Here is a 115,343-nt window from a genome sequence, read left to right as displayed (position 1 = left end):
TGGTGGGGATTTCCATCAGGTTGATGGCCCCTTTGCCCCATTTGCCAATCGGCTCAACCCACAGGCTTGGGCGTTTGTCGTACCAGCCAATCACATCCTGATAATCCTTAAAGTCGTGATTGAGCTGCAACAGACCAAAACCGCGCGGGTTCTCATCCTGATAAGCGTTGAACTGCAAACGCTGCGGGTTGTTCAGCGGGCGGGCAATCCATTCACCGTTGCCGGTCCACATTGCCAGACGGTCAGAGTCGTGGATTTGCGGGTGGTAGGTGTTGCACATGCGGCGTTCGTTGGTGCCACAGCTAAACATACTGGTCATCGGCGCGATACCCAACTGACGGATATCATTGCGGGCAAACAGGTGGTTTTCCACCTCCATCACCACGCGTTTGGCTTCGCAGTGGATGGTGAATTTATACGCACCGGTCACGCTGGCACCGTCCAGCAGGGCATACACCACAAAGGTGGTGTCTTCGGCTTTCGGGGTTTCAAACCAGAAGGCGGTGAAATCCGGGAATTCTTCATGACCGTTGCTGAAGGTGTTCACCGCTACGCCACGGGCGGACAGACCGTACTGGTAGGTTTCATCCACGGCGCGGAAGTAGCTGGCACCGAGGAAAGAGACGATGTCGCGGCGCGCCAGTTCCGGTTTCTTAAAGGCGCGGAAACCGGCAAAGCCGAGATCGGTTTTGCCAACCAGTTGTTTGGTATCAACGTTGGCATCGTTGTAGTTAAACAACTCCGGGCGGAAGTGGATTTCACGCGCTTCACGGCTGGCGGCATCCACGGAGAACATCTGGATACGGCGTTTAAAACCCATACCAACATGGAAGAATTGTACATCCAGTTCGCGGTTGGGGATGTTGTTCCACAGCGAATGGTTGGCGTCATACTGAATGGCGTTATAGGCCTGTGGCGTCAGATTGGCCAGGGTGTCCGGTAGCGGGCCTGGCGCGCCGCCCCAGGGTTGCTTCGCCAGTGCGGCAGCTTTCTTTTTCAGTACATCGAAATCGAAGCGAACCGCAGTACCGTCGGCAATGCCATCTGCGGCCCAGGCGGACTGTGCAAACAGCGTGGACAGACCCGTCATACCACTCAGGGCAGAGAGGGCCATGGACGCTTTCATAAACTTTCTACGATTCATGCCAGAAATCTAATCCTTAGCTGCTCGGGTTTAAGGTGACTGCCGTGCATCATGCACGCATTTCAGACCTGATAGCGTCAGGCTACAGGGGGTTACGACAGTCGCCGAATGAAAAAATTCAGTCCGAAGAAATTTATCAGATAAATCATAGAAGCGAAGCAGATTTCATATCTTTACCCTTTGCCGACGAAACTCGGGCGATTCCTGGCCGTTGCTTGCCCCGAACGGGCGTTTAGTGACTATAGTTAACCGACAGGTAAGTTAAATACATGGAGGAACTACGTAATGTCATCCACCGATCAATTTGAAACCCGTCTTGATGATGATTTGGCTTTGCTGACCGAAACGCTGGAAGAGGTGTTGCGTTCGTCCGGCGATCCGGCCGATCAAAAATATATCGAACTGAAAAGCAAAGCGGAGCAGGCGCTGGAAGAGGTGAAGTCTCGCGTCAGCCAGGCGTCCGACAGTTACTACTATCGGGCAAAAAAAGCTGCTTACCGTGCCGATGAGTATGTGCACGACAAACCCTGGCAGGGCATTGGTATTGGTGCCGCCGCCGGTCTGTTCTTAGGATTGCTGCTGGCCCGCCGCTAATCATTATCGGGCGCGTACCCATCGCGCCCGTCCTCCCCCTGAAATACCCCAAACCGCATCGACAGCGATTGTGTTTCTCTCGCCCGCTTTCTACATTAAACCGACAGGGATAAAGGAGAATAAACGTGATACGAGTTGAAATGCTCTCGACGGGCGATGAAGTGTTACACGGGCAGATTGTCGATACCAACGCCGCCTGGCTGGCTGATGTGTTATTCCAACATGGCTTACCCATGACCAGCCGCAGCACAGTAGGCGATGCACTGCCATCGCTGGTGGAGGCGCTACAGAGCCGTAGCAAGGTTGCTGATGTGCTGATTGTGAATGGTGGCCTCGGCCCGACCAGTGATGATCTCAGCGCGCTGGCGGCAGCAACCGCCAGCAACAGTCATTTGGTGCTGCATCAGGAGTGGCTGGAAAAGATGGAGGCCTGGTTTGCCGGTCGTGGGCGAGTCATGGCTCCGAGCAACCGTAAACAGGCGGAGATCCCCGCCAATGCGGAATTGATCGATAACCCGGTGGGTACCGCTTGTGGTTTCGCGCTGCAACTCAATCGCTGCTGGATATTCTTCACCCCGGGTGTACCTTCCGAGTTTAAGGTGATGGTGGAGCAGGAGATCCTGCCGCGTCTGAAAGCGCGTTTCGACCTACCCGAACCGCCTCTGTGCCTGCGTCTCACCACTTTCGGGCGCGGAGAAAGTGATATAGCGGCGGAACTGGAGCCGCTAGCCCTGCCGGAAGGCGTAGTGATGGGGTATCGCTCCTCAATGCCAATTATTGAAATTAAACTGACCGGCCCGGCCAGCCAGCGGGTGGCGATGGAACAGGTGTGGCAGCAGGTTAAACTGCTGCTGGCGGAATGCACCATTTTTGAAGGCACAGAAGGATTACCGGCGTGGCTGGCGCAACAACTGGCGGCGCGTGAATTGACGTTGGCCGTGAGTGAATCCTATACCGCCGGATTGCTGCAATGGCAACTGGCATCAGCCGAGGTGCCGTTACGTGCCGGTAATGTGTTGCCGGAACAGACGGAAAGCCTGGAGCAGCAGGTGCAGCGCCTGCGTGAGTTCGCGGCTCAGCAGCAGGCTGAGGTTGGGCTGGCGGTCGGCACGCTACGCGAAGGAGAGGTGGCGATTTCATTGCACACCCCGGAGGCGAGCTGGGGCCAACTGGTGAAGTTCAACCACGGACGCCATAACCGCGAGATCCGCCAGAAAGTGGTGGCGATGATGGCTATGAATATGCTGCGCCGCTGGTTGCATGGCAGCGAAGTCAGCACCGGACACGGCTGGATTGATGTGCTGGAAACGGTGAGGCTCTAGCCAAAACAGGCTCGGTTATAGCGGCGGATTTATCGCGCGGCTTTTTCCGTCAGGCGCACGGATTGCGCGTTAAATCGCGCCGCTACAGCTCGATCTCAATCTCGCCGTTGGCTTTACAGCAGCAGGGCAGAAACTCGCCCTGCTGAATAAACGCCAGCGGTGTCTCGGCGTACTGCACTTCACCTTTCAGCAAACGCATACGGCAAGAACCGCAATAGCCTTCACGACACTGATACTCGACGCAGACATTATGCGCTTCGAGGGTTGCCAGCAGATTGGGATGATCTTCTGCGCACTCCAGTCGGGTGCCGGAGCTACGCAGAATAACAACGGAACGGCTCATACTTAGAGTTGGAAGTCGTTAAAGTCGTCTTCGCCCACTTCCGAGTCAATCTGGCCGACCAGATAGGAACTGACTTCAACTTCCTGCGGTGCCACCTGCACGTTGTCAGACACCAGCCAGCTGTTGATCCACGGAATCGGGTTCGAACGGGTCTGGAATGGCAGGTCAAGACCGACCGCCTGCATACGGATGTTGGTGATGTACTCGATGTACTGGCACAGAATGTCTTTGTTCAGGCCAATCATTGAACCGCCGCTGAACAGATATTCTGCCCACTCTTTTTCCTGTTCGGCTGCTTTCTTGAACAGGTCATAGCATTCGTCACGGCACTCGGCTGCAATCTCTTTCATCTCCGGATCATCTTCGCCAGTACGCATCAGGTTCAGCATATGCTGGGTGCCGGTCAGGTGCAGCGCTTCGTCACGGGCGATCAGACGGATGATTTTGGCGTTACCTTCCATCAGCTCACGCTCGGCAAAGGCAAACGAGCAGGCGAAGCTGACGTAGAAGCGAATCGCTTCCAGCGCGTTGACGCTCATCAGGCAGATGTAGAGTTGTTTCTTCAGTGAACGCAGGTCCACGGTCACGGTTTTACCCGCGACCTGATGGGTGCCTTCACCCAGCAGATGCCAGTAGTTGGTCATCTCAATCAGATCGTCGTAATACTTGGAGATATCCTGCGCACGGGCAAGGATCTGCTCGTTAGTGACGATATCGTCAAACACCAGCGCCGGATCGTTAACGATATTGCGGATGATGTGGGTATAGGAACGTGAGTGGATGGTTTCAGAGAACGCCCAGGTTTCCACCCAGGTTTCCAGCTCCGGGATGGAGATCAGCGGCAGCAGCGCCACGTTCGGGCTACGACCCTGGATCGAGTCCAGCAGCGTCTGATATTTCAGGTTGCTGATAAAAATGTGTTTTTCGTGATCCGGCAGCGCCTGATAGTCGATGCGATCGCGCGACACGTCCACTTCTTCCGGACGCCAGAAGAAGGAGAGCTGCTTCTCAATCAGCTTTTCAAAGATGTCATATTTCTGCTGATCGAAACGGGCAACGTTAACCGACTGACCGAAAAACATCGGCTCTTTCAGTTGGTCATTCTTGGTTTGTGAGAATGTGGTGTAAGCCATAGGGATGTCCAAATGTGGGCGGAGCCGCAGCTCCGCCTCTGATTAAATCTTACAAGCGCCGCTTTCGCAGCCGTCGTCCTGAATGGAGGGGGCCAGATCGTCCTGTGCATCCTCAGCACCGTCACGGGTGTTTTGGTAGTACAGGGTTTTCACGCCAAACTTGTAAGCGGTCAGCAGATCTTTCAGCAGCTGCTTCATCGGTACTTTGCCGTTAGCAAAGCGGCTCGGATCGTAGTTGGTGTTCGACGAAATCGCCTGGTCGATAAACTTCTGCATCACACCAACCAGTTGCAGGTAACCATCGTTAGACGGCATTTCCCACAACAGTTCGTACTGATCCTTCAGACGCTCATACTCCGGCACTACCTGGCGCAGGATACCGTCTTTCGACGCTTTGATACTGATGTGGCCGCGCGGCGGCTCGATGCCATTGGTGGCGTTCGAAATCTGCGATGACGTCTCTGACGGCATCAGCGCCGACAACGTTGAGTTACGCAGACCGTGCGTTTTGATCGACTCACGCAGCGTTTCCCAGTCGAGGTGCAGCGGTTCGTTGCAGATGCTGTCGAGATCCTTTTTATAGGTATCGGTCGGCAGAATGCCCTGCGCATAAGTGGTTTCGTTGAACCACGGGCAGGCACCTTGCTCTTTCGCCAGCTCGTTCGATGCCTTCAGCAGATAGTACTGAATCGCTTCGAAGGTTTTATGCGTCAGGTTGTTGGCGCTGCCATCAGAGTAACGCACGCCGTTTTTCGCCAGGTAGTAGGCGAAGTTAATCACGCCGATACCCAGGGTACGGCGGCCCATCGCACCGCGTTTCGCGGCCGGAATTGGGTAATCCTGATAGTCGAGCAGGGCATCCAGCGCACGTACCGCCAGAATCGCCAGCTCTTCCAGATCGTCGAGGCTATCAATCGCGCCGAGGTTGAACGCTGACAGCGTACACAGGGCGATTTCACCGTTTTCGTCGTTAACGTCGTCCAACGGCTTGGTCGGCAGGGCGATCTCCAGGCACAGGTTGGACTGACGTACCGGCGCGATGGACGGATCAAACGGGCTGTGGGTGTTGCAGTGGTCAACGTTCTGGATGTAGATACGGCCAGTGGAGGCACGTTCCTGCATCATCAGTGAGAACAGATCAACCGCTTTGACACGCTGTTTACGAATGCTGTCGTCTTTTTCGTAAGTGGTGTACAGACGCTCGAACTGGTCCTGATCGGCGAAGAACGCGTCGTACAGGCCCGGTACGTCAGACGGGCTGAACAGGGTGATGTCTTCACCTTTCAGCAGGCGTTGATACATCAACTTGTTGATCTGCACGCCGTAGTCCATATGACGCACGCGGTTGCCTTCAACACCACGGTTGTTTTTCAGCACCAGCAGGCTTTCCACTTCCAGATGCCACATCGGGTAGAACAGGGTAGCGGCACCACCGCGCACACCGCCCTGCGAGCAGGACTTCACGGCGGTCTGGAAGTGTTTGTAGAACGGGATACAGCCGGTATGGAACGCTTCGCCACCACGGATCGGGCTACCCAGCGCACGAATGCGACCGGCGTTGATACCGATACCGGCGCGCTGCGAAACGTATTTCACAATCGCGCTGGAGGTAGCGTTAATGGAATCAAGGCTGTCGCCGCACTCGATCAGCACGCAAGAGCTGAACTGACGGGTCGGGGTACGCACGCCAGACATAATTGGCGTCGGCAGCGAGATTTTGAAGGTCGAGACTGCGTCATAGAAACGTTTGACGTAATCCATACGTGTATCACGCGGATAACCTGAGAACAGGCATGCTGCGACCAGAATGTACAGGAACTGCGCGCTTTCGTAGATTTCACCGCTAACGCGGTTCTGCGCCAGGTATTTACCTTCCAGCTGCTTGACGGCGGCATAGGAGAAGTTCATATCGCGCCAGTGGTCGATAAAACTGTCCATCTGCTCGAACTCTGCTTTGCTGTAGTCTTCCAGCAGATGGCGATCGTATTTGCCCATCTCGACCATTTTAACTACCTGATCGTAAAGCGCTGGTGGCTCAAACTGGCCATAGGCTTTCTTGCGCAGGTGGAAAATCGCCAGGCGTGCGGCAAGGTACTGATAATCCGGGGCATCGCGAGAAATAAGGTCTGCAGCGGCCTTGATGATGGTCTCATGAATATCTGAAGTTCGAATCCCATCATAGAACTGAATGTGGGAACGCAGCTCAACCTGTGACACTGAGACGTTGTTCAGACCTTCGGCTGCCCAGTCCAGTACCCGGTGAATTTTGTCGAGATCAATGCGCTCCTGGCGGCCATCGCGTTTAGTAACGAGCAGACTTTGGTTCATGTCGCGTTTTTACCTTTGCGTGAGTATCCAAAAATTAAAAGAAACCCCGGTTTATACACAGCATATTCATTGTGAATAATGTTGTGGATAAACACTACATCTAGGGGCTGAAGGGGGAAGTCATAACTACATGGAGGCATATTTTAGTATTTTAACGCGGGTTAACAAGAGGAAAAAATGATGTATCGAGGGGTTGTAATTTTTGCGAAATTTCTTAGGCCTTGTCTTATAAGGCCCGACCCCGTGTCAACCAAATTGGAGATTTTTTTCAGAACTTGATCGAGCGCGTATTTCTTATGCAATCCTCTCCGGCAAGCCAAATTTCTGGTGAAAAAATGGCAGCATAAGCTACGCACAGTCGGACTTTTCTGGTTTTTCTTATGAAGTTTTTATGAAATCAAGATGCAGTTTTGTGCGATGAATCGCACCGCTCCGACGTGTGCACCCATTCGTAGCGGCGCGATTTATCGCGCACTTCTTTACAACCCCGGCGCTTTCCACATCGAAGTCGTTAGCCCGTTATCCACTAACGCCAGCTGATCCGCATACACTTTCTGCCACACGGTCTTTTGCTGTTGATACAAAGCATGGTTAGTCGCATTGGGGGTAAACTCCCGCTCCCAGCGCACCAAATCACGCCCCGTCTCCGCCAGATTGGGGTACAGCCCGGCTCCCACCCCCGCCGCAATCGCACAGCCCAGCGCGGTGGCTTCTTTGACCTGGGGCACTTTTACCGTCAGGCCGGTGACATCGCTCAGGATTTGACTCCACAGCTTGCCTTTGGCACCCCCACCAGCAAACACCAAATGCGGCGCACGTACGCCGGAAAAGGCAGCCACCTGGTCGAGGTTACAGGCTGAGACAATGGCGGCATTCTCTTCTAACGCGCGGAACAGGGTTTGTTTATTACAACGTTCAGGGTCAATAGAAAGGTTAATAAAGGAGGGGGCGGCGTGATACCACTTGTTGAAGTGCATGGCGTCGGAGAACACCGGCATCACTCCCCAGGCACCTGCTGGAACGCGTGCCGCCATCTCTTCCAGCAGGCTATAACAATCGACACCCAACCGCTCTGCCAGCAATTTTTCTTCGCTACAAAAAGCATCGCGAAACCAGCGCATGGTCAGTCCGGTAAAAAAGCTAATGGCTTCAGCCTGCGCCATCCCCGGAATGACGTGGGGGTTGATGCGAATATTCATCGCCGGATCGACCTGTGGCTGCGGCAGGTTCACCACCTGTTGCCAGAATGTGCCGCCCAGCACCGCTGTTTCTCCGGTGTTGACGACACCCAGTCCCAGGGTGCCGAGCTGGACATCACCGCCACCCACGGCGACGACCGTCCCTTGCCGCAGCCCACACGCCTCGGCTGCTTCAGCGGTGACCGCTCCGATCGGCGTGCCGGTCTCCGCTACCGGTGACAGGAGATCGCCGCGCAGGCCCGCCATCTCAAGCAAATCGGGACGCCAGTTGCGGGTGTATAAATCAAGCAAACCGGTGGTGCCGGCATTGGAAGGATCGACGGCCAGTTCGCCGCTCAGGCATTTCGCCAGCCAGTCGCTGATCATCGTCAGCGTGGAAGCCTGACGATAAATATCCGGTCGATGGTGCGCCAGCCACAGCAAACGAGGCATCGCGCCAAGCGCCAACGTCTGCCCGGAACATTGGTAGATCTCCCGCTCAAACTCGCCGTGATGGATCTCTTTCAGTTCGCTGACTTCGCGGCTGGCACGGGCATCGACGTTGGCACAGGCCCAGATGGCGTCACCAGCCTTGTTATACAGCACGATACCTTCACGCATTGAGCAACAGGCCACGCCACGAATCGCGCTGGCAGGCAGTTGCGCCTGGTGCAGCGCCTGGCGGATGCACTGGCAGGCGAGCTGCCAGTTCTTTGCCAGATCAAACTCCATCGATCCGGGCACATCGGGCAAGGCAAGGTGCTGCCATTCCGCTTGTGCGACGGCAACCTGCTCGCCTTGCAGGTTAAAAATCACGGCTCGAATGCTGCCGGTACCGGCATCGAGCGCCATCAAATGCGGGGCGTGGGATATCGTCATCTCAGTAACTCCTGCAAAAATCTGACCGGATCGACCCCGCCGCAGGGCTACGACAATAACGCCAACATCGCGCGGGCAGTTCCCTCTTCAGTCACCAGAGCGTTAATGCGTTTGCCTTTCAACGCGGCAATAATCGCTTCGGCTTTCTCTGCACCACCGGCCACTCCGACCACGGTGGGGATCGTCGCCAGCTCGTCAGGGCTAACGGCAATCAATTCATCATGGATGGGCATCGCTTCAGCCAGTTGCCCGTCATGACACATAAAGTAGCCGAGGATGTCGCCCACCGCGCCTTTACGGCCATACATCAATTGCTCACCTTCGCTGATATACCCCGAGCGCAAAATTGTCGCCTGCTGACGTTGACCGATCGCCCCGATACCGACGATCGCCACATCAGCGGCACAGGCGGTCAGCATTACGTCCTGCACGCTGCGCTCGTGGCGCAGAATTTGTGCAACGCTGGCACTGGAAGCGCGCAGCGGCGCGGGGATAATGCTGATGCCGCACGCCGGATCTAACTGACCAATCCCGGTCATATACGGCCCCACGCCGCCGGACAGCGTCACCATGCGGATCTGCTGCGAGGCGATAAAGCCGCTCAGATGTTGCAGCGTGTTCATGCTGGTTTCGCCAAATCCCACCGCCAGCAGTTGCTGCGGCTGGAGTAGCGACATCAGCATTTGTGCCGCCCCCACGCCCAGACGTTGACTGAGGTTGGGGCTATCGAGCTGCGGCAGCACCCGGACCTGCTTAAGGTTAAATCGCTCAAGCAGCGCATGTTCCAGCGCCAGACAGCCCTCAAAACGGGAGTTGATCTGGACGCGGATCACGCCCGACTGACGGCCTTTTTCCAGCAGGCGCGACACTTTCAGGCGCGTCAAACCGAGCCGCTCACCAATTTCGTTCTGTGTCAGTCCGTCGTGGTAATAGAACCAGGCGGTACGCGCCAGTAGCTCTTCTTCACTCATACTGTGTTCCACAGTCAGACCCGTTGCCGGGTTAAGATCGCTTTTCATGATGAACACTTTATAAAAAGTAAATCAATTGTTCGTTCGGGATCGTAAAGAAAATGTGACCTTGCTGGCAGTTCGCTCAACAAGTCAGCCGCAATCATACGCGCCATCATGGCGAAATAACAATCTGTGACCGCTGCGAGAGTTTTATCGAAAAAGCTTATCCAGGATTGTGAACATAATGTGTTTAAAAAATCATTTGTTCGTAACGGGAGTCGTGATGGGGCAGAGCAGCCTGCTGTTGCAAATCACCGGGGTGAGTAAGGCCTTCTCCGGCGTGCCGGTATTGCGGGGCATCGATTTTCAACTGCACGCAGGGCAAATTCATGCGCTGCTGGGGGGGAATGGTGCCGGCAAATCAACGCTGATGAAGATCATCGCCGGAATTGAACAGCCGGATAGCGGCACAATCCTGCTCGCCGGGCAGACTCTTCCCCTGATGACCCCCGCCAAAGCGCATCAACGCGGCATTTATCTGGTGCCGCAGGAGCCGTTGTTGTTTCCCAGTCTGACGGTGCGGGAAAACATCCTGTTTCGCCTGCCGCGTGCGCAGGCCGATCAGCAGAAACTGCAACGTTTACTCGGTCAGATGGGCAGCACGCTGCCGCTGGATGCGCAGGCTGGCTCCCTGGCCGTGGCTGACCAGCAGCAGGTCGAGATTTTGCGTGGTCTGATGCGTGACGCCCGGGTGGTGATCTTCGATGAACCCACCGCCTCACTCACGCCGGTAGAAACCGATCGGTTGTTTCGTTTGATCCGCCAGCTCGCCACGCAAGGCGTTGGCGTGGTGTTTATTTCCCACAAGCTGCCGGAAATCCGCGCGCTGGCACATCAGGTTAGCGTAATGCGCGATGGTTGCGTGGTGCTGCACGACAACATTGACGTCCTTAATGATGACGCGCTGGTGGCCGCGATGATGCCACCAGAACGACAGCCGCCGCTCAGCGCGGAACAGCAACTGTGGTTGCAGGCAGGTAATTCGCCATCGGGCCGCAAAGGTGAGGTGTTGTTGCAGGTGGAGGCTTTGAGCGGTGAAGGCTTCCGCGAGATCTCTCTCCAGGTGAAGGCGGGAGAGATTCTCGGGCTGGCAGGCATTGTCGGTGCCGGACGCACCGAGCTGGCGGAAACCCTGTATGGCTTGCGTCCGGCCAGCAGCGGCTCGGCGCATTTGCAGCAACAATCGCTGCTGGCAATGTCACCGGCGCAACGGCTGCGCGCCGGACTGGTTTACCTGCCCGAAGATCGGCAAACCTCCGGCCTCTACCCGGATGCTCCGCTGGCGTGGAACGTTACCGCGTTAACCCTGCCGCGCCGTAACTGGTGGCTGCGACCTGCGCAGGAGAGGGCGGTACTGACGCGTTACCAGCGAGCGCTGGGCATCAAATTTAGCCGCTGTGACCAACTGGCGCGCACCCTGTCCGGCGGCAATCAGCAAAAGCTGCTGCTGGCAAATTGCCTGGAAGCGATGCCAAAAGTCCTGATCGTCGATGAACCGACGCGCGGGGTGGATGTGGCGGCCCGCGCTGACATTTATCAGCTGCTGCGCTCCGTAGTGGCGCAGCAGATTGGTTTGATCATCATCTCCTCGGATCTGGATGAAGTAGCGCAACTGGCGGATCGCGTGGTGGTGATGCATCACGGCGAGTCGGTCGGCGAATTAACGCAGTCGGCGGTCAGCGCTGAAAATATTATCCAGATGGCCTGGGGACGTCACGCTCAGGCGGCAGGAGAACATTGATGCTGAAATATCTGCAAACCCACCGTGAACTGAGCACGTTGCTGGCGATCCTGCTGTTGTTTCTGCTGCCGTGGCTGCTGGATCGGCAAGCTGCCAGTCTGCAACTGGTGGGGATGATTTTTGGCAGTGCGCAGATCGCCATCCTGTTGGCGATGGGGGCGACACTGGTCCTGCTGACGCGCAACATCGACGTCTCCAGTGGTTCCACTATGGGGTTGTGCGCGGCGGTGCTGGGCATCCTGCTGAATCAGGGGATGGCGTTGCCGCTGGCCTGTTTACTGACGCTGGCCAGCGGTATGCTGGCCGGGCTGTTTAACGGCGTGCTGGTGGTTGGGTTGCGCATACCGGCAATTGTCGCCACGCTCGGTACCCTCGGGTTATACCGTGGCCTGATGTTGCTCCTGACCGGCGGCAAATGGATTGAAGGGCTGCCCGAGCAATTGAAAACCCTGGCCGTACCGCTGTTTGGCGGCCTGTCCCCGTTGGGGATCATGGTGCTGCTGATTGCCGTGGTGATGATGGTATTCCTCGCCCGCAGCGCGTCAGGTCGTAACTTTTACGCTACTGGCGATAACCTGCAAGGGGCGCGTCAGTTAGGCGTACCGGTGCATCAGGTTCGCCTGCTGGCGTTTACCGTCAACGGGGCGATGGCGGCGCTGGCCGGGATGGTGTTTGCCGCACAAATTGGCTTTGTACCCAATCAAACCGGCACCGGCATGGAGATGAAAGCGATTGCCGCCTGCGTGCTCGGTGGCGTAAGCCTGCTGGGAGGTTCTGGCACCTTGTTGGGAGCGGTACTTGGCGCGTGGTTCCTGACGCAAATCGACAGCGTGCTGGTGTTGCTCAGGCTGCCCGCCTGGTGGAACGATTTTATCTCTGGCCTGGTGTTGTTGCTGGTGCTGGTGATTGATGGGCGTTTACGTCAGGCGCTGGCGCGCCGTTTACATCGTCAGCGCTATGCGCGTTTTTTAACGCCCCCGGTGCGAAAAAAAAGCGCAGCTAAAGCCACATCGACATCGGCGACGCGCCGGGGAGCGACGGAATGAAACGCTATCTGAACTGGGAAGGGGCACTGGCGCTGCTGTTGGTTCTGGAGCTTTTGCTGTTCGGCTGGGCCAACCCCCGGATGTTGAATATCGACACCTTACTGTTCAGCACCAGCGATTTTATCACCGTCGGCATTGTGGCGTTGCCGCTGACGTTGGTGATTGTCAGTGGGGGTATCGATATCTCCTTTGCGGCGGTTACCGGCTTGTGTGCCATCGCCCTCGGCATCATGTTGCAGAGTCACTGGCCGTTGCCTCTCGCCTTGTTGTGCACGCTGCTGCTCGGCAGCCTGTGTGGATGGCTCAACGGTGCCCTGATTCTGTGGACCGGCGTCAACCCGCTGGTGATTACCCTGGGCACCCTTTATCTCTACGGCGGCGGCGCGTTGCTGCTCTCTGGTCTGGTCGGGGCGACCGGTTTTGAAGGCATCGGAGACTTTCCGGCGACCTTTACCGATTTAGCCAATCTCACCCCGCTCGGTATCCCCATGCCCTTGCTGATATTTACGCTGTTGTGTCTGGTGTTTTGGTTGCTGATGCATCGCACCCGTATCGGGCGTTATGTGTTTTTGCTGGGGCAGAACCTGCGTGCGGCACGGTACGGCGCGCTGCCAGTGAATCGCACCTTGTTGCTGCTTTACAGCCTGGTTGGCCTGGCGTCCGCCATCGCGGCGGCGGTGATGAGTGCCTATTTTGGCTCGGCGCGTGCCGATCTTGGCGCCCCCTTGTTGATGCCTGCTATCACCGCGGTGGTGCTGGGCGGGGCAAATATTTACGGCGGAGCAGGTTCGGTGCTGGGCACCGCATTGGCGACGCTGGTGATTGGTTTTTTGCAGCAGGGATTGCAAATGGTGGGAGTGTCGAGTCAGGTCAGCAGTGCGCTTGCGGGTGCTTTGTTGATTCTTGCGGTGATCGGACGCTCCTGGAGCCTGAATCCAGGCATTGTGCGCCAGCTTAGCCGGCGCTTGCGTGCACGCTTCACGCGGGAACGCACATCTTACCAGGAGTAAAAATCATGAAAATGCAGCGTTTATCACTGGCGCTTTGCTGTGTGCTCGGCGTGAGCTTTAGCGTGCAGGCAGCCGAGCGAATCGCCTTTATCCCGAAACTGGTGGGCGTGGGCTATTTCACCAGCGGTGGCAAAGGGGCCACGGACGCGGGTAAGGCCCTCGGGGTAGATGTGACTTACGACGGCCCGACCGAACCCAGCGTCTCCGGCCAGGTTCAGATGATCAACAACTTCGTCAATCAGGGTTACAACGCCATTGTGGTGGCGGCCGTTTCACCGGACGGGCTGTGTCCGGCATTGAAACGCGCCATGCAACGTGGCGTGAAGGTGCTGACCTGGGATTCCGATACCAAACCGGAATGCCGCTCGATTTACATTAATCAGGGCACGCCGACACAATTGGGCGGCATGCTGGTGGATATGGCGGCCAGCCAGGTGAAGAAGGACAAAGCGAAGGTGGCGTTTTTCTACTCCAGCCCAACGGTGACGGACCAAAACCAGTGGGTTAAAGAAGCCAGGGCGAAGATTGCCAAAGATCATCCTGGTTGGGAGATCGTCACCACGCAGTATGGTTATAACGATGCCACCAAATCGTTGCAAACCGCCGAAGGTATTCTGAAATCCTGGAACGATCTGGATGCGATTATCGCCCCGGATGCCAATGCGTTACCGGCAGCGGCGCAGGCGGCGGAAAACCTCGGGCGCAAGAATGTCACCATTGTCGGCTTCAGTACGCCGAACGTGATGCGGCCTTATGTCAAACGCGGTACGGTGCAACAGTTTGGCCTGTGGGACGTGGTGAAGCAGGGCAAAATCTCTATCGCGGTTGCCAACCAACTGCTGAAGGGCAACCTTAATCCGGGCGATACCCTGGAGGTGCCTGGCGTGGGGAAAGTGACAGTCTCAGACAACAGCGTGCAGGGCTACAATTATGAGGCCAAAGACAACGGCATCGTGCTGTTGCCGGAGCGGGTGGTATTTACCAAAGACAACATCGATAACTACGATTTTTAAGGAGCAGGCGAATGGAAGTCACTTTGGTTGAGATTAATGTCAAACCTGACTGTATCGACGAATTTCTACGGGTTTTTCGCGAAAATCATTTAGGTGCGGTGCAGGAGCCGGGCAACATGCGTTTTGATGTGTTGCAGGATAGCAACGTGCCGACGCGTTTTTTTATTTACGAAGCTTACGCCAATGAAGCGGCGGTGCTGGCGCATAAAAAAACACCGCACTATCTCGCCTGTGTCGAAGCGCTGGAGGCGCTGATGTCCGAGCCGAGAAAGAAAACGGTGTTTAACGGGATATTCCCGGAATAGTTTGTCTTGCGCGATAAATCGCGCCGCTACGGGCTGAGAACAAATTGTAGCGGCGCGATTCATCGCGCAAGGTGCCATTACATCTGACGATGCGTATGCACCATATAATTCACATCCACCCCGCGTCCCAGGCGGAACTGGTTGGTCAGCGGGTTGTAATGCAGACCAATCATCCCCTGTTCACGCAGCGGAGTTTCATCCACCCAGTTCAGCAACTCGGCCGGACGGATAAATTTCTTCACGTCATGGGTGCCGCGCGGCACCATGCGCATCACATATTCGGCACCGAACACCGCCAGCAGCCAGGCTTTGGGGTTGCGGTTAATGGTGGAGAAGAATACTTCGCCGCCTGGTTTCACCAGTTGCGCGCAGGCCAGTACCACCGAACGCGGGTCGGGCACATGCTCCAGCATCTCCATACAGGTGACGACATCATATGCACCGGCGTGACTGGCAGCGTGATCTTCCACCGTTTGCTGGACGTAATTGACGCTGACGCCGCTTTCCAGCGCATGCAGACGCGCCACTTCCAGCGGTTCAGCCCCCATATCTAACCCGGTGACATCGGCACCTTCACGCGCCATGCTTTCTGCCAGAATGCCGCCACCGCAGCCGACATCCAGCACCTTTTTGCCAAACAGGCCGTTGCTGTGCTGGGCAATCCAGCCAAGACGCAGGGGATTAATCCGGTGTAACGGCTTGAATTCACCCTCTAAATCCCACCAGCGCGATGCGACTGCCTCAAACTTGGCAATTTCGTTGTGATCGACGTTCTGGCGGCTTTCCTGCGGTTGTTCATTCATTGAATCATGACTCCAGACAAAATGTGGCTTCAGTATAAACGCTTAAGCGCGGCCTGCGCACCTCTCAGAACGAAGGAAAAGCCGCATTAAACCGCGCTTAACATTCACCCCATGTAAGCAATGTGATATACTTTCGCACCTTTGAATTCCGGGATTATGTAGAGGGATAGCGGCTCCATGAGCGACCTTGCGAGAGAAATTACACCGGTCAATATCGAAGAAGAGTTGAAAAACTCGTATCTCGATTACGCCATGTCGGTCATCGTTGGCCGAGCCTTACCCGATGTCCGTGACGGCCTGAAGCCGGTGCACCGCCGTGTGCTTTTTGCCATGAGCGAACTGGGTAACGACTGGAACAAAGCCTATAAAAAATCCGCCCGTGTGGTTGGTGACGTTATCGGTAAATATCACCCCCACGGTGATTCCGCCGTCTACGACACCATTGTCCGTATGGCGCAGCCGTTCTCCATGCGTTACATGCTGGTTGACGGTCAGGGTAACTTCGGTTCCATCGACGGCGACTCCGCCGCGGCTATGCGTTACACCGAAGTGCGTATGGCGAAGATTTCCCATGAGCTGCTGGCTGACCTGGAGAAAGAAACGGTCGACTTTGTGCCAAACTACGACGGCACCGAGCAGATCCCTGAAGTCCTGCCGACCAAAATTCCTAACCTGCTGGTGAACGGTTCGTCCGGTATCGCCGTAGGTATGGCGACCAACATTCCGCCGCACAACCTGACGGAAGTGATTAACGGCTGCCTCGCCTTTATCGACGATGAAAACATCAGCGTTGAAGGGCTGATGGAGTACATTCCGGGACCCGATTTCCCGACCGCTGCCATTATCAATGGTCGCCGTGGTATCGAAGAGGCTTACCGTACCGGTCGCGGCAAAATCTACATCCGCGCCCGTGGCGAAGTGGAAACCGATGCCAAAACCGGCCGCGAAACCATCATCATTCACGAAATTCCCTATCAGGTGAACAAAGCGCGCCTGATCGAGAAGATTGCCGAGCTGGTGAAAGAGAAGCGTGTTGAAGGCATCAGCGCGCTGCGTGATGAGTCTGACAAAGACGGCATGCGTATCGTCATCGAAATCAAACGCGATGCTGTGGGTGAAGTGGTTCTGAATAACCTCTACTCGCTGACGCAGTTGCAGGTTTCGTTCGGCATCAACATGGTGGCGCTGCATCAGGGCCAGCCGAAGATCATGACGCTGAAAGGGATTCTGGAATCCTTTGTCCGCCATCGTCGTGAAGTGGTGACGCGTCGTACCATTTTCGAACTGCGTAAAGCGCGTGACCGTGCCCATATCCTTGAAGGTCTGGCGATTGCGCTGGCCAACATCGATCCAATTATCGAGCTGATCCGTCGCGCGCCGACCCCGGCAGAAGCGAAAGCCGGATTGATCGCTCAGGCGTGGGATCTCGGCAACGTGGCTGCCATGCTGGAGCGTGCTGGTGATGACGCGGCGCGTCCGGAGTGGCTGGAAGCAGAATTCGGTATCCGTGACGGTCAGTATTACCTGACGGAACAACAGGCTCAGGCGATTCTGGATCTGCGTTTGCAGAAACTGACCGGCCTGGAGCACGAGAAGCTGCTTGATGAATATAAAGAGCTGCTCGACCAAATCGCGGAATTGATCCACATCCTGCAAAGCGCTGAGCGCCTGATGGAAGTGATCCGCGAAGAACTGGTGGCGATGCGCGATCAGTTCGGTGACGAACGTCGTACCGAAATCACCGCCAACAGCGCCGATATCAACATCGAAGACCTGATCAATCAGGAAGATGTGGTAGTGACGCTGTCGCATCAGGGTTATGTCAAATACCAGCCGCTGTCGGACTATGAAGCCCAGCGTCGTGGCGGTAAAGGCAAATCCGCAGCCCGTATTAAAGAAGAAGACTTTATCGACCGTCTGCTGGTGGCTAACACCCACGACACCATTCTGTGTTTCTCCAGCCGTGGCCGTCTCTACTGGATGAAGGTCTATCAGTTGCCGGAAGCCAGCCGTGGCGCGCGTGGACGTCCAATCGTCAACCTGCTGCCGCTGGAAGCCAACGAGCGTATCACCGCCATTCTGCCGGTGCGTGAATACACCGAAGGCTTCAACATCTTTATGGCGACCGCTGACGGTACCGTGAAGAAAACGGCGTTGCAGGAGTTCAGCCGCCCACGTAGTGCCGGCATCATCGCCATCAACCTGCGTGAAGACGATGAGTTGATCGGTGTGGCGCTGACTAACGGTAGCGACGAAACCATGCTGTTCTCAGCCGCCGGTAAAGTGGTGCGCTTCGCCGAGTCGGCAGTGCGCGCAATGGGACGTTCTGCTTCGGGCGTTCGTGGTATCAAGCTGGCCGAAGGCGACAAAGTGGTGTCGCTGATTGTGCCGCGTGAAGAGGGTGCCATCCTTACGGTGACGCAGAACGGTTACGGTAAACGTACCGCCAACAGCGAATACCCGACCAAATCCCGTGCCACGCAGGGTGTGATCTCCATTAAGGTCACCGAACGCAACGGACCGGTGGTCGGTGCGGTGCAGGTGGAAGACAGCGATCAGATCATGATGATCACCGATGCCGGTACCCTGGTGCGTACCCGCGTATCGGAAGTCAGCGTGGTGGGTCGTAACACCCAGGGTGTGATTCTGATTCGTACCGCAGAAGATGAAAACGTGGTGGGTCTGCAACGCGTTGCTGAACCGGTGGAAGAAGAAGAACTGGATTCCATCGACGGCAGTGTGGCGGAAGGCGATGACGATATCACGCCGGAAGTCGATAATGACGATGACGCGCCAGATGCGGATGAAGAAGAGTAATTCGTAATCTTGAAAATCAACGGCAGGTCAGGGCAACCGACCTGCCGTTTCTTTTTCAGAGTTTTCGCCACCAAGAGCGCTTTGACTGGCTTTTAAGGGATGATAAAGCTAGTGTTTCGCCATGATTATTGCCGTGAGTTGAGCCTGTTTTGAAATATCTCGTCTCGTTTCGCACCACGCTGCGCATTTCGCGCTACCTGTTTCGCGCGCTGGCGCTGTTGCTCTGGTCGCTGGGTGCGCTGCTGACCACTTTTTACATCATCAATGTGCTGCACGAGAAAGAGAACGCGGTTCGTCAGGAATTCGATATCAACTATGGCCAGGCGGAGTGGTATGTGCGCCATTCGGCGGATGTGATGCGTGAACTGAAATACATCACGGAAAATCGCCTGACCAGCAGCGCCAGCGGCCTTGATGTACTCAACGGCATCCCGACCAGTAAAGGTACGTTGCCGCAATTTACCCCGTTATTTTCCGACGGTGATTGCACCTCGATGAGCAGCACCTGGCGCAATTCTCTCGACTCACTCAGTTACTACATCAACTACTGGAAAAGTAACTTTGCTTCGGCCTATGAGCTGAACCGGGTGTTCTTTATCGGCGGAGAAAATCAGTGTCTGGCGGATTTCACCATCGGTAGCAATACGATGGATCGCGAACGCAGCCTGAAGATACTGCGCGAGCGTGTGCTGCACTATCGCAGCAGTAACGAAGACGAACGCCGTAATCCGATGTACTGGATCACCGAAAGCTCGCAGCCTGGCGTTGGCAGCTTCTACATGGTGATGCCGGTCTATGTCGCCAACAAGCTTCAGGCGTTACTCGGGGTGGAACAAAATATCCGGCTCGATGAGTTTATTCAGCCAGGCGGCCTGCCGCTGGTGGCGACCATCACCGATGATAACTACCGCCCGCTGTTGAGCTCGCGTCGCGGGGGGCCTGGCTACTCGCTCGACGATCTTCCGGATGACAAAACCTGGTTCGGCTATCTCGACGGCTACCGCCAACTGGTGCTGAAGAAACCGCTGCCGCCTTCTGACCTCAATGTGGTGTGGTCACTCTCCACCGATGTCCTGGTCGATCAGCTAAAACTGATGCTGATTAATGCACTGTTGCTGAATATTTTCAGCGCACTGCTGCTGTTTACCCTCGCCTGGGTGTTTGAACGCCGGATGTTTTTACCGGCGGAAGACAATGCGCATCGGCTGGAGGAGCATGAGCAGTTCAACCGTAAAATTGTCGCCTCGGCGCCGGTTGGCATCTGTATTTTGCGCACCAGCGATGGCACCAATATCCTGAGTAATGAACTGGCGCATAACTATCTGACATTGCTGACTCAGGAAGATCGACAGCGTCTGAACGAGATCATCGGCGGGCAGCAGGTGAACTTTGTTGACGTGCTGACCGGCAGTAACACCAACCTGCAAATCAGCTTTGTCCATTCACGCTACCGCAACGAAAACGTCGCCATTTGCGTGCTGGTGGATGTCTCAGCGCGTGTGCGCATGGAGCAGTCGTTGCAGGAAATGGCGCAGGCGGCGGAACAGGCCAGTGCATCGAAATCGATGTTCCTTGCCACCGTCAGCCATGAATTACGTACGCCGCTGTACGGCATCATCGGCAACCTTGATTTGTTGCAAACCAAAGCACTGCCGAAGGGGGTTGATTCACTGGTCACGGCGATGAACAACTCCTCCAGTCTGCTGCTGAAAATTATCAGCGACATTCTCGACTTCTCGAAAATTGAGTCGGAACAGCTGAAAATCGAACCGCGTCCGTTCTCGCCGCGTGAAGTGATCAACCATATCGTCGGCAACTACCTCTCGCTGGTGGTTCGCAAGCGGTTGGCGTTGTATGTGTTTATCGAAAACGATGTACCGCTGGCGTTGGAGGGGGATCCGCTACGCCTGCAACAGGTGATCTCCAACCTGTTAAATAACGCCATCAAGTTCACGCATACCGGTTGCATCATCCTGCATGCTTACCAGCACGAAGGGTATCTGGCATTCCGCGTGCGTGATACCGGTGTCGGAATTCCGGCCAAAGAGGTAACACGTTTGTTCGATCCGTTCTTCCAGGTCGGCAGTGGCGTGCAGCGTAACTTCCAGGGGACTGGCCTCGGACTGGCTATCTGCGAAAAATTGATCAACATGATGGACGGCGATATCGAGGTGGATTCCGAGCCAGGCATGGGCAGTCAGTTTGTGGTGCGTATCCCAATCTACGCCGGGCATCAGCCACCGCCACCGTTGCTGGAGGGGCTGGAGGAAAAAGCGATCTGGCTCGATTTGCGTAATGATTACCTCGCCAGCTTTCTGCTGCGACTGCTGCAACAACAGGGGATGCAGGTGGCGCGCTATCAGGGCCGGGCAGGGAGCGATGATGTGATGATCAGCGATCATGATGATGCGCCAGGCCACAGCCTGCGAGCCCGCATTCGCATCAGCGGGGAACATATTGATATGCCGCAGGAAAGCGAGCCGGGATTATGGCTGCACAGTAGCGCCACGCTGCATGAATTGCCGGTGCTGCTGGGACGTATTTATCGCATTGCTATCGACAGCGAAACCTCCGCACCGCTGGCGTTGCCGGGGGCTGTGGCGGAAAAGGCCAGCTATGAAGACATCATGGTGCTGATTGTCGATGACCATCCTATCAACCGTATGTTGTTGTCAGAACAACTGGGTACGCTGGGCTATCAGGTGAAAACCGCGCAGGATGGCGTTGATGCATTGAATGTACTGAGCCGCAACCATATCGATATCGTGTTAAGTGATGTGAATATGCCGAATATGGATGGTTACCGTCTGACGCAACGTCTACGTCAGTTGGGACATGCGTTCCCGGTGATTGGCGTCACGGCGAATGCATTGGCTGAAGAGAAACAGCGTTGTATGGAGGCGGGGATGGATAATTGTCTGTCCAAACCGGTGACGCTGGATGTGTTGAAAACCACGCTGGCGATCTACGCAGAGCGGGTGCGGAAGACGCGGGAAGGCTGACCTTCATTCCAGATGCGTAACGGCGCGATAAATCGCGCCGTTACGGGATAGTCTTATCAAGAACACGCGGTGCGTTAGCACCGCCTGCCAGGGATTACTCTTTATCGACCTGCGTGGCGCTGACCGAAGAGAGATAATTCAGCAGCGCGATATCGTTATCCACGCCCAGTTTCATCATCGCCGACTTCTTCTGGCTACTGATGGTTTTGATGCTGCGGTTCAGTTTCTTGGCAATCTCGGTGACCAGGAAGCCTTCAGCAAACAGACGCAAAACTTCGCTCTCTTTAGGTGACAGGCGCTTGTCGCCGTAACCACCCGCGCTGATTTTTTCCAGCAGCTTGGCGACGCTTTCCGGCGTGTACTTCTTGCCTTTTTGCAACGCGGCCAGTGCTTTGGGCAGGTCAGTTGGTGCACCCTGTTTCAGCACAATCCCTTCGATATCGAGATCCAGCACGGCACTCAGGATCGCCGGGTTATTGTTCATGGTCAGAACGATAATCGAGAGATCCGGATAGTGACGTTTGATGTATTTAATCAGGGTGATACCGTCGCCGTACTTCTCGCCAGGCATGGAGAGGTCAGTGATCAGGACATTGGCATCCAGTTTGGACAGGCTGTTAATCAGTGCTGTTGAGTCTTCAAACTCACCTACAACGTTGACCCATTCAATCTGTTCCAGAGATTTACGGATACCAAACAGAACAATTGGATGGTCATCGGCAATAATTACATTCAAGTTATTCATCTTATGGGTTACCTTGCTGCAGCAGTTGATTGACGTAAGTGTCAATGTCACTGGTGGTATTTTTAATGGTTGAATCGTCACATACTTTAATGTGCTGTTCTAACTCTTCACAAAGCTGTTTACCTGGAACCAGATTTAGCATGGCAAACACGCCTTTCAGGCGATGCGCTGTCTGAGCAAGCGAGGGGTAATCCTTCTCCGCCGCCTCAGTATACAGTCTCTTGACATCAGGCGGTACTGTCTCGGTAAACAGCTGAAAATAGCCTCCGCTTAGTAGCGGTGTGGCAGTCTCATCTTCGTTATTCTCCTCCATCAAATCATGGGCCAGTTGCTTCTCGATCAACGCCAGTAGTGCATCCAACAGCGCATTGCTGAGATTAAAATTGACACGGAACTGCTGATCATTGAGTGCGTGGTGACCCATTTCGTCACCGGCCAGTAACAACGCCCAACCACTCAGTCGGGCCGGATCGTCAGTGACCAGCACATCATGTTCCTGCCCTGACAAGCGTTCGTCAGAGGTCAGGCATTTCGCCCCCCAGTTCTCCAGGTGGCGGCAAACAATTTTGTGCACATCTTCCATCGCGATATCCACCAGCACGCTGACGCCTTCCAGCAGTTTCTCTTCCTGCTCGGTTTGCTGCTCCAGCGCCAGCGGCAGTTGAATATTGTAACGCGTACCAATATCCGGTTTCGCCACAATCTCCAGGGTGCCACCCATCTGCTTGCACAGCTGTTTACACAGAAAGAAAGCCATCCCCGATGCCTGACCAAAGCGGTCCTGGGTGGTATCGCCAAGGAACGGGAAATCGACATTGGACAACTCATCGACGGTCAGTCCCGAGCCGGTGTCCACCAGTTGCAGCAGAATACGGTCTGCTTTGCCTTCGCTGGCTTTGATCTCCAGCGAGATCTTGCCCCATTGCGTGGTGGTCAATGAGTAATGCATCAGGGTGGTCAGCACTTTTCGCAGTGCCCGACGATCGCCGAAGCGCATTTCATCATTGGCGAGGTGATTATTCACGACTAACGCCAGTCCTTTACGGCGCAGCAGCGGCAGACTCTCCAGCGCGATCTCATCTAACAATTCTTGCAGGTTAAAACGGCTGGCATCCGGTGACCAGTCATGTGCTTCCAGACGATTAAGCAGCACGATGTCATCCACCAGGCGTGCCAGACCCTGACTTTCGTCGAGCAGGTCAAGCACGCTTTCATCATCGTCACGCTGGCTGAGTTGCACCAGTTGCATCACCATACTTTCCAGTGGGCGATGTAGCGCATGGCCGAGGTTATGCATCAACTGCTGGCGCATCTGGTGGTTACGATCCAGTACCTGCTGGGCTTTTTGCAGCTTTTTGTTCACCAGCAGTTCGCGATCCTGATCGCGCATCATAAACAGTTGGGTATGTGGCGACAGTACGCTACGGGCATGGCGGATCTCGTACACTTCGTTATTGATCGTGGCCTGTAACACACCCTGATGCTGATCTGACATATTGATGATTTTTTGCAGATTCAGATGCGGCAGCAGATGTTCGGCGATTTTGTTGCTGAGGAGAGTGCGGTTAGTCGCGAAGTCATACACCAGCAGTCCGACCGGCAGACTGGCGACAATCTCCTCATTCAACATGCGCAGCGAGTCCAGCTCAGCGCTTTGGTTCTCATTCGGGCGCAGTGACTGCTGGCGCAGCAGGGTGATCCCCGCAATCGACAGCAGGAACAGCACCAAATTGATCAGCAGCGGCCACAGCAGATTACGCAGGGTATCCAGCGCCAGACTGGTGAGCGGCACACGATAAACCAGCTGCAATGAGGTGCTGGGCAGCGAGGCGGCAATCTCCAGATTCGGGTTTACCAACGAAACATGCGTACTTTCGCTGGATTCGTCATCGGTGCTGCTGGTCTGAGTCGCGTCCTGACGCAACTGGAAATTTTCCAGCGGCATGCTGCGTGGAATAAGATCATTCACCGGTAAATCAAAAGCCACGACCGTCGCTAAATGGCCCGGCTGATTAAAGGTGGTGCGCAGAGTGAAGTAGTGATCGTTCTGCCAGGCGAAATGACGCAGGGGCGAAAAGCTTTCGCGCTCATCCAGCGCATTGGCCTGTTGCAGCATCTCAGCACGGCGACTGTCCACCAGGGAATTGATGGCGCTTTCTTTATACCGTGTCGCCATGTCTTTCAGCGGCAGGGTAGAGATCATGATCAGACTATTATCCTGACCATTGAGGAAATACATCGACCAGGTTGGATTCTCTGCGCCCCACAGGGTGTCGAGGTAGTTGGACATGCGCATGGTCATGTCCAGCGTGCTGCTATCGTGAGAACCAAAAATCAGCGCTTCGGTTTTACGGCGCGTTTTTTCCAGATAATAGACATCCGGGCGCAGACGGGTTTCCTGCAAACTGCTGTTCGGCGCAGAGCCAGCCGCACTGGTCGCAAGGTTTTCATAGATCTGCCAGGTGGCGAAGCGATAGGCATCGATGCGTTTCTGCATGGCGCGGGCCAGATCGGTCATGGCGTAGCGTTTTTCTGTCACCCAGGCGTTGACGCTGTTGTGGACCATTGCGCCCAGCGCCAGAAAAAGCACCAGGTTGAACACCACAAAAAAGCGGGTCACATTGCCGGATGTCAGAGGGAATTTGTAAGGCAGCATAGCGTCTCAGGCACCTGAAATTATCGCGCAACCAGTCGGGCACTGGCAGCCACGGCCAGCAGCAGCAGGGCGATAAGCAGAAATGCGCCGCTCAGGCTGATCCACTGGGATATCAATCCGATCAAAGCCGGACCTGAAAGAATACCTGCATAGCCTAAGGTTGTCATGGCGGAAATCGCCAGATTTGACGGCATATCGTGTTGATTTCCTGCCGCATTGAACAACATTGGCACCGTATTGGCGAGGCCGAAGCCGACCAACAGAAATGCCAGCAGCGCCATTAACGGCCAGGGGATCAACACGGCAAGCGTCATCCCTGCGGCGGCAGCCAGCGCACCGCCCAGCATCACCGGGTAACGACCACAACGCTGAATAATCTTATCGCCAGTGAAACGCCCCAGCGTCATGGCGACAGAAAACACGGCGTAACCCAATCCGGCCAGGCTGGTTGTCATCTCCGGGCTTTGTAACAACAACAACGCCCCCCAGTCGAGAACTGCCCCTTCCGCCAGAAACAGGATAAAGCACAGCAAGCCGAGAAACGCCACCCAGCCGCGCGGACGTACCAGCCAGGGTTGATCGGGTTGATACAGGCGGGTGGTCATCATGCCGGGTTGGCTGCGCAGCAACAGCAACACCATCACCAGCATTACCACACCAACGGCAGCCAGCGGCGACAAACTTGCGCTCATCAGCAGACTCACCGTCCCGGCCCCCAGAATGCCTCCCAGGCTAAAGAAGGCGTGGAAGCCGGACATCATCGGACGGCGCGCAGCCTTTTCGACCTCAACCGCCTGATAGTTCATTGCCACGTCCAGCGTACCTAACCCGGCACCAAACAGCATCAACGTCAGCGCCATCAATAACGTGTGGTGGGAGGTTGCCAGCAGCGGCAACATCGCCAGCACCAGCGCGGTGGAGCACAGCATCACCCGTTTACAGCCGAAACGAGCCACCAGCTTGCCGGTAACCGGCATGGCGGCCAGAGAACCAATACCCAGGCACAGCAATAACGCGCCCAGCATACTGCCGGATAAATGCAGGCGGTCGCGGGCGAACGGCACCAGCGGAGCCCAGGCTGACATGCCAAGACCATTGATCAGGAATACGGTGCGGGTTGACCAGTGCAGATGGCGTGCGTCTTGTGGCTGTTGTGCGGCGTCCAGTGCTGTCATGAGGTTATTATCTTTCTCTATATAAAAGGGCGATTTTAGCATCAACTCGCCGCAACAGCAGGTGCTGCGCGGGTTTAAAGACCCGTACCGTGCCATCGAAAATCAGGATTAAGAGGGCATTTTACCGACTTTTACGACGCTGCATTTTTTTTCCAGAACTTTCCTAGAGTCGGGGAAGCGAGTTGATTGAACTTAACTCAAATTATCTAACGTAGATTCAAAAGGTTAGCTGAAAAAGCGCAGGGTGGTCAGAAAGGAATTTGTGATGTCTGTCACGAGTTGATGAGAAACTTGCCTGAGCGCGGCCCTGTTGCTGACCGGGAAATAATGGCTTAAGTCCTGGTCGTGATATGGCTAGTTTATTTTGGCACTGATTATCTGTGACGCCGAAGCTACTATAAATAAAAACGGCTATAAACCAATCATTAGGGGTTGGTTTAACTCGCTGAATAAATTCGAAGAAGTAATCCGTAGACGTTAATATTGCAGTCCGCAAATAATTCCAATTAACTTTGTTACGGGCGGAAATTAACATTCCGCTTTTTTATCTTATTATTAAACAAAATGTGCGGAATTAAGCAATTAATGTGATCTCAGGATTGCCTTAATTGTACCCAGTCAACTAAGTTTACGGAAAATGACAAATTGAAGTGAAATGCGGATAAAAAAATGCCGGACAATCATGTCCGGCGGGAATTTAGGGTAAACATCTCATTCGGGGTGAATGAAGGTAATAATGAAATAAATGATGATAGCGGGTGTAATTGTATTCTCTGATGGCTGAAAAGTTTTATCATTCAGTGCTGAAAGGGGGCGTTATTCATTTTATTGATTTTAAAAGATAAAAAAACGGTTTATCAATACGTGCTATATTTTTTACCGATGCGTGCTGATTATTAGTTCCCCTAAATTTACATTTAGAAATATCTATTTAATACAATGAAACACTTTTGGAAATTTAGTATCATTTTCATGATAGATTATTGCCCGGTATAAAATAACAATGGATTGCCGGCTGATTTTTATTCGCTCAGCTCGCAGTGGCATAAATAAGGCACATTACAGAGGGTAATAAAATGAAACTTCGTGTTCTCTCCCTGATGATTCCTGCGCTTTTGGTAGCAGGCGCTGCAAATGCAGCGGAAATTTACAATAAAGATGGCAACAAATTAGACCTCTACGGCAAAGTTGACGGTTTGCACTATTTCTCCGACAACGACAGCAGTGACGGTGATCAGTCTTACTTGCGCTTCGGTTTTAAAGGTGAAACTCAGATCACCGACCAACTGACCGGTTATGGTCAGTGGGAGTACCAGGCTGCGCTGAACACCACTGAGTCACAAGGCACCGCTAACAGCTTTACCCGTGTTGGTTTTGCTGGTCTGAAATTCGGCGACGCCGGTTCATTCGACTATGGTCGTAACTACGGCGTGCTGTATGACATCGGTTCATGGACCGACGTCCTGCCAGAGTTTGGTGGTGACACCTACGGTGCGGACAACTTTATGTTCCAGCGTAGCAACGGCCTGGCCACCTACCGCAACAGCAACTTCTTCGGCCTGGTTGATGGCTGGAACTTTGCTGTGCAGTATCAGGGCAAAAACGATAACCCGACTGAATCTTCATCTGGCCGTGATGTACTGGGTGAGAACGGTGACGGTTACGGTCTGAGCACCACCTATGATATCGGTGCTGGCTTCGGTGTTGGTGCTGCGATGATGTCGTCTGACCGTACCAACAACCAGAACGGCGGTTCTGCGGGTATCCTCGGTCGTGGCGATCGTGCTGATGCCTACACCGGTGGTCTGAAATATGACGCCAACAACATCTATCTGGCGGCAATGTACACCCGTTCTTATAATGCGACCCGCTTCGGTTCCAGCGATGCCTCAGCTTATGGCTACGCCAACAAAGCGGATAACTGGGAATTGGTTGCACAGTACCAGTTCGACTTCGGTCTGCGTCCGTCTCTGGCCTTCATCTCCTCTCGTGGTAAAGACATCGAAGGTTATGGCAGCCAGAACCTGAAAAAATATATCGACGTAGGCGCGACCTACTACTTCAACAAAAACATGTCCACCTATGTTGACTACCAGATCAACCTGTTGGACGACAACAACTTCACCCAGGCCGCCGGTATCAACACCGACGACATCGTAGCACTGGGCCTGGTTTACCAGTTCTAAGAAGTGTTGTGGAGCGTGGCCTCGTGGTCACGCTCCGGTTTTTAGCAGTGTACTCAATGCCGCGCGTAACATCCCGATCGTATCCAGTACCGCTTCACCCAGTTGCACCTGCACAATCGCGCCTTCCACCAGCAACACAATCTGACCGATCTTATCCCGCTGTTCAGCGCTAAGTTTCTGCCCGATCGCTGCCGCCATCTCTCTTTTATGGCCAATAATCAGAACATTGGCTTCTGGCAGGCTATCCCCCAGCTCTGCTGCGCTGTTGATAAAGGCACAGCCACGGAAATCCGCTTCATTAAACCAACTAAGCAGGGCGTCGGGCAGGGCGTCCACCAATTCTGGCTGCTGCGCCAGCGCTGTGCCAAAGGCGCTCATCCAACGTTGATGGCGCTGTTGCAGGAACGCCAGAATCAGCGCGTTTTTGGCTGGAAAGTGGCGGTAAAAAGTCACTTTGGTAACGCCTGCTTCAGCAATCACCTTATCAATGCCAGTGGCGCGGATGCCCTGCTGATAAAACAGACGTTGGGCGGTGTTGAGAATGCGATCGCGGGCGGAGGCCTGCGGATCGAAGATCAGGGGTGCGAGCATAATGTCACCGATAAAATGGGGTAGACAGAATTGTCTACATACGGCAGGATGAATCAAGTAGACAGATCTGTCTACATACAAGGAGACGATGATGCTGATTCCCCCGTTTAATGAACAGAGCGCCATGCAAAAAGTCCGCATGGCAGAGGATGCCTGGAACAGTCGCGACGCACAGCGGGTCGCACAGGTTTACAGTGAGGATACGCGCTGGCGCAATCGCAGCGAATTTGTCAATGGCCGATCCGAAGTGGTGGCGTTTTTACAACGCAAGTGGGCTAACGAGCTGGAGTATCGGCTGATTAAAGAGTTGTGGGCCTGGCATCATGACCGGCTGGCGGTACGGTTTGCCTATGAATGGCGTGATGATAGCGGCAACTGGTTCCGCAGCTTTGGCAATGAGAACTGGCACTTTGGTGCAGATGGACTGATGATCACGCGCTACGCTTGCATCAACGATTTGCCGATTGCTGAATCTCAGCGTCTGTTCCACTGGCCATTGGGGCGACGCCCGGACCATCATCCGGGCCTGAGTGAATTGGGTTTATAGCGGCGTTTATGGCATGGCACGCCATTTTTTGGCTTTGGGTGCCTGCTGTAATTGAGGCTGAGCCGGGGGCAGACTGCCTTCCAGTGCTACTCCCGCCAGCGTGAATGCTGAGAAGCTCAGCCACTGTTGCCATTTATCCTGTTGTGTTTTTGCCTTTTCCATTTTACTGCCTCGCTGATATTCAACTCAGCGTCAACGATGCAGAATTCGTGCCACAGCACCGCTCTCAGCGCCACGCGCGCCATCCTGGCTTTGCTACACTGCGCCAGCGCTGAAGCGGTGCAACGCGGGTCTTTCTGGTGCAAAAATTTAACGCCCGCGCAGATGACGGTGGCGATAGTGTTGCCAGCATTTCAGGCTGCTGTAGAAAAACAGGCCAGCGGCCACGACAAGAATTGCATAGATCATCTCACGCTCCGGTCTTCGCGGTTGTGCAGGAACGGGTTATCCTGCGGTAGCTTGTCACCGACTTCAAGCGACTTTAGCCTGATTTACAAGCGAGTTATGCTTTGAAATAGACATTATTAAAGCGTTACAGATGAGGATTAGATGCGTTTTAAGAATATTCTGCTGACCTGTCTGGTTGTGGTCGGGGTAAGCGGTTGCGACCAAACCGCCAGCCGGGCAAGCCTGGTACTGGAAGGTAAAACCATGGGTACCGTATGGCGTGTCAGTGTTGCCGGTGTGGATGAACAACGTAAAGCAGCACTTCAGCAAGCGATACAGCAGCAGCTTGACCATGATGATGGTGAACTCTCCACCTGGAAAGCGGATTCGGTGTTGTCGCGCTTCAATCAGTATCAGGGCACAGATCCACAGCCGGTCAGTGCCGATATGGCGGATATTGTGACGGAGGCCTTGCGTATTGGACAAAAAACCGCAGGTGCTATGGATATCACCGTCGGACCACTGGTGAATTTGTGGGGGTTTGGTCCGACAAAGCAACCGGCGCATACCCCGTCAGACGCTGCAATCGCAGCAGCGAAGGCGCTCACGGGTTTGCAACATCTGCGTGTGATTCAGGCGGTTAACGGCCAGTGGCTGCAAAAAGATCTGCCGGGTTTGTATGTTGACCTGTCCACTATGGGCGAGGGTTACGCTACCGATCATCTGGCACGCCTGATGGAGCAGCAAGGGATCACCGATTATCTGGTATCGGTAGGCGGCGCGGTGCTGAGTCGGGGTCACAATGCACAAAACCAGCCGTGGCGGGTGGCGATCCAGAAACCCACCGATCGTGAGAATGCGGTGGAGGCGCGGGTCGATTTACAAGGCCACGGTATCAGCACCTCCGGCAGTTATCGCAACTATTATGAACTGGATGGTAAACGTATTTCTCATGTTATCGATCCCAGTACCGGTCGACCGATTGAGCATAAACTGGTGTCGGCAACGGTGATTGCCACCACTGCGTTGGAGGCCGATGGCTGGGATACCGGCTTGATGGTGCTGGGCACTGAACGCGCGAAAGCGCTGGCGCTGAAGGAGCATCTGGCGGTGTATCTGATCACCAAACAGGGCGACGGTTTTACTCACTGGATGTCGCCCCAATTTAAATCCTTCCTGATTTCCGTGGATGACCACCCATAACGGAGGCGCAGATGCTGGATCTGTTTAGTGAAGAAGCGCCGTGGCAGGAACCGCTGGCAGAAGGGGCGGTGATTCTGCGTCGCCGCGCGCGTGATCAGGCGGATGCGCTGCTGGCGGAAATATATGCTATCGCCGCGCAGAATCCGTTTGCCCATCGTATTACCCCCGGTGGACACCGTATGTCGGTGGCGATGACCAATTGCGGTGATTTAGGCTGGTCAAGCGACTCGCGTGGTTATCAATATACCGAGCAGGACAACCATAGCGGTCATAAATGGCCGCCAATGCCCTCCCTGTTCCGCGAGCTGGCGCAACAGACGGCACAGGAGGCGGGATTCAGTGGTTTCAATCCTGATGCTTGCCTGATCAACCGTTATGAACCGGGGGCAAAACTGACGTTGCATCAGGATAAAGATGAGAAGGATTTGCGACAGCCGATCGTGTCCGTGTCGCTCGGGTTGCCTGCCGTTTTCCAGTTCGGTGGTTTTGAGCGCGGCGATGCCACGCAACGCGTACTGCTGGAGCATGGCGATATCGTGGTGTGGGGCGGTCCGTCGCGCCTGCGTTATCACGGCATCCTGCCGCTCAAGCCCGGCGTTCATCCGCAGGCGGGCGCCTTCCGCTACAACCTCACATTCCGCCGTGCGCATTAATTCGTAGTGACGCGATTTATCGCGCTACTACGGACCTGGCAGAGGCAAGGGTGGGTTGAGAATTATTCTTGCTATCATTTGACGCCCCATTAAACTGCTAGCTGCTTTTTTACTTGCTGGAACCTTTTAATGGCTCTGCTTCAGGTTGTTTATCGCCAGTTCCGCTGGCCTTTTATTGGCGTCATCCTTCTTACTTTACTCAGCGCCGCGCTTGGCATCGGCATGATCGCCTGGATCAATAGCGAGCTGATCACGGCCGTGAATACCTCGGTTGGTGTATTGCCAGAATTCCTCCTGCAACTGTTTTTGCTGATGGCGGTGACGCTGGGCTCACAGCTTTCGTTAACGTTGCTCGGGCATCAGTTTGTCTGGCGTCTGCGTGGGGAGTTTATCAAGCGTATTCTCGACACCCGCGTGGAGCGTCTTGAACAGATCGGCAACGCACAACTGTTGGCCGGGCTGACCAGTGATGTGCGCGCGATTACTATCGCCTTTGTGCGCCTGCCTGAACTGATTCAGGGCATCATTATTACCCTCGGTTCTGCGCTGTATATGGCGTGGCTCTCACCCAAAATGCTGCTGGTAACGTCAGTGTGGTTGGTGGTGACTCTGGTTGGCGGCTGGCTGCTGGTGTCACGCGTATATCAGCATATGGCTAAGTTACGTGAGGTGGAGGATGACCTGTATCGCGACTATCAGACCATCATTGAAGGACGTAAAGAGCTACAGCTGAACCGTCAACGCGCGCAATTGATTTACGACAACGTCTATCAGGAAAATGCCAACAGCTATCGTCACCATATTGTGCGTGCCGATACATTCCACCTGAGCGCGGTGAACTGGTCAAACATTATGATGCTTGGCGCGATTGGCATCGTGTTCTGGATGGCTAACGGTCTTGGCTGGGCCAATACCGCCGTGGCTGCCACCTATTCATTGACGTTGCTGTTCCTGCGCACGCCGCTGCTGGCGGCAGTGGGGGCGTTGCCGACCTTGCTCAGCGCGCAGGTGGCGTTCCGCAAACTCCATACCTTTGACCTCGCCCCCTATGAGGCGGAATTTAAAAACTTGCCTGCGATTGGTGACTGGCAAACGCTGGAGCTGCGCGATGTGCGCTTCCATTATGGCGAACATGGCTTCGAAGTGGGGCCGATTAACCTGACTTTACGACGTGGCGAGCTGGTGTTTCTGATTGGGGGTAACGGCAGTGGTAAATCGACGCTGGCAATGCTGCTCACCGGCCTGTACCAGCCGCAATCTGGCGCGCTGTTGCTGGATGGTAAGGTGGTTGACTGGCATAACCTGGAGGCGTATCGCCAGCACTTCTCCGCGGTATTCACAGATGTGCATCTGTTTGATCGCCTGATCAACCGGGCAGGCAAGCCCGCCAATCCGGCATTGGTGCAGCAGTGGCTGGAACGCCTGAAAATGCAGGATAAATTGAAGCTGGCAGGCAACAAGGTGTTGAACCTGCAACTGTCAAAAGGGCAGAGCAAACGTCTGGCGCTGCTGTTGGCCGCAGCCGAGGAGCGTGACATCCTGCTGCTTGATGAATGGGCAGCCGATCAGGACCCGCACTTCCGTCGTATCTTCTATCGTGAATTGCTGCCGTGGTTACAGGAGTCGGGCAAGACGGTGTTCGCCATCAGCCATGACGATCACTACTTTATCCATGCTGACCGTCTGCTGGAAATGCGTGATGGCAAACTGAGTGAACTGACCGGCAGAGAACGTGAAATGGCGACGCTCGATGCGGTAAAACGTACCGATACCGGCCATTAACGCCAACTGGCAAAGCTTAGCGGAAAGGGTTATTGGTCAGCGGAGGCGGAGCGCGCTAAGTTAACCACCAGCAGAGACTTCGGTTTCTGCCTCCCTGGAACATTTTCTGTCGTCTTGTGTTGTTACCGGCTCTGGAGGGTTCTGAGCCGGTTTTTTATTGCCCGGCAAGCGGGTGAGTCACCAGCGTGATAATGCGCTGCGCTTCACAACAAAAACGCGCCTGCAAAGCAACGTCCTGATTAAATCCATTACCAAAATCGGCGGTTAAGCGCAGTACGGCGCTACCGGTGGTCAGATCGGCCTCGCACAATGCGGCCTGCAAGAAATCCATTGGCTGATGTAACTGCGGCCACAGCGCTTTGTAAAGACTCTCCTTCAGGGAAAACAGCAGCGTCGCCCCCTGGGCAAAAGGAAGCGCCAGTTGTTCCAGCAACTGGCGTTCCTGGGTGTTCATCAGCATTTCTGCCGTTTCCCGGGCAGTATCGTTGCTCATCACCTGTTCCACATCCACCCCGACACACAGCGGTTCTCGCGTGGCCGCCATCACCACCTGATTATGGCTGTGCGATAGCGAAGCCTGAATGCCAGCAGGCCAGTAGGGGGAACGATCCGCCGCATTACGCAGCACGAAGCCCTCCACGCCCAATTGCAGCAACACTTCACGCGCCAGCCAGCGGCTGGCGAGGTGTTCCGACTTACGTTTGACCACAGCGTTTGCCAGCGCAGCGGGTAGGGGGAGTTGCCAGCGCTGATGCAGATCGGCCTGCCAGTGCTGTTGCTCGAATTGACACCCGGCCAGCAGCAGAGATCCAGACGTTAAACCGGCAGCAGTGAAAAAAGGTGAGTCTGGGAGGGCAAGCGGTGAGGAGAAGGTAAACATAGAGAATCACGGCTGACGGAAAAAGCTATTTAATCAGTCAGCCGGAGAGAGGGCAAGCTCAGCGCTCACCGTCTTTAGTCATTGGGGGGAATGGCAAAACTCTTGATCGATACCACAAAATGCTGATGGCCTTTGCTGATGCGCGCTCCGCGATCGCACCAGCGAGACGCCAGGCGGAAGAAATCGTCGCTACCGATATCGTAAGCCAGTTCGACTTTGCTGATACCGGAGTGCAGGAGTTCTTCAGCGTCCTGCAGGTTTTTTGCTTTGATGACCATATCGGTTTTCCATCGAAAAACAGGAAGCTATAAGGTAGGGGATGTCTGTGACAGTTTTGTTTCAATCAGATGAATTGCTGTCACAATCTGCCAAAAGTGTGATCCTGGTCCATATTGATTGCTTACGGCAACTGACTGATGTTTTGGGTAAAAACATTGTTAAAACTGATTTTTTTCTGATAAAGCTTAAGCAGTTCCCCAACAGGAGGTTGAGATGACAGTACCCCGGTTTACTACCCCGCGTTTGCTACTTGAACCCTTACAAAGCGACGATGCTATCCAGATACAACAGGTTTTTCCGCGCTGGGAAATTGTGCGTCATTTAACCAATGCGGTGCCCTGGCCCTATCCGTCGGACGGCGCCCGTTTTTTCGTTGATCAGGTCGCGTTACCGGCTATGGTCGCGGGACAGGCATGGCACTGGAGCTTGCGTCATCGCTCGGATCCGGATCGGCTAATCGGCCTGATCTCGTTACGCGCAGGTGATGAAGATAACCGTGGTTTCTGGCTGGTACCGGAGTGGCAGGGGCAAGGATTGATGAGTGAAGCCTGTACTCTGATAACAGATTTCTGGTTTCAGACCCTGCAACAACCCCGTTTACGCGTGCCAAAAGCGATGGATAACCAGGCGTCACGACGGATCTCAGAACGCAGCGGGATGCGACTGATTGAAACCTTCAGCAAAGCCTTTGTCGGTGGAGAAATGCTGGCGGGCAATTGGGAAATCACGCGCGACGAGTGGCTGGCGCAACGCCCGTCGTTATGAGCGACTCTCGCGGCGGGTGAATAGCCACATCATGTAGGGGGCACCGAGTAAGGTAGCAACCAGCCCTGCCGGAAGTTCCTGTGGTGCCAGCAGGTTGCGCCCGATCCAGTCGGCCACCACCATCATCAGTGCGCCGCAGGGAATGGCCAGCAGTAACTGCTGGCCGGGGCGACGGGCACCCAGCAGGCGGGCAATATGCGGGGCGGTCAGACCAATAAAGGATATCGGACCGACGGTAAGCGTAGCCCCTGCTGTCAACATGGCGATCAAACCCAGCGTGAGCAGACGTGTTTGCGCCAGCGCGATTCCCACCGCACTGGCACAGGTGGGGCCGAGCGGCAGAATCATCATCCAGCGACGGAACAACCCCGTCAGCACGCTGAGCGTCAACGCCAGCAGTAGCGCGGTTACGGCATCGCCAGGCATGATGGTATAGGTTGAACCAGAGAGCCAACTCAACAATGTCACGGCACGTTCGTTTCCGGAGGCGATGATGGTTGCCACCAGGGCCTGGAACAGCGCGCTGATGGCGACGCCGACCAACAGCACGCGATCGGCTGCGAAATGGTGACGACGCGAGAAAGACAAAATCATCAGTAGCGCCAGCAGTGCCCCGGCGCTGGTAACAGCAAAACGCAAACTGTGCGACACCTCGCCGGTCACCAGGGTTAATGCCAGCATTCCCAACGCCGCGCCGGCACTGACTCCCATCATCTCCGGGCTGGCCAGCCGATTACCACTAAAGCGTTGTAGCAGCACGCCTGCCGCAGCCAGCATCATCCCCGCGGCACAAGCCGCCAGGGAGCGTGGCCAGCGCCAGGGCAGCAGTGGCGACAGCGGGGACAGTGACGCCATGTTCCAGCCGTTGGGCGCGCGGCCAAAAACCAGCGACAGCAGGAGAGTCAGCACCAGTAACAGAAACAGAGCGAGGCTAAGCAGATACAATCGACCATCCGCAACCTGTGCCCCCTCAGCGGCAGCATTAACCGAGCTGAACGGTACTGACGGGGTGCGCATTCTGAGCAGCAACCAGAGGATTAGCGGTGCGCCAAACAGCGCGGTCGCGGCACCGGTTGGCACCAGTTCCCCCAATGCGTTGGCGAACGGTTGAACGGCCTGATCGGTGGCCCACAGTAATAGCGCGCCACATAACGGGGCCAGCAGTAATCGCTGTACCAGACGGCGGGCACCGAGTAACTGTGCCAGCGCCGGCGCAGCCAACCCGACAAAGCCAATCACTCCCACGGCACTGACTACTGCGGCGGTCAGCAGGACTGCCAGCGAAAATCCGACCAGCCGCATGTAGCGACTGGGCAAGCCGAGACTGCTGGCGTGCATGTCTCCTAACCCCAGCAGTTGCAACGGACGACATAACATCAGCGCCATCAGCCAGCCGACCAACAATTGTCCACCGAGCAAACGGACATTGCCCCAGCCCTGCTGCACCAGTGAGCCAGCTCCCCAGATAAATAAACTGTGCAAATACGGGGCGTATAACAATTGCAGCACCGTGATTAACGAGCCACAGAATAAACTCACCACCAACCCGGCAATGGCGACCCTGGAGGGTTCCAGCCCACGCGAGGCCGCAAGCGTCAGTACCAGCACGGCAGCGATAAGCGCACCGGCGAGGGTGATCCAGGAACTGGCTGCCAGCCAGTGCGGGAGAAATACGGTGGTCAATGACAGGGCAAGTTGTGCCCCGGCGGCAACGCCAAGTGTCATTGGCTCAGCCAGTGGATTGCGCAGCGTTTGCTGAAACAGTAAGCCTGCCAGCCCCAGCGCGGCACCGCATAACAGGCTGATTGCCAGACGAGGCAGCCAGCTCTGCAATACCAACAACCGGTGAATATCAGGGTTTGCCGTCCAGGGGAGCAACTCGCGCCACTGCGCTGCGGGTAACAATTGTGTCAAGTTGTGCAGGCTCAGTAGCACAGCCAACAATAACGCGATAGCTGACCCGCGCTTCATGCTGCCAGCACCGCGGATAACTGTTGGGCAAAACGAATCGCAGAAGGCAGCATGCCAAAGCCCCAAAACGCCGGTAATGCTGCGCTATGGCCGGCCTGTACCGCAGGCAAAGCCTGCCATAGCGCATTGTCTGTCAGGCCGTGCGTCATATTGGTGGGTAACGGGGTAAAATAAAGGATCCGCGCGTCATCCCTCACTGCCAGACTATCCAGCCCGGTGACGCTAATCCCCCAGTAATCGGTCGTCTGGTGCCAGCCGTTAGTAAGCCCTAAAGCATCCAGCACATCCTGAAACAGGCTGTGCTGACCATAGATACCGATATGGCGCGCATCGAAAAAGCGGATCAGAAACAGGGGGATATCTGGTTGTCGCGACGGGGTCACCGGCTGCAACGCATTTGCCGCCTCAGCGATTAACCGTGCCGCCGCAACCTGTTGCTGACACAGTTCACCCAGTTGATGGGTTGCCGTAATGGCGTGTTGATACGGAGTGCCACTGTCGCTGTAAATGGCAAAGGCGCGTACCGGTGCGATACGCTCCAGCATTGCGCGCTGTGACTCCTGGCTGGAGTTGATCAGGATATAGTCCGGTGCCAGTTGTTGTAGCCACTCCAGATTGGGTGCCAGGCGCAATCCAACATCGGGAACCTGTGCCGGGATTACCGGGGTCACCACATTGTCGTGGTAACCCGCGATCTCGGCGACGCCAACCGGGACCACCCCGATGGCCAGCAGCGTTTCCACCAGTCCCCAGTCGAGTACCACTAAACGGGGAGCGGGCAGAGAAGACGCACCAACCCGACACGCCATACCCGCTAGCGGGAGCAAGGCGATCGTTTGCAGAAAAGTGCGTCTTCTCATCTCATTACCAGCGGTAGCGCGCCGTTGCCAGCACGTCAGCACCTGCGGCATAGGTGCAGGTCGAGGCGCTGTAGCAAGAGGCAACATAGTGACGATCCAGCAGGTTGCTGGCATTCAGGCTGAACAGCCAGTGCTCACCGGTGTCGTAGTGGATACCGGCATCCATCACCGTCGCAGAGGCTACACGAATGGTGTTGGAGGTATCTTTACTGGCCCCGATATAACGCACCCCGGCATTGATACCAAAGCCCTGCAATGCGCCTTGATGGAAGGTGTAATCCAGCCAGGCTGAGGCTGTATTGCGCGGCATTCCCCACAGACGTTTGCCTTGCATCGAGGTTGTACTACCGTCCAGCGTGGTGGCGCTGTCGTTGGAGTCGATGGTGACGGCATTCAGCCAGGTATAGGCGGAGATCAACGTCAGGTTTGTCGTCAGGTTGGCGTGAGCCTCAACTTCAACCCCTTTTGACCGGACTTTACCTGCCTGAGTATCGTAGCCTGAGTGCACAGGATCGCTGGTCAGTACGTTCTTCTCGGTCAAATCAAACCATGAGGTAGTGATAAAGCCATTGAAGCCAGTCGGCTGATATTTCACCCCCACTTCATATTGATTAGCGGTGGTCGGTTGTGCCATACCGCCGCCATAGAGGGTACCCACCTGCGGGATAAAGGATTTGGCAAAGCTGGCATAGGGCGCGATGCCATTATCAAACTGATATACCAACCCGGTACGCCAGGTAAAGGCACGGGCGGATTGTTCGGTGGAAGAGTCAGTCACCGGATTGACATCATCCGCATGAGCCCAATCCTCGCGGATACCCAGCAGGTAGCTCCAGTTGCCCAAGCGCATCTGATCCTGGGTATATACGCCCAGTTGTTTCTGGCGAATATGGTCGTCCGAACTGGTGGCTGGCATGGCGATGTCGCTGTATTGCGGGGCGAAGGCATCAATGGCTGACGCGGCACCTAAACCGACGGTTTCGCGATACAGCACGCGTTGGAAATCGACGCCTGACAGCAGTTGGTGCGACAGCGCGCCAGTATTGAACTCCGCTTCTAACTGATTATCAACGGACAGTGTTTTCGCCTGCTCGTGGTTAAAGAAGGCGTAGCGATTTAATACCCGGTCAGAGCCGCTGGCGTAACCGTTGGTGAAGACATTCTCGAGGTTATCTTTCACGTCGCTGTAATGCACATTTTGCCGCATCATCAGGCTGTCGTTCAGACGATGCCAGAATTCGTAGCCAACCGAGAACTGGGTGCGTGAATGGTGATCAAAATTGGCATCGCCAAGGTTGGTCTGCGGTGAGATTTTCCCATGCGGACCGCTGTACACGCTGCCAACTGCCGGGACAAAGTTGTAGTAACCCACATCCGGATCACGTTGATACTTCGCCAGCAGCGTCAGTGAAGTATCGTCATTCGGTTTCCAGGTGATGGCTGGCGCGACATACACATGCTTCTGGCGGGTGTCATCCACCTGGGTTTTGCTGTCGGTGGCGCTGGCCGTCAGGCGATAGAGCAGGGTGCCGTCATCGTTGGCCTTACCGCCAACGTCAAAGCCGGTTTGCAGATGGTCATGGTTGCCTGCGGTGACAAACACCTCGTGTACTGGCGTCTCGGTGGGTTTTTTGCTGGTCAGATTGACCACCCCGCCCGGATTCACCTGGCCGTACAGCACCGAGGCTGGACCGTGCAGCACTTCAATGTTGCTAAAACCATAGGTGTCATAATTGGCGATGGCATAGCCGAAGCTGCTGTCGCTCGGCATGCGTGCACCGTCAAGGAACTGCTCCAGATAGAAACCGCGACTGAACATATACCCGGCGCCACTGCTGGATGCACCTCGAATCTCTGAAACCACGCCGGAGGTATAACGCAGCGCTTCTGCGGCGGTTTGTGCGGCCTGCAAATCCATCTGCTTACGCGTCACGCTGGATACTGATTGCGGCACCTCAATCTTCGGGGTGGCGGTTTTGGTGGCACTGGTGGTGCTGGTGGCGACGACGCCACTGCCATCCATGTGTTGTAGCGGGTTATTCTGCGCGTTGGCGGTGACCACCATTTGCTGATCGGCGGCACTGCTTCTGCATGCGATTAGCATTAACGCCATCATGCTGAGTGCGAAAGGCGCTTTGCTCATGCCTGTCATTTTGCACATCAAGTTTCCCTATCTTTGAATAAGTTAAAGAAATGCTCACCATTAAAAAGTGCATACTGGATAAGGCTTTTTTGACTCGCGTTACGATAAGGAAAGGGCAGCGTAACGGGTAATCCTGACCAGGAGAAGGCGAATGATAATGATTTTATTTCTTATTAAAAGATAGCGAATGTCTGCTAATCTGTGTCTTTATGACTAACCCTGAAAATGCGACAAAGGTTGTCGCAAACGACAAATCGTTACGCGTTTTTCAGGTATCCGGTGAGAGGGGTGATGAAAGGTCAGATTCCGCAACTGAAGCCTGAGATGCTGAGTGCAACCTCGGTACCTACCGCGGTTTCCTATTTTTATGCCCGTGAGCAGGCGCAGGCCTGGCACTCCCACGCAACGGTACAGTTGACCTGGTGCAGCCGTGGTGCCATCACCATTCACACCGCGCAGGCAAGCTGGACGTTGCCCCCCTGGCGTGGACTATGGATCCCTTCGGGGCTGCCACATCAAACCCATGCTCAGGCGGGGACGCAAACCCATAATCTCTACCTGTCTGAAACCGGTGAGAAGAAATGTATCGAAGCAGTGTGCCCGCTGCGGGTGACGCCCCTGGTGCATCAGTTGGTCAACGAACTCAGTGCGCAGCACCCGGCGCGCAATGCACTGATTCTGCCGCTGCTATGCAATGAATTAAGCCAGGCCCCTGCGGCCACGGTGGGGTGTCTGCCGGTGGTGACCGAGCCGAGATTGCTGGCGCTCACCGGAATGCTGACCACGCACCCCGGTAACCACCAAACGCTGGCAACCCTGAGCCTGCGTGCAGGCACGACGTCACGCACCATTGCCCGTTTGTTTCGCCAGCATACGGGCCTGACATTTGCGCAGTGGCGGCAGCAGTTAACCATCATGACCTCCATCAACCAGTTATCCCAGGGAGTGTCGGTGGAAGAGATCGCTCAACAGCAGGGGTATTGCAACGGCAGCGCATTGATTGCCATGTTCAGCAAGGTGCTGGGTATGACGCCACAACGCTATTTTGCGCTCAGGAGTTAATGTGCTCCTTGCAGTAGCGGCGTTTCCAGCTTGCTGGGGTCAGCCCGGTATGTTTGCGAAAAATCTGACGAAAGTAGCTGGTGTCGTTGAATCCGCACTGTCGTCCCACCTCAGTTAACGACAGCGAATTATTGATCAGCAACTTTTCCGCCATCAGAACGCGCTGGCGGTGGAGGGCCTCCGTCAGCGTCAGGCGAAAGGTGCGGCGATAGACACGCCCAAGATAATCCGCGTTGCAGTGCAACTCTTTTGCCAGTGATGATGTGGAAAGCGGCAGGTGGAATTGCGTGCGGATGATCTGATTGGCTTTCCACGCCAATGCCAGGCCGGGACTGTCATTGGTGCTTTCCTGCGGGCCGGGCGCGGCAATTTGTTGCAGGATCAGCAACAAAATACACTCCAGCGCGATGCTGCGATGAATGTTTTCCTGCTCGCTGAGAAACTGACGAAACAGCGAAATGACGTATTGGGGATCGCTGACGCGTGTGTGCTGCGGGATGTTCAGCAGTGTCGCATGTAACCCGGCTGCCGATGTGGCTTTCAGCCAGTCAAAATGCAACCAGTAGAATTTGAGGTCGGCAGGAAATGTTCCTTCACCCACATGACGATGGCCGGGTCGCAGCAGCAAACTCTCTCCAGCCTGCACAGTGAACAGGCGATCGTCTTCGCGGATTTGCAGTTGTCCTCGTTCAACAAAGATGACTTCCCACGAGGTCAGAATCCGTGCCGGATGGCTTCCTACCCCACGCGAAATGAACAACCCGCCATTTTGCACCTGAATCGGAAACGCTATGGATAATTCGAGCATTGATATTCAATTTTCCGCTTTTTATGCCATGTGAAATACGATTTCTTATTGATTATTAATCATAAAATCTTCATTCGCTCGATCCAGTTCACACTTTGTCAATCAGGTCGGAATTACCCCTTTTTTATACTTTTCCCTTCCCTTGTTGCACGGCATATTCCGGGCAGAATAAATCCGTACCTGAAAATAAGCCCGCCCTGATGCGGGTAATGGACTCTGACCCTGATGAGGAGTTTGCAATGACTTCTACCCCGATTACCCACACCGAATTGACGCAGCAGGCAGCGAGTGATTCGCTCTCTCTGCGTGAGAAAATCGGTTACGGGCTGGGTGATGCCGGTGGCACGGTGATCACCTGCCTGATCATGAATTTCCTGACATTTTTCTATACCGATGTGTTTGGCCTGACACCTGCGCTGGTCGGGACGTTGTTTATCGCGCTGCGCGTGTTTGATGCCGTATCCGACCCGATTATGGGCATTGTGGCAGACCGTACTCAAAGTCGCTGGGGACGTTTCCGTCCGTGGCAGCTGTGGATCGCGTTGCCGATTGGCATTATCGGCGTACTGACCTTTACCGTCCCTGACGTCAGTATGAATATGAAGATCATCTGGGCGTTTGGTACTTATCTGCTGCTCTCCGTCAGCTACACCGCGATTAACGTGCCGTACTGCGCATTGATCAACACCATGACCAGCCGCCACAGCGAAGTGATTGCCTGCCAGTCATGGCGTTTTGTGCTGTGCGGTGTGGCGGGCTTTTTGGTATCGGTGGGGCTGCCGTGGCTGGTATCGACCCTGGGCAAAGGCAATGCGGCGCAGGGATATCAGCTCGGTGTCGGTATCCTGTGTAGCGTGGCGGTGGTGATGTTCCTGTGCTGCTTTTTCTGGGTGCGTGAGCGTGTCTCGCTGGACAGTATGGGGAAATTTACCCTGCGGGAACATCTGGCAGGGCTGCGCAAAAATGACCAACTGCTGCTGATGCTGCTGATGTCGTTCCTGCTGATCAATGTGTTCAACATTCGGGGGGGCGGCTACATGTACTTCATCACCTACGTGTTGCAGGGCAGTACCGCTTACACCTCGCTGTTTTTTACTATGGTGACTTTTGCTTCGATTCTTGGCTCGGTGCTGGTCAGCCCGCTGTCAAAACGCGTGGATACCGTCAGGCTGTATTATTGGACCAACATCGTGCTGGCTGCGCTGGCGGTATTAATGTGGCTCTTGCCCACCGGTCCGGCGTGGCAAACCCTCTGGCTGGTGGTGATCCTTGGCAATGGGATTATCCTTGGCTTCACGCTGCCGCTGCATTTTTCACTGATGGCCTTTGCCGATGATTACGGCGAGTGGAAAACCGGCGTACGTTCTTCGGGGATGAACTTCGCCTTTAACCTGTTTTTCATCAAGTTGGCCTGGGCCTCCAGTGCCGGCATCATCAGCCTGGTGTTTATTTTCGTCGCCTATCAACCTGGTGCAGCTAACCAGACGGCGGTATCTCTGCACGGCATCACCAGCATGGAAACCTTGTTGCCTGCCTTATTCCACCTGCTGCTGGCGTTCACCATTCTCGCCTGCAAACTCAAAAATCCCATGATGGCGCGCATTGCCAGCGATCTGCGTGTTCGCCATGTCCAGTCTTAAGGAGAACGTTATGTCTGTAATGGAAGTCGATCTGCATCAGCTCAAAATTAACGATCCGTTCCTCGGTCAGTATCAGCAACTGGTGCGTGATGTCGTGATCCCCTATCAATGGGAGGCACTGAACGACCGGATTGCTGAAGCCGATCCCAGCCATGCGATTGAAAATTTCCGTATCGCTGCCGGGTTACAGCAGGGAGAGTTCTACGGCATGGTGTTTCAGGACAGCGACGTGGCGAAGTGGCTGGAGGCGGTTGCCTGGTCGCTGTGCCAGCGGCCAGATGCAGAACTGGAGAAAACCGCTGATGAGGTGATTGAGCTGGTGGCGGCCGCCCAGTGTGACGATGGCTATCTTAACACTTACTTCACTGTCAAAGCGCCCAACGAACGCTGGACTAACCTCGCGGAGTGTCATGAGCTGTACTGTGCCGGACACATGATCGAGGCCGGTGTCGCTTTCTTTCAGGCCACCGGCAAGCGCCGACTGCTGGAAGTGGTGTGTAAACTTGCCGACCATATCGACAGCGTGTTCGGGCCGGGTGATACCCAGTTGCACGGCTATCCGGGACATCCGGAAATCGAGCTGGCGTTGATGCGTCTGCATGAAGTGACCCGGGAGCCGCGTTATTTGACGCTGGTGAACTACTTCGTTGAGCAGCGTGGCACGCAGCCGCATTTTTACGATAGCGAGTACGAAAAGCGTGGCAAGACCTCTTACTGGAATACCTATGGCCCCGCATGGATGGTAAAAGACAAAGCCTACAGTCAGGCGCATCAACCGATTGCCGAACAACACACGGCGATTGGCCACGCAGTGCGCTTTGTCTATCTGATGACCGGGGTGGCGCACCTGGCCAGACTCAATCAGGATGAGGCGAAACGTCAGGACTGCCTGCGGCTGTGGCATAACATGGCCCAGCGCCAGTTATATATCACCGGCGGTATCGGTTCGCAAAGCAGTGGCGAAGCTTTCAGCAGTGATTACGATTTGCCGAACGACAGCGTCTATGCCGAAAGCTGCGCGTCGATTGGCCTGATGATGTTTGCCCGTCGCATGGTGGAGATGGAGGCCGACAGCCAATATGCCGATGTGATGGAGCGGGCATTATATAACACCGTGCTGGGGGGGATGGCGCTGGATGGTAAACACTTCTTCTACGTCAATCCGCTCGAAGTCCATCCGAAAACCCTCAGCGCAAACCATATCTATGACCACGTAAAACCGGTGCGCCAGCGCTGGTTCGGTTGTGCCTGTTGTCCACCCAATATTGCTCGCGTGCTGACTTCACTCGGTCATTACATCTATACGCCACGCGAAGATGCGTTGTATATCAATCTCTATGTTGGCAATAGCCTTGAAGTGCCGCTGGGGGAGGACAAGTTGCGCTTGCGCATCGGTGGCAATTTCCCGTGGCAGGAGCAGGTGACCATCACCATTGATTCCCCGCAACCCATTCAGCATACGCTGGCATTACGCTTGCCGGACTGGTGCGATGCGCCACAGGTGATGCTGAATGGTTCGGTAGTGGAAGGTCAGGCCCGGAAAGGCTATCTGCATATTAGCCGCTGCTGGAAGGAGGGCGATACTTTAACCCTGACGTTGCCGATGCCGGTACGTCGTGTCTATGGCAATCCGCTGGTACGTCATGTGGCGGGCAAAGTGGCGATCCAGCGCGGGCCGCTGGTATATTGTCTTGAACAGGCCGATAACGGTGAGGAACTGCATAACCTGTGGTTACCGCAAACGGCGACCTTCCGCACTTTTGAAGGTAAAGGGTTGTTTGCGCACAAGGTGTTGATCCAGGCTGAAGGTAGCAGACACAGTGTGAGTTCGCCGGAAGACCAAGCGCTATGGCATTATGATCGCTCTCCTGCCACCCGTCAGACACAAACATTGACTTTTATTCCCTGGTTTAGCTGGGCGAATCGAGGGGAAGGCGAGATGCGAATTTGGGTGAATGAGGGATAGCAGAAAATAAAAAAGCAGCCATAAAGGCTGCTTTTTTATTGGGAATTTTGGTCGGCACGAGAGGATTTGAACCTCCGACCCCTGACACCCCATGACAGTGCGCTACCAGGCTGCGCTACGTGCCGAACGTGGAGGCATATAGTAACGTTTCCGCGCACGATTGCAAGATGCACGGGATTTAACTGCCTCATAATTAATCAGTTTGCGATGAAACGCTTCTGTTCCGTCAGCACCTGCAACAGCAATGCCAGTTCAGGTTTATGGTCCCTGAGGACTTTTCCCTGCGCATCATAAGCGTAATAGCTGCCGTTGTTGTTCAGCACCAGGGTTGTTTCAGGGGTAGTGACTACCAGTCTGCCATCTTCACTGCTCGCCACCCAATTATGATTGCGTTGCGCGGCAAAAAGATCTTCACCCTGAGAGTAGTTCACCGGATTGGTACGCACATGCAACAGACGCTGCATCAATGTTGCCATCACATCCTGCTGATCGGTCAGGCGATCGATAGTTTGTGCAGGCGTATTAGGCCAGTGCACCACCAGCGGTACCTGAAGCGTCGCACGGTTACCTGGATTGTCATCATCACCATCCAGCGCAATCGCATGCTGGGCGGTAATCACCACAACGGTATTTTTCAACAAATCGCGCTCCTGCAAAGTTTGCAGCACAGCGGCGATTTGGCTGTCAACGCCAGCGGCCTGACGCAGATAACTGCGCTGGCGCGCTTTAACACTGTCGCCATTCACGGTAATGCCGTTCAACGCGATCCAGGAGAACCACGGGGCATTATTGTCTTTCTGCCCATTCAGCCAGTTTTGCCATTGGGTAACCGTAGCGCTATTGGTCTGACTCTCCATCGTTGGCAGCGAGTAATCGGCCAGCAATGCCTGGCGATACAACGGCTGATTAAAGCCATCGGACGAGAACAGACCGAACTGATAACCCTGGCTATTCAGGGCGCTGAGTAACGCGGAAGGCATACGCGCCGCCAACACGCCATCCATATAGCTGGATGAGATGCCGTAGAACAGGCCAAACAGGCCTTTTTCAGCCTGGTTGCCCGCGCTGAAGTGCTGCGTGAAACGCACATTGTCGCTGGCAAACTGATTAAGCGACGGCAGGGCTTTCTCTACCGTAGCGTTGTTAAGGCCGTTAACCGTCAGCACCAGCAAGTTATGCCGTGTACCGCCATCGCGGAAAGTAATGTCGCTCAGCGGATATTGAACCGAGAGGGCTTCAGGATCACCTTGTTGCACCAGACGACGCTGATATTCCTGTGCATCCAACAGGCCGTGGCGTTCAAGGAAACGTCTTGCGGTCATCGGATAAGAAAGTGGCAGGTTCGCGCGCTGCATGGTGATAGGGCGATAGAAATTGGCATCGGCCCAGATATACAGCAGATGGCTGGCGAAGAAGGCTGAGATAAACAACGCCGCCAGCGGCTTGCCGAATGAGCGTCGATTGAGGCTGCGCAGTTTCTGCCAGCTCCAGGTGGCGAACAGCATCTCCACCAGAAATATGATCGGCACACCGATAAACATCAGCTGCCAGTCACGCGCCATCTCACTCTGGTCGGGGTTAATCACCAGTTCCCACACCACCGGATTGAGGTGGAGATGGAAGCGATTGAACACCGCACTGTCGACCATAATCAGCGTCAGGCCCGCCGTCGCGATAATGGCCGACAGAAATCTCAGCAGCCGTTGCGACATCACCACGAAGGTGAGGGGGAAAATTATCAGCAGATAGCCAGCAAACACCAGGAAGCTAAAGTGGCCAATCCAGCTGCTGTAGGCATAGATACGACCAGCCAGCGACGCGGGCCAGTCGGAAACCAACAGGTAGCGGCTGCCTAAAATTAACGCGAAGATAATATTAAACAGGGCAAACCAATGCCCCCAGCTGATCATCTGGGAGACTTTTTCACGGTAGCGCTGCCGGTTGGTTACCATATTATAAGGTCAAATCTGCAAATTAATGGGCGTTGTCATCGCGAACCGACGCCTGCAATGCATCGGCAAAAGATCGCGCCAGGCTACGGCGCTGCGCCGGAGAGACACTGGTGTTGATCAAATTGGTTACCATATTTCCCAGCACCATCAGGGAAAGGTCGGTTGGCGCTTTGTCTTTTTCAAGAACCTGTGCCAGTTGCGCGAGGAGTTTCTCCACGCGTTCGTCACTGTAACGGGATGATTGTGGCATATCGTCGACTAATCAAGTATCAAAAGGCGGTATATTACCGTAACAACGCGATTTTTTCCGCAATTTTATCGAAAGCGAAATGTTCGTGTTGTGCATGGAGTTGAAAGCCGCGGCGGGCGGTGTTTGAATACGCGCCTGAGCTTAAAGGAGAGTCTATCATGAGTCTGGATATCGACCAGATCGCCCTGCATCAGTTAGTCAAACGTGATGAAAACCAGCTGGAGCTGGTGCTGCGCGATACCCTGCTGCCTGCCACCAAAGCGGTGGAAGAGATGGCAGAAGAGTTACACCGGGTTTATAGCGCGAAAAACAAAGCCTATGGGTTATTCGATGAAGAGAGCGAACTGGCCGCTGCGCTGCGTAACTGCCGCAAAGGAGAAGATGACTTTCTGGCCTTCAGTCGGGCGGCGACCGGTCGTCTGCGCGATGAACTGAGCAAATATACCTTTGCTGAAGGCGGTATCGTTCTGTTTATTCATTATCGTTATCTGGCGGTGGAATATTTGCTGGTGGCGGTGCTTAACAGCCAGTCCAGCATGCGTGTTAACGAACAACTGGACATCAGCAGCACCCATTATCTTGATATCAATCATGCGGATATTGTGGCGCGTATTGATCTCACCGAATGGGAAACCAACCCGGAGTCTACCCGTTATTTGACGTTTTTACGCGGGCGGGTAGGGCGTAAAGTCGCTGACTTCTTTATGGATTTTCTCGGTGCCAGCGTGGGCCTCGATACCAAAGCGCAGAACCGTGGCTTGTTGCAGGCGGTTGATGATTATTGCGCGGAATCGAATCTGGATAAAAACGAGCGCCAGAATTATCGTCAGCAGGTCTACAGCTACTGCAACGATCAGCTCCAGGCCGGTGAGGAGATTGCGCTGGAAGATCTATCCAGCGAACTGCCGCCACTGGGCGAGAAGACGTTCCAGGCATTTACCCAGGAACAGGGCTACGAACTGGAAGAGCATTTTCCGGCCGACCGTAGCACGTTGCGTCAGCTGACTAAGTTTGCCGGCAGCGGCGGCGGCTTAACCCTGAATTTCGATGCCATGCTGCTGGGCGAACGTATTTTCTGGGATCCGGCGACCGATACGCTGACGATTAAAGGGACACCGCCGAATCTGCGCGATCAGTTACAACGTCGCACTGGCGGCAACTGATTTTCGCCCATAAAAAAACGCCGCAAATGCGGCGTTTTTTCTTCAACTCGTCAGGCGATTAAGCGCGAACGAAGTCGATGTGGTGCAGTTTCGGCTTGAACGGGTGACGCTGTACAGCCTGAACTTTAACCTTGGTTTCTTTACCGTCAACAACGATGGTCAGAACTTCAGAGTAAAAACCTTCTTTAGTCTGCATGTTCATGATTGCATCGTGATCCAGTTCGATAGAAACCGGTGCTTCAGTTCCTCCGTAAACGATGGCCGGGAACTTGTTAGCGTGGCGCAGGCGGCGGCTCGCACCCTTACCCTGCTCTTTACGTGCTTCTGCGTTGATAGTGAACATCTTAATGTCTCTTCGTTGATTCCTGCTACAGGCGACCCAGCAACAGGACGATTATTCAAACGCTCTTGCGGATGCAAAAGCGGGCGGCATTATAGCCGCTATCCCGGCGCCGGGCAAATGATTCCGTGGCTTATCGCAGCTCATTGGCGCGGCGATAACGCCCCTGATAATCAAACACCTTTTCGCGAACTTGCCAGAAATGGCCTTTCGCGCGCGCGACGACAAAATCAGGGTGGCGCAATAACGGCTGCAACGCCACCACATCAGCGGCGGTCTGCCATCCCAGCGGTACGCCAGGCGCGCGCTGATGCGGGCGCATAAACAGTTGCTCAAAGGCTTTGCGCTGTGCGGGCGTATGCAGACGGAAGCGCTCACTTACATCCAGCCCATCTTCATCGTAGTAGGTGGCCTTTAACCATTCGCCTTTCTCGTCTCGTCCTTGCGTCAGCGTCATACCGCCACAGCGTAATACCCGGGCATCTTTCAGCTTCAGCGCCGCTTTCAGCATATCGTCGGGATCGACCAACACCTTGTCACACTGGTGACAGCGGCGCGCAGCTATATCGTTTTCCGCACCACAATCCGGGCAGCTTTTAAAGCGGAAACGGTAATCGCATTGTTCGCGTGCGCCGTCGTCATCTTCCAGTACTCCCTGGCAGCGGCGACCAAAATGCTCAATCACATGGCCATCGGCGGTGGCTTTGCCCCAGAAGGTGTTGGCGAAGCCGCAGGCCGGACAAAACACCTGCACGGGTTGGTTGTCACTGGCACCTTTTGGCGCACCGACTTCTGGCGTAAAAAGATCATGCGGGTTGCCAGCGTAATCGAGGATCAGGCAATCGGTTTTACCGGGGGCAAGCCGCAGACCGCGCCCGACAATCTGTTGATACAGGCTGACTGATTCGGTCGGACGCAGGATGGCGATCAGATCGACATGGGGAGCATCAAATCCGGTGGTCAGCACCGCAACATTGACCAGATATTTCAGTTGCTGTGCTTTAAAGGCGTTAATCAGCCGATCGCGCTCTTTCACGGCGGTTTCTGCCGAAACCAGCGCGCTATCCTCCGGCAATAACGTCAGCACTTCCCGCGCATGTTCGACGGTGGCGGCAAAAATCATCACCCCGCGTCGATCCTCGGCAAATTCCACGATCTGCTGGATGATATGCGGCGTGACGCGTTGTTGTTGCTTCAGCTCGCGATTCAGATCAGCTTCGCTGAACAGGCCATTGTTTTGCGGAATCAGGCGACTGAAATCATATTGCACCACCGGCATATCCAGCCGCTCAGGTGGCACCAGAAAACCGTGCTTGATCATATAACGCAACGGTAATTCGTAGATGCAGTCGCGAAACAAGGCATGGTTATCGCCGCGCACCATGCCGTGATAATGAAACTGATAGATCCAACCCTTACCGAGGCGGAAAGGCGTGGCCGTCAACCCCAGCAGACGGAGTTGTGGGTTATGTTGGCGCAGATGGCTCAAGAGTTGCTGATACTGGCTTTCACTCTGGTCACTGATGCGGTGACATTCATCGACGATCACCAGTGAAAAGGCGCTATCGAAGCGGTCAAGGTTGCGCGCCACCGACTGTACGCTGCCAAACACCACTTTGCGTTCACTTTGTTTGCGTTGCAGACCGGCGGCGAAGATGTCAGCCTCCAGGCCGTATGCCTGATATTTGCTGTGGTTCTGCTCCACCAGTTCTTTGACATGTGCCAGCACCAGCACCCGTCCACGCGCCAGTCGGGCCAGCTCGGCGATGACCAGGCTTTTGCCCGCACCGGTAGGCAGCACAATGACGGCGGGCGAAGCATGCTGGCGGAAGTGCGCGATGGTCGCATTAACCGCCTCTTGTTGATAGGGGCGCAGGGTGAAGGACATCGGAAAAAACTTTTTTCTGAAACGGGCGCGCATTATGCCATGAAAGGGCGTGAAACGCAGGATCAGCTCTGTTAGCCGCCGAAGGTTCAGGCTATACTGCCCTCACATTTTCAACGGATAAAAACACCGTTTCAGTTTCCCTCCGCAGTAAACAGGCAAAGCGAATTCATGCGACTCGACAAATTCATATCTCAGCAACTGGAAATCAGCCGTGCCATTGCCGCGCGTGAAATCCGCGCGAAAAAAATCACCATCAATGGCGAAGTGGTACGCGACACCGCCTATAAAGTGTTGCCGGATGACGAAGTCGAATACGACGGCAATCCACTGGTGCAGCAGCACGGCCCGCGTTATTTCATGTTAAACAAGCCACAGGGTTATGTTTGTTCCACCGATGATCCGGATCACCCGACCATTCTGTTCTTTATTGAAGAGCCAATGGTTGGGAAGCTGCATGCGGCAGGGCGTCTGGATATCGATACCACCGGTCTGGTGCTGCTGACGGATGACGGCCAGTGGTCGCATCGTATTACTTCACCGCGTCATCACTGCGAAAAAACCTATCGTGTTGGCGTGGAGTTGCCGATAGATCCGGCTCTGGTAGAAAAGTTTGCCACCGGCGTGCAACTGCACAATGAAAAAGATCTGACTAAACCGGCTACGCTGGAAATTGTTGGCCCGCAGGAAGCGTTGCTGACCATCAGCGAAGGACGTTATCACCAGGTAAAACGCATGTTTGCCGCGATAGGTAACCATGTGGTGACGCTGCACCGTGAACGCATTGGCGAAATTGTGCTTGATGCGGAGCTTGCGGAAGGTGAGTACCGTGAATTGACTGAAGAAGAAGTTGCCAGCATTGGCTTACCTGACGAATTAAAACAGCAAAAATAGCGGGAGCATGTGGTGCCAAAGGAAAAGAATTCACCGGTCGGGTTAGTGGTTATTCTCGGATTGCTGGCGATGCTGATGCCGCTTTCCATCGACATGTATCTGCCCGCTATGCCGCAAATTGCCCGCCAGTTTGCTGTTTCGTCTGGCAGCGTACAGATGACGTTAAACCTGTATATCTTCGGCTTTGCGATTGGTCAGTTGGTGTATGGTCCACTGGCCGACAGCTATGGCCGTAAACCGGTGATTGCCCTTGGCACCTTGATTTTTGCCTGTGCGGCGGCGGCATGTGCGTTGTCGCAAACTATTGATCAACTGATCTTCATGCGTTTTCTGCACGGGCTGTCAGCTGCGGCGGCCAGTGTGGTGATAAACGCCCTGATGCGTGACAGCTACTCGAAAGAGGATTTCTCGCGCATGATGTCGTTCGTGATGCTGATCACCACCATTGCCCCCTTGATGGCACCGATTATCGGCGGCTGGTTGTTGCTGTTATGGAGCTGGCACGCCATCTTCTGGACACTGTCGATTGCCGCTATTGTCACCACGGTGCTGGTGGTCACGCAAATCCGCGAGACGCTAAAACCGGAGCAGCGCCAGCGTTTTCACCTGCGTACCACGCTGGGGAATTTTGTCGCATTGTTCCGCCATAAACGTGCCTTCAGCTATATGCTGGCGAGCGGATTCTCCTTTGCCGGATTGTTTGCTTTCCTCAATGCCGGTCCCTTTGTTTACATCGAGGTGAACCACGTCTCGCCGCAGAATTTTGGTTACTACTTTGGCCTCAACGTGGTGTTCCTGTTTGTGATGACGTTGATCAACAGCCGTGCCGTGCGCCGCTTTGGGCCACTGGCCATGTTTCGCATTGGTCTGCTAATCCAGTTCTGCATGGGGATTTGGCTGCTGGTGGTGAGCGCGCTTAACCTCGGTTTTCTGCCGCTGGTACTGGGAGTAGCGATGTTTATCGGCTGCGTCTCAACGGTATCTTCCAACGCGATGGCGGTGGTGCTGGATGAGTTTCCACATATGGCTGGCACGGCATCCTCGTTGGCGGGCACCTTACGTTTCGGTGTCGGTGCGCTGGTTGGGGCATTGTTGTCAATGATCAATGTCAGTAGCGCCTGGCCGATGGTGGCGACTATCGCGCTGTGCGCCACCGTTTCAATTGCGTTGTTCAGTTACGCTTCACGACCCCGCCACGCCAGCGCCTGACCTGTTAACTTCCTCCAACTCGTAGCAGCGCGATTTATCGCGCTGTTCTGCAATTTGCGCGATAAATCACGTCGCTACGGTTTATGTAATACCTTTTCTGTTTGTAATGTTTCCATATTGTGAAAATTAATAAGTAAAAAAGTAACGTTATTGCGTCTAAAATGATTGTTAACTGCCGCCGAACAGGGTACATATAGCGATAAATGCGAGCAAACTCGCAAATAATAACTCTGCTACATGCTTTGTGTTTAAAACGAGAAGGCTAACCTTGACGTCCGTATTCTGAGTTAACCAGGAAAAAGGATTCACTGCGTGTGCGCCGTTCGTTGTGAATAACGTTAACGTCTCTGGGGATTACGTATCTATGCTGCAACTTTCCGTTGTGCATCGTCTGCCGCAACATTACCGCTGGTCGCTTGATCATGCTGGTGAGATTGAGCGCCAGGAATCTGCCGATGCTGAAAATGACCAGGATCTGGTGGCGTTACGCCTGCTTAGCCACGACGGCCATCCGGCAATGGAGATTCTGCGTCAGTTGCAGGATACGCTGGCGCAGATTCAGGTTGAGTGCAAGATCGCCCAATGTGAAGGGCAGCCCTGCCTGTTGATCCAGCGTGGTGACGAAAGCGCCACGAATTGCTGCCTGAAGAATCAGGGTGTCGCCATCGCGGAAACCTTTGACGGTCATTAAATCAGGCTTTCAACCTGCGCGGATGCCAACAGCTGCCGCGTATATTCCTGCTGTGGCGCATCAAATAGCGCATCACATTCACCTTGCTCCACCACCTCTCCCTGGCGCAGCACAATCAGCTGATGGCACAGGGCGCGCACCACCTGCAAATCGTGGCTGATAAACAGATAAGCCAGCTGATGTTGTTGCTGTAAACGACGTAGCAGGCTAAGTATCTGTTTTTGCACCGAGCGATCGAGTGATGAGGTCGGCTCATCCAACACCATCAGTTGTGGCTCAAGAATTAACGCCCGCGCAATAGCAATGCGCTGACGCTGGCCGCCGGAAAATTCAGCCGGATAGCGTGTACGGCTTGCCGCATCCAGTCCGACCTCCTCCATTACCGCTATCACTTTGGCTTCCTGCTCGGCGGCGCTGAGAGAGGGGCGATGTACTGCCAGGCCTTCGGCGATAATCTGCTGCACCGTCATCCGTGGGTTAAGTGACGAGTTAGGATCCTGAAACACCACCTGAATTTTTTCCCGCAACGGTAACAACTGCTTCGCTGACAACTGATGCAACGGTTGATTATCGAACCAGATTTCCCCACGCGCCGCAATCAGGCGCAGCAGTGCCAGCCCGGTGGTGCTTTTGCCGGAGCCGGACTCACCCACCAGACCAAGACTTTCGCCGCGCCGCAAGGTAAAACTCAGATCCTGCACCGCCGTTTTCTCCGCCACGGTACGTTTTAGCAGGCCACGGCGCACCGGAAAGCCGACATGCAGATTCTTTACCTGCAACAGCGGGAGAGTGTCGCTGAGAGGGGCGGGCCTGCCATCTGGCTCCGCTGCCAGCAATTCTCGGGTATAGGCGTGCTGTGGCTGGTTGAACAGCGCAGCGCAGCGGTTATGTTCGACTTCCCGGCCATTGCGCATCACGGTGACGCTATGTGCCAGCTGACGCACAATGTTGAGGTTGTGGGTGATAAACAGCATCCCCATATTCAACTCGCGTTGCAACTCGCGCAGCAGTTGCAGGATCTGCGCCTGTACCGTGACATCCAGTGCGGTGGTTGGCTCATCGGCAATCAGCAATTTTGGTTGAGTCAGCAGCGCCATCGCAATCATGACGCGCTGGCGTTCACCGCCGGAGAGTTGATGAGGGAAATCCTGCAAACGCGTGGCGGCCTGGCGGATGCCAACACGATCAAGGCAGCTAAGGATCTCCGCCCGTGCCGCTTCACGCCGCATCCCCCGATGCAGCGACAGCACCTCATACAACTGCTTTTCTACGCTGTGCAGCGGATTGAGCGATACCATTGGCTCCTGGAAAATCATCGCCATCTGGTTGCCGCGCAAGCCACGCAACGTGCGTTCGTTGGCCTGCAACAGGTTCTGCCCATTAAACAGAATCTCGCCCTGTGGATAGCTGACCGGCGGCTGCGGCAGCAAGCGCATAATCGACAGCGCGGTGACACTTTTCCCAGAACCGGATTCGCCGACCAACGCCAGGGTTTCACCCGCATCAATGCGCAGCGAAATATCCTCCACCACGGTACGTTGTTGAAACGCAACAGCGAGGTGATTGACGGTCAGTAAGTTGCTCATTTAGCTCCCCCGGCTTGGATCAAAGGCATCGCGTACCGCTTCACCAATAAAAATCAGCAGCGACAGCAAAATGGCCAACGCAAAAAAGCCCGATAACCCGAGCCACGGCGCCTGCAAATTATTCTTACCCTGCAACAGCAGCTCGCCCAGCGACGGTGAACCCACCGGCAGACCAAAGCCAAGGAAATCGAGTGAGGTCAGCGTGGTGATCGACCCGCACAGAATAAAGGGCAAAAAGGTTAAGGTGGCGACCATCGCGTTAGGTAGCATATGGCGCAACATAATGCGGCTGTCACTGACGCCCAGCGCGCGTGCTGCACGAATATAGTCAAAGTTGCGGGTGCGTAGAAATTCTGCCCGGACCACGCTGACCAGACTCATCCAGCCAAACACCACCGTCACCAGCAACAGCCACCAGAAACCCGGCTGAATGACGCTGGAAAGTAAGATTAATAAAAACAACGATGGCATGCCGGACCACACTTCAATCAAGCGCTGCCCGACTAAATCGACGCGTCCGCCGAAATACCCCTGCACCGCGCCGACCACGATGCCAATCACGCTGGAGAACAGCGTCAGCAGCAGACCAAACAGCAACGAAATCCGCGTGCCATACAACAGGCGGGCCAACACATCGCCGCCGTTAGCATCGGTGCCGAGCCAGTTCTGCGTCGATGGAGGAGAAGGGAAGGGGACATTGGTTGCAAAGTTGATGGTGCTGTCACTGAAACGAATCGGTGCCCAAATGGCCCAGCCTTGTTGAGCAAGGCGTTGTTTCAGCCACGGGTCCTGATAATCCGCCGGGGTCGAAAAATCCCCGCCATAATCGCTTTCGCTGTAGTTAAACAGCAGCGGAACATACCAGCGCTGCTGATAATGCACCAGCAACGGTTTATCGTTAGCCAGTAACTCGGCACCCAGCGACAGCAGGAAAATAATCAGGAAAATCCACAGCGACCAGTAACCCCGTCGATTGTGGCGAAAACGCTGCCAGCGCTGCTGGTTTAATGGGGACAAGCGCATCAGCGACCCTCAAAATCAATGCGTGGATCGACCAGGGTGTAGGTCAAATCACTGAGAATATTCATCAGCAGGCCAATCAGCGTGAAAATATACAACGTGCCAAACATCACCGGATAATCACGTTGGATGGTGGCATCGTAGCCCAACAGACCAAGGCCATTAAGGGAGAACATCACCTCAATCAGCACCGAACTGGTGAAGAACATGCTGATGAACGTGGCGGGAAAACCGGCAATGACCAACAGCATGGCGTTGCGGAACACATGGCCATACAGGATGCGTTTTTCATCAAGGCCCTTGGCGCGTGCGGTCACTACATATTGTTTGCGGATTTCATCGAGAAAAGAGTTTTTGGTCAGCATGGTCAGGGTGGCAAAACCGCCAATCACCGTCGCCAGCACCGGCAGCGTAATATGCCACAGGTAATCGGTAATTTTGCCGTACCACGGCAGGCTGTCGAATTGGGGTGATGTCAGGCCGCGCAGTGGGAACCAGTCGAGATAGCTGCCCCCGGCAAATAACACAATTAAAATCACGCCGAACAGAAACGCCGGAATCGAGTAACCAATAATGATAAAGCTGCTGCTCCAGATATCAAAAGCGCTGCCGTTACGGACCGCTTTCTTGATACCGAGCGGAATGGACACCAGATAAATGATTAACGTGCTCCATAACCCAAGGCTGATGGAGACCGGCAAACTTTCTTTGATTAACTGAAGCACCGACGAACTGCGGAACAGGCTGTCGCCAAAATCGAAGCGCACGTAATTCCACAGCATCTCCACATAGCGTTGCCACATCGGCTTATCGAAACCGTAGCGCTTTTTGATCTCGGCAATCACTTCAGGGTCAAGGCCGCGTGCGCCGCGATACTGACTATCGCCGGGATTATCACGGCTTAGCGCACCACGCGCTCCGCCACTGTCGCCGGCTGGCGCGCCGGGTATCCCACTACTGTGACCAAACTGAATATTCGCCAGCGCCTGATCCACAGGTCCACCCGGTGCGATTTGGACGATAAAAAAGTTGAGCGTGATAATGGCCCACAAGGTGGGGATGATCAGCAGTAATCTGCGCAGGAAATAAGCACCCAAACCGCACTCCTCAGCGTCGATCGGCCGGCAAACGCGCGGCTTTGTTCACATCGTACCACCAGTTTTCCAGCCCGGTGGCGAAGGCGGGCTTGATTTCGGGGTGCGAGAATTTATTCCAGTATGCCAGCCGTTGTTCGGCGTTGTACCACATCGGGATCATATAGGCGCGCCACAGCAGGATGCGATCCAGCGCCTGACCGAGCGGCAGCAGCGCTTTCTCATTGCCCTGATCCGCGACTATCTGTTGCACGAAGTGATCAACAACCGGATCTTTCACCCGCGCGGTGTTCCAGGTTGATTCGATATATTCAGACTGCCAGATGGTTTGCAGATCGGTCGATGGCCACGGCATCGCGTAATAGGTTGATGGCGTCATATCGTAATCACCGTGGCGCAGGCGACGCAGATATTGTGAGCTGTCTACCTGACGCAGGGAGGCCTGAATGCCCAGTCGCGCCAGACTGTGCTGGAACGGTAGGGTCCAGTCATTGTTTGAACCGCTGTTCAGCAGTAGCTCAAAGCGGAATGGCTGACCGGTTTTCGAATTGACCAACTGCTGGTTTTTAATCTCCCAACCGGCTTCTTTCAGCAGGTTCATGGCTTTCAGCAAATTGTCACGATCGAAACCGCTACCATCGGAGCGGGGGGGCGCATACTCATTGGTAAACACTTCCGGCGGCAGCTCGCTTTTGTAAGGTGCCAGCAAAATCAGTTGTGCGGCATCGGGGTAACCTTTTGCCGCATACGCGGTGTTCTGAAAGTAGCTGCTGGAGCGTTTATACGCACCGTAGAACAACGCCTTATTCATCCATTCAAAATCAAAAGCAAGGCTTATCGCCTGACGTACCCGTAAATCCTGAAACAATGGCTTTTCATTATTGAATGCCAGCCAACTGGTATTGGTGGAGACATCATTCGGCGTGACCTGTTTGACGATGGCGTGGTTGTCAAAATTGCGGCCACGATATTGCGTTGCCCATTTCTTGGCGGAACCTTCAAGACGCAGGTCAAAGGCACCGGCTTTAAAGGCCTCAAACGCCACATTATCGTCGAGATAGTAGTCATAACGGATAGTGTCGAAATTAAAACGACCGCGATTCACCGGAAGATTGGCGGCCCAGTAATTTTTCACCCGGCTGTACTGAATAAACTGCCCGGATTTATACGACGTGACGCGATAAGGGCCACTGGCAAGGGGGGGATAACCAATGGGTTCGTTGAATTTTTTATCCTGCCAGAATTTTTGCGGCAACACCGGCAGCGTCAGCCAACTGAGGGCTAAGTCTTTATCCGGCTTGGGCAGATCAATCCGCACCGTGAGGCGGTTCAGCGCTTTGACTTCAACGCCGCGAAATGCCACGCGGAACTGCGGCACACCTTCGGTCATAAATTTCTGAAAGGTGAAGGCGACATCCTGCGCGGTAATCGGCGTGCCATCCTGGAATTGCGCGTGTGGGTTAATGGACACTTCCATCCAGTGGAAATCGCTGGGATAGCGAGCGGATTCAGCAATCAGGGGATAGTAACTGGCTGGCTCATCATCGGAGGTGGTGAACAGACCGTCGTACAGCGTATCGGTCGCAGCGCCGGGATTGCCGCGCGAAGCGTAACGGTTGAAGTTGTCAAAGGTGCCGATCACCGCCAGCGTTAGCTTGCCACCTTTCGGCGCTGCCGGGTTGGCGTAATCATAATGGGTGAAGTTCACCTCATATTTTGGATCGCCCAGCTTGGCGAAGGCATAGCTTTCGTTGATGGTTTCCGCATGTACTGACGACATGACACAGCCAATCAATAACGCTGTGATTAAACGAAGCAGCATAAGAGGGACGCTCTCCTTTCGTTATCCGCACCTTATGGTAGCAGTTTCATGACGTTCGCGTGACGTTAACCCGCAGCAGCCAGTTGCTGCTGATAATAATTCACCAGATTCTCCGGTTTCAGCGGGCGGCTAAACAGATAACCCTGCAAATGCGTCACCCCCCGATTAACCAGCCAGGCTGCCTGGTCACCGGTTTCCACCCCTTCTGCCACGGTTTTCAGATTGAGTTTTCTTGCCAGCAGTAGCACTGCATCCAGCACTGGTGACGTGACGGTTTCGGTACCGATGCTTTGTACAAAACCACGGTCAATCTTCAGATAGTCGAAGGGATATTTTTCGAGGTAAATCAGGGCGCTGTGTCCGGTGCCAAAATCATCAATCGCAATCTTGATGTCGTTATCATGCAACCAGGCAAAGATTTCACCTGCGTTTTTCTCCTTCACCATGGTGCGTTCAGTAATCTCAAACACATAGTTGAAGTGATTGGGCGGCATGTCGGCAATCCAGTCCTGCACATCACGTCGGAAACTGTCGGAAGCGAGGTGCAATGGTGACAGGTTGAGACCCATGCGGGTGCCACGCGGTAATTGATGACACATCTCATGAGCATCACGCGCGACCAATTTAAACAGATGACGGGTGAGGGGGATAATCAGGTTTTGGGCTTCAGCGTAGCTGATAAATGCATCGGGCGGGATCATGCCTTCGCTCGGATGAGTCCAGCGTAGCAGGGCTTCCACACCGTAGGGTTTGCCGTCTTGTGCGGTGACCAGCGGCTGATACTCAACGTGAAACTGACCTCGTTTGATGCCCTGCATAATCTCTTTGCTGGGGTGTTGATGAATCGTCAACAGCAACCAGCAGGCACCACCCACCAGCAGTGAAAATAATATGCCGCTGAGAACAATCAGGTGATAATCCGGTGCGGCGAGGGTGGAGCCAAACAGGACAAACTGCATGGTGCCCTGATTAAACGTAATACTTGCCAGAGAGGGGGGTAAATCGCTTACGTGCACCACTTGGTTACTGCTGCTTAATATAGCCCGATCACCGACTATCAGCGCCATGCCGGTGATTTCTGGATGGTAAGAGGCCAGTAGCTGGTAAGGCGTAAGGCTGAGGTTCATGGTAGTGAGAATGCCGGTTTCTTCGTTGCCGGGATTTTTCATCCACAATACCAGCGCCGGTTTTTTGGGTTGCAGCGGCGTGCCTTCCATTAAGCGCAGATCGCTGTCGCGCTCCAGTTCTGATTCCGGGGAGATATCCCCCACCGGCAACAGGAAGGCCCCGGTGGCGGATGAACAATAGGCGTTACCATGACGCACCAACAGGATGGCACGAATATTACCGGCGAAGGCGGCGCGTGAGGTAAGCTCGCGACCAACGCTGTTGCACTCCAGTTGGGTGTATTGCTGAAGTGGATAAAGGGTATTGACCAGAGTTGTCATCACCTGTTGTAAATCGTCCCGACTATGAGACAACAGCAACGTATGCTGCTGAACTCTTTTTTGCCAGGTCATCGTTAACAGGACAGTGACAAACAACAGAAAGAACACGGCGCCGACGATCACGCTGCTCCAGGCGATTCGGCGCGAATAGGTTGCATGACGTTTCAACGTCCCCGACAGTGGCATGGAGTGAATTCCCCTTGTCTTGCCATTTTATTATGTTAACCGCGCACTACTGCTATCTGGTGTCTTCCCGTCTTCCGTCTGGTTGCTGCTGCGTCTTTCGCCGCTGTGCAACCCGATTTGATGAGGGTAGGTAAGTGAACGAGAATATAACGAGAGCGCGAGAAAAGTCTCGTTATATTTCTGATTCTCAATTACTTTTTATCGATTCTGAGGGAGAAAAAAACGACAGGCGAAAAAAAACGCTGCCGGGGCAGCGTCTTCTGATTCTCTGGCTGAGAGGATCTTCAAAGGGGATTGATTAGCTGGGATTACGCCCTAAAACACGCCGTGCTTCACGGTAACGTGCCTTCCAGTAACTCTCGTTGAGACTGGAGATCATCACACCACTGCTGGTGGATGCGTGTACAAAATTATCATTACCCAGATAGATGCCGACATGGCGACCGGTTGAACCGGCGCGGAACAGCACTAAATCACCAGGGCGCAGTTTTGTACGAGAGACCTGCTTACCGGTATCTTCCTGTTCATAAGTTGAACGCGGAAGATCTAACCCAAACTGCTCACGAAAGGTGCGCTGAACAAAAGCGGAACAATCGATGCCGCGCTTGGTATCACCGCCTAAGCGATAACGCACGCCTTTCCAGTCATCGTATTGGTCCATGATGCGGGATTTGATATCCACATTCCGCACCATCTGTTCGAATTCATCCTGAGACGCCTGAAGTAAAAAACCATTCTGGTTGTTAACTTCATGATTCTCGTTATTCGCGTTCTGCCCGTTATGGGTACTGCTACATGCTGATAAGAGTGTTGCTAATGCTACTGCCGGAATAATCCGTCTGAGGTATCTCAGTATTGGTTGAGACTTGACCATTATGGGTGTTTTCCTTCGAAATCCTTACGACAAAATGTCGCCAGCCAGATGACAAAACGAGTCGAGATTAATAAGAGCGACCAGCTAAGACAATTCCTTAATTACTAAAATGTGTTAATGCACACATTTTTGTTGCCTTCGGAACCACATTTTATGCTGTTCAGCTACTGATTGCGTTTGAGGTTAACCGATTACAGACCGCGTGGCGAGTGCTTTTATATAAATTTTTATAGGTTTTTTCGATGTGAAATCAATCTGTAACACAATGGCTACTTTATCGACAACTGGCAGCGATTAAACAGGGAAATAGCGGCAGGATCAGGGGCTAATTCTGGCGTTAAGGCCTATTTTAAGAGGGTTCTGACTGGACAGATTAAGAAAAAGCCTGGTCTACAACAGATCACACCATAATCTTTTCTTTTTACTGATAACTACTTAGCGAGCTAATAATCTATTTAAGGTTTCATTAAGCGCGAGCGATCACTATTTTGTTGTTTGATCACTCGCGCTAAACAATTACGCTTGCGGCTTATATTTACCCGGCAAGCTTCGATACAACCAGTTAACTAATTTGTCACTGGCCGGCGTTAATAACCACCAGCTCAGGCCCACCAGTACGACGGACAGGGAACCGACAGCGATATCAGTGAACCAATGCGCACCGGCCATTACACGCGGCAAACCAAACACGAATACGATCACCAAACCCACCAGGAAAGCGCGGAAGCCGAAATAGCGCCACATAAAGCAGGCAAAGATAATCAGCATCATACCGTGGTCGCCAGGGAAGCTATCGCTGGATGCATCTTTAGCGGGAATGCCAGTCAGTTCGCTGACGCGATGGACGTTTTCAAAGAACAGCGTCGGGCTGACGTGTTGCACGGGCAGCAGATGACCCAGTTGGTTCAGCACCACCGCAGTCAGTAGCATGGTGACGCCGATTGCCAACATCCGGCGACGGCCCTGCGGTGTTTCGCGACGCCAGAACCACAGATAGAGCAGCCCCATTGCCAGCAGTGACACCAGGTCAAAACCGCGAAAGTTGGTGATCGCCACCAAAATCGCAAAGCCGTGGTGTACCACCATCTGATCGTTGAAGCCAAAGAAGATGGCTTTATCAAGCCCAAACCAGAAGCCGTGGTCGGGCGGCAAATACCAGGAAAAGAAAATCACCACACCCAGCACATTCAACAGCAGGATGGTGAGAAGACGAGAAGCGCGCATAGTTCAACTCAAAAAAAGAAAAATAACGAGGAAACCTACCGCAGTTATTTTAAACGAATCTTCAACAAACCGGACTGCAAAATGTTCCAGTCGACGGGCTGATGGTGGATTAATTCAATGCGACTATCAGGTGGTGTAGTGGGACGCGTTTCAATAAACAGGTCCTCACCCTGACGATTAATGGTGACCAATCCGTCAGGCGTACGCAGCACGCCTTTCACCCTGTCCACTGGCGCAAGCCGCGCCCATTCAAGGGCTGGGAGGGTATCGAACACCGTGTCAGCATCGAAAATCCAGCCGCAGGAAGCATAACCCTGACCATCATTTAGCGCGCGTCGCCAGCGCGCCTGACCATCAAGTTTCAGCGCCGCCAGCCCTTGCGGGCGAGATTCTGGGTGGTGATGTTGTGCTTGGGGAACCGCACGATCCGCCAAACCCTGTTGCCTGAGTAGCGCGGGATCGATCTGGCCCAAGGCCGCTTCTACCCACTGACGATCGCCAAGGTTTTGCTGTTTCCAGGCAGCAAGTCGTTGCCGATCCTCTGCATGCCAACGGTCACTTTTGGTTGCAACCACGATATCGGCGGCACTGAGTTGATCGCGGAAGTTTTCATTCTGCACAATGCGTTCGTCAGCCAGATGCCGCGGATCGAGCAGCGTTAGCGTAGCATCAACCTGTAACCAGGGTTGATAGACGGCAGCGCGTAGCATATCAAGTAATTGTCGGGGATGGCCCAACCCGGTAGGTTCAATCAGCAGGCGGTCAGGTTTGGTTTGCTTCAGCAGCATATTCAGGCCAACCTGCAATGGCAGGCCGTTGACGCAGCACATACAACCGCCAGGGATCTCCTTGAGCGTGGCTCCGCGATCGGCAAGCAGCGCGCCATCAATGCCAATTTCGCCAAACTCATTCACCAGCACTGCCCAATTTTCGCCGGCTGGCTTATTGGCGAGTAGATGCAGCAGGGCGGTGGTTTTGCCGCTGCCGAGAAATCCGGTAATCAGATTTACATGCGTCACAATTCTGCCTCAATCATCGAGAACAACGTGCGCAGGAGAACACTCCCCGGCGCAGCCAACAGATTGTTATACTATAACATTTGTGACGCGCCGGACAGTCAGGGTGTGCTTAATCAGCACGTCCCATATAACGACGTTCCGCGATATGAATGCGGATGCGTTCGCCATTACTGAGATATTCCGGAACCTGGATAACCAGACCTGTGCTCATTCCGGCGGGTTTGGTGCGCGCGCTGGCAGAAGCGCCTTTGATGCCCGGTGATGTGTCAACAATTTCCAGGTCAACGGTTTGTGGCAGTTCCAGTGCCAGCAACTGACCATCCATCGTCAGTACCTGCATGCCAGGCATACCGCCTTCAGGAATAAACAGCAGCTCTTCTTCAATCTGCTCTTTTTTGAAGGTGTATGGCGTGTAATCTTCATCATCCATAAACACGTATTCGTCACCATCTATATAAGAGAAGGAGACAAAGCGACGGGTCAGGGTGATCGCTTCCAGAATATCGTCGCCTTTGAAGCGTTCTTCCACTTTCATGCCGGTACGCACGTCGGTAAAACGCATCTTGTACAGGGTCGACGCGCCACGCGCGCTGGGGCTTTGAATATCGATGTCTTTCACCAGCAGCAGTTTGCCATTCCAGGTGACAGCCATCCCTTTTTTAACTTCGTTTGCCTTTGGCATCGTGTGTTACTCGCTAAGAGAGAATTGATCGCGCCACGTTACCCGCGCCGGTAAAAACAGGCAAGCGGACTGGCGCAAATTTTCCCATCTTGTAGGGAATTCGGGCATATTGTGTAGCGGCGCGATTTATCGCGCGGTTTTTTATACCCAAAGGTCAAAAGAGCGTGATAAATCGCGCCGCTACGGGAAATGAAGTGGCGTTCCCACAGGTAGCCTGCTATTGTCGCCGCGAAATCCCGGTGCAGGTACCTGTAATGTTGTGTCGTGACCAGTGCGGTGCCTGTTGCACAGCTCCCTCCATCTCATCTCCCATTCCTGGCATGCCCAATGGCAAACCGGCCAATACCCCCTGCATTCAGCTTGATGCCCAGCAACGCTGTAAAATATTTGGTTCACCGTTACGCCCGGCGGTGTGCGCGGGCCTGCAACCCAGCGCCGAAATGTGTCACACCAGTCGCGCTGAGGCCATGATTTATCTGCTGAAATTAGAAGCGGATACCGCGCCCTGAAGATTTGCTGATATTTTGCTGAAATGGTGGCTTTAACTGCCGCTGGCGTTACAGCAAAACCGTCAGCGTTGCATCTGGCGAAAATCCTAAATCACATCTGAAGTGTGCGTAGCGTCAAAAATCTGCTACGTCGATTACGGATTTTCTTGCCTGTCGGGCAGAGCTGTACCATATTCCCTGAAACGTTTCAGCGTTGTCGTCCCGGCTAAGCCGATGTCGTACAGCGTATTTTTTCGCCATCAAGCTGAAACGATTCAATTCAGCAAGCGAGGAGAGATATGTTCCAGCTCGAAGTTCAGGCCATTCATACCGGTGCCAGCGCACAGAACAAAGAAGAAGCCATTCGTCAGGTCGCGGCAGCGTTAACCGCGGCGGGTAATGTAGCGGAAGGCTACGTTAATGGCATGTTGGCGCGCGAACAGCAAACCACCACATTTCTCGGCAACGGCATTGCCATCCCACACGGTACGACCGACACCCGCGATTTGGTGCTGAAAACCGGCGTGCAGGTGTTCCAGTTCCCGCAGGGTGTGGCGTGGGGCGACGGCCAGACGGCGTATGTCGCCATCGGTATTGCTGCGAAATCCGACGAACATCTCGCCTTGCTGCGTCAGCTGACCCATGTACTCAGCGATGACAGCATTGCCGAGCAGCTGAAAACTGCATCGGCAGAAGATCTGCGTGCGCTGCTGATGGGTGAAAAGCAGGCGGCGGAATTCAAATTCGATACTTCCTTGATTGCAGTCGATGTTGCTGCCAGTGACCTGATGACGTTGCAGGCACTGAACGCCGGTCGTTTACAGGCGGCAGGTGCCGTGGATGCTGGTTTCGTTGCCAGCGTGGTATCAAACGCGCCGTTGAGTCTCGGCCAGGGCATCTGGTTGAGCGATAGCGCCATCGGCAACCTGAACAGCGCCGTGGCCGTCAGCCGTGCGGCAACACCGTTTGACCACGCCGGTGAAAACGTGGCGCTGTTGGTGACCGTGGCAGCCAGTGACGACCGTCCCCTGGAAGTGCTGGGCTACCTCAGCAGCTTACTGCATACCAATAAAGCTGAACGTCTGCTGAAAGCCGATGCTGCCGGGATTCTGGCGTTGCTGACCAGCGAAGTGGACGAACAAGCCGATATGCTGACCGCTGAATACACCATCCGTAACGAACACGGTTTGCATGCCCGTCCGGGTACCGCGTTGGTCAGCGTGATCAAACAGTTTAACAGCGACATCACCGTCACCAACCTTGACGGCAGCGGTAAACCCGCCAATGGTCGCAGCCTGATGAAAGTGGTTGCGTTGGGTGTGAAGAAAGGTCATCGCCTGCGCTTTACCGCCAGCGGTGAAGATGCACAGCAGGCACTGAATGCCATTGAAGAGGCCATTAATAGCGGCCTGGGCGAGGGGGTAGCATGAGTCGTCGCGTAGCCACCATCACACTTAACCCGGCTTATGATCTGGTCGGCTATACGCCGGAGATCGAGCGCGGGGAAGTTAACCTGGTTAAAACCACCGGCCTGCATGCCGCAGGTAAAGGCATCAATGTCGCGAAAGTGCTGAAAGACTTAGGCATCGATGTCACCGTGGGTGGTTTTCTTGGTAAAGAGAACCAGGACGGCTTTCAGCAGCTGTTCAGCGAGCTGGGTATCGCCAACCGTTTTCAGGTGGTGCAGGGCCGTACCCGTATCAACGTCAAGCTGACGGAAAAAGACGGTGAAGTGACCGACCTGAACTTTTCCGGTTTTGACGTCACCGCCCAGGACTGGGAGCGCTTCACCGCCGACTCTCTGACCTGGCTTGGTCAGTTCGACATGGTGTGCGTCAGCGGCAGCCTGCCAGCAGGTGTGGCGCCGGAAGCCTTTACCCAGTGGATGAGCGATCTGCGCACTCAATGTCCGTGCATCATTTTCGACAGCAGCCGTGAAGCGCTGGTGGCAGGTCTGAAAGCCGCGCCGTGGTTGGTAAAACCCAATCGCCGCGAACTGGAGATTTGGGCGGGGCGTAAGCTGCCGACGCTGAAAGATGTGATTGATGCCGCGCATGAGCTGCGCGAGCAGGGCATAGCCCATGTAGTGATTTCACTCGGAGCAGAAGGGGCGCTGTGGGTGAATGCTTCAGGCGAATGGATTGCCAAACCGCCTGCGTGTGAAGTGGTCAGCACCGTAGGTGCCGGGGATTCAATGGTTGGTGGACTGATTTATGGCCTGCTGATGCGCGAATCCAGTGAACACACCCTGCGTCTTGCAACGGCAGTGGCGGCTATGGCCGTCAGCCAGAGCAACGTTGGGGTTACCGATCGTACCCAGTTGGCCGCGATGATGGCGCGTGTTGACTTACAACCCGTTAACTAACAGCAGGAGAGGTATAATGAAAACGCTGCTGATTAAAGATTCTTCCCTGGGCCTCGCCTCAGGTCATTTAGCGATGGAAAGTTTGCGTGCGGTTGCCGCGCAGGCTGGTCTTACCCTTACAGAAAATGCTGCTGACGCCGACCTGGTGCTGGTGGCGGGTCACAACGCCCCGAGCGATGCACAGCTGGCAGGCAAATCACTGGCGCTGGTGGATGTTCAGCAGTTGCTGCGCGATCCGCTGGCGACAATCAGCCAGGCGAAAGCCAACGCCCAACCGGTGCAAAGTGCGGTTGCCGCCCCGGCTGCGGTACAGAGCAGCGGGCCGAAACGCATCGTTGCTGTCACCGCTTGCCCGACTGGCGTAGCGCATACCTTTATGGCTGCCGAAGCCATTGAAGCTGAAGCTAAAAAACGTGGCTGGTGGGTGAAAGTGGAAACCCGCGGTTCCGTGGGTGCGGGTAACGCTATCACCCCGGAAGAAGTGGCAGCTGCCGATCTGGTGGTGGTTGCGGCCGATATCGATGTGGATCTGGCGAAATTCGCCGGGAAGCCGATGTACCGTACCTCAACCAGCCTTGCGCTGAAGAAAACCGCGCAGGAACTGGATAAAGCCCAGACCGAAGCCAAAACTTACCAGCCAAGCGGTGCGCGTGCTACTGGCGGCCAGGAAGATAAGCAGGAAAAAACCGGTGCTTATCGTCACCTGTTGACCGGCGTGTCGTACATGCTGCCGATGGTGGTGGCTGGTGGTCTGAGTATTGCGCTCTCCTTCGCCTTCGGTATCACCGCGTTTAAAGAGCCGGGCACCCTCGCCGCTGCGCTGATGCAGATTGGTGGCGGCAGCGCCTTTGCCCTGATGGTGCCGGTGCTGGCAGGCTTTATCGCCTTCTCCATTGCTGACCGCCCGGGTCTGACGCCAGGTTTGATTGGCGGGATGATCGCGACCAGCATTAACGCCGGTTTCCTGGGGGGTATCATCGCCGGTTTCATTGCCGGTTATGCCGCGAAGATGCTGAGCAGCAAAGTGAAATTGCCGCAAAGTATGGAAGCGCTAAAACCGATTCTGATTATTCCGCTGGTTGCCAGTCTGATCACCGGCCTGCTGATGATTTACGTGGTAGGCAAACCGGTAGCGGGCATCATGAGCGGCCTGACTCACTGGCTGGCGAACATGGGTACGGCGAACGCTGTCCTGCTGGGCGCTATCCTCGGTGGCATGATGTGTACCGATATGGGGGGTCCGGTGAACAAAGTGGCCTACGCATTTGGTGTGGGACTGCTGAGCTCGCAGACTTACGCACCGATGGCCGCGATTATGGCCGCCGGTATGGTGCCGCCGCTGGCGATGGGTCTGGCGACTATTGTTGCGCGTCGTAAATTCAACAAAGGTCAGCAGGAAGGTGGCAAAGCTGCGCTGGTACTGGGCCTGTGCTTTATCTCTGAAGGTGCGATTCCGTTCGCAGCGCGTGATCCGATGCGTGTCCTGCCATGCTGTATCGTTGGTGGGGCGGTGACCGGTGCGATTTCGATGGCAATTGGCGCGAAGCTGATGGCACCACACGGTGGTCTGTTCGTGCTGCTGATTCCAGGGGCGATTACGCCGGTACTGGGTTACCTGATGTCCATCGTGATTGGTACAGCGGTGGCGGGCCTTGGCTACGCTATCCTGAAACGCCCGGAAGAAGAGCTGGCAACCAAAGCCGCCTGATTTAACGCCAACACCAGGAAAAGCAAAGGGGCGAACCGTAAGGTCGCCCCTTTTTTTATCCTTGCTGTTCCGACTTCAGCCAGGCAATTTCGTCTTTCCAGATGTCCGGGTTGATAGTCTCCAGAATCATCGGGATACCATCAAAGCGTGCATCTTTCATCAGCCAGCTAAACACGGTTTTACCGATATTGCCTTCGCCAAGGCTGTGATGACGGTCAACACGGCTGCCGAGGGTGCTCTTGGCATCATTCAAATGCATCCCGCGCAGATACTGAAAACCAACAATGCGTTCAAACTCAGCAAAGGTCGCGACACAGGCCTCTTCCGTACGCAGGTCATAACCCCCGGCAAAGGCATGGCAGGTATCAATGCACACGCCAACGCGTGATTTATCCTCGACGTGTTCAATGATGGTCGCGAGATGTTCAAAGCGGAAACCGAGGTTGCTGCCCTGACCGGCGGTGTTTTCAATCACGGCTGTAACGTTGTGCGTCTGCTCCAGCGCGATATTGATCGACTCCGCGATACGTTTCAGGCAGGCCTCTTCTTCAATTTGTTGCAGATGGCTGCCCGGATGGAAGTTCAACAACGTCAGGCCAAGTTGTTCAGCGCGTTGCATTTCATCAATAAAGGCATCACGGGATTTTTCCAGGGCGTCCATCACCGGGTGGCCAAGGTTAATCAGATAGCTGTCGTGCGGCAAAATCTGGCCTGGTGTGAATTTATACGTCTCGCAGGCGCTTTTGAACGCATCAATCACCTCGCCGGAGAGGGGGGCGGCGCGCCACTGGCGCTGATTTTTGGTGAACAGCGCGAAAGCTGTGGCTTCCAGTTCGTGGGCACGGATCACTGCCTGGTCTACGCCGCCTGATGCACTGACATGTGCGCCGATATATTTCATGCCGCTCTCCTGAATGGGCTGGGTTTTGCAAAACGCCCATCATAGCGGATGTACCTGGGCCATGAAATGTTGCACCAGCACATTCAGTGCGCCGCCACCGATAATCAGCCAGATAAACACCATCGATCCCAGCAGCAGAGGTTTAACGCCAGCCTGCTTCAACGCGCTAAAGCGGGTGGTCAAGCCAAGCGCGGCCATCGCCATCGCCAGCATCAGGTTTGTCAGTTGGTTGATGCCACCCACAACGTTGGCAGGCAACAGATGCAATGAGTTAAACAACGCCACGCCAATAAACAGCAGGGCAAACCACGGAAAGGCCACCGGTTGAGAACGCGTACTGCTGTGACTGCGCTGACGGCGTAACCAACTGCCCAGCACCAGCAGAAAAGGGGCCAGCATCATCACGCGCAGCATCTTGGCGATCACCGCGTTGTTTTCCGCATCCGCGCCAATAGCATGACCGGCAGCAACTACCTGAGCCACTTCATGCAGCGTCGAACCGGTGTAGATGCCAAAATGCGCTTCACTGACCGGCGGTATCAGCGTCCAGATCACCGGATATAACAGGATGCCAAGGGTGCCAAACAGCACCACGGTGGCGACCGCGACGGCCACTTTTGACGGCTCGGCTTTGATAATCGGTTCGCTGGCGAGTACTGCCGCTGCCCCACAGATGCTGCTACCCGCACCAATCAGCCACACGGTTTCGCGATCCATTTTCAGCAGGCGAATGCCGAGAAAACAGGTCAACATGAAAGTCGAGCTGAGCACCAGCACATCAATCAACACGCCACTCAGGCCAACATCACCAATTTGCTGTAGGGTAATGCGAAAGCCATACAGAATAATGCCGAGACGCAACAGACGCTGTTTCGCCAGCAGCACGCCGCTATCACATTGGCTGGCCAGACGGGGATAGAGGCTGTTCCCGAGCAGGATGCCCAAAATAATCGCCAGCGTTAATGCACCAAACCCTGCGCCAGCCAGCCAGGGCTGCTGAGCCAGTAACGCGGCACAGCCCGCAATGGCGGCAGTCAGCAGCAAGCCGGGTAGCCAGTGATGAAAGGGAAACGGGGTTTTGCTTACGCTTATGTCAGCCATACACTTCTCCTTAGTAGGTCTTTAGCGTGCGCCTGGCTGGCTTAAAAGTGAAATTGATAATATATTTATAATTAACCATTTTAAGTGGTAAGCAATGTGAGGAGGACGCGTGCACATTACGCTGCGTCAGATCGAGGTTTTTACTGAAGTACTGAAAAGTGGCTCAACGACGCAGGCGTCGCAGGTTTTGGCGCTGTCGCAGTCGGCGGTAAGCGCCGCGCTGGCGGATTTGGAAAGCCAGCTTGCCGTGCAACTGTTTGACCGGGTCGGCAAACGTCTGGTGTTAAACGAGCATGGTCGTCTGCTTTATCCGCGCGCCGTTGGGTTACTGGAGCAGGCTGGCGAAATCGAGCAGCTGTTTAAAGAGGACAACGGGGCGATCCGTCTGTTCGCCAGCAGCACCATCGGCAACTACCTGTTGCCGGGCATGATTGCGGCGTATCGGCGCGATTTTCCCACGTTGCCGCTGGAACTGAGCGTGGGTAACAGCCAGGATGCCATTAATGCGGTGGCTGATTTCCGCGTGGATATTGGTCTGATTGAAGGGCCATGCCATATGCCGGAATTGATTAGCGAACCCTGGTTGGAAGATGAGTTGGTGGTGTTTGCCGCGCCAGATGCCGCCATCCTGCAACAACCGATCACCCTGGCAAGTCTGGCGGCAGCCCCCTGGATCCTGCGTGAGCGCGGTTCCGGTACGCGTGAAATCGTCGATTATCTGCTGCTGTCGCATTTGCCGCAGTTCCAACTGGGTATGGAATTGGGTAATTCCGAGGCGATCAAACACGCGGTGCGCCACGGGATGGGCATCAGTTGCCTGTCACGGCGGGTGATTGCTGATCTGCTGGAAGCCGGCACGTTGGTTGAGGTAGCGGTGCCGCTGCCGCGTCTGACACGCACCCTGTATCGCATCCATCATCGGCAGAAACATCTGTCAAAAGCACTCAACCGTTTCCTGACGTATTGCCGCGAGTAAACGCAACTGGCTAATAATTTTGTAACGATTATGAACGTAACTAATAACCCGACGTGAATGCTATACAGAGCAGGCTTAGCTGCTACAATCGCGCCTTATTTTTATTCAGCATAGCGTTTACACATGCATAATGACTCAAAAACAACACAACAACCTGGGCTGCGCCGTGAATTAAAAGCGCGCCATCTCACTATGATCGCCATTGGTGGATCGATCGGCACTGGTCTATTTGTCGCCTCGGGTGCCACCATCTCTCAGGCTGGTCCGGGCGGTGCGCTGCTCTCCTATGCGCTGATCGGGCTGATGGTTTACTTCCTGATGACCAGCCTCGGCGAACTGGCCGCCTTTATGCCAGTGTCCGGTTCCTTTGCCACCTACGGTGCCAAATACGTGGAAGAGGGCTTCGGCTTCGCGCTGGGTTGGAACTACTGGTACAACTGGGCAGTGACCATCGCGGTCGATCTCGTCGCTTCTCAGCTGGTAATGAACTACTGGTTCCCGGATACCCCCGGCTGGATCTGGAGCGCGCTGTTCCTCGGCCTGATGTTCCTGCTCAACTACATCTCGGTTAAAGGCTTTGGTGAAGCGGAATATTGGTTCTCGCTGATTAAAGTCGCCACCGTGATTATCTTTATTGTGGTCGGCGTGTTGATGATCGTCGGCATTATGCGTGGCGCGGAAAATGCGGGCTGGCATAACTGGACGGTAGCGGATGCGCCGTTTGCTGGTGGTTTTGCCGCGATGATTGGCGTGGCAATGATTGTTGGTTTCTCCTTCCAGGGTACCGAACTGATTGGTATCGCTGCGGGAGAGTCTGAAGATCCGGGCAAGAATATTCCGCGTGCGGTACGTCAGGTGTTCTGGCGTATCCTGCTGTTTTACGTGTTCGCCATTCTGATCATCAGCCTGATTCTGCCGTATACCGATCCTAAGCTGCTGCATAACGACATCACCGATATCAGCATCAGCCCGTTCACCCTGGTGTTCCAGAATGCCGGTTTGCTGTCTGCGGCGGCGGTGATGAATGCGGTGATCCTGACGGCGGTGTTGTCAGCGGGTAACTCTGGCATGTATGCCTCGACCCGTATGCTGTTCAATCTGGCGCGTGAAGGTAAAGCCCCGCGTATTTTTGGCAAACTGTCGAAAGGCGGTGTGCCGCGTAACGCGCTGTATGCCACCACCGTGGTTGCCGGGCTGTGCTTCCTGACCTCGAAATTTGGTAACCAGGAAGTTTATCTGTGGTTGCTGAACACCTCGGGTATGACCGGCTTTATCGCCTGGTTGGGCATTGCCATCAGCCACTATCGTTTCCGTCGCGGCTATATGGCGCAGGGCAGGGATCTGGCGGATTTACCTTATCGCTCAGGTTTCTTCCCGCTTGGACCGATCTTCGCGTTTGTGCTGTGTCTGATTATTACACTGGGCCAGAATTATCAGGCGTTCCTGGCAGACCGTATTGACTGGTACGGCGTGGCGGCAACCTATATCGGTATTCCACTGTTCCTGGTGATTTGGTTGGGTTACAAGCTGGTGCGTGGCACCCGTTTTGTGAAATACAACGAAATGGATTTCCCGACGTTTAAAGAGTAATCGGCGCAAGCTGAGATAGATCGCAACTATTGAATGCCAGTCAGCTAAACCTGACTGGTATTTTTTTCATTCAGGCTTGTGATTTTGCTCAATGAGATACTCAGGAAACAGCCTGCCAGAAAGGTGATTGCTACGGCTGATGCCATCATCAAAAAGACGGTCATGGTTGAGCCATTGGAAAGAAACAATAGCAATCCAATACAGGGCAAAATCATTTGATTTAACAAGACGATGACAGATGATGTACTGGCAAAGATGTTAGCAGGTATTATCTCAATCCTGATTATCCGACAAATGTTACCTGAGAAGACTTTTCCTATTATTGAAATGCCATAGCAACCAACAAAAACCCATAGGGAATTCTGGAAAACAATAAGTGTAAAAGAAGAAAAAACAATTAAAACTACCGAAAAGGATAGTAGGGTACTTCGATTAGTATGTTTCTTTATTATTCCATAGATGAAGGTGCCTGCTACACCACATAGTCCGGCAACTATATCGATTAAGCCAAAATATTTCACAGGCAATCCCATAACCTGATCTATTAGTCCCGAACCAGCAGATTCAACCAGGCCGTCGAACATATTGTTTCCAATAGCGATGAATACTGAAAAGATAAGAAGCGGTGCCGAAAATATGAATAAAAAGGTTTTCTTCATCGTAGGTGAATCTTCATTTTTGAGGTCATTATACGAATTGTTTACTTTGTAGTCATGTCGGCTGTAGAAGAAAATAGCATTTCCTAAATAAAGAGTGCAGGGTAAAAATAATAAGTAATGGTATCCGTAGTCAATCAGGGAAATGCCAATAAGTGGACCGATTACCATGCCCAGGAAATCCATTCTTGACATAAGGTTGGCATGATGCTCTTTATCCTGGCTGATTAGAGAAATTATCTTCTCATAAGAAATTAATGTTTGTGAATTACCGATTGAGATCAAACTACCTGTGATTCCAAATGATATTGCAATCAGTAAGTCTGATGAGAATTCGTGTGTTGCAAGGAATAAACACCCTGCGATTTTTACACTGTCTGATAGAATAGACAAGAGTCTGACCCCTAAACGGTCAATATAACGACCAATCAAAGGGACTAAAAAAATTCGGGGTAACCACCATAGTGCATAGCTCAGGCCAGCATATTCAATACTGCTCGTAAGTTGATAGACAACAACTGGAGTTAAGAAAACCATTAACCCATCTGCAAGCAATACTGAAAACAGCATGTAAAAATATGTGATACCCATGATTAAATTCAGACCTTTTCTTTCAATAGTACTTTGACGTATTTTCCGTTGTTTTTATCGAAAACAACGACCGATTTTGGTGTCCGATGCGTTGGTGCATCTCTGGTAATTTCTCTCTGTTTTGAAACAAGAAACTGGTAATACTCGGTCCCAGCTTCTATTTGATTTGTTTTGTAACTCAGGTAATTTTTATTACCAATCGGCCAGTCGATGACATCGTGACCGGGGACGTATTCATTTGTATCATCCAAAAAAATGACTGGTCTATTTATGGTGGTTATGCGTGCCATATTTAAAAGCGCATGTGCTACACCACATGGTATTATTAGTTCCACGTTTGGGTGTGGAGTGAATGTGATTTCTTCTTCAGTGAATAAAGTGGCAGAACCCTCTCTCATATCTACCAGTTTTAGCGTTATTTCATGAGTGGAATTTCCAAGAAAGATTAGATGATCCTCTTGTCCCAAATGTAATCCGTAAGAATCAAAGTCATAACTATCGGAACCATGTTCAACAATGTACATAGGAGACTTTCTTGTTAGTGGAATAATGCAACTCTCTTTCCCTGTTTTAATGGATGGTAGTTGTTTGAATGTCACTCCTTGTATTTTAGATGTTGGTAGTTTTAGCTCTTTTTCTTTAACATTTTTCTCACGAATTCTCAGGTTAACGTGGCTACCATCATTTAAAGTAAACTCTCGTGTCTCAGGATGTTGAAACATGTGATTTGTTAAGTTTTCTTCCTGAAACTCACCTATTCGATGATAAACAAGAGTCGAGGCCTCCTCAGTCATTGGATCGTATCCTTCAATTTCTTCAGGAATGATATTCTCAGGTATGTTTATGACATCATTAGCAGGGGACCATTGAAGACTTTTATCAGATAACTGATAAATCGTGGGTAAAAATATTTTATACGTATTAAGCGTGAATACGTTTTCGAGGTTATGAAATGTATGTGCCACACCTGGTGGTATGATCAGCGTTTTTGTTGATGAAGGGGTGATTTCAAATTCCAGATAGTTCCTGAATGTTATTGATTTTTTTCTGCAATCAATAAATTTTGCAGTGATTTTTTGAGTTTCATCTCCCAGGAACGTCAATATGTCTTGCTGTCCAAGGTGAATTCCGTATTGCCCATATTTAAATTCCCTTTCGCCGTGAAATACAATGTTTACAGGGTGTGTTGTAGGAAATGGAATAACGTAAGAGTCTATTTTTCCATTATTAACTCTCCAGCGTGGAATCCAATGTAAGCCATCTATATTGATTTTTTCATTCAGTGTAGTAACTTCATTTTTCATTTTAATTCCCTCATCAAGGCAGCCACTCGGCTGCCTTTTGATGTTAAATATTCACGACTTCTATGTCGTAACCCAGGCTCTCAGCGCTTTTCAATAGCGCACTAAGATTGGTGGTATCTAATTGTGCATATTTATCATCTGCGGGGGCGTTTTTAATGCCTGCAAGGTAGGCGAGTTTGTCAAATGCAGCTGAGGCAACAGATTTGGTTTGAAAAATCATATCTGTGAAACTATTACCCTCCAGATCTTTATTAATTTCTTCAGGTGGATTTTGGTAAAGGCTAGAAATGTTATCGATATTGCTCATAATAAACCTCATTATTTAAAGTTACGATTAATTATGTATCTACAACAAACGTCATGATTTCCGGGAAATATAATAAAATATTTCGAAATTGTTATAGCATCGATTTTTTATGGCTGACAATGATGTGATTTATAATGAATTAAGATGTCGATATCTGCTCATTTTCGCATGGATAAAATAAAAACAGCCAGTTAGCATACCGTTTATCAGATTGCTTCTCAGACGCTCTCTATCAAAAATGAGGTTTTTATCATGAATAAATCTGATGAATTTACTAACTATAGGAGCCTGAGCTGATGCGCTGGCAGTTTTGTGTCCTGTAAGTGGCTTTATTCAACCAATGATTTGTAAGCGATATGCAACATATGCCTTCATCTGTAAAACACATAAGATTGATAATTATTATCACCTGCTCTATTGTGGCAGCCGTTATGATTGCAACGGGGAACAGGTAGATCAATGCGTACCACGGAAGCCGCGCTGGTGGCGGAAAACAGCAACGATATCGATACCATGACGCGCTATCACCAGGTGCTGCGTCAGAGGATGTTGCTGATTGGCGTTCTGGTGCTGGCGATTCTGGCATCATTAATTCTCGATTTCACTCTTGGCCCGGCCGGTCTTTCACTAGATACCCTGTGGCAAACCCTGACGCACCCCGATAGCGTCGATGCGGGTACACGGGTGATTGTCTGGGATATCCGCCTGCCTTATGCGCTGATGGCGATTGTGGTCGGATTCTCGCTCGGGCTTGCCGGTGCGGAGATGCAAACCATCCTTAATAACCCGCTGGCCAGCCCTTTCACCCTTGGTGTCTCTTCTGCGGCGGCTTTTGGTGCGGCGCTGGCGATTATTCTCGGCATTGGTATTCCCGGCGTACCGGACCAGTGGTTTATCTCGGCTAACGCCTTTATCTTCGCGCTGTTTGCCGCGCTGATGCTGGACGGCATTACACGTTGGACGCGAGTCTCTACCTCAGGCGTGGTGCTGTTTGGTATCGCGCTGGTGTTTACCTTTAATGCGCTGGTGTCGATGATGCAGTTTATCGCCAGCGAAGATACGCTTCAGGGATTGGTGTTCTGGACTATGGGCAGTCTGGCGCGCGCATCCTGGGAGAAACTCGGCGTGCTAACCGCTGCGTTTGCCATTCTGCTGCCTTTCTCGATGCTCAGTAGCTGGAAGCTGACCGCGCTGCGTCTTGGTGAAGATCGTGCCATCAGCTTCGGTATCGACGTGCGCCGTCTGCGCCTCGCCACCCTGCTGCGTATCAGTATCCTTTCTGCGCTGGCAGTGGCGTTTGTTGGGCCGATTGGCTTTATTGGCCTGGTGGCGCCGCATATTGCCCGTATGATGTTCGGTGAAGACCATCGCTATTATCTGCCTGCCAGTGCGCTGATCGGTGCGCTGGTGCTGTCGCTGGCTTCTGTGGCATCGAAAAACCTGATCCCCGGCGTCATCATTCCGGTCGGTATCGTGACCTCTCTGGTTGGCGTGCCGTTCTTCCTGAGTATTATTTTGCGTCATCGGGGGAATGTGTGATGGAGCAAGGATTACGTCTCAGCCACTTTTACGCGGGCTACCCCAAACGCAAAGTCATCGAAGACCTCAACGTGCCGCAACTGCCTCGCGGTAAAATCACTGTGCTGCTGGGGCCAAATGGCTGTGGTAAGTCGACGTTGCTACGTGCGTTGGCAGGGTTAAGCAAGGGGGAGGGCGAGTTGTGGTTGAATGGTGAAGAGTTGATGACTCAGCCGTTTGCCCGTCGTGCCCAGCGTGTGGTTTATTTGCCACAGACCCTACCCGCCGGGGTGCATCTGCATGTGCTGGAGTCGATCATTGTCGCGCAGCGCGCTTCCGGTGGTCTGCACAGCGCAGCCAGCGAAGCAGAAATTATGCATCTGCTGGATCAGTTGGGCATTGCGCATCTGGCAATGCGCTATCTGGACCAACTCTCGGGTGGGCAGAAACAGTTAGTCGGTTTGGCACAATCCTTAATTCGTCGCCCGGAGCTGTTGCTGCTCGATGAGCCGCTCAGTGCGTTGGACCTTAACTATCAGTTCCACGTTATGGATCTGGTACGCCGTGAAACGCAATTGCGCAATATCGTCACGGTGGTGGTGGTACATGATATCAACATTGCGCTGCGCCATGCCGATCATGCGTTGATGTTGAAAAACGGGACGCTGCTGGCTGACGGCGAGCCGGTTCAGGTGATCACGCCGGAGACGCTGGCTCAGGTTTATGGGGTGCGCGGCCGCATTGAATGCTGCTCGCGTGGTATGCCGCAGGTGATGATTGATGGGCTGGTAGCCGAATCTATCATTTAAGGAGTTCGTAGCGGCGCGATTTATCGCGCGTTTTTTTCGAGCTGCGTGCTCAAGACTCGCGCTATAAATCGCGCCGCTTGTATCTTGAAGTTGTAACTGGTTAGCTACCCGTTACACGAAACGGAGGCAGCTTGTCGCGCCGCTTAAGACCCGATCTTGTGCCGTAGCTTAAAGCCCTCCGTTTCTCCTTTCACGCCAGCATCTACTCTGAACGGTAACCAGAAGCTCTGACTTCGTATGTACAAGGCAAGATGGCGTGATGGTTCATGTGAAAGGGAGCTGCCTTATGATTTATCTCGGTATTGATGTCAGTAAAAACAAACTCGACCTCTGCCTGTTGCCCGGCAACGGGAAAAAGAAAACCAAAACCCTCAAAAATCATCCCGGCGCCGATCGGGAGATAAATGACTGGTTAATCAGGCAAAAATGCCATCCTGAACAGGTGATGGTGGTGCTCGAAGCGACCGGCATTTATCACGAAAACGTCGCCTTCGGTCTTCATGAAAATACTCCCGTCACGGTCTGCATCAGCAATCCTCAGCGGGTCAGGGAGTTCGCCCGTGGAATGGCTATCCTGACTAAAAACGACTCCGTTGATGCTTACGTCCTGGCCCGTTATGGCGAACTGAAACAGCCTGATGCCTGGGTGCCTCCCTCCCCGGAGGTCCGTAAACTTCGGGAGCTGACGCGTCTGCGGGACTCACTTCAGGCTGATGTCCAGCGGGCGGAGAACCGACTGGAAAAAGCCCATTCAACCCGCACAGCGCCTGAAATCATTGACTCGCTGGAGAGAACCCTGAAAGCCCACAGGGACGAGCTGAAGCGTATTGAAGCGCTCATCTCAGACCACACAGATAATCATCCGGGTCTGAAGGAAGACCGTGAGCTGCTGGAATCGATAAAAGGAATAGGCAGCGTGGTGGGCACGACAATGCTGTCGGTGCTGCGCTCGTGTCCGTTCCGGAGTGCTTCACAGGTCGCTGCGTGGCTGGGTGTGGTACCGGTGGAAAAAACGTCCGGGAGCTCAGTCAGGGGGCGTGCGCGGATGTCAAAAACAGGCCCGGCAGACGTAAGGGCGAAACTGTATATGGCGGCGATCGTAGCGATCAGGTGGAATGCCCCGGCGAAGGCGCTGTACCAGAGGCTAATCGCGAAGGGCAAAGCCAGCAAGGCCGCGCTTGGAGCGGTGATGCGCAAGCTGGTTCATCAGTGCTTCGGGGTGCTGAAAACGCGGATAAAGTGGGATGAAAATTACGCAGCTACCGCTTGACGTCCAAGACGGTAGCTACGTGTAGGTTTTGTCAGTTACACCAGTAAATGCTTCGCGTGAAAACGCAGATGGTCTTCAACAAAGCTGGCGATAAAGAAGTAGCTGTGGTCGTAGCCCGGCTGGATACGTAACTCCAGCGGGAAACCCTGTTCGCGCGCCACTTCTTCCAGACGTTCCGGACGCAGTTGATCCGCCAGGAACTGATCGTTGTCACCCTGATCGATCAGGATTGGCAGGCGATTTTCCACCTCACTCATCAACAGGCAGCTATCGTACTCACGCCAGGCGGCACGATCCTCGCCCAGATAAGCGCTGAACGCCTTTTGTCCCCACGGCACTTCCGTCGGATTTACGATGGGTGCAAAAGCGGACACCGAAGAGAAACGTCCGCTCAGGCGCAGCGCCAGCAGCAATGCGCCGTGGCCGCCCATCGAATGCCCCATAATCGACTGTCGTTCGCTCAACTTGAAGTTATCGGCGACCAGTGCCGGTAACTCCTTGCTGAGATAATCGAACATGCGGTAATGCGCGGCCCACGGTTGCTGGGTGGCGTTGAGGTAGAACCCCGCGCCCTGGCCCAGATCATAAGCACTGTCATTCGCCACATCGTCACCGCGTGGGCTGGTATCCGGCATAATCAGCACCAGACCCAACTGCGCCGCCACGCGCTGCGCACCCGCTTTGGTGGTGAAGTTCTCGTCGGTACAGGTCAGTCCGGCGAGGAACCACACCACCGGCGGCGGTGTGTCGTCTTGCGGCGGCGGCAAAAAAATGCTGAAGATCATCGGGCAGTTCAGCACCGCTGAATGATGCCGCCAGCGCTGTTGCCAGCCACCAAACATGCGATGTTCTTCCAGCAATTCCAGAGTGGATGCCATAACGCCTCCTGCTTATTTGTTGAAATGCACCACCGAGCGGATGGATTTTCCTTCATGCATCAACTCAAAGGCGTCGTTAATCTCTTCCAGCGGCATGGTGTGGGTGATGAAATCGTTGAGCGCGAATTTCCCGTCGAGGTAATCCTGCACGATACCCGGCAGCTGGGTACGACCTTTCACCCCGCCGAATGCGGAACCACGCCATACGCGACCGGTCACCAACTGGAACGGACGGGTGGAGATCTCTTCCCCGGCACCGGCCACACCGATGATCACGGATTCGCCCCAACCCTTGTGGCAGCATTCCAGCGCGGAGCGCATCACGTTGACGTTACCGATACATTCGAATGAGAAATCCACGCCGCCATCCGTCAACTCGACGATGACATCCTGAATCGGCTTGTCATAATCTTTCGGGTTAATCAGATCGGTGGCGCCCAGTTTGCGTGCCAGATCGAATTTACTGGTGTTGAGATCGATACCGATAATGCGGCCAGCTTTCGCCATTTTCGCGCCGATAATCGCCGACAGACCGATACCGCCCAGGCCGAAGATCGCCACGGTATCGCCTTCTTTCACCTTGGCGGTGTTCATCACCGCACCCATACCGGTGGTGACGCCACAGCCCAGCAGGCACACTTCTTCCAGCGGCGCTTCTTTGCTGATTTTCGCCAGCGAAATTTCCGGCACGACGGTGTACTCAGAGAAGGTCGAGGTACCCATATAATGGAAAATCGGCTGACCGTCTTTAAAGAAACGGGTGGTGCCATCCGGCATCAAGCCTTTGCCCTGGGTGGCGCGAATCGCCTGGCACAGGTTGGTTTTGCCCGACAGGCAGAACTTACATTTGCCACACTCCGGGGTGTACAGCGGGATCACATGATCGCCGACGGCCACGCTGGTCACACCCTCACCAACCGCTTCCACGATGCCGCCGCCTTCATGGCCAAGGATCGCCGGGAACACGCCTTCCGGATCTTTACCCGACAGGGTATAAGCATCGGTATGGCACACACCGGTCGCCACAATGCGCACCAGCACTTCGCCTTTCTGTGGTGGCATCAGATCCACTTCTTCGATTTTCAGCGGTTCACCAGCTGCCCAGGCAACGGCGGCACGGGTTTTAATCATGTTCATGCAATTCCTCTTCCTGTAGATGCGGGCCAAACAGCCCGTTGGTCGTGATAAGGGTTAAAATTACTCAGCAGCATGCAAAGGATGCATTAACTCATCATTGAGCGGCCGGTCGTCAAATTGTTCAATAATCAAATACTTCAACGCTTCCACGTTGGGAGTGAAGGCATCACGCCGCCACATCAGCCAGGTGGCGGTGTCGCGATACTCCGGTGGCAACGCGTGTTCCTGTACCCGAACTTTACCCGGCATCTGGTTCAGCACCGAGGCCGGGATCATCGCGACGCCGGCCCCTCCCGCCACACAGGCCATCATGGCGTGGTAGGACTGGATTTCCATCACGCTGTCCGGTGCGGTTTGGCTGTCGCGATACCAGGACTCAAGTTTGACGCGATACGAGCAGCTGTTACGGAAGGCAAACAGCGTGTCGCCCTGGGTATCCCGTGCGTTTTTAATCGGTTTATGTTCAAGGCTGGTGATCAGCACCATCTCTTCCCGAAAAGCGATACAACCGTTTAAGTCGTCGTGGGTGACCGGGCCATCCACCAGCGCGGCCGCCAGTGTACCTTCGCGCACTTTATCGATGATCTCCCCGGAGGTGCCGGTGATCAGCGAAAGCGCCACCGCAGGAAAACGCTGATGATAAGCCGCCAACAAGCCAGGCAGACGGGTTGCCGCAGTGCTTTCCATCGAGCCGAGGGCAAAATTGCCGCCGGGTTCGCCCGCGCGTGTCATACTCAGCGCCTCATCGCTCAACGCCAGAATACGCTGGGCGTAATTCAGAAAGTTATGGCCCATCGGCGACAAACGGATACGTTGTTTCTCGCGGATAAACAGATCCACTCCTAACTCTTCCTCCAGCTGACGCAGGCGGGTAGTGAGGTTGGAGGGGACACGGTGCAGTTGTTCCGCCGCGCGAACCAGCGAGCCGGTTTCGGCTACAGAACAGAACATACGTAACTGGACTAAATCCATATTCTCTTCTCGTAAACAACTTAGTTAGTATTATTCACTTTTCGTGAGTTTAAACATCGCGCATGCTTGAGGCAAGTGATAAAACAAGATCAGGGGTTGGTTATGCCGTTTCGCGTCGCGCTCAGCGCATTCTTAAGTTTAGTGGTTGCTATGGGGATTGGGCGATTTGCTTTCACGCCGCAGGTGCCGTTGATGATTCAGGACCATCAGCTGACCTTAACCAGCGCCAGCCTGGTGGCGGCGCTCAACTACCTCGGTTATCTGTGCGGTTCTTTTGATGCTATGCGCGCACGCAAACGCGTTGAGTGGCGTTTACAGATGGGGGTCTGGGGCGCGGTGGTGCTGACGTTGATCTCCGCCTGCGTCAGTGGCCCGTGGTTGCATGGGCTGATCCGTTTCCTGATCGGTTGTGCCAGTGGTTGGGCGATGGTGCTGGTGGCGGCGTGGAGTAATGAGCAGCTGCTGCACCACGGTCGTCCGGGCCTGTCGGCGGCGGTGTTTGCCGGGCCGGGTACCGGCATCTTCCTCAGCGGCATGCTGGCGGTACTGCTGCACGCCATCGGTGCCAGCGCGGCGCTGGCATGGGGCGCTTATGGCCTGTTGGCGTTGGTGTTGATTGCCGCCATCGCGCGATTTCTGCCGCGCAAGGGCCAGCTCCATCGTCCCGATCAGGCACCTGCACCGTTGGTGCTGAATGGCAACCTGAAGCGACTGGTGCTGAGCTACAGCCTGGCCGGATTCGGTTATATTCTGCCCGCCACCTTCCTGTCGCAAATGGCTGCTGCGCGTTTCCCGCACAGCGCGTTTGCGCAGTTTGTCTGGCCGGTATTCGGCGGTGCGGCGGTGTTGGGGATTGTGCTGGGCATCCTGACCCGACATTGGGGCACCAGCCATTTTCGCCTGGCGCTGGTGTTATGGGCGCAGGCGTTGGGGGTGATTGCGGCCAGTGTTATGCCGGGGCTGAATGGCCTGATGATCGGGGCTGCGTTAATTGGTGGCGGCTTCCTGTGCGTGGTGCAGCTGGCGTTGCAGTATGGCCGCGAACTGGCTCCGCAGCATACACGTTATCTGGCCGGGCTGCTGACCACCGGTTATGCCGTCGGGCAACTGGGTGGGCCATTATTGTCGTGGATCTCCTCGCTGCTGTGGCATCAGCTGGAGCCGGCGTTGTGGGTAGCCGGAGCCGGTTTGTTGCTGGCCGGAGCTCTGGTGTTGCGTCGTGCGGCACCATGAAAAGCTTTCATCTCCAATCAGATTGATTGCTGGATTAAGGGCGCGGAGTGTTTCACAATACGCGCTCAGAATTTCCCCCGCAGGCAAAAATCTGCGGGCGCATCACCTGCCGGAGAAGAGTACGATGAGCACCTTAAGTCAGGAAGCCGCCCTGGTTCATGAAGCGCTGCTGGCGCGTGGCCTGGAAACGCCGTTACGCGCCCCGGTGCGCGAGATGGACGACGAAACCCGTAAGCGTCAGATCGCCGGTCATATGACCGAAATTATGCAGCTGCTGAATCTCGACCTGGAAGATGACAGCCTGATGGAAACACCGCATCGCATCGCCAAGATGTATGTTGATGAAATTTTCTCAGGTCTTGACTACGCCAACTTCCCGAAAATCACCGTCATCGAAAACAAGATGAAAGTGGATGAGATGGTGACGGTACGTGATATCACGCTGACCAGCACCTGCGAACATCACTTTGTGATTATCGATGGGAAAGCCACGGTCGCTTATATCCCGAAAGACAAGGTCATTGGCCTGTCGAAAATCAACCGCATCGTGCAGTTCTTTGCCCAGCGCCCCCAGGTGCAGGAGCGTCTGACCCAGCAGGTGCTGGTGGCGCTGCAAACGTTGCTGGGCACCAACAATGTGGCGGTGTCGATCGATGCGGTGCATTACTGCGTGAAAGCGCGCGGCGTCAAGGATGCCACCAGTGCGACCACCACCACCTCGTTAGGTGGTTTGTTCAAATCCAGCCAGAATACCCGTCAGGAGTTTCTGCGCGCAGTGCGTCACAACTAATTAATTTGGGCGGCGTTTGCCGCCCGTTTTCATTTTTCTCTCAGGACACCCGATGCAACGCTATCTCGCGCTGGATTTCATTCGTGGTTGCGCCATCCTCGGCATTTTACTGCTCAACATTGTCGGCTTTGGTTTACCTTCGGCGGCCTACCTCAACCCGGCCTGGCAGGGTGACATATCGTTGTCCGATGCCTGGACCTGGGCGATCATGGATGGCCTGGCCCAACTCAAATTCCTCACAATGTTTGCGTTATTGTTCGGGGCCGGTCTGCATATGCAGATCCCGCGCGGCAGCCGCTGGATAACATCGCGCTTATCGCTGCTGGTGCTGCTTGGTTTTATCCACGCGGTGTTTTTTTGGGAAGGGGATATCCTGCTGGATTATGGCCTGGTTGGGCTGATTATCTGGCGCATGCTGCGTGAAGTGCCCTCCGAACGAGCCTTGCTGCAAACTGGCGTGCTGCTGTATCTGGTGGGGTGTGGGGTGCTGGTGGTGTTTGGGGCGATTTCCACGCCGCAGCCCAGCCGTTCCTGGTTGCCGGGAGCGGCCGATCTGCAATATGAACGTTACTGGAAGCTGCTGGGCGGTTGGGAGACGGTGCAAAACCGGCTTGATCACCTTGCATCCAGCCTGATGGCGCTGGCATCACAATACGGCTGGCAACTGGCGGGATTAATGCTGATCGGTGCGGCACTGATGCGCAGCGGCTGGCTGAGCGGCCAGTTCAGCGTGCAGCATTATCGACGTGCGGCAATGATGTTGCTGGGTGTGGGTTGGTTGATTGCCATCCCCGGCATCGTCGCCCAGTGGCACCTTGGTTGGGAATTCCTGTGGAGTGGCTTTTACTTACAGGTGCCGCGCGATGTGGCCAGCCCGTTTATCAGCCTCGGCTATGCCGCGCTTTGCCTGGGGTTCTGGCCGCAAATCGCCCGCATGCGCATCAGCTTTGCCATTCAATGTGTCGGACGCATGGCGCTCAGTAACTACCTGCTTCAGACCTTAATCTGCACCACGCTGTTCTACCGTTTTGGCCTGTTTATGAAGTTTGACCGGCTGCACCTGCTGGCTTTCGTTCCGGCTATCTGGCTGGTTAATATCCTGTTTTCCGTATTGTGGTTGCGCGCGTTCCGCCAGGGGCCGATGGAGTGGCTATGGCGCAAACTGACCGCCCTTGCTGCCGGTAAATCAAGTAACGCGATCCCGTAAAGATAATGACGGCCATCACAAAGGTTGCAGAATTGTATGTAACCGTTTTCATCCGTGTGACGTAATTCACGCTGTGCCCACAAATGCCCTGACAGAATAGCGCCGTTACGCGCGCCAGGCGCATTTTCTCCTCTGTGGAACAGCTGCATGATAACGATTCGTGATGTCGCCCGTCAGGCCGGTGTGTCGGTAGCCACCGTCTCGCGAGTGCTCAATAACAGCAGTGCCGTTACGCCAGATACCCGCGACGCCGTGCTACAGGCGGTGGAAACCTTGGGATATCGCCCCAACGCCAATGCTCAGGCGCTGGCAACCCAGGTCAGCGATACCATTGGTGTCGTGGTGATGGACGTGTCTGACCCCTTTTTTGGTGCGTTGGTGAAATCGGTTGATACCGTTGCTCAACGTATGCATAAACATGTGCTGATCAGCAATTCCTGGCATCAGGAAGAGAAAGAACGCCACGCGATTGAGGTGTTGATCCGCCAGCGTTGCAACGCGCTGGTGGTACACGCGAAAACGCTTTCAGACGCCGAGTTGGCGCAATTCCTCGAACAGGTTCCGGGTATGGTACTGATTAATCGTACTATTCCGGGCTATGAGGACCGTTGCGTCTGTCTGGATAATGTCACCGGTGCGCTGGTTGCCACGCGCATGTTGTTACAGCAGGGTCATCAACGCATTGGTTTTCTCAGCTCCAGCCATCCGATTGAGGACGTCGCGCAGCGCCGTGATGGGTGGTTGCAGGCGCTGGCAGAGCAGGGAATACGCCCGCCAGAGAGTTGGATCGCCCAGGCTGAACCCGATATGCAAGGCGGTGAAGCGGCGATGGTGGAGTTACTGGGACGTAACCAACATTTAACCGCCGTCTTTTCCTATAACGACGGCATGGCCGCAGGCGCGCTCACCGCGTTGAAGGATAACGGCATTCAGGTGCCACAACATTTCTCCGTCATCGGTTTCGATGACATTCCTATCTCGCGTTATACCGATCCGCAACTGACCACGGTGCGCTATCCCATTGTTTCAATGGCAAAACTGGCTACCGAACTGGCGCTGAAAGGGGCGGCTGGCGAACTTGATCACAATGCCACGCATTGCTTTATGCCAACGCTGGTGCGTCGCCACTCCGTGGCCCAGCGGCAAAATGTGGAGTCCGTCACTAATTCAGGCGATGGGGCAGTGTAACCGTTTTCAATCTGTGATTGTATTCACAGTTAATTAACATGGCGCTCACTATGATGGCAGCGTCTTACCGGACTGAAACATTATGTAACGCCGGGTTTTCCTTCCCCGGTATGGTTTCAGCAGCCGATTGAAATGGTTCACAACATTCTTCAGGAAGCGGTTACGCACAGGGAAGTAAGGAAAACGATGGGGTTCGGCTTAAGCGTTATGCAACCACCCATCAGAGAGTTTCAACCGACTGCGTTGTCTGCCGCAGAGCAGCACGGCGCGATGAAATACCCTGCATAAAAAAACCGGAGATACCATGAATAAGAAGGTTTTCACGCTCACAGCACTGGTTGCCAGCATGATGTTTGGTGCAACTGCTCACGCCGCCGATACCCGTATTGGCGTGACCATTTACAAATATGACGACAACTTTATGTCCATGGTGCGTAAGGACATTGAGAGTGAAGCGAAGAAAGTGGGCGGCGTGCAGCTGCTGATGAATGACTCGCAGAATGACCAGTCAAAACAGAACGACCAGATTGACGTGCTGATGGCCAAAGGCGTGAAAGCTCTGGCGATCAACCTGGTAGACCCGGCGGCAGCGGCGGTGGTGATTGATAAAGCCAAAGCGAATGATGTGCCGGTGGTGTTCTTCAACAAAGAACCGAACGCGAAAGTGCTGGCCAGCTATGACAAAGCCTACTACGTGGGTACTGACTCCAAAGAGTCTGGCGTTATCCAGGGCAAACTGATTGAGAAACACTGGAAAGCGACTCCGGCGTGGGATCTGAACAAAGATGGCGAAATCCAGTTTGTGCTGCTGAAAGGCGAACCGGGGCACCCGGATGCGGAAGCCCGTACCAAATACGTTATAGATACCCTGAACAAAGACGGTATCAAAACCCAGCAGTTAGCGATGGATACCGCGATGTGGGACACCGCACAGGCGAAAGATAAGATGGACGCCTGGTTGTCTGGCCCTAACTCTAAGAAAATCGAAGTGGTAATCGCCAACAACGATGCGATGGCAATGGGTGCGGTTGAAGCACTGAAAGCACACAACATGACCTCTATCCCGGTGTTCGGTGTTGACGCCCTGCCGGAAGCCCTGGCGCTGATCAAATCTGGCGCGCTGGCTGGTACGGTGCTGAACGATGCGGAAAACCAGGCCAAAGCTACGCTGGATATGGCGAAAAACCTGGCTGACGGCAAGCCAGCGACTGAAGGTACCAACTTCAAGATGGTTGATAAGATCGTCCGCGTTCCTTATGTACCGGTAGATAAAGAAAATCTGTCCCAGTTTGTGAAGTAATCCGTCCTGGGCGCGGCGTTTCGCCGCGCCTTATTGCATCTGACCAACGCTTTTTTTAGCCAGGTAAATTATGGCCAGTGATAATCCGACCACACAGCGTGAATATCTGCTGGAGATGACGAATGTCTCAAAATCATTTCCAGGGGTTAAAGCCTTAGATAATGTGAATTTAAAAGTGCGCCCTCACTCAGTTCACGCATTAATGGGTGAAAACGGTGCCGGGAAATCCACATTATTAAAATGTCTGTTTGGGATTTATAAAAAGGATACGGGGAGCATCCTGTTTCAGGGTGAGGAAATTGATTACAAAAGCTCCAAAGAGGCGCTGGAAAATGGCGTGTCGATGGTGCATCAGGAATTAAACCTGGTTCTGCAACGCAGCGTAATGGATAACATGTGGCTGGGCCGCTATCCGCGTAAAGGCGTGTTTGTTGATCAGGATAAAATGTATCGCGATACCAAGGCGATCTTTGAAGAACTGGATATTGATATCGACCCACGCGATAAAGTGGCCAATCTTTCTGTTTCACAAATGCAGATGATTGAAATTGCCAAGGCTTTCTCCTATGACGCCAAAATCGTCATTATGGATGAGCCCACTTCATCGCTGACGGAAAAAGAAGTTAATCATCTTTTTACTATTATCCGTAAGTTAAAAGATCGTGGCTGCGGCATCGTATATATCTCGCATAAGATGGAAGAAATTTTCCAGTTATGCGATGAGATTACCATTCTGCGTGATGGACAATGGATTGCCACCCAGCCGCTGGAAGGGCTGGATATGGATAAGATCATCGCCATGATGGTGGGGCGTTCGCTTAACCAGCGCTTCCCGGACAAAATCAACGTGCCGGGTGAAGTGATTCTGGAAGTGCGTCATTTGACGTCGCTGCGCCAACCGTCGATCCGCGATATCTCGTTTGATCTGCATAAAGGTGAAATCCTGGGTATTGCCGGGCTGGTGGGGGCCAAACGTACCGATATCGTCGAAACGCTGTTTGGTATTCGCGAAAAATCGGGCGGCACCATCAAATTGCACGGTAAAGCGATTAATAACCACAGCGCCAACGAAGCCATTAACCACGGTTTTGCACTGGTCACGGAAGAACGTCGTTCTACCGGTATTTATGCTTACCTCGATATTGGATTTAACTCGCTTATTTCTAATATCAGAAAGTATAAAAATAATATGGGGCTGTTGGACAATAAACGCATGAAAAGCGACACCCAATGGGTGATTGATGCGATGCGGGTGAAAACGCCCGGGCACCATACACAAATTGGTTCGCTTTCTGGCGGTAACCAGCAAAAGGTAATTATTGGCCGCTGGTTGCTCACTCAGCCGGAAATTCTGATGCTGGATGAACCCACTCGTGGTATTGATGTTGGGGCAAAATTCGAAATTTACCAGTTGATTGCTGAGCTGGCGAAGAAAGAAAAGGGCATCATTATTATCTCTTCTGAAATGCCAGAACTGTTGGGCATTACCGATCGCATTCTGGTGATGAGTAATGGACAGGTAGCGGGCATTGTTGATACTAAAACGACCTCGCAGAATGAAATCCTGCGTTTAGCGTCATTACACCTTTAATGAAGCAAGGGCTTTAACATGAAAGCGACTACTAAAAAGAATGCGCTAACCTGGTTAAAAGAGGGCGGCATTTACGTTGTCCTGTTGGTACTGCTGGCTATTATTATTTTCCAGGATCCGACATTTTTAAGTTTAATGAACCTGAGTAATATTCTGACCCAGTCATCAGTGCGTATTATTATCGCACTCGGTGTCGCCGGGTTAATTGTCACCCAGGGTACTGACCTGTCGGCAGGTCGTCAGGTTGGCCTGGCGGCGGTGGTGGCAGCAACGCTGTTGCAGGCGATGGATAACGCCAACAAGGTGTTCCCGCATCTCGATACCGTGCCGATTCCGTTGGTAATCCTCACCGTGTGTGTGATTGGCGGTATCATTGGCCTGGTGAACGGTGTCATTATTGCTTACCTGAAAGTGACCCCGTTCATCACCACCCTTGGCACCATGATCATCGTTTACGGTATTAACTCGCTGTATTACGACTTTGTCGGTGCATCGCCGATTGCTGGTTTTGATGCGGGTTTCTCGAAGTTTGCTCAGGGCTTCTTCCGCTTTGGCGATTTCAAACTGTCATACATCACCTTCTACGCCATCATCGCTATCGTGTTCGTGTGGATTCTGTGGAACAAAACGCGTTTCGGTAAAAACATCTTCGCTATCGGTGGTAACCCGGAAGCGGCGAAAGTCTCTGGCGTAAACGTCCCGTTGAACCTGATTCTGGTGTATGCGTTGTCGGGTGTGTTCTATGCCTTCGGTGGGATGCTGGAAGCGGGGCGTATCGGTAGTGCTACCAACAACCTCGGCTTTATGTATGAACTGGATGCGATCGCGGCCTGTGTGGTCGGCGGCGTCTCCTTCGCCGGTGGTGTCGGTACGGTAGCGGGTGTGGTGACCGGTGTGATCATCTTCACCGTTATTAACTACGGGCTGACCTATATCGGTGTTAACCCTTACTGGCAGTACATCATCAAGGGCGGCATCATTATCTTCGCCGTGGCGTTGGATTCACTGAAATACGCACGCAAGAAATAACCATACCGTTAACAACAAGGGCCGCTATAAGCGGCCCTTTTGTTATTCCCGTAGCGGCATGGGGTTATTTCTTCAGCTTCTGTTCCAGTTCCAGCAACTGTTCCGGTGTGACTGCCGGATAACTCTGTGCATCCTCCGGCACTTCATGCAGTGCCGGGATTGGCACCAGCGGCCCTAAAAATCGCGGTTCACGTTTCATCAGATAAAGATCTGACAGCGCACCCAGGCGAGCACCCACCTCGCGGAAACGCACTGTCAGCATATTTTTTGGCGAAGGCACGGCATAGCACTGCGCCTGGATCCCTAAATGTAAGGCGATAAACAATGCACGCTCGCAGTGGAAACGCTGGGTAATGATGATGAAATCGTTAGTGTCGAAAACTTTGCGGGTGCGCACTATCGAGTCCAGCGTACGAAATCCAGCATAATCGAGCACGATATCCGCCGGATCGACACCTGCTTTGATCAAATCGCGCCGCATGGTCATCGGCTCGTTGTAGCTTTGCAGCGCATTGTCACCACTCAGCAGCAGGTAATTCACTTTGCCACTGTTGTAGGCGTTGAGTGCGCCCTGAATGCGATACAGGTAATACTGGTTGATAACGCCGGTACGATAATACTTGGCAGTGCCTAACACCACGCCGACCTGCCGATGCGGCAGCGAGGCAACGTTTTCATAGATGTAAGGAGCCGTTTTCCAGCTAATCCAGCGATCGAGGCCAAGCGCGGTCGCCATCATCAGTAAGATGATGAAAAGCAGACCAATGAAAATGCGTTTAATCATGCACGCAGGCACTCGGTTGGCGGAAAAAGTAATGGTTAAAGGCTACTTTAGGCATCTGCGGGAAGCAAGTTAACGCCAGTTGGCTGGCGTTTTTTTAAGCACTGCCGGGCCTGTGTCACAGCCCGGCATGGGAACAGCATCAGATTGAAGTACGACGATAGTGACGGTACTGCGGCAGCCAGAAGTTATTATTGACGGCTTGTGACAGGACATCTTCTGAGGTCACCACCGCGACACCTGCCAGTTGCGCGACTTTGCCCACTTCCATCGCAATCACTTTCGATACGCCCTGGATATCCTTGATCTCCGGCAGCACCGGACCTTCACCATCATTCACCAGCGGTGAACAATCGGCCAACGCGCGGCTGGCGGTCATCAGCATCGAATCGGTGACGCGCGAAGCACCAGCGGCAATCACACCCAGACCGATACCGGGGAAGATATAGGAGTTGTTGCACTGGGCAATCGGATAAGTTTTACCTTTCCAGTTCACCGGTGCAAACGGACTGCCAGTTGCCACCAGTGCGGCTCCGTCGGTCCAGGCGATAATATCTGCCGGAGTTGCTTCAACGCGCGAGGTCGGATTGGACAACGGCATCACAATCGGGCGTTTGCAGTGCTTGTTCATCTCACGAATGATCTCTTCGGTGAACAGACCTGGCTGTCCGGAAACACCAATCAGGATATCCGGTTTGGCGTTGCGTACCACATCCAGCAGAGAGATCGAATCACTGGTGATATCCCAGCCCTTCAGATTATCGCTCTTCTGCACCAGACGGCTCTGGAAATCGAGCAGATTTGGCAATTTGTCGGTCAGCAGACCAAAGCGATCCACCATCAGGACACGAGAGCGTGCTTCATCATCGCTCAGACCTTCCGACTTCATTTGCGCGATAATTTGTTCGGCGATACCACAGCCAGCAGAACCGGCACCCAGGAACACTACTTTTTGTTCGCACAGGCGGCTGCCTGCGGCACGGCTGGCGGCGATCAACGTACCCACGGTCACCGCGGCAGTGCCCTGAATATCATCGTTGAAGCAGCAGATTTCATCACGATAACGTTCCAGCAGCGGCATGGCGTTTTTCTGGGCGAAGTCTTCAAATTGCAACAGAACTTTCGGCCAGCGGCGTTTAACGGCCTGGATAAAATCATTGACGAAGGCTTCGTACTCTTCGCCAGAAATACGCGGATGACGCCAGCCCATGTACAGCGGGTCATTCAGCAATTGCTGGTTGTTGGTACCTACATCCAGCACTACCGGCAGGGTATACGCCGGACTGATGCCACCACAGGCGGTATACAGCGAAAGTTTACCAATCGGGATCCCCATGCCGCCGATGCCGAGGTCACCGAGGCCGAGAATACGTTCACCATCCGTGACCACAATCACCTTCACGTTCTGTTTGGTGGCGTTTTGCAGCATGTCTTCGATGCGGTCGCGATTGTTATAGGAAATAAACACACCGCGTGCGCGACGATAAATCTCGGAGAAGTGTTCACAGGCGGCACCGACCGTCGGGGTGTAGATGATTGGCATCATCTCTTCCAGATGATTATCCAGCAGTCGGTAGAACAGGGTTTCGTTGGTGTCCTGGATATTACGCAGATAGACGTGCTTGTCGTTATTGTTCTTAAAATCCTGGAATTGACGCCAGGCACGCTCTGCCTGTTCTTCAATGGTTTCAACCGCTTCGGGCAGCAGGCCATTAAGATTGAATTCATTACGTTCTTCGAGAGAGAAGGCGCTGCCTTTGTTCAACAGCGGAAATTCCAGCAGGATCGGACCCGCGTAAGGAATATACAGCGGACGTTTACTTTCGTACTCGAGTTCCATGCAATGTTTGCTCCGGTTGCAGTGTTTTCTGGCGTGTCGCCGGGAAAGGTAACGCCAGCCTTTCTTATTGTGAAGTGATTTCTGGCGCCCGATCCTATGAAATTTCCTGCGGATGTACAGCTTTTGTTAATAAAAGGTCACAAAAGCGGTAAAAGGATCACTTAACTGCGATGGCTGACAAGGTTTCTGTTGCAAACGTATGACAACCCAGCGCCGCAAGTGTCGCGCGCGTGGCATCTCGCTGGCTGAGGGTTGCCGTCTGACACTCCGCCAGTACCGCCTGCTGAATGCCATCCAGGGCTTCGTTATGCATATTCATCAGAATCAATGCTGCCTGTAGCGGTGGCAGGCTGGGATTAAACGCGGCATTTTCGGCGTAGCGTCCGGTAAAAATCTGCCCGCTGCGACTGCGTAGCGCCACGCCGCTGTAGCTCTGACTGTAGGGGGCATGGCTTTGATTGGCGGCTTCGATGGCGGCCTGCTGCAGTGTATCGCCCTGTAAAGCAAAACCATGATCAACCGGGGTGAGCAACCGTTCGGCAATATTCAAATCTGCCGGGCCAAAGGCATCGGGCAGATAATCGCCAAGGGTGCGGATTGCCCGTCCTGGCAGGCTGACGCGAATTGCGGTGCCACTGTTCAGTTCATTCATAAACTGGCGGCAGTGCCCGCAAGGTGTGTAGTTGACGGTGATGGTTTCCAGCCGGGCTTCACCACGCAGCCAGGCATGGGTGATAGCGCTTTGCTCAGCATGTACTGTCTGCTGCAACGGGGCGTTGCGGAACTCCATATTGGCACCAAAATACCAGTTGCCACTGATGCCGCGCGCGATCGCGCCCACGTTAAAGTTCGACACCGGGGCAATCGCGCAGGATGCCGCCAATGGCAACAGCGCGAGAGCGAGGGCATCTGCATCCAGACCGGTAGCCTGCTGTAGCTGTGTCACTTCATTGGCATGCAGCACGCCATGAAAATCGGCCGCGTCCAGCAAGGGTTGCAACGCCTGTTGCAGACTGAGCGGCAGGGCAGAGAAAGCGGAAGTGAATCTTGGATGCATGATGGCCTCGTTACCTCGTCAGCGGCGGCACGCCGCCAGAAGGTTTATATGTGATCTATATCTCTCTGACAATGTAAGACGATTTGCGCGTTTCAACTTTGAGAGATCTCTCGCAAGTTTCATCCCAGCCAGTGCATCAGGACCGGGTAGAGAAACGGTGCCAGTAACGACGTAATAATGCCGCAAATCACCAACGCCAGAGAACTGAATGCCCCTTCCTGATAATCAATTTCCGCCGCTCGCGCAGTACCCAACGCATGCGAAGCATTGCCAATGGCTAGTCCCCGCGATGCTTTGCTTTTTACCTGTAACAGATTCAGCAGCATATGACCGAACACGGCACCCAGCACCCCAGCAATCAGCACGCAGATGGCGCTGATGGCGGGAATACCATGCAGCGAGCCGGACACGGCCATCGCGATCGGCGTGGTGACGGATTTCGGCATAATGGTGGCGGCGATCTCCGGGGTCGCTCCCAGCCATAACGCAATGGCGGTGCCGGAAATCATGGCGGTCAGGCTGCCAATAAAACAGACGCTGATAATGGTTTTCCAGCGCGCGCGGATTTGATGCATCTGCTCATACAACGGCAGCGCCAGTGCAACCACGGCAGGTTGTAATAATTGATTCAGCAGCGCACTGCCCGCGAAGTAACGCGCATAAGGCATATGGGTGAGCAACAAAATTGGAATCACAATCGCCATCGCCACCAGCAACGGATTAATGATGGAGATATTGATTTTCGCGGCCAGCTTGCGTGCCAGGAAATAAGCGGCGAGGGTGAGGGGTAATGACCACCAGATGTCACTCATCGTTCGACTCCTTCATCACTTTTGGCCGTTGCATCCGTTCAGCGCTCAGGCTCACCACCACCAACACCAGGAAAGTACTGACCAGGCAGGAAACCACAATCGGACCGAATTGGGCGGTGAGGATGTCGGTATAGCCCATCACGCCAACACTGATCGGCACAAACAGCAACGCCATGTAGCGGATCATCAAGTGGCAGCCAGGCTTGACCCAATCAACCGGCAGAATTTGCAGTGCCAGCAAGGCAAACAACAGCAACATACCGATGATACTACCGGGAATGGTGATCGGGAGAAGGGCGGCAATGCCGATTCCGGCATAAAGAGCAGCGTAAATAATGACAAAGGCACGTAAATAGCGCCAGCAGACAGACAGCACGGTGGGCATGACAGGCTCCTGTTTTCTCAGGACTTCATCATACGCATTAAGCGCATAGCGTGCCAGAGATCACATTGCGAGACAGATTCCGGGTTTGGCGGCATTTCCAGACAGGCCCGGTAAAAAAGCATAGTCTGGCGGTGTTCATAAGGAGGTGAGAATGAAAAGAGCGATTCTGCTGCGACGTGAGCTTCGCAAGAATATGACTGAGGCGGAACTTCGGTTATGGCGTTTTTTGCGTGACCGGAATTTATGCGGGGTAAAATTCCGTCGGCAATACGCAATCGGACGTTACATTGTCGACTTTGCCTGTATCGAGCGTTTACTGGTTATCGAGCTTGATGGTGGTCAGCACGCTGAACAATCGACGTTGCACTACGATGAAGTCAGGACAGCCTATTTGCATCGTTGCGGATGGCGGGTGATTCGCTTCTGGAATAATCAGGTGTTTTGCGAATTAGATGCGGTGGTGGAGGAAATTTATCGGCAACTTAATCCATCACCCTCACCCTAACCCTCTCCCGCAAGCGGGAGAGGGGACGGATCGAGTGAGAACACCCATCTCCCTCCTCCCGCAAGCGCACACACATCTCCCTCTCCCGCTTGCGGGAGAGGGCCGGGGTGAGGGTAACTGCAGCGTATTATTTTACCGGCATCCCCGGTTGCGCGCCGCTATCCACCGACAATACAAACAGGTCTTTTCCACCCGGTCCGGCTGACAGCACCATGCCTTCCGAGATACCAAAACGCATCTTACGCGGTGCCAGGTTGGCAACGATGATGGTCATCTTGCCGACCAACACGGACGGATCCGGATAGGCAGCACGGATACCCGAGAAGATCTGACGTTTTTCGCCGCCAAGATCCAGCTCCAGACGCAGCAATTTATCCGAACCCTCCACCAGCTCAGCCTTCTCGATCAGCGCCACGCGCATATCGACTTTAGCGAAATCATCAATGGTGATGGCATCGCCAATCGGCGCGTCAGCCAAAGGTCCGGTAACAGCCGGTTTGTTGGCCGCGGCAGCATCTTCTTTTGATGCTTCAACCAGGGCGTCCACTTTAGCCATCTCAATGCGGCCATACAGCGCTTTGAACGGTGCCACGTTGTGATCCAACAGCGGTTGCTGAATGGCATCCCAGCTCAATTCGCTTTGCAGGAAGGCTTCTGCACGCGCGCTGAGCGATGGCAGTACCGGCTTCAGCCAGGTCATCAGTACGCGGAACAGGTTGATACCCATTGAACAGATGGCTTGCAGGTCAGCGTCACGGCCTTCCTGTTTCGCCACCACCCACGGTGCCTGCTCATCCACATAACGGTTGGCGAGATCCGCCAGCGCCATGATTTCACGGATTGCGCGGTTATATTCACGGCTGGCCCAGGCTTCGCCGATCTTCTCTGAAGCATCGATAAAGGTCTGATACAACGCAGGGTCCGCCAGCTCAGCCGACAGTTTGCCGCCAAAGCGTTTGGTCAGGAAGCCCGCGTTACGTGACGCCAGGTTCACCACTTTGTTAACGATGTCTGCGTTGACGCGCTGGACGAAGTCTTCCAGATTCAGATCGATATCATCAATGCGTGAAGAGAGCTTCGCCGCGTAGTAGTAACGCAGGCTGTCGGCATCCAGGTGCTGCAACCAGGTGCTGGCCTTGATAAAGGTGCCGCGTGATTTCGACATCTTCGCGCCGTTTACCGTCACATAGCCGTGTACAAACAGGTTAGTCGGCTTACGGTACTGGCTGCCTTCCAGCATCGCTGGCCAGAACAGGCTGTGGAAATAAACGATATCTTTGCCGATAAAGTGATACAGCTCGGTAGTGGAATCTTGTTTCCAGAATTCGTCAAAATCGATATTGCCGCGTTTATCGCACAGGTTCTTAAAGGAACCCATATAGCCGATAGGCGCATCAAGCCATACGTAGAAATATTTGCCCGGTGCATCAGGGATTTCGAAGCCGAAATACGGGGCATCACGCGAGATGTCCCACTGTTGCAGGCCAGACTCGAACCACTCCTGCATCTTGTTCGCCACTTGTTCCTGCAACGCGCCAGAACGGGTCCATGCCTGAAGCATTTCACTGAAAGACGGCAGGTCGAAGAAGAAGTGTTCGGAATCACGCATCACCGGTGTCGCACCAGAGACGACGGATTTTGGCTCGATCAATTCCGTCGGGCTGTAGGTCGCGCCACAGACTTCACAGTTGTCACCATACTGATCCGGCGATTTACATTTCGGGCAGGTACCTTTGACGAAACGGTCAGGTAGGAACATGCCTTTTTCCGGGTCGAACAGTTGAGAGATGGTGCGATTTTTAATAAAGCCGTTCTCTTTCAGACGGCGATAAATCAGCTCCGACAGCTGGCGGTTCTCATCGCCGTGTGTCGAGTGATAGTTGTCATAGCTGATGTCGAAGCCGGCGAAATCTGTCTCGTGTTCCTGCTTCATCTCAGCAATCATCTGCTCAGGCGCGATACCGAGCTGCTGGGCTTTCAGCATGATCGGTGTGCCGTGCGCATCATCAGCGCAGATGAAGTAAACCTGATTGCCACGCATTCGCTGGTAACGCACCCAAATGTCTGCCTGGATATGCTCGAGCATGTGGCCGAGATGGATTGAACCGTTCGCGTATGGCAGCGCGCACGTTACCAGAATTTTTTTAGCGACTTGAGTCATAGTTTGCGTAGCTTTCTGTAAATGAAAAATCGGGCTTAAGATGTTAACCGAAGCACTCTCTGGGGACAACCACGGTCACATTTAGCGCCTATCTGATATTATTGAAAACACATCGCTGAAATTCAGCGTCAGAATAAAGAGTAAGGAGCGGGGATGACTTCACTATCCCGGGAACAATATTCACCCGAGGCCCTACGTGCCGTGGTGATGGGCGTGCTGAGTGGCTTTGAACACCCGACACTGCAACACAATCTGACCACCCTGAAAGCGTTGCGCCATGTGGCGTTACTGGATGGCAAACTGCATCTTGAACTGGTGATGCCTTTCGCCTGGGCCAGTGCGTTTGAAGAGTTGAAAGCACAGACCAGCGGCGAGCTGCTGCGACTGACGCAGAGCGATGCCATTGACTGGCGGCTACGACACGATATCGCCACGCTGAAGCGGGTGAAAAATCATCCCGGAGCCACCGGAGTGAAAAATATCATCGCCGTGAGTTCAGGCAAGGGCGGCGTCGGTAAATCGAGTACCGCGGTGAATATGGCGTTGGCATTGGCGGCGGAAGGCGCGCGCGTCGGCATCCTTGATGCGGATATTTACGGTCCGTCGATCCCGAATATGCTCGGCACCGAAAACCAACGACCGACCTCGCCAGATGGCACCCATATGGCACCGATTATGGCGCACGGGCTGGCAACTAACTCGATTGGTTATCTGGTGACGGATGACAACGCGATGGTGTGGCGTGGCCCTATGGCCAGCAAGGCACTGATGCAGTTGCTGAATGAAACCTTGTGGCCGGATCTGGATTATCTGGTGCTGGATATGCCGCCCGGCACTGGCGATATCCAGCTGACGCTGGCACAGAATGTGCCCGTCACGGGTGCGCTGGTGGTCACTACGCCCCAGGACATTGCGTTAATTGATGCACGCAAAGGGATTGTGATGTTCGAGAAGGTCAACGTGCCGGTACTTGGCGTGGTGGAGAACATGAGCATTCATATCTGTAGCGAATGCGGTCATCATGAGCCGATCTTTGGCACTGGCGGGGCACAAAAGCTGGCGCAGGATTACAACACCCGTCTGCTGGCCCAGTTGCCTTTGCATATTAACCTGCGTGAGGATCTGGATGATGGCGAGCCGACGGTGATCCGTCGTCCCGATAGCGAGTTTACCGCGTTGTATCGCCAACTGGCGGGCCGTGTCGCCGCACAGCTTTACTGGCAGGGGGAAGTAATCCCCGGCGATATCGCCTTCCGCGCGGTTTAAGGGTTCAGGTTCCGCTGGTGCGTGTCGCCAGCGGATAGTGCATCAACAGATATTTCCCCTGATCGCTTTCACCTTGCGCCACCTTTTGCCAGCCATGTTGCAGATAAAAGCGTTGCGCCGGCACATTCAGCAGCAAACATTTTAACGCGCCGGTGCCGGTAAAACGTGCCTGCACGGCTTTCAGCAATGCACTGCCAACGCCCTGGCCCTGAAAAGCCGGGTCAACATACAGGCTATGCAGGAAATTATCATTATCCAGCACCCCGGCAAACCCGGCGCGATGTCCGTCCACCTCGGCCACCAGCACCGTCTCACCGAGGATCACCCGGTCAAAATCTTCCAACTGCCAGTCATCCCCCTTAAGCCAGGTCCAGTTGGAACGGCGTGCGGCGAGGAACAACGTGCGCAGAAAAGGGCGATCAGCTTCCTGAAAAAATCGGATTTGCACAGATAAACTCCAGCAGGCGGTTAACTCAAAAGTAGCAGCGATGCGGCAAAAAGATAAACCACGTTAAATCAGGGTGATTTCTGTGTAGAATGCCGCGGCAGGCCGCACCCCTCGGGCCTTACCGCGTTTGATAGCTTTTGTTTATCCAATTGATAACGGCTGCATATTAGATGTTGGCCCGAAAATTATGTAACCTGCATCACATCTTTTAACGGAGGTCACCCGATGTCTATCATTAACACCAAAATTAAACCGTTCAAAAACGCAGCATTCAAAAACGGCGAATTTATCGACGTAACCGAGAAAGACGTTGAGGGTAAATGGAGTGTTTTCTTCTTCTACCCAGCTGACTTTACCTTCGTTTGCCCGACCGAACTGGGCGACGTGGCTGATCATCACGAAGAATTCCAGAAACTGGGCGTAGATATCTACTCTGTTTCTACCGACACCCACTTTACCCACAAAGCCTGGCACGGTTCTTCTGAAACCATCGCGAAAATCAAATACGCGATGATCGGTGACCCGACTGGTGCGCTGACCCGTAACTTCGAAATCATGCGTGAAGCAGAAGGTCTGGCAGATCGTGGTACTTTCATCGTTGACCCGGAAGGCATCATCCAGGCTATCGAAATCACCGCAGAAGGCATTGGCCGTGACGCATCTGACCTGCTGCGTAAAGTGAAAGCGGCTCAGTATGTTGCTTCTCACCCAGGTGAAGTTTGCCCGGCTAAATGGCAGGAAGGCGACGCAACTCTGGCTCCGTCACTGGACCTGGTTGGCAAAATCTAAGCAACCTCCCAGCTCTTCGATTTTTCTCCAATCGGGTGCTACGGCACCCGATTTTTCGACCAGCAACAGGAACTTATTATGCTCGACACCAATTTAAAAACCCAACTCAAGGCTTACCTTGAGAAATTAACGAAACCGGTTGAGTTAATTGCCACACTGGATGATGGCGCCAAATCCTCAGAGATTCGGACCTTGCTGGCAGATATCGCGAGCCTGTCTGACAAAGTCAGCTTCCGCGAAGAGAACGATCGCCCGGTACGTAAACCTTCGTTCCTGATTACTAACCCTGGCAGCCACAGCGGCCCGCGTTTTGCTGGTTCGCCGATGGGCCACGAATTTACTTCACTGGTGCTGGCACTGCTGCAAACCGGTGGACATCCTTCTAAAGAAGCACAAAGCCTGCTGGATCAGGCCGCTGCGTTGGAAGGCGAGTTCCATTTCGAAACCTATTATTCCCTGTCTTGCCACAACTGCCCGGATGTGGTGCAGGCGCTGAACCTGATGGCGATCCTGAACCCGAACGTCAGCCACACCGCGATTGACGGTGGCATGTTCCAGAATGAAATCACCGACCGTAACGTGATGGGCGTACCGGCGGTGTTCCTGAACGGTAAAGAGTTCGGTCAGGGCCGCATGAGCCTGGCAGAGATCGTCGGCAAAGTGGATACCAACGCTGAAAAACGCGCGGCGGAAGAGCTGAACAAACGTGATGCCTATGAAGTGCTGATCGTAGGCAGCGGCCCGGCGGGTGCAGCGGCAGCCATTTACTCCGCACGTAAAGGTATCCGCACTGGCCTGATGGGCGAGCGTTTTGGTGGTCAGGTACTGGATACCGTCGACATCGAGAACTACATTTCAGTGCCGAAAACCGAAGGCGCGAAGCTGGCCGGTTCACTGCGCGCACACGTTGATGATTACGATGTGGATGTTATTGACACCCAGAGCGCGATCAAACTGATCCCTGCCGCCAAAGAGGGTGGCCTGCATGCGATTGAAACTGCATCTGGCGCAGTGCTGAAATCACGCAGCATTATCCTGGCGACCGGGGCTCGCTGGCGTAATATGGGCGTGCCGGGGGAAGAAGAGTATCGCACCAAAGGCGTGACCTATTGTCCGCACTGTGACGGCCCACTGTTCAAAGGCAAACGCACGGCAGTCATCGGCGGAGGTAACTCTGGTGTTGAAGCGGCGATTGACCTCGCAGGTATCGTTGAACATGTGACGCTGCTGGAATTCGCCAGTGAAATGCGTGCCGACAAGGTGTTGCAGGATAAACTGCGCAGCCTGAAAAACGTGGATGTGATCCTGAACGCGCAAACCACTGAAGTCAAAGGTGACGGCAGCAAAGTGACCGGTCTGTCTTATATTGACCGCAACGCCCAGACCAGCCATGAAATTGCACTCAGCGGTATTTTTGTCCAGATCGGCCTGCTGCCAAATACCACCTGGCTGGAAGGCGCGGTGGAACGCAACCGCATGGGTGAAATTATTATTGATGCCAAATGCGAAACCAGCCTGAAAGGCGTATTCGCTGCGGGCGACTGCACCACGGTGCCGTACAAACAGATCATCATTGCCAGCGGTGAAGGGGCGAAAGCGTCACTGAGCGCCTTTGACTATCTGATCCGCACCAAACCGGCTGAATAAGTTTTCTTGCGATAGCCACGCAACCGCCCTGCAACCTGTGTTGCGGGGCTTTTTTTGTGAAAATTTCCCCGATATATCGCGCCGTTACGCAGTATTACGCGAGGTGACAACTTAATAACCGGCCAGCGTCATCAGCATCATCCACACTGGGGTCGTCACTGCGGCAAATAGCGTTGAAAACAACATACTGGCTGCTGCGGGACCGGTCAGGACCTGAAACTTCTGCGACATCAGATAAACATTGACCCCGACCGCCATCGAACCGAGTAAAACCACCACTTTACTTTCCAACGCCGGGAGATCGGTCAGCCATGCGATCGCCCAGATACACATCGGCTGCACAATCAGTTTCAACAGGCAGATGCTGTAACTCTCCTTCAGGCCATCACGTACCCGGTAATGGGCCAGACTCATGCCAAGCGTCACCAGCGACAGCGGTGCTGCGATGGTGCCGAGCATGTCAATTGGTTGGGCGGCAATCAGGGGCAGCGGTCGTTGCAGGAAACTCCATGCCGTGCCGCTCAGGATGCCGATAATTAACGGATTCTTCAGCACGCTGATCACCGTTCGGCCAAGACCCTGAAGTGAGAAGCTGCCGTGTTTTGACCACTCCACCGAAACCGTGAGTAATGTCCAGAGGATCAGGCTGTTGAATACCAGAACCAACGCCACCGAGGGCAACGCATGCTCCCCGAGTAGCACGGTGGCAATCGGAATACCCAGCATCACGTTATTGGAAAAAATACCGCCCAGTGCAAACACCGACCCGGCGATGCTTTCCAACTGAAACACTTTTGCTGCGATGATGCGCCCGACAATAAACACCAGCAAACAGCTACCAAAAAATGCCAGCAGCAGACGGAAATCCACGGGTGGGCTTTTGTAAAAGTCACTCATTACATCAAACAGCATGCAGGGCAGGGCAACGTTGAAAACAAACCGATTCATCCCTTCGCTGATGCTGGCTGGCCATTTGCCAATACGGGTCAGACAGTAGCCAAGAAAAATAAGGATAAATAATGGGGCCGAGAGGTAGATCTGATGACTCAATGTTGTAAGCAAATCAGGCATAGCTGCAATATTGGCAAGAGGTCAATGCTTGCAGGGTAACATGCCAGCCAAGGGCTGCAACATACAATCCGCTGATATTAAGACGATTATCCTAACCAACGACGCGCTTCGGCATCGCTGATATCACGATAATAAACGCGATGAATGCGTTCGCCACACCTTTTGCAATGAGCCTGAACATGTGTGGAGTGATAGTGTCGGCCGCCTGGTGAAACTGCGCCTTTACGTGAAATCGTGATGTTGCGCCATTTGTGTGCGTGCGGAATAAAACTGAATAATTTTAATTTCATTGTGTTTACCGGAATTATGAGCTTTTAGTCCGGAATGAAATTAGGCCTTTTTTTTCCTGGTGGCGGCTTGATATTAATCAAGTTGCAGTGATGTCGATCTCATTTTGATATTATTTCTTATTTGAAGATAAAAATACCCCGCCGGTGGTGATGGTTTTATTTTAATTATTTTGATCTTTGTTGTTAATTTAATTTCATTCGCGTAACTCTTATTGGTTATTTAATGCGTCGCCTCTATTTTGATTGATTTAGCGTTGGTATGAAAATTTGCGCTGGATCAGTCAGACCGGTGTGGTTGATTACCTGCCTGAATTGATCCAGCGCAATTTCGTGATTTATAGCGCTTCTACGCGGCTTATCCGTTTACCATCCGGGCTTTGGCTGCGCACCATCACCTTGTCGTTTACGCCAATCTCAGGACGGTCTTGTGGGTTATAATCCATCCAGCTGTTGCCGTTATCGAGGCTATATTGCAGCGGCAAACCAGGTAGGGCGACATTCATTTCCAGCTTACCCTCGACAATGCGTGCGCCAGGCACCGGCAGACGGTAGTGGATACCGGCTTTATCCATTTTACCCAGTTCGCGTTGCCCCAGCAGATTGGCAAAACGTTGCCAGTCGCGCTTGAGCTGCTTCTGATTAACATGCTGGGTTTCTCCCCCTTTGAAGTTGCGACCTTGCTGATAATCCAGTTCCCAGCTGGCGCGATGCCAGCTACGTTCGGCCACGGATAACAAACGCGGGAAGATCATATATTCCATCTGCTGATCGGTACGTACGGTTTCGCTCCATAACTGGGCAGAAAGACCATATGCGCCACCCCAGGGTTTCTCCGAGGTAGTGGCAAACGTATTGCCATCACGATCAACCGAGGTTTCAGCATTTTGCGGCAGGTTATCAGGTGCGAAGCTGAACATCTTGCGTTCATCACTATAACGGGTGCCCCAGTAATAACCACGTTCCAGAGGATTGACCTCATACGGGAAATCCATATAAACGTAATCCGGGTTAGAGATGATCACATCGTAGTTTTTCTGCGTCCAGTCGTTGGCGCTGTCAAACCCACCCCAATAAAGCGTATCCCAGAAATTAACGCGGGTGCGGGACGTGGCGAAGGCTTGCGCATTAGCTGCATCTTTCAGACCATCCTGCCACGCCTGCATCACCGGAATGCCGTGCGCTTTGACCAGTTGGCTGACCTCCAACGCGAAGTGGCTGGGGAGGTGTTCCAGATCCTGTACCTTGCCGGATTTCACCAATGCCTGGCAGACCTGAGATTTCGCCCAGGGTTTATCCTCTTTACTTTGGTCCAGGACCCCCTTGCCAGCTTCCGGGTTAGAGATGTCGGTGTAACCGGCACCAAGGCGAATGTTTTTCGCCTCATCACCGCCAAAATGCCAGGTGTTCAGCGGCTGACCGGCTTCACGATGCATTCGCTGGATCTCTCCAATCACCTTATCAACAAAACGCTGCGACGAGTCGAGGCAGGGATTGAGATAGCTGGTGCGATCGTACAGCTGTACTGACGTGGTGTTAGACGTATCGGTGGGATCGACCAGGCGGAACTCGCTCGCTTCACGGGTTTTACCGGCCTTCATCAGGGTGTTATAACGCGCTTCCATCGCTATAACCGCAGCACGGGCATGTGCGGGCATATCAATTTCCGGGATCACTTCAATGTTGCGTGCCTGAGCGTATTTCACGATGTCGATATAATCGGCGCGGCTGAAGTAGCCGCTGCCGTTGTTATCGCTAAACGGTCCAGAACCCAGTTGTGGTACCAGACAGCGTTGCTCATCCATGTCGTGACAGCGTTTGCTGCCGACCTCAGTCAGTTCCGGCAGTCCGGGGATTTCAATGCGCCAACCTTCATCGTCGCTCAGATGGAAATGGAATTTATTCATCTTCCATGCCGCCATCTGGTCGAGCATGCTGAGTACCGCCTGTTTGCTGTGGAAGTTACGCGCCACATCGAGGAATGCACCACGATAAGCGAAGCGGGGGGCATCCTGGGCCTCCAGGGTGGCGATCAGCGGTTTACCCTCTGCCGGTACCAGTGACAGCAGCGACATCAGTCCATAGAAAACGCCCGCAGAGTCATAGCCGACGATGTCAGTGCCGCGTGGGGTGATGGTTAACTGATACGCCCCGGACACGGCCTCTTCTCCCTTGAAGCGTGCGGCATCGATTTGCGTTGCGATGCCATAACCGGTTGGGTTCGTCTTGATATTCAGCAGGGCAAAGCGTTGCTGCACTGCCGCCGCCTGGTCAGCCGTCAGGGTATGCAACTGGAGTGCGACACCCTGACTCAGATCGACATCTGCCGTGTGAATGTTCACCGATCGCGGCGTGGGGGTGATCTGTCCACGCAGCGAAACAGCAGGCAGCAGCTTGATATCGGCATTTTTCTCAAAGCGGCTGACCGGTTGCATCAGCACGTTTTTGTCATCTGCGGTACGTTTCCACTGTTCGCCAAACGGCATGACAAAATCGGTTAAATTTTCCGTGTCGGTGCTGGTGATAATTTTGGGCGATGCCCCTGCGGCAGTGACGTACCAGCGCGGCATTACATCGGTAATAAACAGTTGCCAGTATTCGTTGACGATGGGGATCTCCACCGTGGCCCCGGCAGCAAATCCGGTGAACTTATCCGTAGGCTCCAGTCGGGTTAAATCACCGACGATATGCGTCATTTTAAACTGGTCATTATCAACGCGCAGGGTTTCATGCACGTTGCTCATATAAATCGCCCAGTTTTTGCTGGTGATGGCCGGACCGTGGTTGGTCAATCTGATGGTTGCCCGGTTGCAGGATGCCCAGTCAGCACCCAGTTGGGCGCAATCCACGCCGTGGCTGGCAGCCTGGTTATCCGTGACCTGGTACTGCACACCAAATTGACTGATTTGATCGACGACCTGTTGCTGATTTTGCGGTACGGCATTACAGGCGGTGATGCCCATCATGCTGAGTGCCAGAAAGCTTAACTGTAAATTTTTCATGCGGTTATCCTTGTGCATGGATGACAATAGCGGGATCCAGCCCGCTTAGCGTCAGAAAATAGTAAAGGGAGCAATGACCATAAATTTGATGTCTTTTTCATCCTGGAAGATGTTGCCGTAGCCACCGCTGTAGCTCGGCAGGTTGCTATGGTTGTCATATTTGGTGTAATGCAATTTGAACTGCGTCCCTTTAGCGCGTGTTTCCTGCAAGGTGTACACCAGATCAAGGCTCCAGGCGGATTCTGTCAGGCGCTGCTGTTGGTTGTATATGGGATTGGTGGAAGGCTTCGCATCCCAGCCATAGGCATAGGAGCCACCAACCTGCCAACCCGGCAATTGCCAGTGTGCGAGATCGGCCATCACGCCAGCGAACACGGCTTTCTCACCATTCGCGTTCCAGTCTGAACGCGAGTCCCACCAGACGTCCATGCGACCATTGGAACTGGCGTACGAGGGCGTCATGCGTTGTAAAAAGAAGCCCTGATTACCTTCTGCTTTTACCCAGGTGCCTTCCAGGCGCAAATCAAATGCGCCAAGGGTGTAGCCGAGTGTCATCGCCTGAAGCCAGGCTAAACCGTCATAGACATTGTTGACGTTGCTGGCGCCGCCTCCCTCGCGATCCTGTGCACCATAAAATTGATAACTGGTTCGCAACGGCGAACCGGCCAACGGCAGTTGATACGACGCTTTGGCGAAGTATTGATCCATGTAGTTTGCGGCCTGGCCGTAAGCCCCTTCCACGACCAGGCTATTTTTAAAATCGTACTTCGCGCCGAAAGATTGCAGCCACGGTACATCCGTAGTGCCGTCTGCTTTGCGGAAGTTGTACATATGCTGGTACCAGGGCGCTTTGTATTGATCGGTCCACATCCATGAGAAGGAAAGGGCTCCCGCATCACCAAAGTCATAGGTGGTTCCCGCTTCGACACCACGGTAAGTTCCCGGCAGGAAACTCCAGTGCGGTGCCAGTAACGTTTGGCCGGTGGGTTGTAGATATCCGGCACGCAGCCAGTAATCCTGCCATCGGGTTTTTAGCGCAGCTTTGTACAGGCTGGCACCGCTTTTATCACCAGTCCATTTTTCATCCCAGCGGTTGCTGGCATCACTGAACCCGATTTCGTTGGGTGCAGCCGGACCACCATGAGTCAGCTCCAGCGCGCCATACGCAGCAAGGTCAAGGCCGATGACGTCCGCCAGATAGCCTGAAGAGAAATCGAGGCTGGCATTGCCTGTTGCATGATGCAGGTTGGCATCATACTGGCCGTATTTACCCTGTTGCGGATCCATCTCTTTGCGATCGCGCTGCCGCTGCCAGTAGTAGAGGCCACCGGTCAGGGATGAGTCATCAATGAAACCAGCTGCTAAAGCAGGAGCAGGGATAAATGATGTAATGAGAAGTGCAGTGGCGATAGCTGTGGATAGCGACGTGCGAACTGTCCTGTGCATGGTAAATCCTCCGTGATAATTCCTTGTGTGATGATGCCTTCCATTTACTGTTACTTCATGTAACCAGTGCGCAGATGCTATTTTTCGTGACGCGAATTATCAATGACGATGAGTACGATTTATGACGCAGGACGCAAAAATAAGCATTTAATTCACTAAAATCATAATGTTACTGTTTTGTTGTTTATGTGAGTCAATTGTTTCTCAGTACTTGATCCTGTTGATTAGCAGAAAACCGGGAACAACATTCAGCCTTTAGATGCAGCAAAAAAGTTTGCTCTGTTGTTCTTTGGTATAGTTGCTATACCTTGATATCGTCAGCCATATTGTCTAGGATTTTTTCCGGAAGCCAGCGCTGTGCTGGCTCCTGGCCTTAAGTGGGGCTGTATGGCAATCACCGGACGGCTAACATCCTTCGGTTAAGCTAACGAGTTACTCTTCTTAAGAAGCGATAGTCATGTTTTCAGGATTAACCTCAGGAGCTGCGAAATGGCTGATGATTTAAAGAGAAAACAACCGGAAGACAAACGCTTTATTAGTCTTACTGAAACCTGGGAGGTTGAGTATTGGACGAACACCCTGGAAGTGAGTGCGACACAATTGCGTACCGCTGTTGCTAACGTAGGTAATGGTACTGAGAAAGTTAAGCAGTACTTGAATCAATATCAGCGGAAGTGATTTTCAGGAAGAAAATAACTGACTAACCCCGTTCTGCGGGGTTTTTTATGGCTGCTGAGCACCGGTTGATAACTCCTGACAGGTGGAGGGAAGTCAGAAAATCTATGCTGCAATGGTTGTGGAAATTATCCCGAAGGCCATTTTATTAGCAATGGCTCTATGCAGAACGTGTATTTGCGTTCCATCGCGCTGCTACTGAATGTGCTAAAGCGTTCCGACGCAGCGTACGGAGTTGCTCGTTAACAGGACAGGCTTGCGTCAGCAGGCAACTTCCCCTAATCTGCCAGTCATATAAATGACTCGGGGTGCCCTTCCTTGTGAAGGCTGAGAAATACCCGTACCACCTGATCTGGATAATGCCAGCGTAGGGAAGTCAGATGCCTGACCGCATTCGCCTTCTTGATCGCCGGTTGGGAGCTTTATGAAACAACCTGACCTTCTTTCCTCCGCGCAACTCGCGCACTCGCTTCAGTTACTGCATCAACATGCTTCGCTGGTACATTGCATGACCAATGATGTGGTACAGACCTTTACCGCTAATGTCCTGTTGGCACTGCGTGCCTCACCTGCCATGGTGATCGACGCTGATGAGGCCGCACAGTTCAGCGGTTATGCCGATGCTCTGCTCATCAACGTGGGCACGTTGACGCGCGATCGCAGCATCGCCATGCAGGCTGCGGTAGAGGCGGCAAACCGTGCCGGCACGCCCTGGACGCTCGACCCGGTCGCGGTGGGCGCGTTAACCTTTCGCACCGAATTTTGTCAGCAGCTATTGACCCAGCAACCGGCAGCCATCCGTGGCAACGCCTCGGAAATCCTTGCCCTGGCGAACCAGGCGGCGGGCGGGCGTGGCGTGGACAGCTTGCATCAGGCTGACGCCGCACTCAGCGCTGCTCAACAGTTGGCGAATGATTACTGCAGCATCGTGGCGGTAACCGGCGAAGTGGATTACGTCACCGATGGTCAGCATACCTTTGCCATCCCGGGCGGCAGCCCACTGATGACACGCGTAGTGGGGACAGGTTGTGCGCTGTCGGCAGTGGTGGCGGCTTTTGCCAGCCTGCCGGGTGAACGTCTGCAACATGTGGCGGCAGCTTGTCGGGTCATGTCACTGGCCGGTGAACGGGCGGCACGTCAGGTCCAGGGTCCGGGCAGCTTTGTTGCTGCCTTTTTGGATGCGCTGTGGACACTGGAGGTGACGCCATGAAACGTATTAACGCATTGACTATTGCCGGTACTGACCCCAGCGGTGGTGCTGGAATTCAGGCCGATCTCAAAGCCTTCTCCGCGCTGGGTGCCTATGGCACCAGCGTCATTACCGCGCTGGTGGCGCAGAATACCCGTGGTGTGCAGTCGGTCTATCGTATCGAACCAGATTTTGTCGGAGCGCAGCTGGATTCGGTGCTCGATGATGTGCGTATCGACACGGCAAAAATTGGCATGCTGGCGGAAACGGCGGTGGTGGAAATTGTCGCTGACAAGCTGAAGCGTGCCAGCCTGCCGTTCGTGGTGCTGGACACCGTTATGATTGCCAAAAGTGGCGATGCGTTGTTATCACCGAATGCCATCGCCAGTCTGCGTGAGTTGTTGTTACCACAGGTATCGTTGATTACGCCGAATTTGCCAGAAGCCGCGGCGCTGCTTGGCGGCAGTGTGGCGGAGGATGAGAAGACGATGCTGATGCAGGGGGATGCATTGCTGGATCTCGGGTGTGAAGCGGTACTGATGAAGGGAGGACATCTGAGTGATGCGGAGAGCCCGGATTGGCTTATCACCCGCAACGGACGTCAGCGTTTTACCGCGCCACGCGTCAATACTCGCCACACCCACGGCACTGGTTGTTCGCTGTCAGCTGCGTTGGCGGCGCTACGTCCACGCCATGATGACTGGGCTGCGACGCTCTCCGAGGCTAAAGCCTGGTTGCAACAAGCGTTACTGCATGCCGATTCTCTGGAAGTCGGAAAAGGCATTGGGCCGGTGCACCATTTTCATCGTTGGTGGTAGGGCGTAACGCCGAATTGCCATTTTTTGCCTGCGTATCTGTCTGAAAAATGGAGTCAGCAATTTGCCAGCCTGGCGGATCCCGGTCCAGGCTGTTGGGGGCGAATCGGCAGGTGCCGGTTCCAATCCAGCCATTAATCAGGAGTGAGTATGACGGACATCGTTCAGTTATTGGGCCAAGAAGCGGATAGCCTTCTTCAACATCGCTGCATGACCATTCCAGCGGAAAGCCTTTATTTACCGGGCGCGGATTATGTTGATCGCGTAATGACCGATAACAATCGTTCTCCTGTGGTATTACGCAACATGCAAACGCTGTACAACACCGGTCGCCTGGCTGGGACGGGTTACCTGTCGATTTTGCCGGTTGATCAGGGGGTTGAGCACTCCGCAGGCGCTTCATTTGCCGCCAATCCTCACTACTTCGACCCGAAAAATATTGTTGAGCTGGCGATTGAAGCGGGCTGCAACTGTGTCGCTTCCACTTACGGTGTGCTGGCCTCGGTGGCGCGGCGTTATGCGCACAAGATCCCGTTTATGGTGAAGTTGAACCACAACGAGACACTGAGCTATCCGACGCAATATGATCAGACGCTGTACGCCAGCGTCGAGCAGGCGTTCAATATGGGAGCCATTGCGGTCGGGGCCACCATCTACTTCGGTTCTGAGCAATCACGTCGCCAGATTGAAGAGATCTCCGCCGCGTTTGAACGTGCGCATGAGCTGGGTATGGTGACGGTGCTGTGGGCCTACCTGCGCAATAACGGCTTCAAGAAAGATGGCGTGGATTACCATGCCAGCGCCGATTTAACCGGTCAGGCCAACCATCTGGCCGCGACCATTGGCGCGGATATCGTGAAGCAAAAAATGGCAGAGAATAACGGGGGTTATACCGCGGTGAATTTCGGCCATACCGATGATCGCGTATACAGCAAGTTGACCACCGAAAACCCAATCGACCTGGTACGCTACCAGTTGGCAAACTGTTATATGGGGCGCGCCGGGTTAATTAACTCTGGCGGTGCGGCAGCAGGGGCAACCGATGTGGCCGAGTCGGTGCGTACGGCGGTGATTAACAAACGCGCCGGCGGTATGGGACTGATTCTGGGACGCAAAGCGTTTAAGAAGTCGCTGAAAGAGGGCGTGGAGCTGATTAACGCGGTGCAGGATGTGTATTTGTCCAAAGATGTGACGATCGCATAATTAAACCGTAGCGGCGCGATTTATCGCGCAATTCTGCGCATGATGCCGCAAAAAAACAGCGCGATAAATCGCGCCGCTACGGCATGTCACACTGATTAAGGCGCTTCAAACCACTCGCTATTGCGTTCTGCAATCGGCGTTATCGTCATAATCATCTCCTGCAAATGGCGGCGCATTGCCGACTCCGCAGCCTCAACGTCGTGCGCTTTCAGCGCCGCATAAATCTCTTCATGCTGCTGGATCAAGTTCTCCGGCGGTGAGACTTCGCTTAATGTCAGAAAACGCACCCGGTCCATGGTCGCTTTGATATTTTCCACCGTTTCCCAGGCCAGCAGACAGTTGATACTTTCGGCAATCAGGCGATGAAACTCATCGTCGAGGGCGAGAAACGCCTGGCTGTCGTGGCGTTCGGCCGCTAAACGTTGCAGTTGCAGGTTATGCTCCAGCGCCATCAGGGCGACAGGCGTAATTTCCTGCGCGGCCCGGCGGACCACGGCAATTTCCACCGCTTCACGAATAAAACGACCATCAGCAACGCGCTGGGCAGAGATTTTTCGCACAAAGGTGCCACGCTGCGGCAATACCTGCACCAGGCCGGCTTCAGCCAGCTTGATAAAAGCTTCGCGCACCGGCTGACGAGAGACGTTAAAGCGCGCAGAAACCTCTTTTTCCGACAGCAGCGAGCCAGGGTGAATGGCGCAGGTGACAATGTCCCGACGCAAATAGCGATAGATCTGCTGATTCACCGGTTCGCTGGTGGTGATGGTATAGGCAATTGACATGCAGCAATATCCGTATTTATGGCTGGTATTGACCAGCCTTTATGGGAAAGATTCAGTCTAATCAGCACGCTGCATCTGCGCTACCAGTTTGTTGGGGCGTTACCCCTGACTAAGGGCATGCACCGTGGCACGCGCCCCTTCGGCACACAGCTGCTGATAAAGTTCCGTCACCCGGCTCACGAAGCCTGGGTGTTGCAGCAAATCGTCACCGAACACCGCTTTCAGCCCCAGCAACGCCCGGACACGCGGCGCGCCTTCTTCGCTGGTCGCTACAATGCGCGCCAGTTCCTCTTTCAGCGGGTCGCGAATCTCAATGGCTTGACCGTGCTCATCAACGCCGCTGACATAACGCATCCAGCCTGCCACACCCAACAGCAAAAAGTCACAGTCAGAGCCATTGCGCAGATGCCAGCGCACACTGTCCAGCATTCGCTGTGGCAGCTTTTGCGTGCCATCTGTGGCGATTTGCCAGGTGCGATGTTTAATGGCTCGATTCTCGTATCGGGCGATCAGCGAATCGGCATACGCGGCCAGATCCACCCCGGTGGTACGCAGTGTCGGCGCCTGATCCTGCATCATCAGCGCACGGGCGGCATGGCGATAGTGCACATCGGCCATACAATCGCTGATATGTTCATAACCCGCCAGATAGCCGAGATACGCGAGGAAAGAGTGGCTGCCATTCAGCATTCGCAGCTTCATCTCTTCGAACGGCAGCACATCGCTGACCAGTTCTGCTCCGGCGTTTTCCCACGCCGGACGCCCACTCACAAAGTTATCCTCGATCACCCATTGAAAAAAAGGTTCCGCTTCCACCGCCACCGGGTCTTCGCACCCCAGACGCGCAGTAAGGCTGGCAAAAGCGGCGTCGGTCATCGCCGGGACGATGCGGTCCACCATGGTGGAAGGGAAGGTGATATGGTTTTTGATCCAGTCGGCCAGTTCTGAGCTGTGTCGCTCCGCC

The 115,343-nt window shown here is 53.9% G+C and carries 97 protein-coding genes, 1 tRNA gene and 1 riboswitch (2 of these 99 only partly in view); of the genes, 46 read left to right on the top strand and 52 right to left on the bottom strand.

Annotation, left to right across the window (positions count from 1 at the left end; all coding sequences use genetic code 11):
• Positions 1 to 1,144 carry the 5' portion of a glucan biosynthesis protein D gene (locus tag AC6I8N_RS13940; protein ID WP_208723922.1) on the bottom strand. 515 nt of this gene lie to the left of the window's left edge, so only the first 1,144 of its 1,659 coding nucleotides appear in the window; its start codon is at positions 1,142 to 1,144; its stop codon lies beyond the left edge, outside the window.
• A 285-nt stretch (positions 1,145 to 1,429) separates the two neighbouring features.
• On the opposite strand from AC6I8N_RS13940, the gene elaB reads away from it, so the two are divergent.
• Entirely contained in the window at positions 1,430 to 1,738 is a 309-nt protein-coding gene (gene elaB, locus AC6I8N_RS13935; RefSeq protein WP_013509869.1) for a stress response protein ElaB, read from the top strand.
• 125 nt (positions 1,739 to 1,863) lie between these two features.
• Positions 1,864 to 3,060: a nicotinamide mononucleotide deamidase-related protein YfaY gene (locus AC6I8N_RS13930; protein WP_497829311.1), complete on the top strand. Its 1,197-nt coding sequence runs from the start codon at positions 1,864 to 1,866 to the stop codon at positions 3,058 to 3,060.
• An 82-nt stretch (positions 3,061 to 3,142) separates the two neighbouring features.
• Here AC6I8N_RS13930 and yfaE read toward each other — a convergent pair whose 3' ends face one another.
• From yfaE to lsrR, 5 genes are all read right to left on the bottom strand, one after another.
• Positions 3,143 to 3,403, bottom strand: coding sequence for a class I ribonucleotide reductase maintenance protein YfaE (yfaE, locus tag AC6I8N_RS13925; protein WP_021185061.1), 261 nt, complete (start codon positions 3,401 to 3,403; stop codon positions 3,143 to 3,145).
• Between the two features lie 2 nt (positions 3,404 to 3,405).
• Positions 3,406 to 4,536, bottom strand: a complete 1,131-nt coding sequence (nrdB, locus tag AC6I8N_RS13920) for a class Ia ribonucleoside-diphosphate reductase subunit beta (protein ID WP_021185060.1) — start codon at positions 4,534 to 4,536, stop codon at positions 3,406 to 3,408.
• Between the two features lie 42 nt (positions 4,537 to 4,578).
• Positions 4,579 to 6,864 (bottom strand): class 1a ribonucleoside-diphosphate reductase subunit alpha, encoded by a 2,286-nt coding sequence (gene nrdA, locus AC6I8N_RS13915; RefSeq protein WP_021185059.1) that lies wholly within the window; start codon positions 6,862 to 6,864, stop codon positions 4,579 to 4,581.
• Between the two features lie 479 nt (positions 6,865 to 7,343).
• Entirely contained in the window at positions 7,344 to 8,921 is a 1,578-nt protein-coding gene (gene lsrK, locus AC6I8N_RS13910) for an autoinducer-2 kinase (RefSeq protein WP_497829310.1), read from the bottom strand.
• Between the two features lie 47 nt (positions 8,922 to 8,968).
• Positions 8,969 to 9,940 carry a transcriptional regulator LsrR gene (gene lsrR, locus AC6I8N_RS13905; RefSeq protein WP_415174160.1) on the bottom strand — a complete coding sequence of 324 codons (972 nt, stop codon included), beginning with the start codon at positions 9,938 to 9,940 and terminating at the stop codon, positions 8,969 to 8,971.
• A gap of 217 nt (positions 9,941 to 10,157) precedes the next feature.
• Here lsrR and lsrA point away from each other — a divergent pair, with 217 nt between their 5' ends.
• The 5 genes from lsrA to lsrG are packed head-to-tail and all read left to right on the top strand — an operon-like array spanning position 10,158 to position 15,049.
• Positions 10,158 to 11,675 (top strand): autoinducer 2 ABC transporter ATP-binding protein LsrA, encoded by a 1,518-nt coding sequence (gene lsrA / locus AC6I8N_RS13900; protein WP_497829309.1) that lies wholly within the window; start codon positions 10,158 to 10,160, stop codon positions 11,673 to 11,675.
• Positions 11,675 to 12,721 carry an autoinducer 2 ABC transporter permease LsrC gene (lsrC, locus tag AC6I8N_RS13895; protein WP_497829308.1) on the top strand — a complete coding sequence of 349 codons (1,047 nt, stop codon included), beginning with the start codon at positions 11,675 to 11,677 and terminating at the stop codon, positions 12,719 to 12,721. Before lsrA ends, lsrC begins: the two co-directional genes overlap by 1 nt.
• The gene (lsrD, locus tag AC6I8N_RS13890) at positions 12,718 to 13,731 is read left to right on the top strand and encodes an autoinducer 2 ABC transporter permease LsrD (protein ID WP_497829307.1); all 1,014 of its coding nucleotides are present in this window, start codon (positions 12,718 to 12,720) and stop codon (positions 13,729 to 13,731) included. Before lsrC ends, lsrD begins: the two co-directional genes overlap by 4 nt.
• A gap of 5 nt (positions 13,732 to 13,736) precedes the next feature.
• Positions 13,737 to 14,744, top strand: a complete 1,008-nt coding sequence (gene lsrB, locus AC6I8N_RS13885) for an autoinducer 2 ABC transporter substrate-binding protein LsrB (RefSeq protein WP_497829306.1) — start codon at positions 13,737 to 13,739, stop codon at positions 14,742 to 14,744.
• Between the two features lie 11 nt (positions 14,745 to 14,755).
• Positions 14,756 to 15,049 carry a (4S)-4-hydroxy-5-phosphonooxypentane-2,3-dione isomerase gene (gene lsrG, locus AC6I8N_RS13880; RefSeq protein ID WP_415174165.1) on the top strand — a complete coding sequence of 98 codons (294 nt, stop codon included), beginning with the start codon at positions 14,756 to 14,758 and terminating at the stop codon, positions 15,047 to 15,049.
• Positions 15,050 to 15,126: 77 nt separating this feature from the next.
• On the opposite strand, the gene ubiG is transcribed toward lsrG, so the two are convergent.
• Entirely contained in the window at positions 15,127 to 15,852 is a 726-nt protein-coding gene (gene ubiG / locus AC6I8N_RS13875; protein ID WP_021185051.1) for a bifunctional 2-polyprenyl-6-hydroxyphenol methylase/3-demethylubiquinol 3-O-methyltransferase UbiG, read from the bottom strand.
• 177 nt (positions 15,853 to 16,029) lie between these two features.
• Between ubiG and gyrA the strand changes: the two genes are divergently transcribed.
• Positions 16,030 to 18,669 (top strand): DNA topoisomerase (ATP-hydrolyzing) subunit A, encoded by a 2,640-nt coding sequence (gyrA, locus tag AC6I8N_RS13870; protein ID WP_021185050.1) that lies wholly within the window; start codon positions 16,030 to 16,032, stop codon positions 18,667 to 18,669.
• Positions 18,670 to 18,818: 149 nt separating this feature from the next.
• Positions 18,819 to 21,671 carry a two-component system sensor histidine kinase RcsC gene (gene rcsC / locus AC6I8N_RS13865; RefSeq protein ID WP_497829305.1) on the top strand — a complete coding sequence of 951 codons (2,853 nt, stop codon included), beginning with the start codon at positions 18,819 to 18,821 and terminating at the stop codon, positions 21,669 to 21,671.
• 94 nt (positions 21,672 to 21,765) lie between these two features.
• Here the strand turns inward: rcsC and rcsB are convergent, their stop codons facing one another.
• The 3 genes from rcsB to AC6I8N_RS13850 are packed head-to-tail and all read right to left on the bottom strand — an operon-like array spanning position 21,766 to position 26,247.
• The gene (gene rcsB, locus AC6I8N_RS13860; RefSeq protein ID WP_013509853.1) at positions 21,766 to 22,416 is read right to left on the bottom strand and encodes a response regulator transcription factor RcsB; all 651 of its coding nucleotides are present in this window, start codon (positions 22,414 to 22,416) and stop codon (positions 21,766 to 21,768) included.
• A gap of 1 nt (position 22,417) precedes the next feature.
• Complete coding sequence (gene rcsD / locus AC6I8N_RS13855; RefSeq protein WP_415174201.1) at positions 22,418 to 25,069, bottom strand: phosphotransferase RcsD; 2,652 nt, start codon at positions 25,067 to 25,069, stop codon at positions 22,418 to 22,420.
• A gap of 23 nt (positions 25,070 to 25,092) precedes the next feature.
• Positions 25,093 to 26,247, bottom strand: coding sequence for an MFS transporter (locus tag AC6I8N_RS13850; RefSeq protein WP_497829304.1), 1,155 nt, complete (start codon positions 26,245 to 26,247; stop codon positions 25,093 to 25,095).
• Positions 26,248 to 27,323: 1,076 nt separating this feature from the next.
• Here AC6I8N_RS13850 and ompC point away from each other — a divergent pair.
• A complete protein-coding gene (gene ompC, locus AC6I8N_RS13845; RefSeq protein WP_497829303.1) occupies positions 27,324 to 28,433 on the top strand; it encodes a porin OmpC in 1,110 nt (369 codons plus the stop codon).
• A gap of 27 nt (positions 28,434 to 28,460) precedes the next feature.
• Here the strand turns inward: ompC and AC6I8N_RS13840 are convergent, their stop codons facing one another.
• Positions 28,461 to 29,024, bottom strand: coding sequence for a TetR/AcrR family transcriptional regulator (locus AC6I8N_RS13840; RefSeq protein ID WP_497829302.1), 564 nt, complete (start codon positions 29,022 to 29,024; stop codon positions 28,461 to 28,463).
• 91 nt (positions 29,025 to 29,115) lie between these two features.
• On the opposite strand from AC6I8N_RS13840, the gene AC6I8N_RS13835 reads away from it, so the two are divergent.
• Positions 29,116 to 29,571, top strand: coding sequence for a nuclear transport factor 2 family protein (locus tag AC6I8N_RS13835; protein WP_497830696.1), 456 nt, complete (start codon positions 29,116 to 29,118; stop codon positions 29,569 to 29,571).
• A gap of 6 nt (positions 29,572 to 29,577) precedes the next feature.
• Here AC6I8N_RS13835 and AC6I8N_RS13830 read toward each other — a convergent pair whose 3' ends face one another.
• Positions 29,578 to 29,733, bottom strand: coding sequence for a hypothetical protein (locus AC6I8N_RS13830; RefSeq protein WP_497829301.1), 156 nt, complete (start codon positions 29,731 to 29,733; stop codon positions 29,578 to 29,580).
• Positions 29,734 to 30,120: 387 nt separating this feature from the next.
• Here AC6I8N_RS13830 and apbE point away from each other — a divergent pair, with 387 nt between their 5' ends.
• The 3 genes from apbE to AC6I8N_RS13815 all read left to right on the top strand — a co-directional run bounded on the left by apbE (position 30,121) and on the right by AC6I8N_RS13815 (position 33,596).
• On the top strand, positions 30,121 to 31,161 hold the full coding sequence (apbE, locus tag AC6I8N_RS13825) for an FAD:protein FMN transferase ApbE (protein WP_497829300.1): 1,041 nt from the start codon (positions 30,121 to 30,123) through the stop codon (positions 31,159 to 31,161).
• 11 nt (positions 31,162 to 31,172) lie between these two features.
• Entirely contained in the window at positions 31,173 to 31,814 is a 642-nt protein-coding gene (gene alkB, locus AC6I8N_RS13820) for a DNA oxidative demethylase AlkB (RefSeq protein ID WP_021185040.1), read from the top strand.
• Positions 31,815 to 31,943: 129 nt separating this feature from the next.
• Positions 31,944 to 33,596 (top strand): multidrug ABC transporter permease/ATP-binding protein, encoded by a 1,653-nt coding sequence (locus AC6I8N_RS13815; RefSeq protein ID WP_208723935.1) that lies wholly within the window; start codon positions 31,944 to 31,946, stop codon positions 33,594 to 33,596.
• Between the two features lie 154 nt (positions 33,597 to 33,750).
• Here AC6I8N_RS13815 and AC6I8N_RS13810 read toward each other — a convergent pair whose 3' ends face one another.
• Together AC6I8N_RS13810 and AC6I8N_RS13805 are read right to left on the bottom strand one after the other, a co-directional pair.
• Entirely contained in the window at positions 33,751 to 34,476 is a 726-nt protein-coding gene (locus AC6I8N_RS13810) for a 4'-phosphopantetheinyl transferase family protein (RefSeq protein WP_497829299.1), read from the bottom strand.
• Between the two features lie 74 nt (positions 34,477 to 34,550).
• Positions 34,551 to 34,754 (bottom strand): hypothetical protein, encoded by a 204-nt coding sequence (locus AC6I8N_RS13805; protein ID WP_013509840.1) that lies wholly within the window; start codon positions 34,752 to 34,754, stop codon positions 34,551 to 34,553.
• A gap of 214 nt (positions 34,755 to 34,968) precedes the next feature.
• On the opposite strand from AC6I8N_RS13805, the gene AC6I8N_RS13800 reads away from it, so the two are divergent.
• Positions 34,969 to 35,520 carry a GNAT family N-acetyltransferase gene (locus AC6I8N_RS13800; RefSeq protein ID WP_497829298.1) on the top strand — a complete coding sequence of 184 codons (552 nt, stop codon included), beginning with the start codon at positions 34,969 to 34,971 and terminating at the stop codon, positions 35,518 to 35,520.
• Here AC6I8N_RS13800 and fhuB read toward each other — a convergent pair.
• The 3 genes from fhuB to AC6I8N_RS13785 are packed head-to-tail and all read right to left on the bottom strand — an operon-like array spanning position 35,515 to position 40,512.
• Positions 35,515 to 37,491 carry a Fe(3+)-hydroxamate ABC transporter permease FhuB gene (gene fhuB / locus AC6I8N_RS13795; protein WP_497829297.1) on the bottom strand — a complete coding sequence of 659 codons (1,977 nt, stop codon included), beginning with the start codon at positions 37,489 to 37,491 and terminating at the stop codon, positions 35,515 to 35,517. The genes AC6I8N_RS13800 and fhuB overlap by 6 nt on opposite strands.
• Positions 37,488 to 38,351, bottom strand: a complete 864-nt coding sequence (locus AC6I8N_RS13790; protein ID WP_497829296.1) for an ABC transporter substrate-binding protein — start codon at positions 38,349 to 38,351, stop codon at positions 37,488 to 37,490. The genes fhuB and AC6I8N_RS13790 overlap by 4 nt, the downstream gene beginning before the upstream one ends.
• 4 nt (positions 38,352 to 38,355) lie before the next feature.
• Complete coding sequence (locus AC6I8N_RS13785) at positions 38,356 to 40,512, bottom strand: TonB-dependent siderophore receptor (protein ID WP_497829295.1); 2,157 nt, start codon at positions 40,510 to 40,512, stop codon at positions 38,356 to 38,358.
• A 273-nt stretch (positions 40,513 to 40,785) separates the two neighbouring features.
• On the opposite strand from AC6I8N_RS13785, the gene AC6I8N_RS13780 reads away from it, so the two are divergent.
• Complete coding sequence (locus AC6I8N_RS13780) at positions 40,786 to 41,556, top strand: AraC family transcriptional regulator (protein WP_497829294.1); 771 nt, start codon at positions 40,786 to 40,788, stop codon at positions 41,554 to 41,556.
• On the opposite strand, the gene AC6I8N_RS13775 is transcribed toward AC6I8N_RS13780, so the two are convergent.
• The gene (locus AC6I8N_RS13775; RefSeq protein WP_208723942.1) at positions 41,546 to 42,364 is read right to left on the bottom strand and encodes a helix-turn-helix domain-containing protein; all 819 of its coding nucleotides are present in this window, start codon (positions 42,362 to 42,364) and stop codon (positions 41,546 to 41,548) included. The genes AC6I8N_RS13780 and AC6I8N_RS13775 overlap by 11 nt on opposite strands.
• 239 nt (positions 42,365 to 42,603) lie before the next feature.
• Between AC6I8N_RS13775 and AC6I8N_RS13770 the strand changes: the two genes are divergently transcribed.
• Positions 42,604 to 44,004 carry an MFS transporter gene (locus tag AC6I8N_RS13770; RefSeq protein WP_497829293.1) on the top strand — a complete coding sequence of 467 codons (1,401 nt, stop codon included), beginning with the start codon at positions 42,604 to 42,606 and terminating at the stop codon, positions 44,002 to 44,004.
• Positions 44,005 to 44,014: 10 nt separating this feature from the next.
• Positions 44,015 to 45,970: a glycoside hydrolase family 127 protein gene (locus AC6I8N_RS13765; RefSeq protein WP_497829292.1), complete on the top strand. Its 1,956-nt coding sequence runs from the start codon at positions 44,015 to 44,017 to the stop codon at positions 45,968 to 45,970.
• A 48-nt stretch (positions 45,971 to 46,018) separates the two neighbouring features.
• Here the strand turns inward: AC6I8N_RS13765 and AC6I8N_RS13760 are convergent.
• The 3 genes from AC6I8N_RS13760 to AC6I8N_RS13750 form a co-directional block, all read right to left on the bottom strand.
• A tRNA-Pro gene (locus AC6I8N_RS13760) sits at positions 46,019 to 46,095 on the bottom strand.
• 72 nt (positions 46,096 to 46,167) lie between these two features.
• Positions 46,168 to 47,922 carry an LPS biosynthesis-modulating metalloenzyme YejM gene (yejM, locus tag AC6I8N_RS13755; protein WP_497829291.1) on the bottom strand — a complete coding sequence of 585 codons (1,755 nt, stop codon included), beginning with the start codon at positions 47,920 to 47,922 and terminating at the stop codon, positions 46,168 to 46,170.
• A 22-nt stretch (positions 47,923 to 47,944) separates the two neighbouring features.
• Entirely contained in the window at positions 47,945 to 48,172 is a 228-nt protein-coding gene (locus AC6I8N_RS13750) for a YejL family protein (RefSeq protein ID WP_021185026.1), read from the bottom strand.
• Between the two features lie 158 nt (positions 48,173 to 48,330).
• On the opposite strand from AC6I8N_RS13750, the gene yejK reads away from it, so the two are divergent.
• Positions 48,331 to 49,335: a nucleoid-associated protein YejK gene (yejK, locus tag AC6I8N_RS13745; protein WP_021185025.1), complete on the top strand. Its 1,005-nt coding sequence runs from the start codon at positions 48,331 to 48,333 to the stop codon at positions 49,333 to 49,335.
• Positions 49,336 to 49,393: 58 nt separating this feature from the next.
• Here yejK and rplY read toward each other — a convergent pair whose 3' ends face one another.
• Positions 49,394 to 49,678 (bottom strand): 50S ribosomal protein L25, encoded by a 285-nt coding sequence (gene rplY, locus AC6I8N_RS13740; protein ID WP_497829290.1) that lies wholly within the window; start codon positions 49,676 to 49,678, stop codon positions 49,394 to 49,396.
• A gap of 130 nt (positions 49,679 to 49,808) precedes the next feature.
• Positions 49,809 to 51,563 (bottom strand): DNA repair helicase RadD, encoded by a 1,755-nt coding sequence (gene radD, locus AC6I8N_RS13735; RefSeq protein ID WP_497829289.1) that lies wholly within the window; start codon positions 51,561 to 51,563, stop codon positions 49,809 to 49,811.
• 168 nt (positions 51,564 to 51,731) lie between these two features.
• Between radD and rsuA the strand changes: the two genes are divergently transcribed.
• From rsuA to AC6I8N_RS13720, 3 genes are all read left to right on the top strand, one after another.
• Complete coding sequence (rsuA, locus tag AC6I8N_RS13730; RefSeq protein ID WP_497829288.1) at positions 51,732 to 52,454, top strand: 16S rRNA pseudouridine(516) synthase RsuA; 723 nt, start codon at positions 51,732 to 51,734, stop codon at positions 52,452 to 52,454.
• Positions 52,455 to 52,466: 12 nt separating this feature from the next.
• Entirely contained in the window at positions 52,467 to 53,663 is a 1,197-nt protein-coding gene (locus AC6I8N_RS13725) for a Bcr/CflA family multidrug efflux MFS transporter (RefSeq protein WP_497829287.1), read from the top strand.
• Between the two features lie 364 nt (positions 53,664 to 54,027).
• Positions 54,028 to 54,354, top strand: a complete 327-nt coding sequence (locus AC6I8N_RS13720; protein ID WP_021185021.1) for a YejG family protein — start codon at positions 54,028 to 54,030, stop codon at positions 54,352 to 54,354.
• Here the strand turns inward: AC6I8N_RS13720 and yejF are convergent.
• The 9 genes from yejF to yeiP form a co-directional block, all read right to left on the bottom strand.
• Positions 54,351 to 55,940 (bottom strand): microcin C ABC transporter ATP-binding protein YejF, encoded by a 1,590-nt coding sequence (gene yejF, locus AC6I8N_RS13715; protein ID WP_497829286.1) that lies wholly within the window; start codon positions 55,938 to 55,940, stop codon positions 54,351 to 54,353. The two genes, AC6I8N_RS13720 and yejF, sit on opposite strands and share 4 nt — an antisense overlap.
• A complete protein-coding gene (locus AC6I8N_RS13710; protein WP_021185019.1) occupies positions 55,941 to 56,963 on the bottom strand; it encodes an ABC transporter permease in 1,023 nt (340 codons plus the stop codon).
• The gene (locus tag AC6I8N_RS13705; RefSeq protein ID WP_208723951.1) at positions 56,963 to 58,057 is read right to left on the bottom strand and encodes a microcin C ABC transporter permease YejB; all 1,095 of its coding nucleotides are present in this window, start codon (positions 58,055 to 58,057) and stop codon (positions 56,963 to 56,965) included. The genes AC6I8N_RS13710 and AC6I8N_RS13705 overlap by 1 nt, the downstream gene beginning before the upstream one ends.
• A 10-nt stretch (positions 58,058 to 58,067) precedes the next feature.
• Positions 58,068 to 59,876: an extracellular solute-binding protein gene (locus tag AC6I8N_RS13700; RefSeq protein WP_497829285.1), complete on the bottom strand. Its 1,809-nt coding sequence runs from the start codon at positions 59,874 to 59,876 to the stop codon at positions 58,068 to 58,070.
• Positions 59,877 to 59,941: 65 nt separating this feature from the next.
• Complete coding sequence (gene pdeN, locus AC6I8N_RS13695) at positions 59,942 to 61,510, bottom strand: cyclic di-3',5'-guanosine monophosphate phosphodiesterase PdeN (protein ID WP_497829284.1); 1,569 nt, start codon at positions 61,508 to 61,510, stop codon at positions 59,942 to 59,944.
• A 298-nt stretch (positions 61,511 to 61,808) separates the two neighbouring features.
• Positions 61,809 to 62,384 carry a bifunctional murein DD-endopeptidase/murein LD-carboxypeptidase gene (gene mepS / locus AC6I8N_RS13690; protein ID WP_013509814.1) on the bottom strand — a complete coding sequence of 192 codons (576 nt, stop codon included), beginning with the start codon at positions 62,382 to 62,384 and terminating at the stop codon, positions 61,809 to 61,811.
• 516 nt (positions 62,385 to 62,900) lie between these two features.
• Positions 62,901 to 63,608 carry a phosphatase PAP2 family protein gene (locus AC6I8N_RS13685; protein WP_208723954.1) on the bottom strand — a complete coding sequence of 236 codons (708 nt, stop codon included), beginning with the start codon at positions 63,606 to 63,608 and terminating at the stop codon, positions 62,901 to 62,903.
• A gap of 44 nt (positions 63,609 to 63,652) precedes the next feature.
• The gene (locus AC6I8N_RS13680) at positions 63,653 to 64,627 is read right to left on the bottom strand and encodes a CobW family GTP-binding protein (RefSeq protein WP_497829283.1); all 975 of its coding nucleotides are present in this window, start codon (positions 64,625 to 64,627) and stop codon (positions 63,653 to 63,655) included.
• A gap of 109 nt (positions 64,628 to 64,736) precedes the next feature.
• Positions 64,737 to 65,309, bottom strand: a complete 573-nt coding sequence (gene yeiP, locus AC6I8N_RS13675) for an elongation factor P-like protein YeiP (protein WP_021185013.1) — start codon at positions 65,307 to 65,309, stop codon at positions 64,737 to 64,739.
• 254 nt (positions 65,310 to 65,563) lie between these two features.
• Between yeiP and AC6I8N_RS13670 the strand changes: the two genes are divergently transcribed.
• The 4 genes from AC6I8N_RS13670 to fruA all read left to right on the top strand — a co-directional run bounded on the left by AC6I8N_RS13670 (position 65,564) and on the right by fruA (position 69,870).
• Positions 65,564 to 65,818, top strand: coding sequence for a YkgJ family cysteine cluster protein (locus AC6I8N_RS13670; RefSeq protein ID WP_036626791.1), 255 nt, complete (start codon positions 65,564 to 65,566; stop codon positions 65,816 to 65,818).
• Positions 65,819 to 66,096: 278 nt separating this feature from the next.
• Positions 66,097 to 67,227, top strand: a complete 1,131-nt coding sequence (gene fruB / locus AC6I8N_RS13665; protein WP_497829282.1) for a fused PTS fructose transporter subunit IIA/HPr protein — start codon at positions 66,097 to 66,099, stop codon at positions 67,225 to 67,227.
• Positions 67,224 to 68,162, top strand: coding sequence for a 1-phosphofructokinase (gene fruK / locus AC6I8N_RS13660; RefSeq protein WP_021185010.1), 939 nt, complete (start codon positions 67,224 to 67,226; stop codon positions 68,160 to 68,162). Before fruB ends, fruK begins: the two co-directional genes overlap by 4 nt.
• A gap of 16 nt (positions 68,163 to 68,178) precedes the next feature.
• Positions 68,179 to 69,870, top strand: coding sequence for a PTS fructose transporter subunit IIBC (gene fruA, locus AC6I8N_RS13655; RefSeq protein ID WP_497829281.1), 1,692 nt, complete (start codon positions 68,179 to 68,181; stop codon positions 69,868 to 69,870).
• Positions 69,871 to 69,925: 55 nt separating this feature from the next.
• On the opposite strand, the gene nfo is transcribed toward fruA, so the two are convergent.
• Together nfo and AC6I8N_RS13645 are read right to left on the bottom strand one after the other, a co-directional pair.
• Entirely contained in the window at positions 69,926 to 70,771 is an 846-nt protein-coding gene (nfo, locus tag AC6I8N_RS13650; RefSeq protein WP_021185008.1) for a deoxyribonuclease IV, read from the bottom strand.
• Between the two features lie 39 nt (positions 70,772 to 70,810).
• Positions 70,811 to 71,872: a YeiH family putative sulfate export transporter gene (locus AC6I8N_RS13645; protein ID WP_208723957.1), complete on the bottom strand. Its 1,062-nt coding sequence runs from the start codon at positions 71,870 to 71,872 to the stop codon at positions 70,811 to 70,813.
• Between the two features lie 109 nt (positions 71,873 to 71,981).
• On the opposite strand from AC6I8N_RS13645, the gene yieE reads away from it, so the two are divergent.
• Both yieE and AC6I8N_RS13635 read left to right on the top strand, forming a co-directional pair.
• Positions 71,982 to 72,848 (top strand): DNA-binding transcriptional regulator YeiE, encoded by an 867-nt coding sequence (yieE, locus tag AC6I8N_RS13640; protein ID WP_021185006.1) that lies wholly within the window; start codon positions 71,982 to 71,984, stop codon positions 72,846 to 72,848.
• 123 nt (positions 72,849 to 72,971) lie between these two features.
• Positions 72,972 to 74,438 (top strand): amino acid permease, encoded by a 1,467-nt coding sequence (locus tag AC6I8N_RS13635; protein WP_497829280.1) that lies wholly within the window; start codon positions 72,972 to 72,974, stop codon positions 74,436 to 74,438.
• Positions 74,439 to 74,482: 44 nt separating this feature from the next.
• Here AC6I8N_RS13635 and AC6I8N_RS13630 read toward each other — a convergent pair whose 3' ends face one another.
• Genes AC6I8N_RS13630 through AC6I8N_RS13620 form a run of 3 tightly spaced genes read right to left on the bottom strand, consistent with a single transcriptional unit; the run spans position 74,483 to position 77,296 of the window.
• A complete protein-coding gene (locus AC6I8N_RS13630; protein ID WP_497829279.1) occupies positions 74,483 to 75,685 on the bottom strand; it encodes an MFS transporter in 1,203 nt (400 codons plus the stop codon).
• A gap of 8 nt (positions 75,686 to 75,693) precedes the next feature.
• Positions 75,694 to 76,989 carry a dTDP-4-dehydrorhamnose 3,5-epimerase family protein gene (locus AC6I8N_RS13625; protein ID WP_497829278.1) on the bottom strand — a complete coding sequence of 432 codons (1,296 nt, stop codon included), beginning with the start codon at positions 76,987 to 76,989 and terminating at the stop codon, positions 75,694 to 75,696.
• Between the two features lie 43 nt (positions 76,990 to 77,032).
• Positions 77,033 to 77,296, bottom strand: a complete 264-nt coding sequence (locus tag AC6I8N_RS13620) for a hypothetical protein (RefSeq protein ID WP_021185002.1) — start codon at positions 77,294 to 77,296, stop codon at positions 77,033 to 77,035.
• A gap of 459 nt (positions 77,297 to 77,755) precedes the next feature.
• Between AC6I8N_RS13620 and AC6I8N_RS13615 the strand changes: the two genes are divergently transcribed.
• The 3 genes from AC6I8N_RS13615 to AC6I8N_RS13605 all read left to right on the top strand — a co-directional run bounded on the left by AC6I8N_RS13615 (position 77,756) and on the right by AC6I8N_RS13605 (position 80,893).
• Positions 77,756 to 78,835: a FecCD family ABC transporter permease gene (locus AC6I8N_RS13615; protein WP_021185001.1), complete on the top strand. Its 1,080-nt coding sequence runs from the start codon at positions 77,756 to 77,758 to the stop codon at positions 78,833 to 78,835.
• A complete protein-coding gene (locus AC6I8N_RS13610) occupies positions 78,835 to 79,623 on the top strand; it encodes an ABC transporter ATP-binding protein (RefSeq protein WP_021185000.1) in 789 nt (262 codons plus the stop codon). Before AC6I8N_RS13615 ends, AC6I8N_RS13610 begins: the two co-directional genes overlap by 1 nt.
• A gap of 286 nt (positions 79,624 to 79,909) precedes the next feature.
• Positions 79,910 to 80,893: an IS110 family RNA-guided transposase gene (locus AC6I8N_RS13605; RefSeq protein ID WP_497829277.1), complete on the top strand. Its 984-nt coding sequence runs from the start codon at positions 79,910 to 79,912 to the stop codon at positions 80,891 to 80,893.
• Positions 80,894 to 80,928: 35 nt separating this feature from the next.
• On the opposite strand, the gene fghA is transcribed toward AC6I8N_RS13605, so the two are convergent.
• The 3 genes from fghA to ptrR are packed head-to-tail and all read right to left on the bottom strand — an operon-like array spanning position 80,929 to position 83,880.
• On the bottom strand, positions 80,929 to 81,771 hold the full coding sequence (gene fghA, locus AC6I8N_RS13600) for an S-formylglutathione hydrolase (protein WP_497829276.1): 843 nt from the start codon (positions 81,769 to 81,771) through the stop codon (positions 80,929 to 80,931).
• Positions 81,772 to 81,783: 12 nt separating this feature from the next.
• The gene (locus AC6I8N_RS13595; RefSeq protein ID WP_021184998.1) at positions 81,784 to 82,908 is read right to left on the bottom strand and encodes an S-(hydroxymethyl)glutathione dehydrogenase/class III alcohol dehydrogenase; all 1,125 of its coding nucleotides are present in this window, start codon (positions 82,906 to 82,908) and stop codon (positions 81,784 to 81,786) included.
• Between the two features lie 60 nt (positions 82,909 to 82,968).
• Positions 82,969 to 83,880 carry a putrescine utilization regulator PtrR gene (gene ptrR / locus AC6I8N_RS13590; RefSeq protein ID WP_021184997.1) on the bottom strand — a complete coding sequence of 304 codons (912 nt, stop codon included), beginning with the start codon at positions 83,878 to 83,880 and terminating at the stop codon, positions 82,969 to 82,971.
• Positions 83,881 to 83,982: 102 nt separating this feature from the next.
• On the opposite strand from ptrR, the gene AC6I8N_RS13585 reads away from it, so the two are divergent.
• From AC6I8N_RS13585 to mglC, 7 genes are all read left to right on the top strand, one after another.
• Positions 83,983 to 85,113, top strand: coding sequence for a YbfB/YjiJ family MFS transporter (locus AC6I8N_RS13585; protein WP_497829275.1), 1,131 nt, complete (start codon positions 83,983 to 83,985; stop codon positions 85,111 to 85,113).
• A gap of 124 nt (positions 85,114 to 85,237) precedes the next feature.
• A complete protein-coding gene (folE, locus tag AC6I8N_RS13580; RefSeq protein WP_013509796.1) occupies positions 85,238 to 85,903 on the top strand; it encodes a GTP cyclohydrolase I FolE in 666 nt (221 codons plus the stop codon).
• Positions 85,904 to 85,955: 52 nt separating this feature from the next.
• Positions 85,956 to 87,110, top strand: a complete 1,155-nt coding sequence (gene yeiB, locus AC6I8N_RS13575; protein ID WP_497829274.1) for a DUF418 domain-containing protein YeiB — start codon at positions 85,956 to 85,958, stop codon at positions 87,108 to 87,110.
• Positions 87,111 to 87,257: 147 nt separating this feature from the next.
• Positions 87,258 to 88,298 (top strand): HTH-type transcriptional regulator GalS, encoded by a 1,041-nt coding sequence (galS, locus tag AC6I8N_RS13570; protein ID WP_497829273.1) that lies wholly within the window; start codon positions 87,258 to 87,260, stop codon positions 88,296 to 88,298.
• 304 nt (positions 88,299 to 88,602) lie between these two features.
• Positions 88,603 to 89,598, top strand: coding sequence for a galactose/glucose ABC transporter substrate-binding protein MglB (gene mglB / locus AC6I8N_RS13565; protein ID WP_021184993.1), 996 nt, complete (start codon positions 88,603 to 88,605; stop codon positions 89,596 to 89,598).
• Positions 89,599 to 89,668: 70 nt separating this feature from the next.
• Positions 89,669 to 91,189, top strand: a complete 1,521-nt coding sequence (gene mglA / locus AC6I8N_RS13560) for a galactose/methyl galactoside ABC transporter ATP-binding protein MglA (protein ID WP_021184992.1) — start codon at positions 89,669 to 89,671, stop codon at positions 91,187 to 91,189.
• An 18-nt stretch (positions 91,190 to 91,207) separates the two neighbouring features.
• The gene (gene mglC, locus AC6I8N_RS13555) at positions 91,208 to 92,218 is read left to right on the top strand and encodes a galactose/methyl galactoside ABC transporter permease MglC (protein WP_013509791.1); all 1,011 of its coding nucleotides are present in this window, start codon (positions 91,208 to 91,210) and stop codon (positions 92,216 to 92,218) included.
• Between the two features lie 64 nt (positions 92,219 to 92,282).
• On the opposite strand, the gene sanA is transcribed toward mglC, so the two are convergent.
• The 5 genes from sanA to AC6I8N_RS13530 form a co-directional block, all read right to left on the bottom strand.
• Complete coding sequence (gene sanA, locus AC6I8N_RS13550; protein WP_497829272.1) at positions 92,283 to 93,002, bottom strand: outer membrane permeability protein SanA; 720 nt, start codon at positions 93,000 to 93,002, stop codon at positions 92,283 to 92,285.
• 139 nt (positions 93,003 to 93,141) lie between these two features.
• Positions 93,142 to 94,839: an NAD-dependent malic enzyme gene (locus AC6I8N_RS13545; protein WP_497829271.1), complete on the bottom strand. Its 1,698-nt coding sequence runs from the start codon at positions 94,837 to 94,839 to the stop codon at positions 93,142 to 93,144.
• A 157-nt stretch (positions 94,840 to 94,996) separates the two neighbouring features.
• Complete coding sequence (gene cdd / locus AC6I8N_RS13540) at positions 94,997 to 95,896, bottom strand: cytidine deaminase (RefSeq protein ID WP_497829270.1); 900 nt, start codon at positions 95,894 to 95,896, stop codon at positions 94,997 to 94,999.
• A 119-nt stretch (positions 95,897 to 96,015) separates the two neighbouring features.
• Positions 96,016 to 96,708 carry a CidB/LrgB family autolysis modulator gene (locus tag AC6I8N_RS13535; protein ID WP_021184988.1) on the bottom strand — a complete coding sequence of 231 codons (693 nt, stop codon included), beginning with the start codon at positions 96,706 to 96,708 and terminating at the stop codon, positions 96,016 to 96,018.
• Positions 96,701 to 97,093: a CidA/LrgA family protein gene (locus AC6I8N_RS13530; protein ID WP_021184987.1), complete on the bottom strand. Its 393-nt coding sequence runs from the start codon at positions 97,091 to 97,093 to the stop codon at positions 96,701 to 96,703. Before AC6I8N_RS13530 ends, AC6I8N_RS13535 begins: the two co-directional genes overlap by 8 nt.
• A gap of 151 nt (positions 97,094 to 97,244) precedes the next feature.
• Between AC6I8N_RS13530 and AC6I8N_RS13525 the strand changes: the two genes are divergently transcribed.
• The gene (locus AC6I8N_RS13525) at positions 97,245 to 97,598 is read left to right on the top strand and encodes an endonuclease domain-containing protein (protein WP_497829269.1); all 354 of its coding nucleotides are present in this window, start codon (positions 97,245 to 97,247) and stop codon (positions 97,596 to 97,598) included.
• Between the two features lie 127 nt (positions 97,599 to 97,725).
• Here the strand turns inward: AC6I8N_RS13525 and metG are convergent, their stop codons facing one another.
• On the bottom strand, positions 97,726 to 99,759 hold the full coding sequence (gene metG / locus AC6I8N_RS13520) for a methionine--tRNA ligase (RefSeq protein WP_036627651.1): 2,034 nt from the start codon (positions 99,757 to 99,759) through the stop codon (positions 97,726 to 97,728).
• A gap of 153 nt (positions 99,760 to 99,912) precedes the next feature.
• Here metG and apbC point away from each other — a divergent pair, with 153 nt between their 5' ends.
• Complete coding sequence (gene apbC / locus AC6I8N_RS13515; RefSeq protein WP_021186012.1) at positions 99,913 to 101,025, top strand: iron-sulfur cluster carrier protein ApbC; 1,113 nt, start codon at positions 99,913 to 99,915, stop codon at positions 101,023 to 101,025.
• A gap of 4 nt (positions 101,026 to 101,029) precedes the next feature.
• Here the strand turns inward: apbC and AC6I8N_RS13510 are convergent, their stop codons facing one another.
• The gene (locus AC6I8N_RS13510) at positions 101,030 to 101,473 is read right to left on the bottom strand and encodes a GNAT family N-acetyltransferase (RefSeq protein ID WP_208723964.1); all 444 of its coding nucleotides are present in this window, start codon (positions 101,471 to 101,473) and stop codon (positions 101,030 to 101,032) included.
• A 225-nt stretch (positions 101,474 to 101,698) separates the two neighbouring features.
• On the opposite strand from AC6I8N_RS13510, the gene ahpC reads away from it, so the two are divergent.
• Positions 101,699 to 102,262 carry an alkyl hydroperoxide reductase subunit C gene (gene ahpC / locus AC6I8N_RS13505; RefSeq protein WP_013509781.1) on the top strand — a complete coding sequence of 188 codons (564 nt, stop codon included), beginning with the start codon at positions 101,699 to 101,701 and terminating at the stop codon, positions 102,260 to 102,262.
• Between the two features lie 78 nt (positions 102,263 to 102,340).
• Positions 102,341 to 103,909 carry an alkyl hydroperoxide reductase subunit F gene (ahpF, locus tag AC6I8N_RS13500; protein WP_021186010.1) on the top strand — a complete coding sequence of 523 codons (1,569 nt, stop codon included), beginning with the start codon at positions 102,341 to 102,343 and terminating at the stop codon, positions 103,907 to 103,909.
• A gap of 111 nt (positions 103,910 to 104,020) precedes the next feature.
• Here ahpF and AC6I8N_RS13495 read toward each other — a convergent pair whose 3' ends face one another.
• The 3 genes from AC6I8N_RS13495 to chiP all read right to left on the bottom strand — a co-directional run bounded on the left by AC6I8N_RS13495 (position 104,021) and on the right by chiP (position 109,715).
• Entirely contained in the window at positions 104,021 to 104,980 is a 960-nt protein-coding gene (locus AC6I8N_RS13495; protein WP_497829268.1) for an AEC family transporter, read from the bottom strand.
• 625 nt (positions 104,981 to 105,605) lie between these two features.
• A complete protein-coding gene (locus tag AC6I8N_RS13490) occupies positions 105,606 to 108,269 on the bottom strand; it encodes a beta-N-acetylhexosaminidase (protein WP_497829267.1) in 2,664 nt (887 codons plus the stop codon).
• 51 nt (positions 108,270 to 108,320) lie between these two features.
• Positions 108,321 to 109,715, bottom strand: coding sequence for a chitoporin ChiP (chiP, locus tag AC6I8N_RS13485; RefSeq protein WP_497829266.1), 1,395 nt, complete (start codon positions 109,713 to 109,715; stop codon positions 108,321 to 108,323).
• A gap of 489 nt (positions 109,716 to 110,204) precedes the next feature.
• On the opposite strand from chiP, the gene AC6I8N_RS13480 reads away from it, so the two are divergent.
• The 4 genes from AC6I8N_RS13480 to fbaB all read left to right on the top strand — a co-directional run bounded on the left by AC6I8N_RS13480 (position 110,205) and on the right by fbaB (position 113,597).
• Positions 110,205 to 110,393: a DUF3606 domain-containing protein gene (locus AC6I8N_RS13480; RefSeq protein ID WP_036627648.1), complete on the top strand. Its 189-nt coding sequence runs from the start codon at positions 110,205 to 110,207 to the stop codon at positions 110,391 to 110,393.
• A 291-nt stretch (positions 110,394 to 110,684) separates the two neighbouring features.
• A riboswitch (TPP riboswitch) is annotated at positions 110,685 to 110,781 on the top strand.
• 33 nt (positions 110,782 to 110,814) lie between these two features.
• Positions 110,815 to 111,600, top strand: coding sequence for a hydroxyethylthiazole kinase (thiM, locus tag AC6I8N_RS13475; RefSeq protein ID WP_497829265.1), 786 nt, complete (start codon positions 110,815 to 110,817; stop codon positions 111,598 to 111,600).
• The gene (gene thiD / locus AC6I8N_RS13470) at positions 111,597 to 112,397 is read left to right on the top strand and encodes a bifunctional hydroxymethylpyrimidine kinase/phosphomethylpyrimidine kinase (RefSeq protein ID WP_497829264.1); all 801 of its coding nucleotides are present in this window, start codon (positions 111,597 to 111,599) and stop codon (positions 112,395 to 112,397) included. The genes thiM and thiD overlap by 4 nt, the downstream gene beginning before the upstream one ends.
• Positions 112,398 to 112,544: 147 nt before the next feature.
• Complete coding sequence (fbaB, locus tag AC6I8N_RS13465; RefSeq protein WP_021186002.1) at positions 112,545 to 113,597, top strand: class I fructose-bisphosphate aldolase; 1,053 nt, start codon at positions 112,545 to 112,547, stop codon at positions 113,595 to 113,597.
• A 95-nt stretch (positions 113,598 to 113,692) separates the two neighbouring features.
• Here the strand turns inward: fbaB and AC6I8N_RS13460 are convergent, their stop codons facing one another.
• Both AC6I8N_RS13460 and AC6I8N_RS13455 read right to left on the bottom strand, forming a co-directional pair.
• Positions 113,693 to 114,379 (bottom strand): GntR family transcriptional regulator, encoded by a 687-nt coding sequence (locus AC6I8N_RS13460; protein WP_021186001.1) that lies wholly within the window; start codon positions 114,377 to 114,379, stop codon positions 113,693 to 113,695.
• A 99-nt stretch (positions 114,380 to 114,478) separates the two neighbouring features.
• Positions 114,479 to 115,343: the 3' portion of a mannitol dehydrogenase family protein gene (locus tag AC6I8N_RS13455; protein WP_497829263.1), read on the bottom strand. 593 nt of this gene lie beyond the right edge of the window; 865 of the gene's 1,458 nt are visible here — the last part of the coding sequence; its start codon lies off the right edge, out of view; it ends in the stop codon at positions 114,479 to 114,481.

It is taken from the genome of Pantoea sp. X-Soil-TKNS-1279 (assembly GCF_059730565.1).
The sequence above is the reverse complement of the archived record's forward strand: the minus strand, read 5'-3'. Positions and strand labels throughout refer to the sequence as shown.

Bases quoted from the DNA above. Each gene is read 5' to 3' on its own strand.
- AC6I8N_RS13840 (WP_497829302.1), bottom strand. From the start codon at position 29,024: ATGCTCGCACCCCTGATCTTCGATCCGCAGGCCTCCGCCCGCGATCGC.
- AC6I8N_RS13830 (WP_497829301.1), bottom strand. From the start codon at position 29,733: ATGGAAAAGGCAAAAACACAACAGGATAAATGGCAACAGTGGCTGAGC.
- ubiG (WP_021185051.1), bottom strand. From the start codon at position 15,852: ATGAATGAACAACCGCAGGAAAGCCGCCAGAACGTCGATCACAACGAA.
- lsrG (WP_415174165.1), top strand. From the start codon at position 14,756: ATGGAAGTCACTTTGGTTGAGATTAATGTCAAACCTGACTGTATCGAC.
- fghA (WP_497829276.1), bottom strand. From the start codon at position 81,771: ATGGCATCCACTCTGGAATTGCTGGAAGAACATCGCATGTTTGGTGGC.
- AC6I8N_RS13595 (WP_021184998.1), bottom strand. From the start codon at position 82,908: ATGAACATGATTAAAACCCGTGCCGCCGTTGCCTGGGCAGCTGGTGAA.
- mglB (WP_021184993.1), top strand. From the start codon at position 88,603: ATGAATAAGAAGGTTTTCACGCTCACAGCACTGGTTGCCAGCATGATG.
- AC6I8N_RS13780 (WP_497829294.1), top strand. From the start codon at position 40,786: ATGAAAGGTCAGATTCCGCAACTGAAGCCTGAGATGCTGAGTGCAACC.
- galS (WP_497829273.1), top strand. From the start codon at position 87,258: ATGATAACGATTCGTGATGTCGCCCGTCAGGCCGGTGTGTCGGTAGCC.
- AC6I8N_RS13490 (WP_497829267.1), bottom strand. From the start codon at position 108,269: ATGAAAAATTTACAGTTAAGCTTTCTGGCACTCAGCATGATGGGCATC.
- AC6I8N_RS13685 (WP_208723954.1), bottom strand. From the start codon at position 63,608: ATGCGCGCTTCTCGTCTTCTCACCATCCTGCTGTTGAATGTGCTGGGT.
- rplY (WP_497829290.1), bottom strand. From the start codon at position 49,678: ATGTTCACTATCAACGCAGAAGCACGTAAAGAGCAGGGTAAGGGTGCG.
- AC6I8N_RS13710 (WP_021185019.1), bottom strand. From the start codon at position 56,963: ATGCGCTTGTCCCCATTAAACCAGCAGCGCTGGCAGCGTTTTCGCCAC.
- mglC (WP_013509791.1), top strand. From the start codon at position 91,208: ATGAAAGCGACTACTAAAAAGAATGCGCTAACCTGGTTAAAAGAGGGC.
- fruB (WP_497829282.1), top strand. From the start codon at position 66,097: ATGTTCCAGCTCGAAGTTCAGGCCATTCATACCGGTGCCAGCGCACAG.
- ompC (WP_497829303.1), top strand. From the start codon at position 27,324: ATGAAACTTCGTGTTCTCTCCCTGATGATTCCTGCGCTTTTGGTAGCA.
- lsrK (WP_497829310.1), bottom strand. From the start codon at position 8,921: ATGACGATATCCCACGCCCCGCATTTGATGGCGCTCGATGCCGGTACC.
- AC6I8N_RS13480 (WP_036627648.1), top strand. From the start codon at position 110,205: ATGGCTGATGATTTAAAGAGAAAACAACCGGAAGACAAACGCTTTATT.
- AC6I8N_RS13765 (WP_497829292.1), top strand. From the start codon at position 44,015: ATGTCTGTAATGGAAGTCGATCTGCATCAGCTCAAAATTAACGATCCG.
- lsrC (WP_497829308.1), top strand. From the start codon at position 11,675: ATGCTGAAATATCTGCAAACCCACCGTGAACTGAGCACGTTGCTGGCG.
- mepS (WP_013509814.1), bottom strand. From the start codon at position 62,384: ATGGTCAAGTCTCAACCAATACTGAGATACCTCAGACGGATTATTCCG.
- rcsB (WP_013509853.1), bottom strand. From the start codon at position 22,416: ATGAATAACTTGAATGTAATTATTGCCGATGACCATCCAATTGTTCTG.
- AC6I8N_RS13785 (WP_497829295.1), bottom strand. From the start codon at position 40,512: ATGTGCAAAATGACAGGCATGAGCAAAGCGCCTTTCGCACTCAGCATG.
- AC6I8N_RS13670 (WP_036626791.1), top strand. From the start codon at position 65,564: ATGTTGTGTCGTGACCAGTGCGGTGCCTGTTGCACAGCTCCCTCCATC.
- AC6I8N_RS13620 (WP_021185002.1), bottom strand. From the start codon at position 77,296: ATGAGCAATATCGATAACATTTCTAGCCTTTACCAAAATCCACCTGAA.
- metG (WP_036627651.1), bottom strand. From the start codon at position 99,759: ATGACTCAAGTCGCTAAAAAAATTCTGGTAACGTGCGCGCTGCCATAC.
- AC6I8N_RS13545 (WP_497829271.1), bottom strand. From the start codon at position 94,839: ATGGAACTCGAGTACGAAAGTAAACGTCCGCTGTATATTCCTTACGCG.
- fruA (WP_497829281.1), top strand. From the start codon at position 68,179: ATGAAAACGCTGCTGATTAAAGATTCTTCCCTGGGCCTCGCCTCAGGT.
- cdd (WP_497829270.1), bottom strand. From the start codon at position 95,896: ATGCATCCAAGATTCACTTCCGCTTTCTCTGCCCTGCCGCTCAGTCTG.
- elaB (WP_013509869.1), top strand. From the start codon at position 1,430: ATGTCATCCACCGATCAATTTGAAACCCGTCTTGATGATGATTTGGCT.
- mglA (WP_021184992.1), top strand. From the start codon at position 89,669: ATGGCCAGTGATAATCCGACCACACAGCGTGAATATCTGCTGGAGATG.
- apbC (WP_021186012.1), top strand. From the start codon at position 99,913: ATGACTTCACTATCCCGGGAACAATATTCACCCGAGGCCCTACGTGCC.
- chiP (WP_497829266.1), bottom strand. From the start codon at position 109,715: ATGCACAGGACAGTTCGCACGTCGCTATCCACAGCTATCGCCACTGCA.
- AC6I8N_RS13615 (WP_021185001.1), top strand. From the start codon at position 77,756: ATGCGTACCACGGAAGCCGCGCTGGTGGCGGAAAACAGCAACGATATC.
- fruK (WP_021185010.1), top strand. From the start codon at position 67,224: ATGAGTCGTCGCGTAGCCACCATCACACTTAACCCGGCTTATGATCTG.
- thiM (WP_497829265.1), top strand. From the start codon at position 110,815: ATGAAACAACCTGACCTTCTTTCCTCCGCGCAACTCGCGCACTCGCTT.
- ahpC (WP_013509781.1), top strand. From the start codon at position 101,699: ATGTCTATCATTAACACCAAAATTAAACCGTTCAAAAACGCAGCATTC.
- AC6I8N_RS13790 (WP_497829296.1), bottom strand. From the start codon at position 38,351: ATGAGAAGACGCACTTTTCTGCAAACGATCGCCTTGCTCCCGCTAGCG.
- AC6I8N_RS13775 (WP_208723942.1), bottom strand. From the start codon at position 42,364: ATGCTCGAATTATCCATAGCGTTTCCGATTCAGGTGCAAAATGGCGGG.
- nrdB (WP_021185060.1), bottom strand. From the start codon at position 4,536: ATGGCTTACACCACATTCTCACAAACCAAGAATGACCAACTGAAAGAG.
- nrdA (WP_021185059.1), bottom strand. From the start codon at position 6,864: ATGAACCAAAGTCTGCTCGTTACTAAACGCGATGGCCGCCAGGAGCGC.
- AC6I8N_RS13750 (WP_021185026.1), bottom strand. From the start codon at position 48,172: ATGCCACAATCATCCCGTTACAGTGACGAACGCGTGGAGAAACTCCTC.
- AC6I8N_RS13800 (WP_497829298.1), top strand. From the start codon at position 34,969: ATGACAGTACCCCGGTTTACTACCCCGCGTTTGCTACTTGAACCCTTA.
- yeiB (WP_497829274.1), top strand. From the start codon at position 85,956: ATGCAACGCTATCTCGCGCTGGATTTCATTCGTGGTTGCGCCATCCTC.
- AC6I8N_RS13770 (WP_497829293.1), top strand. From the start codon at position 42,604: ATGACTTCTACCCCGATTACCCACACCGAATTGACGCAGCAGGCAGCG.
- yejM (WP_497829291.1), bottom strand. From the start codon at position 47,922: ATGGTAACCAACCGGCAGCGCTACCGTGAAAAAGTCTCCCAGATGATC.
- lsrA (WP_497829309.1), top strand. From the start codon at position 10,158: ATGGGGCAGAGCAGCCTGCTGTTGCAAATCACCGGGGTGAGTAAGGCC.
- AC6I8N_RS13810 (WP_497829299.1), bottom strand. From the start codon at position 34,476: ATGTTTACCTTCTCCTCACCGCTTGCCCTCCCAGACTCACCTTTTTTC.
- radD (WP_497829289.1), bottom strand. From the start codon at position 51,563: ATGTCCTTCACCCTGCGCCCCTATCAACAAGAGGCGGTTAATGCGACC.
- AC6I8N_RS13850 (WP_497829304.1), bottom strand. From the start codon at position 26,247: ATGACAGCACTGGACGCCGCACAACAGCCACAAGACGCACGCCATCTG.
- sanA (WP_497829272.1), bottom strand. From the start codon at position 93,002: ATGATTAAACGCATTTTCATTGGTCTGCTTTTCATCATCTTACTGATG.
- AC6I8N_RS13585 (WP_497829275.1), top strand. From the start codon at position 83,983: ATGCCGTTTCGCGTCGCGCTCAGCGCATTCTTAAGTTTAGTGGTTGCT.
- AC6I8N_RS13805 (WP_013509840.1), bottom strand. From the start codon at position 34,754: ATGGTCATCAAAGCAAAAAACCTGCAGGACGCTGAAGAACTCCTGCAC.
- rsuA (WP_497829288.1), top strand. From the start codon at position 51,732: ATGCGACTCGACAAATTCATATCTCAGCAACTGGAAATCAGCCGTGCC.
- AC6I8N_RS13530 (WP_021184987.1), bottom strand. From the start codon at position 97,093: ATGCCCACCGTGCTGTCTGTCTGCTGGCGCTATTTACGTGCCTTTGTC.
- alkB (WP_021185040.1), top strand. From the start codon at position 31,173: ATGCTGGATCTGTTTAGTGAAGAAGCGCCGTGGCAGGAACCGCTGGCA.
- lsrD (WP_497829307.1), top strand. From the start codon at position 12,718: ATGAAACGCTATCTGAACTGGGAAGGGGCACTGGCGCTGCTGTTGGTT.
- apbE (WP_497829300.1), top strand. From the start codon at position 30,121: ATGCGTTTTAAGAATATTCTGCTGACCTGTCTGGTTGTGGTCGGGGTA.
- yejK (WP_021185025.1), top strand. From the start codon at position 48,331: ATGAGTCTGGATATCGACCAGATCGCCCTGCATCAGTTAGTCAAACGT.
- AC6I8N_RS13700 (WP_497829285.1), bottom strand. From the start codon at position 59,876: ATGCTGCTTCGTTTAATCACAGCGTTATTGATTGGCTGTGTCATGTCG.
- ptrR (WP_021184997.1), bottom strand. From the start codon at position 83,880: ATGGATTTAGTCCAGTTACGTATGTTCTGTTCTGTAGCCGAAACCGGC.
- yeiP (WP_021185013.1), bottom strand. From the start codon at position 65,309: ATGCCAAAGGCAAACGAAGTTAAAAAAGGGATGGCTGTCACCTGGAAT.
- yfaE (WP_021185061.1), bottom strand. From the start codon at position 3,403: ATGAGCCGTTCCGTTGTTATTCTGCGTAGCTCCGGCACCCGACTGGAG.
- thiD (WP_497829264.1), top strand. From the start codon at position 111,597: ATGAAACGTATTAACGCATTGACTATTGCCGGTACTGACCCCAGCGGT.
- AC6I8N_RS13605 (WP_497829277.1), top strand. From the start codon at position 79,910: ATGATTTATCTCGGTATTGATGTCAGTAAAAACAAACTCGACCTCTGC.
- AC6I8N_RS13630 (WP_497829279.1), bottom strand. From the start codon at position 75,685: ATGGGTATCACATATTTTTACATGCTGTTTTCAGTATTGCTTGCAGAT.
- yejF (WP_497829286.1), bottom strand. From the start codon at position 55,940: ATGAGCAACTTACTGACCGTCAATCACCTCGCTGTTGCGTTTCAACAA.
- AC6I8N_RS13635 (WP_497829280.1), top strand. From the start codon at position 72,972: ATGCATAATGACTCAAAAACAACACAACAACCTGGGCTGCGCCGTGAA.
- AC6I8N_RS13495 (WP_497829268.1), bottom strand. From the start codon at position 104,980: ATGCCTGATTTGCTTACAACATTGAGTCATCAGATCTACCTCTCGGCC.
- AC6I8N_RS13835 (WP_497830696.1), top strand. From the start codon at position 29,116: ATGCTGATTCCCCCGTTTAATGAACAGAGCGCCATGCAAAAAGTCCGC.
- AC6I8N_RS13535 (WP_021184988.1), bottom strand. From the start codon at position 96,708: ATGAGTGACATCTGGTGGTCATTACCCCTCACCCTCGCCGCTTATTTC.
- AC6I8N_RS13460 (WP_021186001.1), bottom strand. From the start codon at position 114,379: ATGTCAATTGCCTATACCATCACCACCAGCGAACCGGTGAATCAGCAG.
- AC6I8N_RS13625 (WP_497829278.1), bottom strand. From the start codon at position 76,989: ATGAAAAATGAAGTTACTACACTGAATGAAAAAATCAATATAGATGGC.
- fbaB (WP_021186002.1), top strand. From the start codon at position 112,545: ATGACGGACATCGTTCAGTTATTGGGCCAAGAAGCGGATAGCCTTCTT.
- ahpF (WP_021186010.1), top strand. From the start codon at position 102,341: ATGCTCGACACCAATTTAAAAACCCAACTCAAGGCTTACCTTGAGAAA.
- lsrB (WP_497829306.1), top strand. From the start codon at position 13,737: ATGAAAATGCAGCGTTTATCACTGGCGCTTTGCTGTGTGCTCGGCGTG.
- fhuB (WP_497829297.1), bottom strand. From the start codon at position 37,491: ATGAAGCGCGGGTCAGCTATCGCGTTATTGTTGGCTGTGCTACTGAGC.
- AC6I8N_RS13645 (WP_208723957.1), bottom strand. From the start codon at position 71,872: ATGGCTGACATAAGCGTAAGCAAAACCCCGTTTCCCTTTCATCACTGG.
- AC6I8N_RS13525 (WP_497829269.1), top strand. From the start codon at position 97,245: ATGAAAAGAGCGATTCTGCTGCGACGTGAGCTTCGCAAGAATATGACT.
- pdeN (WP_497829284.1), bottom strand. From the start codon at position 61,510: ATGCCACTGTCGGGGACGTTGAAACGTCATGCAACCTATTCGCGCCGA.
- folE (WP_013509796.1), top strand. From the start codon at position 85,238: ATGAGCACCTTAAGTCAGGAAGCCGCCCTGGTTCATGAAGCGCTGCTG.
- AC6I8N_RS13610 (WP_021185000.1), top strand. From the start codon at position 78,835: ATGGAGCAAGGATTACGTCTCAGCCACTTTTACGCGGGCTACCCCAAA.
- lsrR (WP_415174160.1), bottom strand. From the start codon at position 9,940: ATGAAAAGCGATCTTAACCCGGCAACGGGTCTGACTGTGGAACACAGT.
- nfo (WP_021185008.1), bottom strand. From the start codon at position 70,771: ATGAAATATATCGGCGCACATGTCAGTGCATCAGGCGGCGTAGACCAG.
- gyrA (WP_021185050.1), top strand. From the start codon at position 16,030: ATGAGCGACCTTGCGAGAGAAATTACACCGGTCAATATCGAAGAAGAG.
- AC6I8N_RS13720 (WP_021185021.1), top strand. From the start codon at position 54,028: ATGCTGCAACTTTCCGTTGTGCATCGTCTGCCGCAACATTACCGCTGG.
- AC6I8N_RS13815 (WP_208723935.1), top strand. From the start codon at position 31,944: ATGGCTCTGCTTCAGGTTGTTTATCGCCAGTTCCGCTGGCCTTTTATT.